98 protein-coding genes, 1 tRNA gene and 1 other annotated feature are annotated in these 107,998 nt (G+C 56.4%); of the genes, 42 read left to right on the forward strand and 57 right to left on the reverse strand.

What is annotated here, in order from left to right:
• Positions 1-42: 42 nt before the first annotated feature.
• Positions 43-747: a GntR family transcriptional regulator gene (locus ASF69_RS12245; RefSeq protein ID WP_062587856.1), complete on the reverse strand. Its 705-nt coding sequence runs from the start codon at positions 745-747 to the stop codon at positions 43-45.
• A 101-nt stretch (positions 748-848) separates the two neighbouring features.
• Here ASF69_RS12245 and ASF69_RS12250 point away from each other — a divergent pair, with 101 nt between their 5' ends.
• Genes ASF69_RS12250 through ASF69_RS12260 form a run of 3 tightly spaced genes read left to right on the forward strand, consistent with a single transcriptional unit; the run spans position 849 to position 3,423 of the window.
• Positions 849-2,006 (forward strand): LLM class flavin-dependent oxidoreductase, encoded by a 1,158-nt coding sequence (locus ASF69_RS12250; protein WP_062587857.1) that lies wholly within the window; start codon positions 849-851, stop codon positions 2,004-2,006.
• The gene (locus ASF69_RS12255) at positions 2,006-2,896 is read left to right on the forward strand and encodes an aldo/keto reductase (RefSeq protein WP_062587859.1); all 891 of its coding nucleotides are present in this window, start codon (positions 2,006-2,008) and stop codon (positions 2,894-2,896) included. Before ASF69_RS12250 ends, ASF69_RS12255 begins: the two co-directional genes overlap by 1 nt.
• Entirely contained in the window at positions 2,896-3,423 is a 528-nt protein-coding gene (locus ASF69_RS12260; RefSeq protein ID WP_062587861.1) for a flavin reductase family protein, read from the forward strand. Before ASF69_RS12255 ends, ASF69_RS12260 begins: the two co-directional genes overlap by 1 nt.
• 63 nt (positions 3,424-3,486) lie before the next feature.
• Here the strand turns inward: ASF69_RS12260 and ASF69_RS12265 are convergent, their stop codons facing one another.
• The gene (locus tag ASF69_RS12265) at positions 3,487-4,503 is read right to left on the reverse strand and encodes a putative sulfate exporter family transporter (protein ID WP_062587863.1); all 1,017 of its coding nucleotides are present in this window, start codon (positions 4,501-4,503) and stop codon (positions 3,487-3,489) included.
• 105 nt (positions 4,504-4,608) lie between these two features.
• Here ASF69_RS12265 and ASF69_RS12270 point away from each other — a divergent pair, with 105 nt between their 5' ends.
• Positions 4,609-5,496, forward strand: a complete 888-nt coding sequence (locus ASF69_RS12270; protein WP_062587865.1) for a LysR family transcriptional regulator — start codon at positions 4,609-4,611, stop codon at positions 5,494-5,496.
• 7 nt (positions 5,497-5,503) lie between these two features.
• Here the strand turns inward: ASF69_RS12270 and ASF69_RS12275 are convergent, their stop codons facing one another.
• Positions 5,504-5,863 (reverse strand): hypothetical protein, encoded by a 360-nt coding sequence (locus tag ASF69_RS12275; protein ID WP_062587867.1) that lies wholly within the window; start codon positions 5,861-5,863, stop codon positions 5,504-5,506.
• A 231-nt stretch (positions 5,864-6,094) separates the two neighbouring features.
• Between ASF69_RS12275 and ASF69_RS12280 the strand changes: the two genes are divergently transcribed.
• Positions 6,095-6,499, forward strand: coding sequence for a host attachment protein (locus ASF69_RS12280; RefSeq protein ID WP_062587869.1), 405 nt, complete (start codon positions 6,095-6,097; stop codon positions 6,497-6,499).
• A 58-nt stretch (positions 6,500-6,557) separates the two neighbouring features.
• Here ASF69_RS12280 and ASF69_RS12285 read toward each other — a convergent pair whose 3' ends face one another.
• The 5 genes from ASF69_RS12285 to ASF69_RS12305 form a co-directional block, all read right to left on the reverse strand.
• Complete coding sequence (locus ASF69_RS12285) at positions 6,558-8,294, reverse strand: M14 family metallopeptidase (protein ID WP_062587871.1); 1,737 nt, start codon at positions 8,292-8,294, stop codon at positions 6,558-6,560.
• Between the two features lie 6 nt (positions 8,295-8,300).
• Positions 8,301-9,149, reverse strand: coding sequence for an ABC transporter permease (locus tag ASF69_RS12290; RefSeq protein ID WP_062587872.1), 849 nt, complete (start codon positions 9,147-9,149; stop codon positions 8,301-8,303).
• Positions 9,150-9,154: 5 nt separating this feature from the next.
• Positions 9,155-10,078 carry an ABC transporter permease gene (locus tag ASF69_RS12295; RefSeq protein ID WP_062587874.1) on the reverse strand — a complete coding sequence of 308 codons (924 nt, stop codon included), beginning with the start codon at positions 10,076-10,078 and terminating at the stop codon, positions 9,155-9,157.
• Between the two features lie 62 nt (positions 10,079-10,140).
• Complete coding sequence (locus ASF69_RS12300; protein ID WP_062588390.1) at positions 10,141-11,673, reverse strand: ABC transporter substrate-binding protein; 1,533 nt, start codon at positions 11,671-11,673, stop codon at positions 10,141-10,143.
• Positions 11,674-11,707: 34 nt separating this feature from the next.
• Positions 11,708-13,534 (reverse strand): ABC transporter ATP-binding protein, encoded by a 1,827-nt coding sequence (locus ASF69_RS12305; protein ID WP_062587876.1) that lies wholly within the window; start codon positions 13,532-13,534, stop codon positions 11,708-11,710.
• A gap of 439 nt (positions 13,535-13,973) precedes the next feature.
• Here ASF69_RS12305 and ASF69_RS12310 point away from each other — a divergent pair, with 439 nt between their 5' ends.
• From ASF69_RS12310 to ASF69_RS12340, 7 genes are all read left to right on the forward strand, one after another.
• Positions 13,974-14,585, forward strand: coding sequence for a J domain-containing protein (locus tag ASF69_RS12310; protein ID WP_062587878.1), 612 nt, complete (start codon positions 13,974-13,976; stop codon positions 14,583-14,585).
• A 118-nt stretch (positions 14,586-14,703) separates the two neighbouring features.
• Entirely contained in the window at positions 14,704-14,934 is a 231-nt protein-coding gene (locus ASF69_RS12315; RefSeq protein ID WP_062588392.1) for a hypothetical protein, read from the forward strand.
• A gap of 495 nt (positions 14,935-15,429) precedes the next feature.
• Positions 15,430-16,692 (forward strand): ABC transporter substrate-binding protein, encoded by a 1,263-nt coding sequence (locus tag ASF69_RS12320; protein WP_062587880.1) that lies wholly within the window; start codon positions 15,430-15,432, stop codon positions 16,690-16,692.
• Positions 16,693-16,755: 63 nt separating this feature from the next.
• A complete protein-coding gene (locus tag ASF69_RS12325; protein ID WP_062587882.1) occupies positions 16,756-17,637 on the forward strand; it encodes a sugar ABC transporter permease in 882 nt (293 codons plus the stop codon).
• Positions 17,638-17,641: 4 nt separating this feature from the next.
• A complete protein-coding gene (locus ASF69_RS12330; protein ID WP_062587884.1) occupies positions 17,642-18,493 on the forward strand; it encodes a carbohydrate ABC transporter permease in 852 nt (283 codons plus the stop codon).
• Between the two features lie 56 nt (positions 18,494-18,549).
• On the forward strand, positions 18,550-19,692 hold the full coding sequence (locus ASF69_RS12335; RefSeq protein ID WP_062588395.1) for an ABC transporter ATP-binding protein: 1,143 nt from the start codon (positions 18,550-18,552) through the stop codon (positions 19,690-19,692).
• Positions 19,693-19,707: 15 nt separating this feature from the next.
• On the forward strand, positions 19,708-21,846 hold the full coding sequence (locus ASF69_RS12340; RefSeq protein WP_062587886.1) for a beta-galactosidase: 2,139 nt from the start codon (positions 19,708-19,710) through the stop codon (positions 21,844-21,846).
• 82 nt (positions 21,847-21,928) lie between these two features.
• Here ASF69_RS12340 and ASF69_RS12345 read toward each other — a convergent pair whose 3' ends face one another.
• Complete coding sequence (locus ASF69_RS12345; protein WP_200939076.1) at positions 21,929-23,074, reverse strand: ROK family transcriptional regulator; 1,146 nt, start codon at positions 23,072-23,074, stop codon at positions 21,929-21,931.
• A gap of 174 nt (positions 23,075-23,248) precedes the next feature.
• Positions 23,249-24,265 (reverse strand): LacI family DNA-binding transcriptional regulator, encoded by a 1,017-nt coding sequence (locus ASF69_RS12350; protein ID WP_062587889.1) that lies wholly within the window; start codon positions 24,263-24,265, stop codon positions 23,249-23,251.
• 133 nt (positions 24,266-24,398) lie between these two features.
• Between ASF69_RS12350 and ASF69_RS12355 the strand changes: the two genes are divergently transcribed.
• The 6 genes from ASF69_RS12355 to ugpC all read left to right on the forward strand — a co-directional run bounded on the left by ASF69_RS12355 (position 24,399) and on the right by ugpC (position 30,575).
• Complete coding sequence (locus ASF69_RS12355; RefSeq protein WP_062587891.1) at positions 24,399-25,433, forward strand: Gfo/Idh/MocA family oxidoreductase; 1,035 nt, start codon at positions 24,399-24,401, stop codon at positions 25,431-25,433.
• A gap of 50 nt (positions 25,434-25,483) precedes the next feature.
• Positions 25,484-26,350 carry a sugar phosphate isomerase/epimerase gene (locus ASF69_RS12360; protein ID WP_062587892.1) on the forward strand — a complete coding sequence of 289 codons (867 nt, stop codon included), beginning with the start codon at positions 25,484-25,486 and terminating at the stop codon, positions 26,348-26,350.
• A gap of 79 nt (positions 26,351-26,429) precedes the next feature.
• Entirely contained in the window at positions 26,430-27,665 is a 1,236-nt protein-coding gene (locus tag ASF69_RS12365) for a sugar ABC transporter substrate-binding protein (RefSeq protein WP_062587894.1), read from the forward strand.
• A gap of 116 nt (positions 27,666-27,781) precedes the next feature.
• Positions 27,782-28,684: a sugar ABC transporter permease gene (locus tag ASF69_RS12370; protein WP_062587896.1), complete on the forward strand. Its 903-nt coding sequence runs from the start codon at positions 27,782-27,784 to the stop codon at positions 28,682-28,684.
• The gene (locus ASF69_RS12375) at positions 28,681-29,508 is read left to right on the forward strand and encodes a carbohydrate ABC transporter permease (protein WP_062587898.1); all 828 of its coding nucleotides are present in this window, start codon (positions 28,681-28,683) and stop codon (positions 29,506-29,508) included. Before ASF69_RS12370 ends, ASF69_RS12375 begins: the two co-directional genes overlap by 4 nt.
• Positions 29,505-30,575 (forward strand): sn-glycerol-3-phosphate ABC transporter ATP-binding protein UgpC, encoded by a 1,071-nt coding sequence (gene ugpC / locus ASF69_RS12380; protein WP_062587900.1) that lies wholly within the window; start codon positions 29,505-29,507, stop codon positions 30,573-30,575. The genes ASF69_RS12375 and ugpC overlap by 4 nt, the downstream gene beginning before the upstream one ends.
• Positions 30,576-30,606: 31 nt before the next feature.
• Here the strand turns inward: ugpC and ASF69_RS12385 are convergent, their stop codons facing one another.
• On the reverse strand, positions 30,607-32,451 hold the full coding sequence (locus ASF69_RS12385; RefSeq protein WP_062587902.1) for an ABC transporter ATP-binding protein: 1,845 nt from the start codon (positions 32,449-32,451) through the stop codon (positions 30,607-30,609).
• 77 nt (positions 32,452-32,528) lie between these two features.
• The gene (locus ASF69_RS12390) at positions 32,529-33,725 is read right to left on the reverse strand and encodes an aminotransferase class V-fold PLP-dependent enzyme (protein ID WP_062587904.1); all 1,197 of its coding nucleotides are present in this window, start codon (positions 33,723-33,725) and stop codon (positions 32,529-32,531) included.
• An 89-nt stretch (positions 33,726-33,814) separates the two neighbouring features.
• On the opposite strand from ASF69_RS12390, the gene ASF69_RS12395 reads away from it, so the two are divergent.
• Positions 33,815-34,657: an IclR family transcriptional regulator gene (locus ASF69_RS12395; RefSeq protein WP_082469712.1), complete on the forward strand. Its 843-nt coding sequence runs from the start codon at positions 33,815-33,817 to the stop codon at positions 34,655-34,657.
• A 14-nt stretch (positions 34,658-34,671) separates the two neighbouring features.
• Here the strand turns inward: ASF69_RS12395 and ASF69_RS12400 are convergent, their stop codons facing one another.
• The 9 genes from ASF69_RS12400 to ASF69_RS12440 all read right to left on the reverse strand — a co-directional run bounded on the left by ASF69_RS12400 (position 34,672) and on the right by ASF69_RS12440 (position 45,607).
• Entirely contained in the window at positions 34,672-35,169 is a 498-nt protein-coding gene (locus ASF69_RS12400; RefSeq protein WP_244475462.1) for a RidA family protein, read from the reverse strand.
• 50 nt (positions 35,170-35,219) lie between these two features.
• Positions 35,220-36,425: an amidohydrolase/deacetylase family metallohydrolase gene (locus ASF69_RS12405; protein ID WP_062587909.1), complete on the reverse strand. Its 1,206-nt coding sequence runs from the start codon at positions 36,423-36,425 to the stop codon at positions 35,220-35,222.
• 1 nt (position 36,426) lies between these two features.
• Entirely contained in the window at positions 36,427-37,305 is an 879-nt protein-coding gene (locus tag ASF69_RS12410; RefSeq protein ID WP_062587911.1) for an ABC transporter permease, read from the reverse strand.
• A 14-nt stretch (positions 37,306-37,319) separates the two neighbouring features.
• Entirely contained in the window at positions 37,320-38,261 is a 942-nt protein-coding gene (locus ASF69_RS12415) for an ABC transporter permease (protein ID WP_062587913.1), read from the reverse strand.
• A gap of 84 nt (positions 38,262-38,345) precedes the next feature.
• The gene (locus ASF69_RS12420; RefSeq protein WP_062587915.1) at positions 38,346-39,875 is read right to left on the reverse strand and encodes an ABC transporter substrate-binding protein; all 1,530 of its coding nucleotides are present in this window, start codon (positions 39,873-39,875) and stop codon (positions 38,346-38,348) included.
• A 382-nt stretch (positions 39,876-40,257) separates the two neighbouring features.
• A complete protein-coding gene (locus ASF69_RS12425; protein ID WP_062587917.1) occupies positions 40,258-41,514 on the reverse strand; it encodes an MFS transporter in 1,257 nt (418 codons plus the stop codon).
• Positions 41,514-43,898 (reverse strand): TonB-dependent siderophore receptor, encoded by a 2,385-nt coding sequence (locus tag ASF69_RS12430; protein ID WP_062587919.1) that lies wholly within the window; start codon positions 43,896-43,898, stop codon positions 41,514-41,516. Before ASF69_RS12430 ends, ASF69_RS12425 begins: the two co-directional genes overlap by 1 nt.
• Before the next feature lie 110 nt (positions 43,899-44,008).
• Positions 44,009-44,956 carry a FecR family protein gene (locus ASF69_RS12435; protein ID WP_062587920.1) on the reverse strand — a complete coding sequence of 316 codons (948 nt, stop codon included), beginning with the start codon at positions 44,954-44,956 and terminating at the stop codon, positions 44,009-44,011.
• Positions 44,957-45,031: 75 nt separating this feature from the next.
• Positions 45,032-45,607: a sigma-70 family RNA polymerase sigma factor gene (locus ASF69_RS12440; RefSeq protein WP_244475463.1), complete on the reverse strand. Its 576-nt coding sequence runs from the start codon at positions 45,605-45,607 to the stop codon at positions 45,032-45,034.
• Positions 45,608-45,966: 359 nt separating this feature from the next.
• Between ASF69_RS12440 and ASF69_RS12445 the strand changes: the two genes are divergently transcribed.
• The 5 genes from ASF69_RS12445 to ASF69_RS12465 all read left to right on the forward strand — a co-directional run bounded on the left by ASF69_RS12445 (position 45,967) and on the right by ASF69_RS12465 (position 50,559).
• A complete protein-coding gene (locus tag ASF69_RS12445; RefSeq protein ID WP_062587924.1) occupies positions 45,967-47,139 on the forward strand; it encodes an ABC transporter substrate-binding protein in 1,173 nt (390 codons plus the stop codon).
• Positions 47,140-47,228: 89 nt separating this feature from the next.
• Positions 47,229-48,092: a branched-chain amino acid ABC transporter permease gene (locus tag ASF69_RS12450; protein ID WP_062587926.1), complete on the forward strand. Its 864-nt coding sequence runs from the start codon at positions 47,229-47,231 to the stop codon at positions 48,090-48,092.
• A 1-nt stretch (position 48,093) separates the two neighbouring features.
• A complete protein-coding gene (locus tag ASF69_RS12455; protein ID WP_062587928.1) occupies positions 48,094-49,101 on the forward strand; it encodes a branched-chain amino acid ABC transporter permease in 1,008 nt (335 codons plus the stop codon).
• A complete protein-coding gene (locus ASF69_RS12460) occupies positions 49,098-49,862 on the forward strand; it encodes an ABC transporter ATP-binding protein (protein ID WP_062587930.1) in 765 nt (254 codons plus the stop codon). Before ASF69_RS12455 ends, ASF69_RS12460 begins: the two co-directional genes overlap by 4 nt.
• Positions 49,843-50,559: an ABC transporter ATP-binding protein gene (locus tag ASF69_RS12465; RefSeq protein WP_062587932.1), complete on the forward strand. Its 717-nt coding sequence runs from the start codon at positions 49,843-49,845 to the stop codon at positions 50,557-50,559. Before ASF69_RS12460 ends, ASF69_RS12465 begins: the two co-directional genes overlap by 20 nt.
• 187 nt (positions 50,560-50,746) lie before the next feature.
• Here the strand turns inward: ASF69_RS12465 and ASF69_RS12470 are convergent, their stop codons facing one another.
• A complete protein-coding gene (locus ASF69_RS12470) occupies positions 50,747-51,742 on the reverse strand; it encodes a LacI family DNA-binding transcriptional regulator (protein ID WP_062587933.1) in 996 nt (331 codons plus the stop codon).
• A gap of 182 nt (positions 51,743-51,924) precedes the next feature.
• Between ASF69_RS12470 and ASF69_RS12475 the strand changes: the two genes are divergently transcribed.
• The 5 genes from ASF69_RS12475 to ASF69_RS12500 all read left to right on the forward strand — a co-directional run bounded on the left by ASF69_RS12475 (position 51,925) and on the right by ASF69_RS12500 (position 56,294).
• Positions 51,925-52,857, forward strand: a complete 933-nt coding sequence (locus ASF69_RS12475) for a sugar ABC transporter substrate-binding protein (protein ID WP_062588397.1) — start codon at positions 51,925-51,927, stop codon at positions 52,855-52,857.
• A gap of 124 nt (positions 52,858-52,981) precedes the next feature.
• The gene (locus ASF69_RS12480) at positions 52,982-54,493 is read left to right on the forward strand and encodes a sugar ABC transporter ATP-binding protein (RefSeq protein WP_062587935.1); all 1,512 of its coding nucleotides are present in this window, start codon (positions 52,982-52,984) and stop codon (positions 54,491-54,493) included.
• 50 nt (positions 54,494-54,543) lie between these two features.
• A complete protein-coding gene (locus ASF69_RS12485) occupies positions 54,544-55,506 on the forward strand; it encodes an ABC transporter permease (RefSeq protein ID WP_062588399.1) in 963 nt (320 codons plus the stop codon).
• Between the two features lie 186 nt (positions 55,507-55,692).
• Positions 55,693-56,034: a hypothetical protein gene (locus tag ASF69_RS12495; protein ID WP_062587938.1), complete on the forward strand. Its 342-nt coding sequence runs from the start codon at positions 55,693-55,695 to the stop codon at positions 56,032-56,034.
• Entirely contained in the window at positions 56,031-56,294 is a 264-nt protein-coding gene (locus ASF69_RS12500; RefSeq protein ID WP_062587940.1) for a hypothetical protein, read from the forward strand. The genes ASF69_RS12495 and ASF69_RS12500 overlap by 4 nt, the downstream gene beginning before the upstream one ends.
• Before the next feature lie 91 nt (positions 56,295-56,385).
• Here ASF69_RS12500 and ASF69_RS12505 read toward each other — a convergent pair whose 3' ends face one another.
• The 7 genes from ASF69_RS12505 to ASF69_RS12535 form a co-directional block, all read right to left on the reverse strand.
• The gene (locus ASF69_RS12505; protein ID WP_062587942.1) at positions 56,386-57,819 is read right to left on the reverse strand and encodes an NAD(P)(+) transhydrogenase (Re/Si-specific) subunit beta; all 1,434 of its coding nucleotides are present in this window, start codon (positions 57,817-57,819) and stop codon (positions 56,386-56,388) included.
• A 22-nt stretch (positions 57,820-57,841) separates the two neighbouring features.
• Positions 57,842-59,416: a Re/Si-specific NAD(P)(+) transhydrogenase subunit alpha gene (locus ASF69_RS12510; RefSeq protein ID WP_062587944.1), complete on the reverse strand. Its 1,575-nt coding sequence runs from the start codon at positions 59,414-59,416 to the stop codon at positions 57,842-57,844.
• A gap of 135 nt (positions 59,417-59,551) precedes the next feature.
• Complete coding sequence (locus ASF69_RS12515) at positions 59,552-60,283, reverse strand: amino acid ABC transporter ATP-binding protein (RefSeq protein ID WP_062587946.1); 732 nt, start codon at positions 60,281-60,283, stop codon at positions 59,552-59,554.
• A complete protein-coding gene (locus ASF69_RS12520; protein WP_062587948.1) occupies positions 60,264-60,917 on the reverse strand; it encodes an amino acid ABC transporter permease in 654 nt (217 codons plus the stop codon). Before ASF69_RS12520 ends, ASF69_RS12515 begins: the two co-directional genes overlap by 20 nt.
• Positions 60,917-61,621, reverse strand: coding sequence for an amino acid ABC transporter permease (locus tag ASF69_RS12525; protein WP_062587950.1), 705 nt, complete (start codon positions 61,619-61,621; stop codon positions 60,917-60,919). The genes ASF69_RS12520 and ASF69_RS12525 overlap by 1 nt, the downstream gene beginning before the upstream one ends.
• Positions 61,622-61,691: 70 nt before the next feature.
• The gene (locus ASF69_RS12530; protein WP_062587952.1) at positions 61,692-62,495 is read right to left on the reverse strand and encodes a transporter substrate-binding domain-containing protein; all 804 of its coding nucleotides are present in this window, start codon (positions 62,493-62,495) and stop codon (positions 61,692-61,694) included.
• 37 nt (positions 62,496-62,532) lie between these two features.
• Positions 62,533-63,525 carry a 2-hydroxyacid dehydrogenase gene (locus tag ASF69_RS12535; protein ID WP_062587954.1) on the reverse strand — a complete coding sequence of 331 codons (993 nt, stop codon included), beginning with the start codon at positions 63,523-63,525 and terminating at the stop codon, positions 62,533-62,535.
• A gap of 346 nt (positions 63,526-63,871) precedes the next feature.
• On the opposite strand from ASF69_RS12535, the gene ASF69_RS12540 reads away from it, so the two are divergent.
• Genes ASF69_RS12540 through ASF69_RS12555 form a run of 4 tightly spaced genes read left to right on the forward strand, consistent with a single transcriptional unit; the run spans position 63,872 to position 67,411 of the window.
• Complete coding sequence (locus tag ASF69_RS12540; protein ID WP_062587955.1) at positions 63,872-65,074, forward strand: mandelate racemase/muconate lactonizing enzyme family protein; 1,203 nt, start codon at positions 63,872-63,874, stop codon at positions 65,072-65,074.
• 10 nt (positions 65,075-65,084) lie between these two features.
• Positions 65,085-65,855: an SDR family oxidoreductase gene (locus ASF69_RS12545; protein ID WP_062588401.1), complete on the forward strand. Its 771-nt coding sequence runs from the start codon at positions 65,085-65,087 to the stop codon at positions 65,853-65,855.
• Between the two features lie 33 nt (positions 65,856-65,888).
• Positions 65,889-66,935: an L-idonate 5-dehydrogenase gene (locus tag ASF69_RS12550; RefSeq protein WP_062587957.1), complete on the forward strand. Its 1,047-nt coding sequence runs from the start codon at positions 65,889-65,891 to the stop codon at positions 66,933-66,935.
• A complete protein-coding gene (locus ASF69_RS12555) occupies positions 66,932-67,411 on the forward strand; it encodes an ureidoglycolate lyase (protein WP_062587959.1) in 480 nt (159 codons plus the stop codon). The genes ASF69_RS12550 and ASF69_RS12555 overlap by 4 nt, the downstream gene beginning before the upstream one ends.
• A gap of 184 nt (positions 67,412-67,595) precedes the next feature.
• Here the strand turns inward: ASF69_RS12555 and ASF69_RS12560 are convergent, their stop codons facing one another.
• Positions 67,596-69,854 carry a TonB-dependent receptor gene (locus tag ASF69_RS12560; protein ID WP_062588403.1) on the reverse strand — a complete coding sequence of 753 codons (2,259 nt, stop codon included), beginning with the start codon at positions 69,852-69,854 and terminating at the stop codon, positions 67,596-67,598.
• 245 nt (positions 69,855-70,099) lie between these two features.
• Here ASF69_RS12560 and ASF69_RS12565 point away from each other — a divergent pair, with 245 nt between their 5' ends.
• Positions 70,100-70,969, forward strand: coding sequence for an AraC family transcriptional regulator (locus tag ASF69_RS12565; RefSeq protein ID WP_062588405.1), 870 nt, complete (start codon positions 70,100-70,102; stop codon positions 70,967-70,969).
• A gap of 93 nt (positions 70,970-71,062) precedes the next feature.
• Here ASF69_RS12565 and ASF69_RS12570 read toward each other — a convergent pair whose 3' ends face one another.
• Positions 71,063-72,262, reverse strand: a complete 1,200-nt coding sequence (locus tag ASF69_RS12570; RefSeq protein ID WP_244475464.1) for a RhtX/FptX family siderophore transporter — start codon at positions 72,260-72,262, stop codon at positions 71,063-71,065.
• A gap of 401 nt (positions 72,263-72,663) precedes the next feature.
• Between ASF69_RS12570 and ASF69_RS12575 the strand changes: the two genes are divergently transcribed.
• Together ASF69_RS12575 and ASF69_RS12580 are read left to right on the forward strand one after the other, a co-directional pair.
• On the forward strand, positions 72,664-73,596 hold the full coding sequence (locus tag ASF69_RS12575; RefSeq protein WP_062587963.1) for a 3-hydroxyacyl-CoA dehydrogenase NAD-binding domain-containing protein: 933 nt from the start codon (positions 72,664-72,666) through the stop codon (positions 73,594-73,596).
• 60 nt (positions 73,597-73,656) lie between these two features.
• On the forward strand, positions 73,657-74,424 hold the full coding sequence (locus ASF69_RS12580; protein ID WP_082469713.1) for a GntR family transcriptional regulator: 768 nt from the start codon (positions 73,657-73,659) through the stop codon (positions 74,422-74,424).
• Here the strand turns inward: ASF69_RS12580 and ASF69_RS12585 are convergent.
• The 15 genes from ASF69_RS12585 to ASF69_RS12655 all read right to left on the reverse strand — a co-directional run bounded on the left by ASF69_RS12585 (position 74,410) and on the right by ASF69_RS12655 (position 89,101).
• Positions 74,410-75,834: an MmgE/PrpD family protein gene (locus ASF69_RS12585; protein ID WP_062587966.1), complete on the reverse strand. Its 1,425-nt coding sequence runs from the start codon at positions 75,832-75,834 to the stop codon at positions 74,410-74,412. The two genes, ASF69_RS12580 and ASF69_RS12585, sit on opposite strands and share 15 nt — an antisense overlap.
• A gap of 1 nt (position 75,835) precedes the next feature.
• Positions 75,836-76,612 (reverse strand): aspartate/glutamate racemase family protein, encoded by a 777-nt coding sequence (locus tag ASF69_RS12590; RefSeq protein ID WP_062587968.1) that lies wholly within the window; start codon positions 76,610-76,612, stop codon positions 75,836-75,838.
• Positions 76,609-77,382 (reverse strand): aspartate/glutamate racemase family protein, encoded by a 774-nt coding sequence (locus ASF69_RS12595; RefSeq protein WP_062587970.1) that lies wholly within the window; start codon positions 77,380-77,382, stop codon positions 76,609-76,611. Before ASF69_RS12595 ends, ASF69_RS12590 begins: the two co-directional genes overlap by 4 nt.
• Positions 77,383-77,413: 31 nt before the next feature.
• The gene (locus ASF69_RS12600) at positions 77,414-78,820 is read right to left on the reverse strand and encodes an FAD-dependent oxidoreductase (RefSeq protein ID WP_062587972.1); all 1,407 of its coding nucleotides are present in this window, start codon (positions 78,818-78,820) and stop codon (positions 77,414-77,416) included.
• Positions 78,821-78,882: 62 nt separating this feature from the next.
• Positions 78,883-79,776 (reverse strand): oxaloacetate decarboxylase, encoded by an 894-nt coding sequence (locus ASF69_RS12605; RefSeq protein WP_062587974.1) that lies wholly within the window; start codon positions 79,774-79,776, stop codon positions 78,883-78,885.
• Positions 79,777-79,837: 61 nt separating this feature from the next.
• A complete protein-coding gene (locus ASF69_RS12610; protein ID WP_062587975.1) occupies positions 79,838-80,539 on the reverse strand; it encodes an ABC transporter ATP-binding protein in 702 nt (233 codons plus the stop codon).
• Entirely contained in the window at positions 80,532-81,272 is a 741-nt protein-coding gene (locus ASF69_RS12615; RefSeq protein WP_062587977.1) for an ABC transporter ATP-binding protein, read from the reverse strand. Before ASF69_RS12615 ends, ASF69_RS12610 begins: the two co-directional genes overlap by 8 nt.
• On the reverse strand, positions 81,265-82,242 hold the full coding sequence (locus ASF69_RS12620) for a branched-chain amino acid ABC transporter permease (RefSeq protein WP_062587979.1): 978 nt from the start codon (positions 82,240-82,242) through the stop codon (positions 81,265-81,267). Before ASF69_RS12620 ends, ASF69_RS12615 begins: the two co-directional genes overlap by 8 nt.
• Positions 82,239-83,108 (reverse strand): branched-chain amino acid ABC transporter permease, encoded by an 870-nt coding sequence (locus tag ASF69_RS12625; RefSeq protein ID WP_062587980.1) that lies wholly within the window; start codon positions 83,106-83,108, stop codon positions 82,239-82,241. Before ASF69_RS12625 ends, ASF69_RS12620 begins: the two co-directional genes overlap by 4 nt.
• 69 nt (positions 83,109-83,177) lie before the next feature.
• The gene (locus tag ASF69_RS12630; RefSeq protein WP_062587982.1) at positions 83,178-84,395 is read right to left on the reverse strand and encodes an ABC transporter substrate-binding protein; all 1,218 of its coding nucleotides are present in this window, start codon (positions 84,393-84,395) and stop codon (positions 83,178-83,180) included.
• 55 nt (positions 84,396-84,450) lie between these two features.
• A complete protein-coding gene (gene leuD, locus ASF69_RS12635; protein ID WP_062588407.1) occupies positions 84,451-85,065 on the reverse strand; it encodes a 3-isopropylmalate dehydratase small subunit in 615 nt (204 codons plus the stop codon).
• Positions 85,066-85,075: 10 nt separating this feature from the next.
• Entirely contained in the window at positions 85,076-86,482 is a 1,407-nt protein-coding gene (leuC, locus tag ASF69_RS12640) for a 3-isopropylmalate dehydratase large subunit (RefSeq protein ID WP_062587984.1), read from the reverse strand.
• Between the two features lie 69 nt (positions 86,483-86,551).
• On the reverse strand, positions 86,552-87,475 hold the full coding sequence (locus ASF69_RS12645) for a polysaccharide deacetylase family protein (protein ID WP_062587987.1): 924 nt from the start codon (positions 87,473-87,475) through the stop codon (positions 86,552-86,554).
• A complete protein-coding gene (locus ASF69_RS12650) occupies positions 87,475-88,422 on the reverse strand; it encodes a polysaccharide deacetylase family protein (RefSeq protein ID WP_200939077.1) in 948 nt (315 codons plus the stop codon). Before ASF69_RS12650 ends, ASF69_RS12645 begins: the two co-directional genes overlap by 1 nt.
• A 1-nt stretch (position 88,423) precedes the next feature.
• Positions 88,424-89,101: an isochorismatase family protein gene (locus ASF69_RS12655; RefSeq protein WP_062587989.1), complete on the reverse strand. Its 678-nt coding sequence runs from the start codon at positions 89,099-89,101 to the stop codon at positions 88,424-88,426.
• Between the two features lie 234 nt (positions 89,102-89,335).
• Here ASF69_RS12655 and ASF69_RS12660 point away from each other — a divergent pair, with 234 nt between their 5' ends.
• Positions 89,336-89,872 (forward strand): carboxymuconolactone decarboxylase family protein, encoded by a 537-nt coding sequence (locus tag ASF69_RS12660; RefSeq protein WP_062587991.1) that lies wholly within the window; start codon positions 89,336-89,338, stop codon positions 89,870-89,872.
• A 54-nt stretch (positions 89,873-89,926) separates the two neighbouring features.
• Here the strand turns inward: ASF69_RS12660 and ASF69_RS12665 are convergent, their stop codons facing one another.
• A complete protein-coding gene (locus tag ASF69_RS12665; RefSeq protein WP_062587993.1) occupies positions 89,927-91,393 on the reverse strand; it encodes a SulP family inorganic anion transporter in 1,467 nt (488 codons plus the stop codon).
• Between the two features lie 68 nt (positions 91,394-91,461).
• Positions 91,462-91,517 (reverse strand) — a sequence feature (sul1 is cis-regulatory element that is thought to sense ions involved in sulfur or methionine metabolism; They are found in Alphaproteobacteria).
• A 140-nt stretch (positions 91,518-91,657) separates the two neighbouring features.
• Here ASF69_RS12665 and ASF69_RS12670 point away from each other — a divergent pair.
• Positions 91,658-91,900 (forward strand): hypothetical protein, encoded by a 243-nt coding sequence (locus ASF69_RS12670; protein ID WP_062587996.1) that lies wholly within the window; start codon positions 91,658-91,660, stop codon positions 91,898-91,900.
• A gap of 97 nt (positions 91,901-91,997) precedes the next feature.
• Positions 91,998-92,357 carry a PAS domain-containing protein gene (locus tag ASF69_RS12675; RefSeq protein WP_062587998.1) on the forward strand — a complete coding sequence of 120 codons (360 nt, stop codon included), beginning with the start codon at positions 91,998-92,000 and terminating at the stop codon, positions 92,355-92,357.
• A gap of 5 nt (positions 92,358-92,362) precedes the next feature.
• Here ASF69_RS12675 and ASF69_RS12680 read toward each other — a convergent pair whose 3' ends face one another.
• The 6 genes from ASF69_RS12680 to ASF69_RS12705 form a co-directional block, all read right to left on the reverse strand.
• Positions 92,363-93,340, reverse strand: a complete 978-nt coding sequence (locus ASF69_RS12680) for a GGDEF domain-containing protein (protein ID WP_062588000.1) — start codon at positions 93,338-93,340, stop codon at positions 92,363-92,365.
• Positions 93,341-93,402: 62 nt separating this feature from the next.
• Positions 93,403-95,169 carry a sensor domain-containing phosphodiesterase gene (locus tag ASF69_RS12685; protein WP_062588002.1) on the reverse strand — a complete coding sequence of 589 codons (1,767 nt, stop codon included), beginning with the start codon at positions 95,167-95,169 and terminating at the stop codon, positions 93,403-93,405.
• Between the two features lie 319 nt (positions 95,170-95,488).
• A complete protein-coding gene (paoC, locus tag ASF69_RS12690) occupies positions 95,489-97,687 on the reverse strand; it encodes an aldehyde oxidoreductase molybdenum-binding subunit PaoC (RefSeq protein WP_062588004.1) in 2,199 nt (732 codons plus the stop codon).
• 3 nt (positions 97,688-97,690) lie between these two features.
• The gene (locus ASF69_RS12695; RefSeq protein WP_062588006.1) at positions 97,691-98,641 is read right to left on the reverse strand and encodes a xanthine dehydrogenase family protein subunit M; all 951 of its coding nucleotides are present in this window, start codon (positions 98,639-98,641) and stop codon (positions 97,691-97,693) included.
• A complete protein-coding gene (gene paoA, locus ASF69_RS12700) occupies positions 98,638-99,273 on the reverse strand; it encodes an aldehyde dehydrogenase iron-sulfur subunit PaoA (RefSeq protein ID WP_062588008.1) in 636 nt (211 codons plus the stop codon). The genes ASF69_RS12695 and paoA overlap by 4 nt, the downstream gene beginning before the upstream one ends.
• Before the next feature lie 125 nt (positions 99,274-99,398).
• Positions 99,399-100,007 (reverse strand): nucleotidyltransferase family protein, encoded by a 609-nt coding sequence (locus tag ASF69_RS12705; protein WP_062588010.1) that lies wholly within the window; start codon positions 100,005-100,007, stop codon positions 99,399-99,401.
• 243 nt (positions 100,008-100,250) lie between these two features.
• On the opposite strand from ASF69_RS12705, the gene scpA reads away from it, so the two are divergent.
• Positions 100,251-102,392, forward strand: coding sequence for a methylmalonyl-CoA mutase (gene scpA, locus ASF69_RS12710; protein ID WP_062588011.1), 2,142 nt, complete (start codon positions 100,251-100,253; stop codon positions 102,390-102,392).
• Between the two features lie 21 nt (positions 102,393-102,413).
• Here scpA and ASF69_RS12715 read toward each other — a convergent pair whose 3' ends face one another.
• From ASF69_RS12715 to ASF69_RS12725, 3 genes are read right to left on the reverse strand one after another with little or no spacing between them, the layout of a single operon-like run.
• Positions 102,414-103,460, reverse strand: coding sequence for a glutathione synthase (locus ASF69_RS12715; protein WP_062588014.1), 1,047 nt, complete (start codon positions 103,458-103,460; stop codon positions 102,414-102,416).
• A 10-nt stretch (positions 103,461-103,470) separates the two neighbouring features.
• Positions 103,471-105,342, reverse strand: a complete 1,872-nt coding sequence (locus ASF69_RS12720) for a flavohemoglobin expression-modulating QEGLA motif protein (protein WP_062588015.1) — start codon at positions 105,340-105,342, stop codon at positions 103,471-103,473.
• Positions 105,339-106,157, reverse strand: a complete 819-nt coding sequence (locus tag ASF69_RS12725) for an N-formylglutamate amidohydrolase (protein ID WP_062588017.1) — start codon at positions 106,155-106,157, stop codon at positions 105,339-105,341. Before ASF69_RS12725 ends, ASF69_RS12720 begins: the two co-directional genes overlap by 4 nt.
• A gap of 226 nt (positions 106,158-106,383) precedes the next feature.
• Here ASF69_RS12725 and ASF69_RS12730 point away from each other — a divergent pair.
• Positions 106,384-106,473 (forward strand) — tRNA-Ser (locus ASF69_RS12730).
• A 443-nt stretch (positions 106,474-106,916) separates the two neighbouring features.
• On the opposite strand, the gene ASF69_RS23445 is transcribed toward ASF69_RS12730, so the two are convergent.
• Entirely contained in the window at positions 106,917-107,153 is a 237-nt protein-coding gene (locus ASF69_RS23445; protein WP_156462059.1) for a hypothetical protein, read from the reverse strand.
• A gap of 696 nt (positions 107,154-107,849) precedes the next feature.
• Between ASF69_RS23445 and ASF69_RS23605 the strand changes: the two genes are divergently transcribed.
• On the forward strand, positions 107,850-107,998 hold a 149-nt coding region (locus tag ASF69_RS23605), incomplete at its 3' end, for a transposase (protein WP_244475474.1).

Raw genomic sequence — 107,998 nt, forward strand, 5'->3', positions numbered from 1 at the left:
GTGGCAACTTGATTTCGGTCAAGATCAAAACCGCCCTGAGGCCTACCGCAGACGGTTGACGTAACGCGCTACGCTTTGATCATACCACGTGTGCGAAATCTCCGCCGTAGCCCCATCATGAGAGTAGCTGATGCGCAGCACGTGGGGCACGGCGTCTCCGCATCTCGGCCCAAATGCATCTGGCGACCAATCCGGCACGTGGCCCAGGTCGATGTGGTCTTCGGCCTTCGCGATCCATAATCCCAGCCGCGTACGATAATAGAGATACAGGGATTCCGAAAGTTCCTCCGCAGCGACCTGCTCAATATAGGAACTGTCTAGCCAGATTTCCTCGATTGCAGCAGCCTTGCCGCCGATGCGTCGAAGACGTCTGATGCGATGCCCCTCCTCAGATGAACCGAAGGACGGGATGTCATGCGGCTTGGTCTGACGGCTGACACTGAGGACATCCGCTGTTGGAAATCCGCCGCCAGTGATGAGTTCCAGCCGGAACATGGAATAGACGCTCTTGGGATCAGTAATCGCACAGATGTAGTTGCCAGAACCCTGAATGCGTTTCAGCAGGCCGCGATTGTGAAGTTCCGCCAATGTCTTTCGCAACGTTCCAACTGCTATTCCAAGCGTTGAGGCCATCTCGCGCTCAGGCGGGAGCTTCTCGCCATCGATTAGCCGACCGGCGGTGATGTCTCTGACAAGCGTCTCGGCGATCTGGAGATACACCGGCAGACTTCCCTTGGAGCTTCTCATTTTCAACGGTTTTTGACCTTCGTCAGAAAAAATTGATACATTATTGATTTACAAAATACCCGATGTTACTAAATTGGCAACCGTCCTGTGAGGAGGATTTCATGACGATTGTGCCAGTAACGTCCGCGGACCTTGACGCCAGCGAGGTCTCGTGGTTCTCAGCGCTTTGTTCCGACGACTACGCCTATCTCGGCGTTCCCGACGGCGCGTTGCGCTCCAGCTGGGAGCATTGCTCTTCCATCGTCCGAAAGTCTGAAGATCTCGGTTTCCGCAATATTTTGTGCCCCTCTTCCTACCAGGTGGGACAGGACACGCTGAGCTTTGTGGCCGGTTGCGCACCCATTACCGAGAAGATCAACTTCCTTGCGGCAATCCGCTGCGGCGAGATGCAGCCGATCATGCTGGCGCGGACGGTGGCGACGCTCGATCACATGTTGAAGGGTCGTCTTACGCTCAACGTCATCAGCTCTGACTTCCCCGGTGAAGTTGCCGACAGCGCCTATCGCTACAGACGCAGCCATGAAGTGGTGGAAATCCTGCGGCAGGCGTGGACACGCGACACGATCGACCATGATGGGGAGATCTATCAGTTCAAGGGTGTTTCGACAGAGCCGGCCCGCCCCTATCAGCAGAATGGGGGACCGCTTCTCTATTTCGGAGGATATTCGCCGGACGCTCTGGAACTCTGCGGCGCGCAGTGCGATGTCTATCTGATGTGGCCGGAAACCAAGGAACAGCTTGCAGAGCGTATGCGTGCGGTGCATGCACGCGCCGAAGCGCACGGACGAACACTCGATTACGGTCTGCGCGTGCATATGATCGTCCGCGATACGGAGGCGGAGGCGAAAGAATATGCAGAGCACCTTGTATCGAAGCTCGACGACGAATACGGCCAACTTATCCGCAACCGCGCCCACGACAGCATTTCCTTAGGCGTCGCCCATCAGGCAAAAGCCCGTGAACTCGCGGATAAATTTGGCTACATTGAACCGCATCTATGGACTGGCGTCGGACGAGCCCGTTCCGGATGTGGTGCAGCACTGGTCGGATCCACGGATCAGGTCCTGAGCGCATTGGAAGATTATCGTAAAATGGGAATTCGAGCCTTCATCTTCTCTGGCTATCCCCATCTCGAAGAGGCAGAGCATTTTGGTCGCAAAGTCTTGCCGCAAATGAAGACGTGTTCGCTACCCCACGCCCATGGGCGTGTACCGGCGCAGACGCCTTCAACACCCCTTGGAAACGGAGAGCGCCACTGATGGACCGCATCGAACTCACCCCTGACCTCTCATTCAGCCGCATCGTTTATGGCATGTGGCGCATCGGGGACGACAAGGACACCTCTCAGGGCCATGTACAAGCCAAGATCGAAGCTTGCCTGGAACAGGGCATAACAACGCTGGATCAGGCAGACATCTACGGCGGCTATACGGCTGAAGCGATCTTGGGACAAAGCTTCAAGGCGACGCCGTCGCTGCGAGACAAGGTCGAGATCGTGACCAAATGCGGCATCGTCGCGCCGGTCGGTCGCCACTCGTCTGCCCGCGTGAAGCATTATGATACATCGGCAGAACACATCAACGCGTCTGTCGAAGCGTCCTTGCGCGATATGGCTACAGACCGCATCGACCTTCTTCTCATTCACCGGCCCGACCCGATGATGGACCCGGATGAGACAGGTGCAGCACTTGATGAACTGGTGGCGTCCGGCAAGGTCCGAAGCGTCGGCGTATCCAATTTCCGCCCCTGGGACTTTTCCCTGTTGCAGACCCATATGGAAAACGAGCTGGTGACAAACCAGATCGAGCTCAGCCTCAGCGAGATTTCGCCGTTTACCAATGGTGATCTGGCTTATCTTCAGGAAAGAAATCTCCCCGTCATGGCCTGGTCTCCTCTGGGTGGCGGATCGCTGATGACGGCTGGCGGTCCGCTGGCTGATGCAATGGCGAAGATTGCGGGTGATCAAGGCGTGGACAATGCCGCAGTCGCGATCGCCTGGTTGCTGCGCCATCCGGCGCGGATACTGCCCGTGCTCGGCACGAACAACCTTGAGCGCATCAAGGCTATTTCTCAGGCCGAAAAAGTGGTCATGGACCGCCAGACGTGGTTTGAGCTCTACACACTCGCAGCAGGCCGTGAGGTGCCGTGATGACATCACCGATCAACGTGGAGGACCACGGCGAGCATAGGTTTGTTCCGGACGCCGCGAATACGCGCAGCTTCCGTACCGCGCTTGGAACATTTCCGACCGGCATAACGGTTGTGACCGCGCAAAGCCCGGCTGGACCGATCGGCATGACCGTAAACAGCTTTTCGTCCGTTTCGCTAGATCCGCCGTTGATCCTGTGGTCGCCGGCAAAGACGTCATCCCGGCATGATCTCTTTGCCAACGCAACTCATTTTGCCATTCACGTTCTTGCCGCAGAGCAGGGCGATCTCAGCAGCCGTTTTACCCGCGGCGGCCTCGGCTTCAACGAGTTCTCCTGGGATGACAACCCGGAAGGTGTTCCAATCATAGCGGGAACGCTCAGCCGTTTCGAATGCGAGCGTGCCTCGGTCTATGATGGCGGTGACCACTCGATTTTGCTGGGCCGTGTGCTGCGCGCGGCACACCGGGAAGGTGAACCCCTTTGCTTTGCACGGGGCGCGATGGGTCGGTTCGCTCTCGTTTCCTGACGATCGCCCCCTGAAGGCGCGGGGTTTCGTGGACCTTTATTAGCCGCTGTAACTTCGCCTGCCTTACGGCTGGAGCGCCGATATGACCACGAAGTAGCTGACGGTTACGAGCAGCAACAGCGAAATCGATGAAGCAACAATCACCCGGCCACCGGCACTGGCAACGGTGCGAATATCGACCGACAGTCCAAGACCAGCCATGGCAATGACGGTAAGCGCGCTTGAGATTGTCAGCAGGATGGTCACGATTTCAAGCGGGATCAGGCCCAACGATCGCAGCACCACCACCGCCATGAAGCCGATGATAAACCACGGGACAAGGTTGCGATGGGAGGTTGCGCGGCCTTCACGCCGGGCGGCCTTTCCCTGAAGGATGCCAAGCGTGAAGATGACGGGACCAAGCATAAGGACACGCAGCAATTTCATGACCGTTCCCGTCTGGACGGCGAGGAGACCAGCAGGCGTCGCCGCCGCCAGAACCTGCGGAACGGCGTAGACAGTCAACCCTGTTAGAGCCCCGTATTGGAGAGCGCCCATTCCCGCATAGACATAAAGGAGCGGCAGAAGCAGGACCGAGGCAACGCCGAGAACAGCGGTGAAAGCGAGAGCGGACGCCACCTCATCGGAATTGGCTTCAATAACCGGAGCGACTGCGACAATTGCAGAGTTGCCGCAAATGGAATTCCCGCAGGCGATCAGCATCGACAGGCGCGGAGACAGACCGAGCAGGCGGGCAACCGCGAAGCTTACATAGATGGACATGGTAACGATGGCAGCAACGGCAATGATGAGCGTCAGCCCGGCACTGCGGATTGTGGCAAAACTGATGGAGGCGCCGAGAAGGACAATGGCGATCTCGAGCAATGTCTTGGAACTGAAGCTTATGCCCGGTTGCCATGATTTCTGCTGTGAGAAGATGGTCCTGATCGCAATTCCGATGATGATCGCAAACACCAAGGCCTCAAGAAACCCAGCGCCCAACAACGCGTGCTGAATGCGGGCGAGAACATAGGCTGCACCGGCGACAAGGACGCACATGACCAAGCCGGGGACGATCTGACGGAGTTGCGAGGACTGCATGATGAACTGACTCGATTGATACCAGTCGCAGTTTTTTCATCTAATTTAATTTACTTCCATCGAATATAATTCTACGTTTCATTCGGAAAAACAGAACGATTTCCTATGACCTTCGAACAACTCTCAATCTTTGTTGCCGTAGCCGAGCGCGAGCACCTGACGAAGGCGGCGGCCGCTATTCATCTGACGCCATCGGCCGTCAGTTCAGCCATCCGCAATCTCGAACAGCATTATGGCGTCGAGCTTTTCCATCGCATCGGACGTCGCATCGAGCTGACGGCAGCGGGACGCATCTTTCTTGATGAAGCACGGATGCTGCTCGCACGGTCTCGTTCCGTGGAACTGATCCTGAGCGAGTTGGGCGGGATGCAACGCGGCTCGCTGAATGTTTTTGCCAGCCAGACGATCGCAAGCTATTGGCTGCCGCCACGTCTCATGGCCTTTCACAATGACTTTCCCGGCATAGAGCTGGAACTGACAATAGGAAACACGCGCACCGTTGCAGACGCTGTCATTAGTGGCGAGGCCGATATCGGCTTTGTCGAGGGTGAGCTGGATGAGCCGGCGCTTGCGGGCTCTATTGTCGCCAAGGACGAACTTGTGGTCGTTGTTGGTCCTTCTCACCCATGGGCAGGCAAAAAGGCGCTTTGCGCGGAGGACCTGAAAGATGGTCGCTGGGTGATGCGCGAAGTGGGATCGGGAACGCGGTCTGCCTTTGAAGAAACATTGATCGATCTCGGCATCAAGGCCGGTTCCCTCAATACCGTGCTGGTCCTCCCGTCCAACGAGTCTATTCTCTGCGCCTTGCTTTCGGGCACGGGAGCAGCCGCGGTGTCGCGGCTTGCAGCACAGCTCTATATTGAGAGCGGCAGATTATGCGAAGTCGATTTTCGCGCCCCTGCCCGCGAATTCCGGATTTTGCGACACAAGGAGCGTCACGCGAGCAAAGCCGCGCTGACGCTCTTCGATATCTGTCATCGCAAGGACGGCTAAAGGCCTACTATGCCTCCACGGTCTCGCGCACTTCATCCAGAAGGAAGTGGACGATCACGAATTTCGTTTCGTGTACTCGCCCACTGGGCAGCTTAACCTGCTCGATACCACCATCAGCCGGATGCCAGGCCTGGTAGTGAGGATTGCTGGTGATCAGTGTGACGGCAGAGCCCGCACGGTCACCTTGAAGCCTGTAACGCATTTCCGCGAGCGGCCAGATTTTCTCGTAATTCTCCTGGGAAATGCGAACCTTCAAGGCTTTGCGCGTGATCTTGGGATGATGGCTTTCCGCTCCCGACAGGGTGAGCGTCACCTCTTCTGCACCGTTTAGAAAGTCTCTGAACTCGTCAGGCCAATTCCGTCTCATGAAACGCTCCTCCCAAAGCTTGTTTCCAGCACCGGGGCAGTTTCGCAGCCGAGCGTCTCAAGTCAACAGAAATTCTGAAAAGCGTGAGCGTTCCGTACGAAACGGCGAGCTTCCCAACGTGCTGGGCCGCACGACAGCAGATTCGAAACGGAACGGAACTGCACGGGATTGGTTGTTCCATGGCGTGTAAACGCTCGACAAGAATTCTATCTCTTCACATGGGAGACTAAAATGGACATTCCACAGAACACGGTAATCGCAGTCGCGGACGGCGAAAAGCTCAGCCTCTTCAAGAATGAAGGTGACGCGCAAAATGTGAAGCTGACAGCCATGCCCGCAGCGACGGTGGATGACAGCAAGATACCATCCGGCTCCCGTCACTCTTCCAGTGCCGCCAACCCGGATGACAGCCAGCAGGACGAAGACGGCTTTTCCGCAGGTGTCGCGCAAATGCTGAACAACCAGGTTCTGAACGGCAAGATCAAAAGCCTTGTCGTCATCGCAGCACCCCGCACTCTGGGTGAGATGCGCAAGAGCTACCACAAATCCCTATCGGATGTGTTGGTAGGCGAACTCGACAAGGACCTGACCGGGCATAGCGTGCAGGACATCGAAAAAGCGCTCGCCGCTGCCTGATATTTCGGATGTGAGCGGGCCGGAGTGTTCCGGCCCCTCAAGGCTCTCGTTACAAGGTTCAGGAAATCTGGGCCGCCGACAGAATGTCCTGCCACGCGCGATAGGAAGCAATCACGGTTTCCATTTGTGCGGTGTGGCCATCGATGAAATCGTCGCCATAGATGGTTTCGTCAGGATATTCCGTAATCAACGTCATCGGAACGGTGTGTCTGTCGTCGATGGATGAGAGGCACGGAAATCCGTTGATGACGCGGAAGCCAGTTTCGCCGGCGTGAATTTCGTAAAGCGCAATCTGGCTGTCATTATATTCCAGAAGCCCCGGAATTGCTCCCAGATGTCGGGTGACGTTGTCCAGCAGGGTCTCGGCTTGCTCCGTCCATCCGGCATGGTGGCGCATGACGAGGAAGAAGCCTTTCGGGAGTGTCCACATGGCGAAGTTGCGCGGAACATAGCCGGAAAGTGGCCTCGTCCACTCATGCGAGGGGTAGCCATGCAAGTTAACGTGCAGCTTGGCGTCACTCAATTCCTGCGCCTTGAACCGTATTTCCTTCTCGTTGAGATATTTGCCCGAGTTCTCTTCCGTGCGGTATTCCAGATCGTCGCCCAGCGCCGTGTATCTTGCCGCGTGGTGCATATGCAGTGGGTTATCAACCCGCAGCCGCTGGTGAACGGAATAGCCATCGGGATTTTCGAGCGGAGATATCGTGAAATGTGCTCCAGGGGTTTCCCGCAGCGCGCGCGCAGCACGAAGAGCCCCCACGATGCCGGTCGTCTCATTCGGATGCTGACCGCCGCTGATCATGACAGCAGCATCGCTCCCTTTGAGGTAGCGGGCCTTGACCTGTCTTCCTGAGCGGGCGGGCGCGAAAAACGCTTCGCCACCGATATCGGCCAGCAGCGCGTCTATCTGTCCGGCGGAAAGCGGTTCCTTTGCGGTATCGAGCGATTGGTCTGCGCAATCCAGAAAACCCGTACCGAGCGGTCTGTTCTCGATGACAACCGAGATTTCCGCTTCGCTTTCAATGATTTCAGGGACGATCTGCCCGGGTTTCAAACCACGATCGCCAAGCGGACGACCTGATTTCTTCTGGAAGAACTCAAGCAGCGAGAAATACAGATCCTCGTGCAGCGCTTCGCGCAGGCTTATCACCTCATGACCAAAGCCAAGCGGCTCATCCCGTGTTGGCAGGAGAACACGAATGTTCAACTCATCGAAATAGGGCTCATTCTGTCCCCAATCATAGGCCGCGATGGCGTTGATCGCGCTTTCGAACAGACGCTTATAGTCTGTCTCCAGCCGAGCCCCGGTGTCATCGTCGCCACGCCGCATCCATCCGGTTGGTGACACATTGGTTTCTCCGACGGCATCCACATGGACGCGATTGGGTGCAAGAACCTTCAGCCTCTCGACAACCTCACCCCTTGTCAGAGCGACATCGTAAAAGAATTCGCCATCCGGGCGCGGATGAAACGCAATTTTGGCGTCACCCACCAAGGCCGCCAAGGGATACGCCTCAAGCCGGAAACGGTTTTCCGGTGCTGCCGGATGGACCGGATATCCGATCTGAATGCTCGTGACGCCAGTCAGATCGATATCTTCGAGAAAGGCGTGCAGCAGCGGCTTGTAGGCGCTTCGGATGCGCGCAGTCAGACCTTTTTCGGTCAGGCGCCGCTCGGCATCGCGGCGGCTTGGAGCGTCATCGAAGGTCCACGCTTCAATACACTGACCTGCCTCGGCCCCGTTGATAATCTGCTCAAGCGTCCGCTCGAAGCCTTGTCGAAATATCTCTGTCATCGCCTATTACCTCGCGGTTCTGCCGGTGGGGTCAAGGCTATCGCGCAACCAGTCACCCAGAAGATTGAGACCCAGCACGGTCAGAAGGATTGCAAGGCCGGGAAATACGCTCACCCACCAGGCAATCTGAAGATATGTCCTGCCATCAGCCAGCATACCGCCCCAGCTGGGAATGGTGGGGTCGACCCCCATGCCGAGGAAGGTCAGGCTGCTTTCCAGAAGAATGTTGTTGGCGACGTTCAGCGTCATCAGAACAATGACCGGACCCACCAGATTGGGCAGGAGATGCTGAAAGATGATGCGCCAGTCCTTCACGCCGATTGCGCGGGCCGACAGGATGAATTCGCGCTCGCGCAGCGTCAGCACAGAGCCGCGCACCAGACGCGCATATTGCACCCATTGGGAAACGATCAGCAGTATGATGGTGTTGGTGAGGCTGCCGCCGACGATGGCAATGAAGGTGATGGCTAGGAGAATGAATGGCATTGCCAGCTGAATATCGGCAAAGCGCATGACGACCATGTCCCAGAAGCCGCGGTAATAACCGGCAATAAGGCCCATGAGAACGCCAAAGACGACGGCGCCGATGACCGATGTAAAGCCAACCAGCAGCGAAATCTTGCCGCCTGCGACCACGCGCGCCAGCACATCGCGCCCCAGCGGATCCGTGCCGAAAGGATGGGCAGCACTTGCGAAGGGCTTCGCCAACCGTGCCATCAGATCGATCTTGTCCGCGCCACCTGGGAAAAGCACATCCGACAAAAGCACGGCCGCGCAAATCACAACTGTCAGGGTTGCGCCAAGAATGAACTCAAGGCTGTAAAAACGCGAAAGGCGGGAAGTGTTTGCAGCCATGTCAGTTACTCCGTGCGGATACGGGGATCGACCAGCCCGTAAGCAATATCGACAAGAAGATTGATGCCGACGATCATCAGCGACAGCACGGTAATGACCGCCTGCAGCACCGGATAATCGCGCGCGCCAACCGCATCGAATGCGAGTGAACCCATACCGGGCCAGTTGAAGACCCGCTCGATCACCACGATACCGCCCAGAAGCCCGCCGAACTGAAGGCCGAAATAGGTGATGAGCGGAATGGCGCAGTTGCGCAGCGCGTGCTTGTAAAGAACCTTGCTCTCACTCAAACCTTTCGCGCGGGCGACCATGATATATTGCGACTGCAGCGTATCGAGCATTGCCGTTCTAACGAGCCGGACATTGGTGGCTGTGAGAATAACGCCCATGGTCACGGCGGGCATGACATAGCTTGCCGCACCACCCATGCCGCTTGGCGGCAGCCATCCCAGCGTGATGGAAAAGAGCAGAACCAGCATAAGTGCCAGCCAGAAATTCGGAAAGGAAAGGCCGAGCAGCGAGAAAATGCGAATGGCCTGATCGAGGCCCTTGCCCTTCGAGGTCGCGGCCTTGATGCCGAGCGGGATGGAAAGCGCTATCGACACGACCATCGATATGAGGGCCAGCAAAAGAGTTGCAGGCAAGGCGTCGCCAATCAGGCGGGATACGGGCGTGCCACCGACGAAGCTTTTTCCGAAATCGAGCGTCACAAGCCCTTTCAGAAAATTCAGATACTGAACAAAGAAGGGCTGATCCGTTCCCAGCGCCACCCGAATACGCGCCAGATCCTCCTCCGTCATGCTGCCACCACCCTGAAACATCGTAACGGCGGGATCACCCGTCAGACGGATGGCAAATGAGACGAGCAGGGTGATTGCGATGACGACAAAAAATGCCTGCAGCAATCGCTTGATGAGGAAACCAACCACGTTCTTTTCCTTGCAAAGATGATTTTTGACGCCGCTTGCCGTGAAGCGGCGTCAAACAAAGACTACTCGACGGTAACGTCGGTCAGCTTGAGACGGTTGTCGGGTGCTGCGACAAAGCCCTTGACCTTCTTGCTAACACCATAGATCGCGTTGGTGTTGTAGAGCGGCAGTTCAAGCGCCTTCTCGGCCGTGTATTTGCCGATTTCCTTCAGGATGCGCTCACGCTCGGCCCGGTCTGTCAGAGGCCGCTGTGATTCCAGCAGCTTGTCCAGCGCCTCATCCTTTTCGTAAGGGTTCCACTTTTCGCCGGAGTGGTACATGGAATAGGCGGTGTTGTCGTAATCGAACGTCCAGCCGCCCCATTTCTGCTGGAACATCGCGCCGGTCTTGCCCTGAGGGATGATGTCGTTCAACAGAACATTGGTCTCATACGGCTTGATGGTTGCGGTGATGCCGACCATCTGCAGATAGCTGGCGATGACCTGCGTGACTTCGTTCATCGTCGCGTCATTGCCGCGAATATCGATCTGCACAGTCGAGCCCGGCTTTACGCCAGCTTCAGCAAGAAGCTTCTTTGCGCCTTCAGGATCATAAGGCAGCGACTTCAGTTCCGGGTCGAAGCCGAATGAAAGCTCGCCCTGGAAGCTTGCAATCTCCGAACCCTGACCTGCGAGGATGGACTTGACGATGGTGGCGCGATCCACCGCCATAATGATGGCCTTGCGAACCTTCGGGTCCTTGGTGATGCCGTCGCGCGTGTTGAAGCGCAGCGCATCCACCGTCGGGCCGGGAACGCTGACGATTTCCAGATTGGAATCGCCCTGAATGACCGGCAACATGCCAATCGGGATGGTTGGCGGTATCACGAGATCGACGCGGCCAGCCTGGAGCTCGGCAACGGCTGTTGCAGGCTCGGAGATGAAGCGATAGTCGAGCTCGGAAAGCTTTGGCGCACCGCCCCAGTAATCCGGGTTGGCCTCGAGCTTGATATTCACCTTCGGCGCATAGGACACGAATTTGAAGGCGCCGGTGCCGACGGGATTGGTGTTGAAGTTGTCCTCACCCTTTTCCGTGATGTATTTCGGCGGCACGATCATCGCGCCGTAACCGGCAAGCTTCGTCAGCAGAACAGGATCTGGAGCTTTCAGCTTCATATCCACTGTGTTTTCGTCGATGATCTCCACGCTCTCGATGGCCGTATAGTTGGAACGCTGCGGGCCTTTTGCACCCTGCTCGCCCAGAAGACGGTCGAACGTGAACTTGACGGCTTCAGCGTTGAAGGGCTCGCCATTGTGGAACTTGACGTTCTGGCGAAGCTTGAAGCGGATGCGCTTGCCTTCGTCCAGTTCTTCCCACGATTCAGCCAAACCGGGCACCAGCTTCAAATCCGGGCCGCGATAGGTCAGGCCATCAAACATATTGGTGGCGACAGCGGCCCATTGCACCAGAAATGTATCGATAGGGTCCCAGCTACCGGGATCCTGCGGGCTGGAAATCGTCAATTTTCCTGCAGCAGAGGCTGGCGCGACGGAGAGCGCCACGCCCGATAGCGCGAGCGCCACAATTGCTGTCATTCCCCTGTTTTTTATTGTCATCATGGATCTGTTCCTCTCAGAGTGATGCGGATTATCAGGCCGTTCTTGCGACGAAGTGGCCTGGTTCTATTTCCTCGTGGACGAGAATTGCTGGCTCGTCGCCGACGCGACGGACCGGGTTGGGGATTTCACCCTCTATCATTGCCGTTTGCCTGATAGCGCCGGGATCTGCGACTGGGACGGCCGACAAAAGGCGGCGGGTATAATCATGCATGGGCGTCTCGAAGACCTGTCTTCGGCTGCCCAGCTCCATGATCTGGCCAAGATAAAGAACCGCAACGCGGTGGCTTATCTTCTCGACGACAGCCATATCGTGGCTGATGAAAAGATAGGCGAGCCCGCGCTCCGCCTGCAGGTCCATGAACAGGTTGATGATCTGCGCCTGGATCGACACGTCGAGTGCCGACAGCGCTTCGTCTGCGATGATGAGTTTCGGATCGGATGCCAAGGCGCGCGCGATGCAGACGCGCTGCCGCTGGCCGCCCGAGAACTCATGCGGGTAACGGTTGGCGACCGACGCACTCAGCCCAACCCGCTCAAGCAACTCATCCACCCGACGCTGGACAGCCCTGGAGCCGGACAGCAGTCCATGGGTGTTGATAGGCTCGGCAATGGAAAAGCCGATCGTCTTGCGTGGATCGAGCGAGGCGAAGGGATCCTGAAAGATATACTGCACTTCCTGGCGCATCCGGAACCGCTCAGCTGCGGACATGGATGAGTAGGTGCGCCCGGCAAAGGAAATTTCGCCACCCATCGACGTTTGAAGCTGCTGGATTGTCCGTCCTATCGTGGACTTGCCTGAACCGGACTCACCCACCAGCGCCAGCGTTTCGCCCGGATGGATATCGAAGCTGACATTCTGGACGGCGCTGAGGCGATGCGTTGCCTTGCCGAACAGATTTTTACGCACGTCGAACCGGACAAGCAGATCCTTCACCGACAGGATCGGCTTTTCGTCATATTTCACCGTATCCTGGACCCGCTCCTCGCCGATGATCTTTGGCTTCCCGTCTTCAAGGACAGTGAGCGGTGTGCGCTTGGGATGATTTTCTCCCGTCATGCTGCCCAGGCGCGGTACTGCTGCAAGAAGCATACGGGTGTAGGGATGCTGCGGATTGGCAAAAATCTGGCCGACAGGGCCTTCCTCGACCTTCTTGCCTTCCCACATGACAACGACGTCGTCGGCCATTTCCGCGACGACACCCATGTCATGGGTAATGAAAACCATGCCCATACCGAGATCTTTCTGCAGATCGCGCATGATGTTGAGGATCTGTGCCTGGATCGTGACATCCAGAGCCGTCGTCGGCTCATCGGCAATCAGCAGCTTTGGACGGCAGGCCAGCGCCATGGCAATCATGACGCGCTGGCGCATCCCGCCGGATAATTGGTGAGGATAACGATCGAGAAGTGCCGCGGCATCCGGCAGGCGTACCATTTGCAGCAGTCTGCGCGCTTCTTCTCTTGCCGCAGCCTTGCTGAGCTTTTCGTGAAGAACCAGCACCTCGCAAATCTGATCGCCTATGGTGAAGACCGGATTGAGGGAGGTCATCGGCTCCTGAAAAATCATGGCGATGTCCTTGCCACGAATGGAGCGCATCTCCTTTTGCGAGACGGTGAGAAGATCCCTTCCGGCAAAGACGATACGTCCGGCGGGAAATTTCGCTCCCATCATGTCCGCCAGGCGCATGGTGGAAAGCGACGTGATGGATTTTCCAGAACCGGACTCGCCAACGATGGCCACGGTCTTTCCGGGTGAAACCGAAAAGGACAGATCATCGACAACACGACTGGAGCCGAACTCGACGCTCAGTCCCTCTATGGAAAGGAGCGGCTTAAGTTGATCCATTGCGTCTGTCATGTCTGTCTCTCCGGCATTGGCATGGTCCGCTCATGTCTCGCAGCGCATATCGGGAAGCAATCCGGGACAAATCCTGTCCACTGCATTGCCCATCGCGGCCATAAAACAGGAGCTGACGTTGCTAATGTAGACGCTAGCAAAGTAGGACAATCATGTCTATACTGTTGAACAATAATCCACCATTGCCTAACAAATATGCATTTGAGTTCTATTTGAGCCATTCGGTCTGACATCAAGTCGCGTGAGAAAATGGGGACAGGGCGGACCTCCGAAACCTTTCCGTGGTTTTGAAGACACGGTCACTTCTGTCTTTGGTCTTCACAGTTGCGATAGATGCCGACAAGACGCTTGCATAATCGCTCCAATCGACACAATTAACGCCCCTGTTCCGGCGCAGACATTCTTGCCGGGAATGTGCAAGAGGTTCATACAGACGGTCATGACTGCTGATTCGAAAATTTTTGTCGGCCTGAAGCCCACGCGCAAGAAAAACGCGGTTTCAAAGGCTGAACCCGTAGGCCCAAAATGCCATTGGGACGGCTGCGACAAAGCTGGCACGCACCGTGCGCCCGTGGGTCCGAAGGCGGAAGGCCTTTATCTGTTGTTCTGTCTCGAGCATGTGAGAGAGTACAACAAGGGCTATAGCTTCACGACGGCACCTTCCAGCCCAGAGGTTGCGCGCTACCAGAAGGAAGCCGCAATCGGCAGCCGCAAGACGATCGGCAAACGGATCGATCAGGAAACGAAGCCACCGCTGCCTTCGACAATGCGGTCCGGTTCGGCAAAAGCAATCAATGCCCGCAAGACCGCAGCACAACGCGAAGCGCAGAAGGCAGAGATGCAGAAGCGCAAGCTGAAGGTTCTCGAAGCCAAGGCCTTCGAAACGCTCGGCCTTTCACACGATGCTACGCCCGAGGAAATCAGGGCTCAATACAAGCTTCGGCTCAAGATGCACCATCCCGACGTCAATCAGGGCAATCGAAACTCTGAGGATGAGTTGCGCGCGGCGATTGAGGCATACAAAATCCTCAAGCTGAACGAATTCTGCTGATCTCCGGAGCTTTCCGGCGCGGGAAGACAGTTGAAGGCCTCACATCGAAGATGTGGGGTAGGACAGATGCGCGATTGGTGATATCGGGTCCTCAAAAGAGTGAGAAGGAATAGTGACCGTGAGCGAACTGACCGTTGCCGAAGCAACCGACAAAATCTATGAATCGCTTCAGGCAGACAATGCCGAAATCGACAAACACATAGCGACCCTGAAGGCTGCCATGGCGCGCGACGGCGTGAAAGAAGCGGTTTTCGATTCGACCAGGCTGCCACAGAACAACCGCTCGGGTCGCAAGATGATGCAGGCCTATTTTCGCCAGCGCGGCGTGACCGTCAAATTTGCCGAATAGCACCACCGCTTTGGGCGTGATCGCACCATGTTCGGTCACGCCACGCTTTGCGTTCCAGGTCTGACTGAAATTCAGACAGGAACAAGCGCCTGGTAGCGGTTTACTTGCATCTCCCCTTTCGAAAATAACCAGTCCCGATACGGAAATGCTCCGGCCTTCCCTCAAAAGGTCGGACTGTCGGCTTGTGGCTGCCTCAGGTAGCAAGGCATGAATCGTGGGGCCCTTTGGGACAATTGCGTGACCTGCGCCGAAGAACATGCGCCTGCTGTCTCCGCTGGAGCGCCTTGCGGTTTTGTCGCCCACCGCATCACCTCATGTTTCACCCAACCTATCGCAAACTGTCTACCGGCAAAGCGCACAATTAAGGTCCACCACACCGGCGAAATACGGCTTTCAGGTTTGTTTATTTATTAAATTAATTATTGACGAGACATTTCGTTTTTGATTTCTATGCCCACGTCAGGTCTTGGAGACCCTGACTGGAGGAGATCACCGATGAATTTCAATTCGCAATTTCTGCCGACGTCTCGCCGCCGCTTTCTTCAGGGTACGGGCGTTGCCATTGCATCCGCGGCTTTATCAACGCCTGCTCTTGCCCAGGCCAAGCAGCTTACAATCATTTCAAATCGCGGCAACGCCGAGCAACGCAAAGTGCTCGAGACTATCGCCAAGGCATTTGGCGATGCGTCCGGCGTCACGGTGACCGTCAACAATATGGATCATGAGGCGCACAAAACCGCCATTCGCAATTATCTCGTGGCTAGTCCGCCGGATATTTGCTTCTGGTTCTCCGGTAGCCGTATGCGCAGCTTTGTCGACAAGGGGCTGTTTGAAGACATTTCAGATCTGGTCCAGCGGGAAAAATATGCCGATGTTCTCGGTACGACACTCAGCTCCGTAACCGTCGATGGAAAGCAGTATGGCCTCCCCACGGGCGGAATTCTATGGGGTCTCTTCTACCGTCAGGATACCTTCGACCAGTTCGGACTGAGCGTTCCCAAGACATTCGATGACTTCTTCACGCTAGCCGAACAGTCCAAGAAGGCTGGCCTCATTCCGATGAGCATGGGTACCAAGGATCAATGGCCTTGCGGTGGATGGTTCGACCACATGAACCTGCGCATCAATGGTCTTCAGCACCACATGGATCTCATGGCAGGAAAGGTGAAGTACACCGATCCATCGCTCACCGAAGTGTTCGACAAGTGGGAACAGCTGATCAAGGCCGATTTCTTCACGCCGAACGGCACATCGTTTGCCTGGGATCCGGCTGCGGCCTCGCTGGTCCAGAAGAAGGCCGCGATGATGGATCTCGGCAATTTCATCAAATATGCCTTCCCGCCGGAAGACCTCAAACATGTGCGCTTTGCGCCCTTCCCGACCATCAAGGCGGGCGTCGAACAATTCGAGGATTTCTCGGTGGATTCGATCCACATGCCATCCGGCTCGAAGAACAAGGAACTGGCGCGAGAATTCCTCGCCTTCTTCTACAAGCCGGAAAATCTGAGCGCTTACCTGTCTCCGGAAGGCAATGTGCCCGCTCGCAGCGATTGCACCATCAACGACGATCCGATCCTGAAAATGGCCGTCGAGGAAATGAAGAAGGTCAAGGGTACGGCGCAATATTACGACCGTGACAGCGACCCTGACCTTGCACTGGCGGGCCTCAAGGGCTTCCAGGAATTCATGTTCAAGCCGGATCGCCGCGAGCAAATCCTCACGCAGATCGAGCGCACGCGTCAGCGCATCCACGGCTAAGCTCTGCCTGCACACCAAATGGGAGGCGTTGTTGCCTCCCCTCCTCATCGACAGGATGGTCTCATGTCTATCTGGTGGCGCCGCCATCGCAACTGGCTGACGCCTGCGCTTCTTCTCGCGCCGGGTCTTATCCTTTTTCTGGTCGTCATCATCGCATCATCGATCGAGACGTTCTGGATTTCCTTTCACGAATGGGATGGCATGGGCGCCAAAACATGGGTCGGCCTGGCGAACTATGCCGAGCTGATCGATGATCCGCAGTTTTATATCTCCCTGAAAAACAATGCGATCTGGCTCGTGATGTTCCTGCTGGCGCCACCCATGGGGCTGGCGATTGCGCTTCTGGTCAACCAGAAGATCGCCGGAATGCGGATCGTCAAATCGCTCTTCTTCATGCCACTGGTGCTGGCGGCGGTCACGGTGGGCGTCATCTTCGGCTGGTTCTACGACCCCACTTTCGGCTTGCTGGCCATCATCTATCAGGCTTTTGGTGCCACGGCACCGGCGCTGCTGTCGGACGAAAACCTCGTGACCTTCGCCGTCGTCATCGCAGCACTTTGGCCCCAGGTGGCCTTCTGCATGGTGCTGTTCCTGGCTGGTCTCAACAATCTCGACGAGGAGATGATCGGGGCTGGCCGTGTCGATGGCGCGCGGGGCTGGCCAATGTTGCGACACATCGTCCTGCCGCAGCTGACGCAGGTGGCTTTTATCGCCGTCGCCATTACCGTGGTCGGCGCACTACGCTCCTTCGATGCGATTTCGGTCATGACTGCCGGTGGTCCATTCGGCTCGTCCACCGTGCTTGCCTACCAGATGTACGAACAGTCGATCTTCTCCTACCGCTTCGGCTATGGCGCGGCGATTGCGACCGTTCTGTTCCTCATCATGTCCATCTTCATCGCCTGGTATCTGCGCGGCCTCGTCAAGGCCGAGAAGGGAGCGTGATCTGATGTATCCACGTCCTATCCCCGAAAACAAAACCGCGGCCCGCATTGCCTATATGACGATGGTAAGCGTCATTCTTGCGCTGTGGCTTCTACCACTCTTTGCCGTCATCATGACGTCCTTCCGGTCATTCGATGATGTGATGGCAGGCAATTACTGGGGCTGGCCGACCAAGTTCAGCCTGACAGACAATTATGTGGCCGTGTTCCAGCAGACCAAGATGCTGCGCTACTTCGCCAACAGCATGATTATCACCATTCCCTCGGTGATCATGGTCCTGATCTTCTCGACGCTGACCGGATACGTGCTGTCACGCTACCGTTTCCGCGGCTCGATGGTGCTCTTCACGCTGTTCGTCGGCGGCAACTTTCTACCGCAACAGGTGATGATGATCCCGATCCGGGATCTAATGGTGTGGGCCGGGCTTTACGACACCTATTGGGCCCTGATGATATTCCACATCGCCTTCCAGACCGGCTTTGCGACACTCTTCATGCGCAACTTCATCGCTGCCCTTCCCGATGAGCTGTTTCAGGCGGCCCGTGCAGAAGGTGCGTCGCCCTGGCAAACGCTGGTCCACATCGTCGTGCCCTTAGTGCGGCCTGCACTGGCGGCACTCGCCATCCTGACCTTCACCTTCATCTGGAATGATTATTTCTGGGCGCTGGTGCTGACGCAAAGCGACGCGATCAAGCCCGTGACCGCTGGCCTCTCCAACCTCAAGGGCGAATGGGTCTCTGCCTGGAACATCGTGTCGGCGGCAACCATCTTCGTCGCCGTGCCCCCTGTCGTGATGTTCTTCCTGATGCAGAAGCACTTCGTTTCCGGCCTGACCATGGGAGCCGTCAAAGGATGACCGCTTCCGCCAGCCGCACAACCCAACTCTCACCGATCAGCAAGGATACGACTGACATGAGCAGCGTCGAAATCCTCAACGTCCAGAAGCATTACACCAGCTTCCACGCCTTGAAGAACATCAATCTGACGATCGAAAAGGGCGAGTTCATCGTCATGGTCGGCCCGTCGGGCTGTGGCAAATCTACCCTGCTGAAGACCATTGCCGGTCTGGAGACGATCTCCTCCGGTAAACTGATGATCAATGGCCGGGATGTGACGAAGGAAGAGCCGGGCGACCGTGGCATCGCCATGGTGTTCCAGTCCTATGCCCTCTACCCGCACATGACCGTTGCCGAAAACATGGGCTTTGGGCTGCGCATGGCTAAGCGCCCGAAGGCCGAAATCGATGCTGCAGTCAAACGTGCCGCCGCCATCCTGCGCATTGACGAACAGCTGGACAAGCTGCCGAAACAACTGTCCGGCGGCCAGCGCCAGCGCGTGGCCATCGGTCGGGCGATAACCCGCTCACCCGACGTGTTCCTGTTTGATGAACCATTGTCCAATCTCGATGCAGCGCTTCGCACCCAGATGCGTGTCGAGCTTTCGACCCTGCACGCCGAACTTGGCTCAACGATGATCTACGTGACGCACGATCAGGTTGAAGCCATGACCATGGCGAGCCGCATCGTCGTTCTCAACAAGGGCGAGATCGAGCAGGTCGGCTCTCCGCTGGAGCTTTATGCCAACCCGAAGAACCACTTCGTCGCGGGCTTCCTCGGCGCGCCGCGCATGAACTTCTTTGAAGGCAAGGTCATCAGAACAGAACAAGGCACTGCTGTCGTCTCCTTTGCTGGACTTGAAGACCTCCGCGTTCCGCTGACTGCCGACGCCTCGGTGAAGACGGGCGACACGGTAACGCTGGGTGTCCGGCCAGAGCGTCTGCAAACACAGGATGTCGACCCCTCGCTGATGACGTTCGACGCGAAGGTCCGCCTCGTCGAGCATCTGGGTCGGGAAACCATTGTCCATGCGGATGCCTCGCCGCTGATGGCTGTCGGCTCCGACACGGGGACGCACAATGTCACGATCCAGCTTGGAAAGGTTGTGCCCTTCGATGTCGGCTCATCCATCCGTGTCGGCTTCGCCCTTGATGACTGCTACCTGTTTGGCCCCGATGGCAAAACGCTCACACCTCCCAAGCCTGTGACCCAAAAGTAAACTGGAGTTTCCACGATGAAACGGACGAAACCTGCGCCGCTATCGGCTTGGCGCACCCTTAACCTTGACGATTTTTTGCTTGGCGTGCCGCATTATCCTGAACATGTGGACGAAAGCTACTGGCAGCGCGATGCTGACCGGATGAAGGAAGCGGGCTTCAATGCCGTGCGCATGGGCGAATTTGCCTGGCACATCTGGGAGCCCTTTGAAGGCAAATTCGATTTCGATCTGTTCGACCGCGCCATCGAAGGCCTTGGCAAAACCGGCATCAACACCATTCTCTGCACGCCCACGGCAACGCCGCCGCGCTGGTTGAGTATGAATTATCCTGAAATCCTGCGCGTCGACCGCAAGGGCCGTCGCGCAAGCCACGGCTCGCGCCAGCATGGCGACACGACGAGCCCCGTGCTGCGCCATCACAGCCGCCGCATCACCAGGGCAATGGCGGAGCATTACAAGGACAATCCTTATGTCATCGGCTGGCAAACGGACAATGAGCTGAACACCACCGTATCGGAGTCCTTCTCAGATTCCGCAACGCTCGCCTTCCGCAACTTCCTGCGCCACAAATACGACAGCATTGACGCATTGAATTTTGCATGGGGCGGCCATTTCTGGGCGACCTCCTATGACAATTTCGATCAGGTCGTGCTGCCCTACCCGATGGCGCCGTCCTATCTGAGCCCCGGCCACGTGCAGGATTATCACCGTTTCCTGGCCACGGCGACTGCCGCGTTCCAGCGCGATCAGGTGGAAATCCTGCGGGCGACGAACCCCGACTGGTTCATCTTCCACAATCTCGGCAATCTGACCGATATCGATTTTCGCGGTGACTTCGGAAAAGACCTCGACTTCATCGGCTTCGACATCTACCCGATGCTCTATGACGAGTTCCGACGCAATGGCGGACATGGTGCCACACAGGCACTGAAGCTCGATCTCTGCCGCAGCTATACCGGCAACTTCATCGTGCCGGAACAGGCCTCAGGCCTGGGTAGCCAGCCGGCCTTTACCACCATGACACCGGAACCGGGCGAAATGCGGCGCATGGCACTGTCATCCGTTTCGCGTGGGGCCGATGGCCTGATGTTCTTCCGCTGGCGTCCTGCGCATTTCGGTGCGGAAATTTACTGGATGGGCCTGATCGATCATGATGATGTCGGGCGTCGCCGTTTCGACGAGGCGAAGCAGTTTGCCCGCGATATAGCGAAGATCAAGGACAAGCTGCTCGGAACCTCGGTCCATATGGATATTGGCATCGCCGGTGCGGATTTCGACAATCAGGAAGCCCACAAGACCTATCCGATCGGCCTGCCGTCTCCGCAGGACGATGCAACACTGCTACATCGCCATTGCTATGAACGTGGCATTTCTTGCGGCTTCATTCATCCTGAAGACGATCTTTCCCGTTTGAAGGCGCTCTACATTCCCCATTGGGTCATGTGGAATCAGGAATGGACGGCCAATGTAGAAGCCTTCGTTGAGGCCGGCGGTACGCTGATTGTTGGAGCGATGACTGGTACGCGCGACATCAACAACCATATCATCCGGGAACTGGCCCCAGGCGGGGCGCTTGCAAAACTCTGCGGTATTCGCGTCGAAGAATTTGGTCGTATCACGGCAAAGGATGGCGACGGCCTCTTCCAGAGGGGTGGCGTGGAGGATGGCCACTATGTGCCACCGCATATTCTTCCATCCTCCTCTGCCTTCCGCAAATACACGATCGACATCGGCGGACGCACGCTCGAGGCAGAGCATCTCTATGAGTTGCTGACGCTCGATGATGACGTGGAGACCATCGCCACTTGGTCTAACCGCTTTGCCAAGGGTCGGGCAGCAGCCACGCGGCGCAAGGTCGGCAAGGGACAAGTGATCTATCTCGCAACCTATCTCACCGATGATCTGGTGGATGTATTGGATGACGTCGTCCTCGCAAAGGCTGGTATCGAACCGCTGATTGCGGATTTGCCCACAGGTGTGGAAGTCGTGATGCGTACAGCACAGGATCGTAAGCTGTTGTTCGTTCTCAACACCCTTGAGACTGAGCAAAAGCTTGAGAACCTTCCGTTCGGGAAGGACCTGCTGACAGGACGCGATGTGTCAGGCGAAAACACGATCGAGGGCTATGGCTGCCTCGTCATAGAACTTGGCTGATCACGCCATTACGGTTCTCCCAGAGGGGCGCAAGTCCCCGAAGCAACCGGCGAAGGTCATAGATCGACCTTCGCCGGTCGTGTCAGATCGTCATGGCGGGCGTTGTCATTTCGAAATTAAACAGCCCCTGCGTTGCCAGGGCCGCAGCACCGCTACTCCAGAAGTTGTCACGTTCATCCGGAACCAGAGCGGGTGGCTGTGTAAAGCAATAGAGGTCTAGCGCCTCTTGCATCGGATCAAAGAGAAGGTCACCAAATGTCACGGCCTCGCCGCCAACGATGATAATCTCTGGATCGACAATATCGACCATACGCGCCAGGTGAATCCCTATCGCCGTACCCGCCTCTTGCAAGATGCTAATGGCGGCCTGGTCACCTTGCAGCGCCGCTTCCTTCATCGCATAGCGGTCGACACTCCCATTCTTTTCCGCTGCCCTTGTCTGTTGCCAGCGCGCAATGATGGCAGGCTCGGAATAAAATGCCTGCAAGCAGCCGGAGCGTCCGCATTCACATATCGGTCCACCCTGTTGATGCAGGGAATGTCCGATTTTGCCAGCATGACCATGTGCGCCGCGCTGCACCTTGCCGTCAACAACAGTCGCGCACCCTATACCCACACCAATCGCCACCGCAGTGAACACCCGATGTTGCCTGCCAAGGCCAAAGAGATGCTGCGCCAGTGCAAATGCCAAGGTATCGTCTTCCATCCAGACCGGCACGTTGACGCGCTCCTGCAACATGCTGGCGAAAGGCACATTTTCCCAGAGGAAACGGTGGCTCTTAACGCATACGCCCTTCTCCGCATCGATTGTGCCCGGCATTGAAAATCCGACGCCAGTCAATAGCCCAGCGCCCTCGGGAGCGAGCCTCTGCAAACGTGAGACGGCTGTTTCGGCTGCGTTCAGAACAGAGTTCGGAGACGTATCCTTGAACTCGACGGTCAAAGAAGAAAGCGTGGCGGTCGACAAATCTGTCAGCACGCATTCCAGACTACCGACGTTCATCTTGATGCCGATGGCGAGATGACCGGCATAATTGATTTCCAACGGTATAGGTCGGCGCCCTCCTCCCCCCGGTATCGTCTTGCCTTCGACAAGATAGCCTTCGGAAATCAAATCGCTGACAACGAAGGTCACCGCCGCCGGACTGAGACCGGTTGCAGCGGCAATATCGGCGCGGCTGAGCTGTTCTTCGCGCCTGATCAGGTTAAGAATCAGCCGGCGGTTCATAGCCCTTGTCGTTTGTTGATCGATCTTCACAAGCAAATATACCTATTACATCGCCCGGTGGGTACACGAAGCCGCACTTTGCAAGAAGAACATTCTCGCGGCTAGATCAAAGATTGATGGTGCCACGATAATGTTGCACCACGTCTCCGCCGGACCGGAAAGCATGCCGAAACATCAGCCGCTATGGCCTTCGATCAACTCCATCGGCCACACCCTTCGCCTAATCGCATCTGGGTAGTGAGCCTGATATTCCGGCATGACGGATAGCAGGCTTTCGGCCAGACTGATGCCGAGATCGCGAAGAGACAGACTGAAACAGGTCAGGCTTGGTTGGAGAAATTGCGCCTGCGAGCTTTGCCGCCCGATGATCGCAACGTCCTTGCCGGGCTTCAGCCCCACCTCTTCGAGGCCGCGATATAGCCCGGTTACGAGCGTTTCATTGACAAGCACGACGGCTGTGGGCCGGGTTTCGCAGGCCATGATCTGGCGCGCGACACCATAGCCGCCTGTCTCGCTGGGTGTTGCGCGGAAGATATGGTCTTCCGCCAGCGAGAGGCCATGCCCGGCAAGCACCTCGCGAGACCGCTGGATGAAGATGTGGCCGAGGTTCAGATCGCCATGGGGCCAGATCAGACCAATGTGTCGATGGCCGTTATGCACCAGTCTTTCGATTGCCACCTCTGCCATGCCTTCGAAATCGAGATCGATCCACGGCTGACCCACATCCGTCTGGCTTCGTCCGAGCGTGATGAAGGGAATGTTGTGGCGGGCGAGCAGTTCGAAGCGGGCATCGTGAAGACGGGTCGCCGAGAGGATGATCGCATCCGCAAACCCACGCGCCACGACGCGCTGCAAATAGGCATCCGGATCTTCATCCGACGAGCAAAGCAAAGCGACAAGGTCAAGCTTGTGGCGTGCAAAGACGGTCTGGACGCCATCGAACACACTCATGAAGAACGTGTCGCCCTGTCCCGTAATCTCCGGCCCCGTCTGCATCATGAAGCCGATGACACCGGTCGATCCCTTCCGCAACGAGCGCCCGGACTGATTTGCCACGTAGCCAAGGCGGCTTGCCGCTTCCAGCACCCGGCGGCGTGTATCCTCGTTGACATCGGCTTTTCCATTCAGCGCACGCGACACGGTGCCGATTGAAATATCCAGATGCTCTGCCAGTTGGCGTATGCCCTTCATCAAGGTCTCTTTCTGCGGCGTCGAAAACGTTTTCGGAAACAGTATTGACAAAAATAGTCGTCTGTCCATAGTATCGTAAACGTTTACGGAAAACCGCATGAGGAGTGACGGTGACCGTTGGAGGAGATTTTCAGTGACATACAATGCCGTTTTGTGTGGATGCGGAGCTATGGCCAAGGGCTGGCTACGCGCCTTGCAGGAAACACCTGATATGCGGGACGCGGTTACGATCGTTGGTCTGGTCGATCTCGATCCCGCCACAGCCCGTTCGCTTGCCACCGAATTTAACCTGAGCAACGTCGTTGTTGGCACCGATCTCAATGTGGTGCTGGCGGAAACAAAACCCGATATTCTCTTTGATGTGGTTATTCCTGCGGCCCGCCATTCCGTCGTCAAAACCGCGCTGTCCCACGGCTGCCACGTTCTGAGCGAAAAGCCTATGGCCACGTCCATGGACGAAGCGGAAGATTTGCGCCGTGCTGCCAGCAGTGCTGGCCGAATCCACGCCATCGTTCAAAACAGGCGTTTCATCTCCGGCATCCGCCGGATGCGTCGGCTGGTGGAGAGCGGTGCAATCGGCACGGTTACCGGCATTCACTGTGATTTTTTCCTCGGCCCCCATTTCGGTGGCTTCCGGGAAAAGATGGACAATGTCCTGCTTCTTGATATGGCGATCCATACTTTCGATGCAGCACGCTTCGTTTCGGCCAAGTCGCCGTTGTCCGTCTATTGCCTGGAAACAAACCCGGCAGGGTCGTGGTACGCCCATGGCGCGGCGGCCAATGCCATCTTCCGGCTTTCGGACGACGTCGTGTTCACATATCGCGGCTCCTGGTGCGCCGAGGGTGAGCGCACCAGTTGGGAAAGTGCGTGGCGCATTGTCGGCTCCAAGGGAATGCTGACATGGGATGGCGAGGACAGTTTCAAGGCGGCAACCGCCGGCACTGAACAAGGGCTCCTGCACGGCTTCACGCCCATCAATGTACCGATGCCTGAACATGAGGCCGAAACGCACGGCCACGCCAGCGTGATCGCTGGTTTTCTCAATGCCATCCGCACCGGTCGCGAGCCGGAAACCGTGAGTCACGACAACATCAAAAGCCTGGCCATGGTGCTTGCCGCGATTGAAAGCGCAAGGTCTGGCCAGCCCGTCGACATAGCAGCATAGGGACGAGAACAGTGAATAACCAGCAAGGACAATCCATTCGTATCGGCACCATGGTCAGCGCCACAAAGGGCCAGGCAGCAGAACGGATCGGACAGATCGCCGATATGGGCTTTGAAAGCTTCGAACCGTTTTTCTGGCAGACGACAAATGGCCAGGACATCGCAGAGCTCGGCAAACGCTGCCGCGAGGCGATAGGGGACCGAGATATCACGATCTCAACGATCGGCATGTTCGGCAATCCGTTGGAAGAAACGGACATGGACCTGCAGACGCTGCAGGGCTGGAAGGATTGCATCGACAATGCCCACCATTTCGGCGCAACTTGCGTTGCAGGCTTTACCGGTCGCATCCGTAACAAGCCGCTGCCCGAAAGCCTGCCGCGCTACAAGCAGGTCTGGAGCGAGCTTGCCAAGCGCGCCGCCGACAAGGGTGTGAAGATTGCCTTTGAAAACTGCGCTATGGACGGCAACTGGGCAACCGGCGACTGGAACATTGCCCACAATCCGGACGCCTGGGAACTGATCTTCAACGAGACACCAGACGATAATATCGGCCTTGAATGGGAGCCCTGCCACCAGATGGTCTATCTGATCGACCCGCTGCCGCAGATCCGCAAATGGGCCTCGAAAATCTTTCACGTTCACGGCAAGGATGCGACCATCCGCTGGGACGTCATTCGCGAACACGGCATTTTTGGAAAGCATCCATTCGTGTTCATGCGCACGCCCGGTTTCGGCGACAGCAACTGGTCGGACATCATTTCGGAACTGAGGCTGGCGGGATGGTCTGGCTCCATCGATATCGAAGGTTGGCATGACCCGGTCTATCGCGATGCATTGGAGATGACCGGACAGGTCCATGGCCTCAACCATCTCAAGCAGGCACGCGGCGGCAGCTTCGTCGTCGACCCGGTGTAATTGGTTCAATGCACGCGCGGCAAGGAGGAGGCCGCGCAGCCATTCACGGACATTCTGGATAACCACAAAGGAGGAAACTATGGGTATCCGCAAATATACGATTGCCATTGCAACGGCGCTTGCAACAAGCGCTTCGCTCTTTGCAATCAGTGCACAGGCAGAAGACGTGAAGCTGACGCTTTGGTCGCTTGACCGCGATATTCAGCCCGCCCCAAATCTGATCAAGGAATTCAACGCGCAGAAGAACGGCATCCAGATCGAGTATCGGCAGATACAATTCGATGACGTCGTGAGCGAAGCGATGCGCGCCTATTCCACCGGTAATGCGCCTGACATCATAACCATCGACAATCCAAATCATGCGATGTTTGCCTCTCGCAAAGCCTTTCTCGATCTGACCGACATGATCGCAAAATCCACGGTCATCAAACCGGAAAACTACTTCCCCGGCCCGCTGGCTTCCGCCACATGGGACGGCAAATATTACGGCGTGCCGAAAGCCACCAACACGATTGCGCTTTACTACAACAAGGACCTGTTCAAGGCCGCAGGGCTTGACCCGGAAAAGCCGCCGCAGACATGGGACGAATTGCTTGAGACCGCGAAGAAACTCACCGATCCTTCCAAGAACGTCTACGGCATCACCTTTTCAGCAAAAGCCAACGAGGAAGGCACGTTCCAGTTCTTGCCATGGGCACAGATGGGCGGCGCCACCTACAAGTCCATCAACAGCGAAGGTGCGGTGCGGGCACTGACCATCTGGAAGCAAATGCTGGACGGCAAGATGACGTCTCCCGATACCTTGACGCGCAGCCAGTGGGACTCAACAGCGACCTTTAACGCGGGCAACGCCGCCATGGCGATTTCCGGACCATGGGAAATCGACCGTATGCTGGCGGAAGCGAAGTTCGACTGGGGCACGGCCCTACTCCCCGTTCCCAAGGAAGGTGCGGAGCGCTCCTCCGCCATGGGTGACTACAACTGGGCGATCTTCTCCAACACCAAACATCCGGAAGAAGCATTCAAGGCGCTCGAGTTCTTCGCCTCGAAGGACAAGACCATGTACAAGGATTTCGGCCAGATCCCGGCCCGCTCCGATCTTCCGATTCCGTCAACCGGAAATGCGCTGAAGGATGCGGCGCTGAAGACCTTCGTGGAACAGCTGAAATATGCAAAGCCACGTGGTCCTTCGCCCGAATGGCCAAAGATTTCCAAGGCGATTCAGGACGCGATACAGGCAGCGCTGACGGGCCAGATGGAACCGAAAGCCGCACTCGATCAGGCCGCTGAAAAGATCAAGCTTATCGAAGGCTGAGGCTTGAGCCTCTTCACGAAACCGATGGCATCGCTGCCATCCACCTTTCCTCCCGGAAGAACTGCTCGGCGTCTCAGGCGTCGGGCGGTTCTCCACCGGCGTCAATGAGGGTTTCCATGAAAAGGATCGTTTCGAGCATCACGGACGGACGCGGGTTTGACATTGGCCTTGTTGGCGTACCCTTCGCGTTTCTGTTCGTTCTGGCCGGATTGCCGCTGCTCTACAATATTCTGATGAGTTTTCAGGAGGTTGATATGTTCAGCCTTGGCAGCATCATCAGACCGTTTGTCGGCTTCAAGAATTACATAGACCTTTTCCGGCAACCCGAAACCCTGCCCATTCTCTACAATACCGTCATCTTCGTTGTGGGCTCCATCGCTGGCCAGTTTGTGGTCGGGTTTGGCCTTGCCCTGTTCTTCTGGACAAGCTTTCCGGGCTCCTCCTGGCTGCGCGGCCTGTTCCTTGTGTCCTGGGTTATGCCGGGACTGGTCGTCGGCGCCATCTGGAACTGGATCCTGTCCGGCGATTTCGGCGTGCTGAACTTCTTTCTGCGGGAAAGCGGCATGATCGACAGCAACATTTTCTGGCGCTCGGACCCGAATTTCTCTCTCTGGGCGGTCATTCTTGCCAATATCTGGCTCGGCACCTCCTTCAATATGATCCTTTTGTCCGTGGGGCTGTCAGCCATTCCGGACGATCTCTACGAGGCGGCAGAACTGGACGGCGCGAATGCCTGGCAACGTTTCTGGACGATCACCCTGCCGATGATGCGCTCAACCATCGGCGCGATTATCTCGCTCGGCTTGATTTTCACGCTACAGCAGTTCGATCTCTTCGCCGCCATTACCGATGGCGGGCCGAACAATTCCTCCAATGTTGCGCAATACTGGGCGTGGGACCTCTCCTTCCGCCAATATGACTTCGGCAAGGGAGCGACGATCTCTGTCATCATGACTGTTTTCGTGATGTTCGCGGCCATCGTCTATGTGCGCTCGACACGTCATGAGGTGCGCGGATGAGTGACACAAGCCGCAATCGTTTCATGCTCGCCATCGCCATCATCATGGCGGCGATCTATCTCTTTCCGCTCTACTGGATGTACATCACCGCGCTGAAAACCGGCTCGGAAATGTTCGCGACGCCGCCCAGCTTCTGGCCTTCGACGGCACAGTGGAACACTTTCGCATATGTCTGGGAAAGCCGGAACATGGGGCGTTATCTCTGGAACTCCACCCTTATCGCCTTCGGCTCCGTCGCACTGATCGCGGTTCTCGGCACCGGATGCGCCTATGTTCTTGCCCGCTACCGCAACGGCTGGGTCGATATCGGACTGTTCCTTATCCTGATGCTGCAGGTCCTGCCGGCATCCCTCATGATCACGCCGATCTTTGTGGGCTTTTCGCAGGTCGGGCTGCTGGATTATCCACGCTTTGCCGTCATTCTGGCGATTGCGGCAAAGAGTATGCCCTTCTTTGTTGTGCTTGTTCGGGCAACCTTCATGGCCGTGCCCATGGAGCTTGAAGAGGCGGCGCTGGTGGACGGCAATTCCCGTATCGGCGCTTTCTTCAACATCGTGCTGCCGCTTGCCCGCAACGGTATTCTCGTCAGCGCCATCCTCATCTTCATGCAGGCATTCGGGGAGTTCGTCTATTCGAAGTCGATGATCCAGAACGTCGAATTGCAGCCCGCAAGCGTCGGCCTCAACTCGTTCATGGGTCCCAACACCAGCGAATGGAACAACATCATGGCCTATGCCACCATGTATGTAACCCCGATCCTTGCCATCTTCGTCCTATTGCAGCGCCGCATCGTTTCCGGCCTCACATCGGGAGCTCTCAAATGACCAACCAGATCGAATTGTCAGGCGTAAACAAATATTACGGTGCCTATCACGCGCTCAAAGACATAGACCTCACCATTGCAAAGGGTGCATTCGTTGCGCTTGTCGGGCCGTCGGGATGCGGGAAGTCCACACTGTTGCGCTCACTGGCTGGCCTTGAATCGATTTCAGGTGGCGATCTTGTGATCGCCGGCGAGAGAATGAACAATGTTCCACCGCGCAAGCGCGATCTGGCGATGGTGTTCCAGTCTTACGCACTTTACCCGCACATGACGGTCGAGGAAAATCTGACCTATAGCCTGCGTATTCGCGGCACCAAGAAGGCGGATGCAAGAAAGGCGGCGAAAGACGTAGCAGCCGTGACCGGCCTGTCCGACCTGCTGCATCGCTATCCGCGCGAACTTTCCGGCGGACAGCGCCAGCGCGTTGCGATGAGCAGGGCCATCATCCGCAATCCCAAGGCGTTCCTCTTCGATGAGCCCCTATCCAATCTCGATGCTGCACTGCGCGTTCATATGCGCAAGGAAATCCGCGCACTCCATGACCGGCTTGGTGCAACCTCGGTTTATGTGACCCATGACCAGATCGAAGCCATGACAATGGCAGACCATGTTGTCGTCATGCGCCAGGGCGTGATCGAGCAGCAGGGACGGCCGCTCGATCTTTACGACAGGCCGGTCAACCGCTTCGTTGCGGGCTTTATCGGCTCACCGGCCATGAATTTCATACCTGCCACGGCTGGACCGGACGGTAAAAGCCTCGTTCTCGCCCTCGGCCAACCGCAGACCATCAGGCTTGACCGGCCAATACCGCCGAACAGGCAGTTGGTCGTCGGGCTGAGGCCCGAGCATCTTGTCATAGCAGCCAATGGAACGGGCGCCCTCACCGCGCCGGTGGCGCTGGTGGAATCGACGGGATCAACGAGCTACCTTACCACCGCCACGACACCGGAAATGGTGGTCGTCATAAACGGGCGCATTCCCGTGAGGAATGGCGAGACGATCGGCCTCGATTTCGAGCAGGAACACCTTCACCTGTTCGACGCCGATACGGGAATGCGGATCGAGTGACGCCAGAGGAACACCTGACGTCCCAGCGACGTCAGGCTTGTGCCAGCAAATGCCCCGGCGATACTTCACGGTATCTCGCCGGGCTCGCGACGTAGTCGACCGGGCGTATCGGGCTTTTCAGTTCCTCTGCCACTGAACCGCTCTTGATCCGCCGTCTGTCGGGATCCGGCACCGGCACTGCTGACATCAGCCGCTTGGTGTAGGCATGTTGCGGGTTGCCGAAGACTGCTGCGCGCGGACCGATCTCGACGATTTCCCCCAGATACATGACTGCCACCCGGTGGCTGACGCGTTCGACCACCGCCATGTCATGCGAAATGAACAAAAACGCCAGATCGAGACTTTGCTGCAAATCCAGCATGAGATTGATGACCTGAGCCTTGATTGAGACATCGAGCGCCGAAACGCTTTCGTCGGCGACGATGACTTTTGGCTGAAGCGCCAGCGCGCGGGCGATGCAGACCCGCTGACGTTGCCCGCCTGAAAATTCGTGAGGATAGCGCTTGGCCATGTCAGGCGTCAGGCCGACCTTGACCAGCATATCGGCCACCACGTCCCTCGCCTGTTTCCTGTCGCCCATCTTGTGCTCGAGATAGGGCTCTGCGATGGCGGCGCCGACGGTCATGCGTGGATTGAGCGAGGCGAAGGGGTCCTGAAAGATCATCTGCACAGTCTTGCGCATCTCGCGCATTTCCTGTTTGTCGAGGGTAAGAATTTCGCGCCCATCGACCAGCACGGAACCGCTACCCGGGTCTATGAGCCGCATGATGGCACGGCCGGTGGTGGATTTTCCGCAGCCGGATTCCCCGACAAGCGCCAGTGTTTCTCCGGCGCTGAGATCAAACGACACGTTTTCCACCGCGTGAACCCGGCCTGAGAGTTTTCCAAACAGCCCGGAGTGGATATCGAAACGCTTGGTCAGGTCTCGGACCTGGAGGACGGGCTGACCTTTCGCCACCGTATCGCTGACCTCCACGGGAATATCGGACTCGCCGGTCGCGACATTGACGACGGGGAAGCGGCGCGGGCGATTGAAGTCCTGCATCGAACCGAGAACCGGCACGGCCGATAACAGGGCGCGCGTATACGGGTGCTTGCCGCGGTGGAAGATATCTGCGGTGTCGCCGGTTTCCACCTGCTCCCCCTGATACATGACAACCGTGCGATCAGCGATTTCCGCGACGACCCCCATGTCATGCGTAATGAAGAGCACGGACGTGCCTTCCTCATCCTGCAATGTCTTGATGAGATCGAGGATCTGTCCCTGGATGGTCACATCGAGCGCAGTCGTCGGCTCATCGGCAATCAACAACTTCGGCCTTGTCGCCAAGGCCATTGCGATCATCACGCGCTGGCGCATACCGCCGGAAAAATGGTGCGGATATTCATCGAAGCGCGAGGCGGCAGAGGGGATACGGACCTTTTCGAGAATCCGGATGGTTTCTGCGCGCGCTTCCTGCTTGCTCATTGGTGCATGGCACAGCAGCGCCTCGGAAATCTGGTCGCCGATGGTATAAAGCGGGTTGAGGCTGGTCATCGGCTCCTGAAAGATCATGGCAACATCATTGCCACGCACCTTGCGCATCTCATGTTCAGGCAGCGCCAGCAGGTTGCGACCGCCAAGCATGACCTTGCCCTCGATACGGCTCGTATCTGGCTGAAGAAGACGCATGATCGAGAGCGACGTAACAGACTTGCCTGAACCGCTTTCACCCACGATTGCCACCGTTTCACCCGGAGCAACGGTAAATGAAATGTCGCGAACGACGGGCTTCCAGATACCATCGACCAGAAACGATGTCCGCAGCTTTTCCACCGATAGAACGGGATTGGCCGATGTTTCAGGGTGGGTTATGGTCTCGGCAAGGTTGGTCATGATCTTTCCTCTTGTTCTTTCTGCCTCAGCACCATCGGGGCGGTCCGCTTTAAGGAGGACCGCCGGGACGGCGTGGCTCAGTCCGGCCAGCGCAACGCGCCGTCGAACCGATGACGGGATAGATCCTCGAACGGAGTGGCGATGATCTCGTTGGACGCCCGGGCCTTGTCCAATTCTTCCGCCAACCGCGATGCCACAACCTTTTCCTGGCCCGGGTGGAGGTTGCAGGGGTCGAGATAGAAATAGTGGTGTTCGACTTCGTGATCCCGCACGATGATTGGCTGCTCTCCTTTACGCAGGGCGGCGGCCAGATCCCAGGCGGTGATGTGGGCTTCCTCGGGTGAAATGATGACGCGCATCCGGTCAAGCGGGTTGTTCGTGGGATCAGGCTCGATCAAGGCCGTTACGCCGGGACGATCGGCAAGCGTCTGCTTCCAAAGTGCGAGATAACCAGTCTCACGTTCGCGGATACCGGCGTGATCACGCTTCTCCCAGGCTTCAAGCGCCGCCATGACGCCGTAGATGCTTTCCTTACCAACCTTCATGCCGCGACCAATTCCCATATTTTGCAGGAAGGCGTTGCGCACGAGTTCTTTCTTGCCCGCAACGATGCCGGAGGTGGGGCCACCGAGAAACTTGTGGCCGGAATAAAGGACGATATCAGCACCCTGTGCCAGAAACAGTTTCAGATCATATTCGGAAGCCGCGTCCACGATGACGGGAACACCCTTGGCATGAGCGATTTCCACGAATTCCTTGAGGTTCAAGAGACCGTAATCGACAACGTGATGCGAGACGACATACACCGCTGCAGCCGTTTTATCGGTGATCGCATTTTCCATATGGTAACGATGAGTAGACGTGGCCTGACCGATCATCACGACCTTGCCGCCAGCAAGCCGGATCGACTGGTCGACCGGCGCGCCGTAGCTCACCACATGCCCCATCTGCAAAAGAACTTCGTTCTTGTCCGTCGATGTCTCGGGAAGACGCTCGATCGCCAGCAGGTCCGGCCCGGTTATGGTTGCCGCCACCGCAAGGCTGATGCCCGACGAACAGGATGCGGTCACAAACCCGGCTTCCCCACCTGTGAGGCGCGCAATGATGGCACTTGCCTTGCGCTGCAGATCGTTGATCTCAACGAACTGCGGCAGGATTGCCGCCATGGCAGCCACGGCTTCCGGAACGACAATGGAGGCGCCAAGGCTCGTCATCGTGCCGGATACATTGATGACCGGGCGCAGACCGAGTTTCGTGCGTATATCGTCAGACATTCTCATTCTCCGTTCGTTGAGCCATGGGGGCTCGAATTTCTGTTGCCCGACCTTCAACTATGCCATAGTAATGCAATAGGTTCTTTTAGATGCGGGAGTGCGCTGTGGATTTGAAGAGGTCATCGGATGAACTTTCCGACGAGACATCTGCGGTTGAGTGCGAGGGCAAGGCCCGGCGTTCCCGCGTGAGCGGCATCGACAGGGCCTTGCAGGTTATTGATTATCTGTACGAAACCGGCGCGCCCGCCGGTGCCTATGCCATTGCGAAAGCCATCAAGGCGCCGCTGTCCACCGTCTATGTGATCATAGACGACCTCGTGGAGAAAAACCTTCTTGCACGTAACGCCGACGGCATGATCTGGCTTGGTGCGCGGCTCTATCACTACGGCCTGGCTTACGCCCGGTCTCTGGACTTCATGAGCGTCGCCATGCACGAAATGCATGACCTTTGCCGAGAGGCGGGAGAAACCGTTCAAGTCTGCGGCCGCGATGCCGAACATATGCTTGTTCTGGCGATGGCGGATGGTCCAAGCCATTTTCAGGTTGCCTCGCGAGTCGGCACGCGCGTTCCCCTGAACTGGACGGCTTCTGGACGGCTTCTGGTCGGGCATCTGCCGGAGGCGGAGCGTATCGAGCTGTTCAAACGCGGCGCCCGTATTTCTCCGACTGGACGCGCAAAGATCGATGCCGCAACGCTCTCCGATGCGGCGAAAAAAGCCTTCGAAGACAGGTTGTCCATCCAAGCAGGCGAATCCGACTATTCGGTCGCCTGTATTGCCTCGCCCATCGTGGACGGCAAAGGAGATTGCGTTGCGACGATCTCCATCGTGCTTCCCGAGCAGAAGGTGCTTGCCGACAAGACCGGCTACGCCGATCGGGTCAAGGCATCTGCGGCCCGGATTGAGAAGCTGATGGGTTGGCGCAATCACTGAAAGCTCCTCTTGCCTTAGCCGTGCAATGCTACGATTGCTTCGATCTCGACGGTGATGTTGCCCGGTAGCGAACCGAACCCGACGGCCGAGCGGGCGTGTTGTCCCGCCTCGCCGAACACAGCGTTGAACAGGTCAGAGCATCCATTGATGACTTGCGGATGGTCGAGAAAATCCGGGGCCGCATTGACCATGCCAAGCAGCTTCACCACGCGACGCACGCGGGAAAGGTCACCCAGCGCGTCTTGCATGACAGCCAGCAGATTGATGCCCGTCAGACGCGCATCGGCATATGCCTTCTCGACAGAAACATCCGTTCCGACTTTTCCGGTGTGCAGGAAACCATCGGCTTCGCGAGGCCCCTGACCGGAGAGGTAAAGCATATTGCCTTCAATGACATGCGTCACGAAATTGGCAATCGGCGGTGCGGCGGGCGGCAGCTTGATGCCGAGAGCCGCAAGCCGGTCGTAAGGCGTATCGGCCCTGGCTTCAGGCTTGGTCGGGGACTGGGTCACGCAAACTCCTGTGTCATCCATGCGGATATCTGTTTTCATCTCTGGCGCATTCAACGGTAGGAATAACCGTGGCTATGGCGAACAAGCTTGCGCGCCCGGGGAATGTAACGGCTGGCGGCGACAGCTTCCGCGCCGATCACTGCATAACGCGGTTCAAAGAGTTCCTTGAGTTGCGAAACGTCGCCGTTTGAATCGGTGGCTTCGAGGTCGGAATCGACAACATCGAAGATCGTAAAATCCGCCCGTGCACCCACCGATAACCGGTTGTTCATGTCGAGCTTGATGACTTCGGCAGGCGCGTGCGTAACCGCGTTGACGACCTTGTCGAACGGCATTCCCACAGACATCAGCTTCGACATCGTCGTCGCAAGGTCCCAGACGGGGAAGTTCATGGAATGGCCATGAAGGTCGGTCGATATGGAATGCGGCAGCAGACCACGCGCAATTGCCGCTTCCGCGACCTTGAACGAGAAAGACGCGCCGCCATGGCCGATATCCAGCCTCACCCCTTCAGACGCGCAGCGTTCTGCCAGATTGAAGAGGTCCTCGTCTTCCATGATCGATGAACCCGCTTTGCCGTTGAAGCAGTGGGTGACCACATCACCGGGACCGAGAATTTCCAGCACCTCATCATAGAGCGCCGGTGGCTCTCCGACATGCACCATCATAGGGATCTTCAGGATTTTGGCGATCTTCTTGCCAAGCTTGACGGGGGTAACCCCCCAGGAACCGGTAATCACATGGCTGGCGCGCACCTTCAGCCCGACGATGTGCTCGCTGTTTTCCGCGTAGCATTCCAGAATGCGATCAAGATCGATGTCCCTGATATCCCGCAGTTCCGCCACGCGGTTACAGGCCACAAGACCGATGGAACCCAGATTAAGGAACGCCTTGATGCGCTCTCTCGACGGCTCGATGATATATTCGCGGAAACCGTGGAAGTTGGCTTCGCCCGCAGAGCCTGCATCCACAAGTGTCGTGACGCCGCGTTCTGCGCCGCATTCGGATGGGCGGATGGAGATATCTGTACCGCCATGCCAGATATGAACATGCAGATCGACCCAGCCAGGTGAAACCCAGGCACCCTTGCCATCGATACGGGTGGCATCCGCCGGGGCGTCAATGGATTGCCCGATGGCGGCGATCTTGCCGTCGGCGCCGACCAGAATATCGGTCGCCCCACTTTGTCCGGTCTCGCCGAAAGCCATTGGCTTGACGTTGGTAAGGAGGAGCGGCTTTGCGTTTTCCCCTGTCATATTACAAATCCCTTCGCAGTCTTGGATCGAGCATGTCCCGCAAGCCATCGCCGACCATTTGCAGCGACAGCACGGAAAGAATGATGGCAAAGCCAGGGAAATAGGTCATCCAGTCGGCCTGTCCGATATATTGACGGCCGCTGGCGATCATGGTTCCCCAGGTTGGAATTTCAGGGCTGACACCGAGCCCGAGAAAGGAAAGGCCAGCTTCGGCCAGCATGGCGCTGGCGAACAGGAAGGTCGCCTGCACCAGGATCGGCGAGAGCAGATTTCGCAGCACATGCCGTGTCATGATGTGGAAGGTGGAGATGCCAAGTGCCTGCGCCGCCTCCACGTAAGGAAGCTCGCGGATAACCAAGGTGGAAGCGCGCACGATGCGGGCAAGGCGTGGCGAATAGACGATCGACAGCGCAATGATGACGGTCGTGAGCGAGGGTCCGAGTGCTGCCACCAGCGCAATGGCCAGAAGAATGTCCGGAAACGCCATCATCGCGTCGATCAGCCGGGCAATTGGCGTATCGAGCTTCTGGAAGAAGCCGGCCAGAAGCCCGAGTGTCACGCCGATGGCTGCCGACAGGACGACCACCGACGCGCCGATCAACAGGGAAAGTCTGGCGGAGTAGATGGTGCGGGAGAAGACATCCCGGCCGAACTCATCGGTGCCGAACCAGAACATTTCACCCGGCGGCTTCAATCGGTTGACGATGGACAACTTGGAAGGCGAATAAGGCGCAATCCACGGAGCAAGCGCGGCCAGCAGCACAAACACGACCAAGATGAGCAGCCCGACCGCGACAGTCTTGCGCTTGAGGAACCGCCGAAGAAACTTCGACCCTTCGCTTGCCTCAGGCTTTGCAGTGTTTGCGGAAATATCGACCATCTGTGGCGCTCCTTTTAGTAACGCACACGCGGATCGATCGCCAGGTAAAGCATATCGATTGCGAAGTTGATGAGGACGTAGAGCGCGGCGATGACCAGCAGCGCGCCCTGAATGACCGGATAATCCCGTCGCAGAACCGCCGAGACGACGAGGCTTCCGACGCCGGGCAAGCCGAAGACCGTTTCGGTAACAACAGCGCCTGAAATCAGCACGGCGGCGGTAAGGCCGATGACGGTGAGGATGGGTATCAGCGCATTCTTCAAGGCGTGCTTGAGAATGACGCGTCTTTCTACCAGACCCTTGGCGCGGGCAGTGCGGATATAGTCGTCACCCAAAACGTCCAGCATGGAGGCGCGCGTGAAGCGCAGGATGAGGGCGGAGGACACCATGCCAAGCGCGAAGGCTGGCAAGGTCAGATGATACATTCGCTCCAAGAAACTCGAATCCGGCCCACCATAGCCGGAGACGGGAAAGATGTTCAGCCGCACGGCAAAGGTCTGCATGAGAATGAGGCCGAGCCAAAAGCTGGGGATGCTAGCGGCGAGCATTGCCACTGTTGTCGCGGCTTGATCGATAAACGAGCCACGACGATAGGCGGCGTAGATGCCGATGGGCAAAGCAATGACACTGGCGATCAGAAGCGAGAACAGCGTGAGGAAGAATGTCGGCTCGGCGCGGGCCATCAAGGCCGAGGTCACCGGCATGTTCAGGAAGATTGACTGGCCGAGATCACCTTTCAGCATCTGCCCTATATAAATGAAGTATTGCACGAACAACGTCTGGTCGAGCCCGAGCCGACTGCGCAGATCCGCGATATCCTGAGCTGAGGCATCCGGCCCCAGCATCACCGCTGCCGGATCTCCAGGTGTAACGCGCACAATGACGAAGACGATGGTCACGACGAGAAACATCACGACGATCATGCCGAAAAGGCGCTGGAGAATATAGCGGATCATATAGTTCTCTCTTCATGCTCCGGATGAAAAACGTTCTCGAGCCCGACACCGCCCACTGGCGGCATCGGACCGATCGGAGAGGCGTTACTTCTTGATCGAAGCATTCCAGAAATAGGGCCATGGAGCGGGATCAACGCCCTCGACCTTTTTCGCCTTGGCCGTCAAGCCATTGAAATCACCGATTTTCATGTAGGGAATTTCGGCATACATGGCTTTCTGGACATCTGCCCATAGCGCCAGGCGTTTCTCTGGATCAGCTTCGGCGGAGAAGGCTTCAACCGTCTGTTTGCGCAACGGCGTATCCCACCAACCCGGAGAGGTCGGAGCGAGAGAGCCGATGAGTGCAGGCTCAGGAAGGAACGGGCTGTGGGTAATGTAGATGTCCCACAGCGCCTTGTCGGCCCGGCGCTGCGTCAACGTCGCCCAGTCCACGACCTGCATATCCACCTTGAAACCGGCAAGTTTCAGATATTCCGCGGCCACCTGCGCCATCTTGTAATGGAATTCATACTGGCGGCTGGTCAGGATACGGATCGGCTTTTCGCCGTTATAACCTGCAGCTTTCGCCGCTTCTGCAGCACCTTCAGGGTCCGCAAGGTTGTAGCTACCCTCAACGCCGGCATCGGTATTCCATACGAAATTCTTCGGATAGATATCGCCGTCAAGCGCATAGAAATCCGTGCTGCCGAAGGCTGCCGCCATCATGTCTTCCATGCTCAATGCCTGGCGGATCGCTTTACGCATGGCCACATCCTTGGCCAATCCTTCCGCCGTATTAAAAACGAAGACGGGGTAGCCGAACGGCTTGAGCACGACAGGCTCCGTCGCCGTCGACGACTTGATTTTGTCGAAGGATTCAACCGGCAGGCTGTCTATATAGTCATACTGCCCGGAAACGGCGGCCTCGACGCGCGTATTGGCATCGGGCACCGGAACGAAGCGAATCTCGTCGAGATACTGGTGACGCGCGCCGCCATAGCCATTGCTCTCGCCGGAGCGCGATGTGTAACCATCAAACCGAACGAGCTGGATGTACTGGTCGGCCTTGCGCTCCTTGAGCATATAAGGCCCGGTACCGATAAACTCCTTCATCGGCTCCTCCTGCTTTTCCGCAGGCAAAATGATTGCCGCCGAGTTGTTGAAGGCCAGCAGGGAAACGAGCGGCGCATATGGCTGTTTGAGGGAGATGGTGACAGTCGAAGGATCGGTAGCCTCGATCTTGTCGATAAAGGAAGCAGCCTGCTTTCCGCGTGAGGCGACCTTTATCCAACGATTCAACGATGCAACCACATCGTCCGAAGCCATGTCCGAACCATCGTGGAACTTGATACCTGACCGAAGCTTGATCGTGTAAACTTTACCATCCGCACTGATTTCCGGCAGGCTGTCGGCCAGCAAAGGCGTCGCCTTCCACTCCTTGTCGAACGTGTAAAGCGTCTCAAACATATGCTGGGTCACGATGCCGACGAGATCGGCCGTCGAAGCCATCGGATCAAGAGTTGGCGGCTCGCCAATCGTGGCGACGTTCATCATCCCGCCCTTTTCCTGGGCTGAGAGAAGAGAAGGTGCGGCAACAAGTGCTGTGGCAACAAGAAATGCTAGCTTGAGTCTCATGCGAAGCTCCCGGTTTTTAGATGTTCCATTATTATGTTATATAGGCTTTAATAAAAGAATATCCGAAAGTCCGGGACTGTCAATCACGTTCCCGCAGGCCGTCCACATTTTATGAGAGGACGCTTATTTTAGTAGCGGCGACACACCGGGCTGAGGCGGCACCGGTTTACGGGCAGACGAGCCCGCTGAAGCGCGGTCATAAACAGGCGGCGCTAGGCGGTTTTTATCGGTGCGGAAAACGATGTCTTGATCCGTCAGCTTCAGATCGATCAGGCGGGCCGGAAACAGAAGTTGCTCGTCTGAGCGCCGCCCTAACGAAATTTCTGAGCCGTAGACCTAGCTGACTTTGAGGATTGCCCCCGTGCAGACAAAAGCGTCAAAACTACTGTGTTTGATTGTATTTCACCGCTTTCGCTAAAGCATCACTTCGCTTCAGAAGTAGCGTTAAAATCGGAGCGACGAGGGCAGAGATGCCTGCGGCAATGAGGAACGATGTCTGGTAACCGAAGCGCTCGGCTATTGTGCCTGCGCCTATCCCGCCCGCCATGCTGACAATGCCGTCCATGCATTGGAATAGTGTAAAGTCCACTCCTGCCTGGCGAGGATCCGACCAGCCCATGAAGCATGCATAAAGGGCGACAAAGCCGATAGACATGACTCCGGAAGAACTGGTGATGGCGAGTGTCATGACAATCCAGTGTGCCGTCTCGCGGTGAAGGGCAAGGAGCGCAAAGGCGCACAGTAAAAGCGACTGCGCAATGATCGATAAGAGAAGCACGCGTCTCGACCCGTAGAGGCGGACCAACATTCCGCCTAAGAGCGCTCCGGCAAACCCGACGATCATACTTCCTGCACCGTTGAGAAGTCCCAGCGATGCAAGACTGAACCCATAATCGATAAGGAAAGGACCAAGCATTGCCAGCCCCCATTTTTGGGCTGCGACATAGAGGGCCGCGATGACAAGGCCATTTCTGATCTCTTGTCGGTTGAGTGCGCGCCGCATGGAGGGTGTCTGGTTACGCGTCTCTACCCTGGCTATGGCCGATGGCCCGCACATGAAAGGCAACATGAGCAGGACAACAACGCCCGCCATAACCAGGGTCGCGGTCGTCCAACCGTAAAGGTCGACAAGAACAAGGAACAATCCTGCCCCGATGGCGGAGCCTAGATAGGCACCCCCGACCTGTGCCGCATTTGCCCAACCATGTTGTTCTTTCGACAACGTCTCAACTGCGTAGCCATCGCACGCAATATCAACAGTTGCTGTCACGACAGCGATAAAGAACAGGATCGCAATGGCGACGCTGACTGGCGATGGTCCGGCGAATGCAAGAATGACAAGACCGAATGCACAGATTCCCACTCCCGCGCCGACGATAAGCCTTGACCTGTTTTTGCCAACGCGGGGAAGTCGGAAACGCTCGATGAACGGCGCCCAAAGAAATTTGAGCGCCCATGGCAGCACGATCAGGTAAAGCAGGCCGATCTGATCCAGCGGAAGTCCTGCCGTTCTTAAAACGGCAGGAAGCCCGAGGAAGGTGAAGCCGCCAATGACGCTTTGCCCGACATAAAGACCACCCACCGCAGCGAAAACGATTGCGGGCGACGGCTGTACGCCTCTTGCATCTGGCGTCGTCATCAGAAGTTGTATTTGACGCTGGCGACGAGTTTTCTACCTTCATCAAAAAGGCAGTAGCCAGTCGTGCAGACTTGATTGACTTCATCGAGCAAGTTGGTGGCATTGACCTGCAGCTTGACGCCTTCCATCGCGTCGTTCAGCTTGCCCAAATCATAGCGCAAGGCCGCGTCTACGAATGTACGCGCGCCATTGTTGATGACCCTTGTATGGGCATCATCACCAAAACTGGACCCGACATAGCGGACACCGGCGCCAACACCCAGCCCTTCAAGTGGTCCACTCTGGACCTCGTAATCTGCCCAGAGCGAGAACATGTGGTACGGTGAAGAGTTGAGCTGATTGCCGACCGTAGCCGGGGTCTGCTTGGTTATTTCAACGTCGTTGTAGGAGTAGCCGCCGGTAAAACTCAAACCATTGTCGAGTGACGCCGTGACTTCAAATTCAATCCCGCGGGAGTGAAGGTCGAGTTGACGCAGTGACATGGTGTTGGTGTCATAGAGAGATGCGTCCTTCTGCCTGATATCGAAATAGGCGGCGGAAAGAAGAATGTTCTGATCTGGTATCTCATACTTGACGCCGATCTCGTACTGTTTGCCACGAGTTGGGTTTGCCTGACTTTGCGTACCCGCCAGGATCACCCCCGTATTGGCGAAGTAGGAGGTACCATAACTGATGTAGGGCATGACATTCCAGGACGTCACATATCCAATCGAGGCCCGTCCGGTTGTTACGCTGTCATTTCTGGAACCGCCGGTGCCAGCGCTGGTATAGTCGCTGTCGTGCCAATCATGCCGCAGGCCAAGTCCGATCCGCCATGCATCAAGTTCAATCTGGTCCTGAACATAAAGACCAATCGAACTCTGCTTTTGCGTTTCGACATAATTGATAGCGGGAACGTAGGTGGAGGTGGGAGTAAAGCGGTTCGGTCCGTCTCCCTGGCGCGACGTATACTCCATGAAGCTGTAATCAATGCCGCCGATCAATTTGTGTTGGGCGGCCCCAGTTTGAAACTCAGCTTCGAGATAAGTGTCCGTCGCCAACCCCTTATTGTCTTCGTAGACAATGCCGGGATAACTGCTGTCCACCCACTCCTGCCTGGTCGAAAGATCGGAATAGCGCAGCTTGTGGTGTAGCGTCAGTGTGTCGTTTATCTCGTGTTCGAGCTCGTAGCCTATGCGCCACTGCTTCTGGTCGAAGTCATTGAAACGAGCATCTCCACTGTAAACAGGCGTTGCGCCAGTCGACACATAGTTGCTGTTATAAGTGTTGACGTAACCCCACGTTCCGCCCGTGGTTGAGTCCATGTACTCGCCGAGCACCGTGAACTTCGTACCTTCATCCGGTTTCCACGTCACAGCAGGAGCGATCATGACGCGATCGTCCTTGATGGCTTTCACCTCATTACGCGCATCGCGGGCAACGCCTGTCAGACGATAAAGGACAGATCCATCATCCGTCACTGGACCGGAGAGATCGAAGGCGCCTTGGACACGTCCGTAGGAACCGTACTGGAGTTCAACCTCCCGCACTCGCTCTTCCGTCGGCCGCTTCGAAACGATGTCGACAATCCCGCCGGAACTGCTTGCGCCATAGATCGAAGCTGCGGGGCCGCGCAAAACTGTTGCCGCTTCCATGCCGTAGGGCTCAAGCCTGAACAGACCGTTGGGGCTGCTGATCTGACGCAGACCATCTCGGAATACACCTGTATATGTCAGGTCTATTCCGCGTAGCTTGAATGTGTCAAAGCGTGGCTCAGTACCGTAGGCACCGCTTCGTGCGCCTGGGGTGTAATCGATTGCTTCCTTGAGGTTCTGTGGTTGCCTGTCATCCAGTTGTTTCCGGCTGACAACCGATACCGATTGTGCAGTTTCAGCTACTTTCATATTCGTTTTCGTAGCACTCCGACCGGATTTCGCAACGTAGCCTTTCGACTCGACGATACCCGCTACACCCTCATTGCCGGAGCCCTGGACAACGACTGTCTCAAGGACCGTAGAGCCACCATTTCCGTTGGCTTCCTGTTGCGTGGTAGCAGGATCGAAAATACGGACCGTATTGGACTCCGTGATGGTGAAACTCAGACCGGAGCCAGCGAGCAGCTGCGTTACTGCCGCTGAAACGCTGAGCGGTCCCCGAACGCCGGCGGTCGTCTTTCCTTTGGTAATTGCCGAAGGATAGAGCATGCGCAGATTGGCTTGGCGACCCAGCGTCAGAATAGCATTTTCGAGGGGACCGGCAGGAACGGATAACGTCGCGACAGCAGGGGCAGCCGCTGCGGTCTGAGCACGCGCAATCGTGGGTCCTGCGGCAGTTGCTATCGACAGCCCAATCACAGTGGTTGTCGCCAGCCCCATTCTCATGTGCACGTATTTTGACGAAATCATTCAGTACCCCTTCACGCCTGGTCATTGACGCACCGCGCAAACGCGCGTTGCTTCCTGCAGACCTAGAGTGAAAAGGACCCAGACATCCTGACGTGCTTTTTCAAAAAAAATTATCGTGAGCGGACGACCACAACCATGCTGGTCAGCTTCGTCACTGTGACCGGGAGATTGGTTTCCAGAATTCGAAGCGCCTGATCGGTGTCGCGAAGATCGAAAATGCCTGAAACACTCAAACGAGCGGCGGTCTCATCGAGAATGATAATCCGGCCGTGACGATATTGCGCCACTATATTGAGCGCTTGTCGAAGCGACTGACCAGAAAAAACGAGTTTTCCTTCGCGCCAGGCTGTATTGGTGGCCACATCCTGCCGGGAGACGATGGCCGCTCCATGAGCGTCCAGTGTAACCACGTCTCCGGCACCGAGTCTTGTAATGCCTGAACTCGTTTCGACCTGGACTTCGCCTTCTTCGACTTGAACCTCTTGTGGCAGCGTTCCATTGCGGGAGCGCACTGCATATTGAGTTCCAACAGCCTTGGCTGTCAGACCGTTATTATCAACAATGAAAGGGCGCTGCGGATTTTTCGCCACATCGAAAAACGCTTCACCGCGCAGCAGAACGACACGCCGTTCTTGCTCGGAATATCGTGTTTCCACAGCTGTATCGGAGTTCAGACTGACCTGAGTTCCGTCCTCCAGCGTCAACACACGTGTTTCTCCGACCGCTGTATAATAATCTGCATGAAGGCGGTCGATCAAACCCGTTCGCTGAGACAGGAAAACGGACAAGCCCCCCAGACACAGTATGCAGATTATCGTCAGTGCAGTGCGTTTGGACCCTGATCGCCGATGACGAGGCGCCAGCGGGACATTACGCAAGTCGCCCCAAAGCGCAGCCATTTCTTGATAGGCGTCGTTGTGCGCTGGATTTGCCGCCAGCCAGTCCTCGAATGCCTGACGGTCGGATGCCGATGCGTCAGCCGATTGCATGCGCGCCACCCACAGCGCCGCCTGTTCGGCCAGACCATCGTCTCTCGCCTCGCTTTGTTGGTCACGCATGGATGTTTGCCATTCTCAATTGATTCCAGTCAGCATATCTATATGTCGAGCGAAGAACATGCGAGGCGTGTAGCTCTATCGGCTGTTCAATTTCGCTCTGGCATCACGGCAATGAAGCAACGCTTTGATGATATGCTTCTCCACCATGTTTCGAGATATGCCGAGCCGCACTGCGATCTCGCCATTGGGAAAGCCATGAATACGACTGAGGATGAAGACTTCCTGGCACCGCTTCGGCAGAGCACTGATTTCCTGTGCCATCACGGCCAGATGCTGTCGCCCCGTGACGATTTGTTCCTGGTTAGGGCTGTCACAGGCAACCTCAAGCCCGGCTTCCAGCGAAACCAGTAGCGGCCGTTCGCGCACCTGTTTGATGATCGTCAGCCGCGCAACCGATTTTGCGATCTGAAACAGGTAGGCCTTCGGATTTTCAATCGATGTTGTCTGGGACACCTGTAAAGCGCGCAACGCAGTTTCCTGCATCGCGTCTGCGGCATCTTCACGATCTCTAAGGCGACTTCGGAAGAACCGTAACAGGCGGTCACTCTCCTGCGTTCTTAAAAGGTGCAATAATGCCGTACTCATAAACGAACAACGTCCAACAGCTTCTTCATAAACCGCCCCAGCTTTCCTGCGATGGTCGACAACCAATTTAATATGACTTCATAACTCATGTTAACGGAACGCAATGCGTGAACACCAGATCAAAACAACGCCAGTTTGGACTGAGGGTCGATATTCTGGGATGCTGTGGCGAAAATGCACGTGCGCAAATCGCACTCGATCTTCCAAATGGTTTGAACCTATTAAACCGCCTCGCTTCTGCCAGAGCCCCATCTCATGAGGGTAGCCAAAGGCGGTGAAGCGAGCACCCGTAAATATAACCAATAAGTTATATCTCCGCGCGTTTATTTCATTTTAAGAATGACACCCCCGGTGACAAACTCGCCATATTAGCATTACGTGCTACTGACCGGCGAGGGAGTCCGCCGACAAAGGGAGAGAAAAACATGAAGAAGCTGCTTTTGGCCGCTGCCGCCGCGCTCGTTTTTGGCACGGTTGCTCAGGCCGATACGATAAAGGTTGGTGTCGTCGGGCCATTCTCCGGTCCTTTTGCCCTGCAGGGCAAGAATTTCAAGGCGGGTATCGACGCCTACATGACGGCCAATGGCAACAAGGTTGGCAGCGACACGATCGAGATCATCTATCGCGACTTGCCGGCCGCCGACCCGGCGCAATCCAAGGCGCTGGCGCAAGAACTGGTCGTCAAGGAGAAGGTCCAGTATCTCGCAGGCTTCTATTTCACGCCCGACGCCATGGCCGTCACCCCTATCCTGAAACAGGCCAACACGCCGCTCATCGTCATGAATGCGGCGACATCCGCCATCGTTACGAAAAGCCCGCTGGTGGTTCGCACCTCGTTTACCACATGGCAGACGTCAACGCCCATCGCGAAGGTGGCCTATGACCGGGGGGTAAAGAAAGTCATTTCCGTCGTCAGCGACTATGGCCCGGGCGTCGATGCTGAAAATGCCTTTAAGGCGGGCTTCGAAAAAGCTGGCGGCGAAGTTGTCGAAGCGATCCGTATGCCGCTTTCGACGAATGATTTCAGCCCAATCATGCAACGGATCAAGGATTCCGGCGCTCAGGGCGTCTTCGCTTTTCTTCCATCGGGCCCAACCACACTTGGTTTTGTGAAAGCCTACAATGAAAACGGCCTGAAGAACGCAGGGATTCAGGTCTTTGCACCTGGCGACCTGACACAGGAATCCGACCTTCCAGCCCTTGGCGATGCCGCACTGGGAATGCTGACCAGCTTCCATTACGCGGTTTCGCACGAATCGGCTGAAAACAAGGCCTTTGTAGAGGCTGCGAGCAAAGCAATCGGCAACCCAGCTGAACTGACCTTTCCGGCAGTGGGCGCCTATGATGGGATGCATGTCATCTACAAGATGATCGAAGCCACGGGCGGCAAGCAGGATGCCGAGAAGGCAGTCGAAGCTGTGAAGGGTCTGTCCTGGACAAGCCCACGCGGACCCGTTTCCATCGATCCGGAAAGCCGTCACATCACGCAGAACATCTATCTGCGCGAGGTTGCCAAAGATCCAGCTGGCAAGTTCTACAACAAGGAAATTCAGACTTTCGAGAAGCAGGGCGATCCGGGTCTCGCAGCAGCAAAATAACGGAGCATTTGCTCGTCTCAACCGCCTGAAGCACGGCAGGATTCAGGCGGCTCCTCCATCTAAATATCTTTAAAGCATTGGTTCAACTCATGCAGACTGTCTTCAGCATCGCGGTCGATGCCCTCGCCTACGGCATGGTGCTGTTCGTCATTTCGATCGGGCTTTCGGTAACCATGGGCCTGATGCGCGTGGTCAACCTGGCACATGGCGCATTTGCGATGATCGGTGGCTACATCGCCTCTTACGCCACGCGTGACCTGGGGCTTGGCTACGGCGTTGGCGTGTTGGCCGCTGTCGTGGGCACCATCATCATCGCGTTGCCGATAGAGCGATTTCTCTATCGCCGTATCTACGGAGCGCCCGAGCTGACGCATGTGCTGATGACGATTGGCATCACCTTCTGTGTCATCGGCATTGCCAACTACGCCATGGGTCCCACTCTCAAGACCATCCCCCTGCCTGCCGAATTGCAAGGCTCTGCCGACCTCGGGTTTCGGACTATTCCCATGCATCGGCTATTTGCGATCGCCTCGGGCATCGTGGTGGCGGTATGCCTGTGGTTCACCATCGAGAAAACAGGCTTTGGCGTAAAACTGCGTGCCTCTGTCGATAACGCCGCCATGGCGGCCGCCTTGGGCGTGCGGACTGAAATCATCTATGCACTCAGCTTCGCAGTCGCCGTTGGTCTTGCCGCATTTGGCGGCGTCGTCGGCGCTGAATTGCTGCCCGTAGAGCCATATTACGCGCTTCGCTATATGGTCACTTTTCTCGTCGTCGTTTCAGTCGGCGGCGCAGGCTCCATTCCCGGCGCACTGATTGCCTGTCTGGTGCTGGGTGGCATCGATACGACGGGACGCTATCTCATGCCCGAGTTTGGAGAATTTTTCTTCTACCTCGCCGTCATCGCGCTCATCTGCGTATTCCCGCGCGGTTTTGCTGGAAGGAAGAATTAGCATGAGCACAAGTCAATCAGTACAGCACCACGCGCCGTTGGCCGCGCCTCACCGCTCCGTCAGCAAGGATTTCGCCGGGGTTGCTGTCATTATCGCGATTGCCATTCTCGGATACTTCGTCTTTCCAGACAATCTCGCCTTGCTCACCCGCATCATCGGCATTGCCCTGCTGGTCCTGTCACTCGATCTAGTGACCGGTTACTGCGGTGTGGCGACGCTGGGGCACGCAGCGCTGTTCGGCTCAGGCGCTTACGCTGCCGGTATCGTATCTGCTCATTACGGTGTAACCGACCCCTTACTGATGGCGCTAGTGGGAATAATTGGAGGTGCCGTTGCCGGACTGGTGTGCGGCATCGTCATCCTGCGGGCGCACGGCCTGCCGCAACTGGTGCTGTCCATTGCCCTCATCCATCTCTTTCATGAATTTGCCAACAAGGCTTCATCCTGGACAGGAGGCAGCGACGGCCTGAGCGGCATTTCGGCAGACCCCGTGTTCGGCTATTTCGAGTTCGATCTCTACGGCCAGACGGCCTATGTTTTCGGAGTCTGTCTCTTGGTGCTCATCTTTATTCTGTTGCGCTTTCTGGTGCGCTCTCCATTCGGGATGCTCTGCCGTGGGATCAAGGAAGACCCCATTCGCATCAAAGCCATGGGTGCCTCGCCGAAAGCGGCCTTGATAAAGATGTATGTCATTTCAGGCGCAGTGGCAGGAGTGGGCGGAGCACTCAACGCAATCTCCACGCAGGTCGTCGGCCTGGACAGCCTTTCATTTACACTGTCTGCCGAAAGCCTCGTCATGTTGGTACTTGGTGGCACCGGATCACTGTTCGGCGCCCTCGCAGGCACCGTCATCTTCATGCTGTTTGAAGATTATGTTTCTGCCGCCAACCCGTTTCACTGGCTGACGATGGTGGGCGTTCTGCTCATTGCGGTCGTTCTGTTTGCACCGAGAGGCCTTTACGGTACCGCGGCCAATTTCTCCAAACAGCGCAGGGAGATACCGCGATGAGCCCGGCCTTCGAAGTCGTCAATCTCAAGAAATCCTTTGGCGGCCTTGCCGTCACCAATGACGTCTCGATCAGCATGGACCCCGGTGATCGCGTTGCCCTGATTGGCCCAAACGGCGCGGGCAAGACGACCTTCGTCAACCTTGTGACTGGCAATCTTTCGCCTGATTCCGGCGATGTTCGCATCGGTGGCGAAACGGTTACGCGCATTGACGCAGCCGGACGGGTCAAGCGCGGTCTCGTACGGTCGTTTCAGGTCACCCGCCTGTTTCAGGAGATGACACCCGCTGAGCATGTCGGCCTCGCCATTCTGCAACGCCAAGGCAGGTCGGGAAGTATGTTCGGCAATTTCCTGACGATGCCAGACATAATGACCGAGGTCGAGCAGATGCTGACCACGCTTGGATTGGAAGAACTGATGCATCGCCGCGTCAGCGAGATTGCCTACGGGCAGCAAAGGCTTCTGGAAATTGCTGTTGCTATGGCGCTCAAACCAAAGGTGCTGCTTCTCGATGAGCCTGCGGCAGGCGTTCCGCAAAGTGACACCGGCCGGATTGAAAAGGCGCTCGCCGACCTCCCGTCTGATCTCGCAGTGCTGATGATCGAGCACGACATGGATCTCGTCTTCCGCTTTGCAAAGCGGGTTATCGTGCTGGCGGCAGGCACCATCATCTTCGATGGCCTGCCTGTCGATGTTACCAAGGATCCGCGCGTGCGCGAAGCCTATCTGGGGAGCTATGCCAATGCCAGCCATGCCGCTTGAGGTGCAGAACCTGTCTGCCGGTTATGGCCCAACGCAGGTTCTCGACAAGGTTTCATTTTCAGTCGCAACTGGCGGCCGTCTGGCCGTACTTGGACGTAACGGCGTGGGCAAGACGACTTTGCTTGCCACCCTGGCAGGGCAGACCCGGCATTACGATGGAAGCATCCGCATCGGCACCAACGATGTGACCGGCCTGGCGAGTGCGGCACGGGCACATTCCGGACTGGGCTATGTTCCCCAGGCGCGGTGTATCTTTCCGACACTGACTGTGGAGGAGAACCTGTTGGTTGGACTGAAAAACCGGCCCAGGACCGCCATTGAAGAAGCCTTTCAGATGTTTCCGAGACTGAAGGAACGCCGCCGCAACTTCGGCAATCAACTGTCTGGCGGCGAGCAGCAAATGCTCTCAACTGCGCGAAGCATTCTGGGCCGCCCGGCCGTTCTTCTGCTCGACGAACCGCTTGAAGGGCTCGCTCCCGTGATCTGCGAAGAGCTTATGATTGCCTTTACAGAATTGGCAAAGACAGGTGACATGACAATTCTTCTCGTTGAGCAGCGCATCCAAAGCGCACTCGACTTCGCCGATCAAGTCATCATCCTCGAGCGCGGCCGCGTTGCCTGGAGCGGCACGCCGAAAGCCCTATCGAGCGACCATGACGTTGTCGACCGTCTGCTTGGCGTTGGCGGACTGCACTAGCTGAGTGGGTCATAACAGCGCTGCCAAACATGGGTTGAGGCTCAGGAATTTTCGTCACCATAAGGCGCTTTGAGGTTTCCGATCTTATGGCGGCAATCACCGTCGAGGCAAAGTCCGGCGCCAGAGTGTCTTGATGCAAACGGTTCAGTGTCCACGCAACGCAGCCGTTTTGGAAAGCTGGCCGCGCTCAGGATAAAAACGCAGTTGATTCTCTTGTTATGATGCTGGGAGGAAGCAGAATGGGCCCGTCGATTGATCGCTGCTCCAGCACTGCGCGCACGGCGATTTCCGCGATTTGCTGAACAGGCTGGCGGATTGTTGTCAAGCGAGGCAAAACAAGGGACGCGAGTGGTATATCATCAAAACCAACAATGGAGAGGTCTTCCGGCACGCGGATACCCATGTCCCGTGAACATCTGAGCAACCCGATTGCCTGTTGGTCGTTGGCGGTCGCGATTGCTGTCGGTCTCATCTCTTCCGGAACGGAGAGCAGACGCCTACCCATCTCTTCGCCGGATTTATAATCGAAATGGCCTTCTACCGACGTAAACTGAATCTCTCCGCCAAGCCGGGTTTGCGCCGAAACAATTTCATCGCGGAAACCTTGAAGTCGCTGAAGCGAAACCTCTGTGGTGCTTGGGCCAGCGATGTAGCCGATGCGTCGGTGGCCGAGTTCCAGCAGGTGTTCGGCAGCCAGACGTCCTCCCTCAACATTGTCCACCGATACGAGGGAATAGCCTGCAAGCGGGCGGTCGACGGTGACACAGGCCACACCTTTCGATAGGCGCTCACCTGCAAAACTGTTGCTGACGGGAGCAATTACAATTCCCGCTGGGACGCGCCCAAGCAGGCTCTGAACCTGGGTCTTTTCAGCTTCCGGGTCATCATGGGTATTGGCAAGCAACACAGAATAGCCTGCCGCTGATGCTAGGACTTCGAGATGTTTTGCGAGATCAGCAAAGAATGGATTGGTGATATCGGGAATCACCAGTGCGATGATATCGGATTTGTTCAGCCGCAGGCTGCGCCCAAGACTGCTAGGACTGTAGCCAAGTCGCGCGATCGACTCTTCAACGCGCTGCCTGATGCCTGCGTTGACGGTGGCGTTCTTTGATAGGACACGCGACACCGTGCCAATCGATACACCCGCATCACGTGCCACGTCTTTAACAGTCGGCTTCAAGCTTCACTCCTATGTACCGACATACCGCTGCAGCGGGTGAAGACTTTATCAATTAATTCCTTATGAAACGTTTCATATTGACGTGTCAAAAATTTGGCATTACCAAAATCCTACGTTGTCATAGAGCCTATGAAACGTTTCACCGATGGCTGGAGGGCTATCGGATCAACGGAGGAATGTTCATGAAAATTTTCACTATTGCATCAATTCTCGCACTTTCACTGACGACAGCCCTGCCCACAATCGCAGCGGCTGCAGACAAACCTGTGGTTGGTCTTGTCATGAAGTCACTGGCCAATGACTTTTTTAAGAACATGCTTGAGGGCGCTGAAGCACATGCCAAGAAGCGCGGCGATTATGAACTCAAAGCGATCGGAATGCAGAACGAGACAGATTTCGAAAGTCAGGTAAACGGCGTCGAAAACTTTATCACCCAAGGTGTCGATGCCATCGTTATTGCTCCTGCCGACTCTCGCGCAATGGTCGCTCCTCTGAAGCGCGCTATGGATGCCGGTATCACCGTCGTAAACTTTGACGTCGCTCTGGACGAACAGGCTAAGAAGGATGCCGGTGTGAACCTCGCATTTGTCGGTCCTGACAACCGCGCCGGCGCCAAGATGGTCGGCGATGCGCTTGCTAAGGATCTTGGCGAGGGCGCAAAGGTCGTCATCATCGAAGGAAACCCTGGTGCGGACAACGCAGCCCAGCGCAAGCTAGGTTTCGACGATGCCATTGCAGCTGGCAAGCTGAAGCTTCTGGATTCGCGCACAGCCCACTGGGAAACCGAAGAAGCCAATTCGATCTTCTCGAACATGCTGACTGCACACCCTGATATTCAGGGCGTTCTCGCTGCCAATGACTCCATGGCAATCGGCGTCATCAAGGCTCTGGATGCTGCTGGCCGCAAGGACATCAAGGTCGTCGGTTTCGACAACGTTCCGGCTGTTGCTCCTCTCTTGAAGGATGGCAAGCTGCTCGGCACAGTCGATCAGTTCGGCTCGCAGATGGCGGCGAACGCCATTGACAAGGCACTTTCCGTCGTCGCCGGTGGACCGAAGCTTGAAGGCTGGATCAAGACCGACATCGAATTGGTTACAAAAGCCAACGTGAAGTAACACACCCCCATACACCGCCGCGCCGGACACACCCGGTGCGGCAATTTCCGGAGGGTCTTCTGTGACAATCTCACAATCCGGCGTGACTTTGCTCGCCTCACAAGAGGGTGCAGAGCAAAAGCCAATGCTTGAACTGCACGATATAAAAAAAAGCTTCGGCGGCACCATTGCGCTTAATGGCGTGAACCTTTCGGTCAACGCCGCAGAAGTCCATGGCCTCATTGGCGAAAATGGCGCGGGTAAGTCCACGCTCATCAAGACTCTTTGCGGGATCGTGAAGCCCGACTCGGGCGCAATCAGGCTAGCGGGAGAGATCTATGCGCCGCAGACGCCAAGAGACGCGAAAGCCAACGGCTTGCAGGTCGTCCATCAGGAATTCAATCTGCTTCCTTTTCTTTCCGTGTCAGAGAATATTTTCATAGAACATTTGCCGCGCAACGCTTTCGGTGTGGTGAAGCGACGGGAAATGAATGAACGGGCGCGTGCCGCGCTAGATGCAATCGGGCTTAGCGATATCGACGTGCGCTGGCCTGTCGAACGGCTTGGCATCGCGCACCGCCAGTTGGTGGAGGTTGCCCGTGCTTTGATGACGGACAGCAGGGTTCTCATCCTGGATGAGCCGACCGCGACCCTGACGTCGCGAGAAACCGAGCGACTTTTCTCAATCATCGAAGGGCTACGCGTCCGTGGCGTTTCCATCATCTTCGTATCTCACCATCTCGATGAAATTTCCCGTATCTGTGACCGGGTGACTGTGCTCAGAAACGGAATGACGGTGTTTTCAAGTGCGATTGCCGATACCGACCAGAACGAGCTGGTCCGCAGTATGGTTGGAAAGCAATTGCAAAGAGAGATGGCGAGCGATGTCACATCCAGCGCCAAAAGCAATGTGGTCCTCTCCCTTGATAAATTCCGCCACGCCCAGTCTCCGCACGAGGATGGCATATCCTTCGACTTGCATCAGGGAGAGATTCTAGGGATTGCAGGCCTTGTAGGCTCCGGCCGAACGGAACTTCTGCGGGGTATCGCAGCCGCGGAATTGCCTATATCCGGGCAGCTCACCCGTGATGAGAGAGTTGTGGCGTTTCGCTCGCCGAAGGATGCGATCGAGGCAGGCATCGGCTTCGTTACGGAAGACAGAAAAGATCAGGGCCTGATTCTCTCCATGGCAATCAGCGCCAACGTAACGCTGGCTACGCTTGGTGAGGTGTCGAAATTCGGTCTGCTCGACAAAAATGCTGAGGTCGACGTAACACGTGAGCTGGGGTCAGATCTGCGCCTCAAATATGGTGGCCCCGCAGATAATGTTCTGACCTTGTCAGGCGGTAACCAGCAGAAGGTCGTTCTGGCTAAGTGGCTGGCACGCAGTCCTCGCGTGCTGCTTTTGGATGAACCGACCCGTGGCGTCGACGTTGGCGCCAAGGCGGAAATCTACGCCCTTATCCGCCGTCTCGCAGAAGATGGCCTGGCTCTTCTGGTCGTATCTTCCGAACTTCCCGAATTAATGACGCTATGCGACCGCATCCTCGTGATGTCTCAGCACCGCGTCGTCGGCGAAGTGGCGCGACCGGAATTTTCCGAAGAAAAAATATTGACTTACGCCTATCAGGGCGAACGGCGAAAGGCGGAGCATTGAAAATGGACGCAGCTGGAAACACGCCCTCTGCAGGGAACAAAGAGAAGCCCATGGGGAAATTTTCAATGAAGCTTGTGCTGCGAGACGCCGGGATCGGCATAGCCCTGCTTGTCCTGATCGCTATCTTTTCGTTCAGCACGCAGCATTTTCTCAGTCCCAATAACATTTCGAATATTCTCACCCAGATAACCATCAATCTGATCCTCGCCATCGGCATGACCTTTGTTATCCTGATCGGCGGCATAGATCTGTCTGTTGGCTCCATGCTCGCTTTGTGCGCGGTGGTTGGCGGAACTGTTCTGACAATTCCAGAGCTCGACGTCTGGCAAGCCGTGGGCCTCGCCACGCTTGCAGCCATGGGCACCGGTGTCGTCTGCGGCTTCATGAATGGCTGGATCAGTGCCTTCTGGGGGCTTCCGTCCTTCATCGTGACCTTGGGCATGCTCAACATTGCCCGTGGCGCAGCACTGGAAGTGACGGACGCACGCACGATCTATTCGTTCCCGCAGGCATTTAACGCCTTTGGGTCGAAGATGTTTTACGGCGTTCCTGTTGTTTTTCTGATCGCGCTCGCTTTGGTCGTCGTTGCTTGGTTCGTCCTATCAAAAACCGTTTTCGGCAGACTTCTCTACGGGATCGGCAACAATGAAGAGGCTGTGCGCCTCGCCGGCCATTCGCTCATGGTCTACAAGGTTGCAGCCTTTACGATTGCCGGTGCGCTGGTCGGTATCGCTTCGATGGTCTATATGGCGCGCCTGAATATCGCCAGCCCGATCATCGGCATCGGCTTTGAGTTGAATGCCATTGCCGCAGTCATTATAGGCGGAACGAGCCTGAGCGGAGGCAGAGGAACGGTCATCGGCACCTTGCTCGGGGCAGCGATTATTGGCGTCCTTGCAAACGGTCTCATCCTGTTTGGCCTAAGCGATTTCATGCGGCAGATGATTACCGGCGTCGTTATCATCCTCGCTGTCATTATCGATAAATACCGCGAACGTATCACTGCCATGTAACTCAAACTTCAAACGGTGAGCCGGATATAGAGGGCATACCGTTTCAGTCTGCGCAGCCGCAAGATGTCGCGGTCGCGCAGAGCCCCCCCCCCGAAACTTGCAGTTTCATTCGGCATTCGTTGATCAATCTTGCCTTGGGTGATAACTGATTGGGTCACGCAACGAAACAGCAGCCAGAGTTTCCCCATGATGAGCGAAGACCAGCAGGTTTCAGGCAGACAGATTGCGGCGGCACGGGTGCTTCTTGGCATGGAGCAGGCAACGCTTGCCGCGTCGTCACAGGTTCCTGTCGAAGCCGTCATGGACATTGAAGATTTACGCCAGGGTGGGCATGAACATCTGCGGGCTGTAATCAGTTTTTTGCAGTCTTCTGGCATTTCCTTCATTGACGACAACAAGACGTCTGCGGCTGGTGGGCCAGGCGTAAGGCTGTTGAAGTCACCAGACGAATTCGATACCGATCAGTCTCAGACTGTTCAATATCCCGAACATTTGGCGCCGGATGCGCCGACAGGTGCAGGTGGCTGACGCCGAAGAAACAAAAGATCGAGCACTCGGAATTTTCAGGCGAGTTCGAAGATGACGGCGTTACCGTGCTTGTCGATATCTTCCGGCCTGCCGGGACCCAGCAGGATTGGCAGATGGAGGTCGTCAGCGAGGAAGACGACGTGACCTCATGGGACGAACCTTTTGCGACCGACAAGAACGCATGGGAAGAATTTCTCGCCACTGTCGAAAAGGACGGGATCCGCACCTTCCTCGAGGGCGAGGAACCGGCGGTTCACTGAAGCGCTACGCGATTGCTTTTAACAAAATGAGGCCAGACGGGACATCCTGTCTGGCCTCATTGTTATTTGTCGATTTTCCGCCTTCGCGACCTCAGTCGATCTTGGCCAGAAGCTCCGAGACCGACTTTTTGGCATCGCCGTAGAACATGCGCGTATTGTCCTTGTAGAACAGCGGATTCTCGATGCCGGAATAGCCTGTACCCTGCCCTCTCTTGGACACGAAGACCTGACGCGCCTTCCACACCTCAAGCACGGGCATTCCGGCGATGGGTGAGTTGGGGTCTTCCTGAGCCGCCGGATTTACGATGTCGTTCGATCCAATAACGATCACAACGTCGGTTTCCGGGAAGTCCTCGTTGATTTCATCCATTTCGAGAACGATGTCGTAGGGCACACGGGCTTCTGCCAAGAGAACATTCATGTGACCGGGAAGACGCCCTGCGACCGGATGGATGGCAAAGCGGACGTTCTTGTTGGCTGCGCGCAGCTTGCGTGTCAGCTCCGAAACAGCCTGCTGGGCCTGCGCAACGGCCATGCCATAACCCGGCACGATGATGATGCTGTCAGCATCATTGAGCGCAGCCGCAACGCCATCGGCATCAATAGACAGCTGTTCACCGGAAATCTCCATGGCAGGGCCTGTCGTGCCACCGAAACCGCCAAGAATGACAGAGATGAAGGAGCGGTTCATGGCCTTGCACATGATGTAAGACAGGATCGCACCAGACGAACCAACCAGCGCGCCGGTGACGATCAGCAGGTCATTACCGAGCGTAAAGCCGATCGCGGCAGCTGCCCATCCCGAATAGGAATTGAGCATGGATACGACCACAGGCATGTCCGCGCCGCCAATACCCATGATGAGATGGTAGCCAATGAAGAAGGCGAGCAGCGTCATCAGGATGAGCGTCCACGCGCCCGCGCCGTTCAGATACATGAGCATCAGGATCAGCGACAGGATCAAGGCGCCTGCATTGAGAAAGTGCCCGCCAGGCAGCTTCTTCGCCTTGCCGTCCAGCCGCCCGGCAAGTTTGCCGAATGCGACCACGGAGCCGGTGAAAGTGACGGCACCGATGAAGACACCGAGGAAGACCTCGACCTTCATGATGGCGAGTTCGACAGGTGTCTTGTGGGCAAGAATGCCTGCGAAGCCAACAAGGCCCGAGCGCTCGATGGCATCCATTCCGGCAAAGCGCCATGCTTCGATATGCGCGTTAAAGCCGATAAACACGGCTGCGAGGCCGACGAAGGAATGGAGCGCAGCGACAAGCTGCGGCATTTCCGTCATCTGCACGCGACGCGCCAGATAGGTCCCGAGAGCCGCGCCAGCTGCAATCATCAGGATGATGATAAACAGGTTTTCGACGCCGGGGCCAAAGATGGTGGCGATGACCACGAGCGCCATGCCGACAATGCCATACCAGATGGCGCGGCGCGCGCTTTCCTGACCGGAAAGACCGCCAAGTGAAAGAATGAAAAGGACAGCCGCAGAGATATAGGCCGCCGAAACGATACCAGTTGTCATGATGATGCTCCCCCTAAAATGCTCAAGACTTCTGGAACATGGCGAGCATACGCCGTGTCACGAGGAAGCCACCGACGATGTTGATCGTCGCGACAAGCACCGAGAGTGCTGCAAGGATCACCACAAGCCAATTTCCCGATCCGACCTGAAGGAGCGCACCAAGGATGACGATTCCAGAGATGGCATTCGTTACCGCCATCAAGGGCGTGTGCAGCGAATGCGAAACATTCCAGATGACCTGGAAACCGATGAAGCAGGACAGGACGAACACGACGAAGTGGCTCATAAAGCTTGCAGGTGCAACAGCACCGACCAGCAGCAGCAAGCCCGTGCCCACGGCAAGCAATATGCCCTGATTGCGCGATTGCGTCTTGAAAGCAGCAAGTTCCTGAGCGCGTTTTTCCTCGGGCGTTGGCTCCTTGGCCTTTGCCTTCGGTTTTGCGGCGGCGATGGCCTGCACCTTCGGAGGCGGTGGCGGGAAGGTTATGTCTCCAGCATAGGCAATCGTCGCGCCCCGGATAACATCATCCTCCATATTGTGGACGATCTGCCCATCCTTCGCTGGCGTCAGATCGGCAATCATATGGCGGATATTGGTGGAGTAGAGCGTCGATGCCTGCGATGCCATACGGCTTGGAAAGTCGGTGTAACCAATGACGATAACACCATTGTCCGAAACAATCCGCTGATCGGCAACCGTCAGGTCGCAATTGCCACCGCGTTCTGCGGCCAGATCGATAATGACCGAACCGGGCTTCATCATAGTGACCATATCGGCAAGCCAGAGCTTCGGCGCATCGCGACCGGGTATCAGGGCCGTAGTGATGACAATGTCGATCTGCGGGGCAAGCTCACGAAACCGCGCCAATTGCTTCTCGCGAAACTCCGGTGAAGATGGGGCGGCATAACCTCCCGTCGCAGCGCCGTCCTGGTGCTGGTCGCTGAAATCGAGATAGACGAATTCGGCGCCCATGCTCTCGATCTGCTCGGCGACTTCCGGGCGCACGTCGAACGCGTAGGTGATCGCTCCAAGGGACGTGGCAGTACCGATTGCGGCAAGACCAGCAACGCCCGCGCCGATGACCAGCACTTTTGCCGGAGGCACCTTTCCCGCTGCCGTAACCTGACCCGTAAAGAAGCGGCCAAAATTGTTGCCAGCCTCTATGACCGCGCGGTAACCGGCAATGTTGGCCATGGAAGACAGAGCGTCCATTTTCTGCGCACGCGAAATGCGCGGCACCATATCCATGGCGATGACATTGGCGCCGGTGCTCTTCGCCGCTTCAAGGAGTTCCTTGTTCTGGGCTGGATAAAAGAACGATATCAGCGTCTTGGAAGCATCCAGCCGGTCGAGCTCCTCGGCCTCCGGCGGGCGGACCTTTGCAATGATGTCAGCTTCTGCGAATAATTTCTCGGCAGTTTCAACGATGGTTACCCCAGCGTTTCTGAAGGCGTCGTCGGAAAAGCCCGCACTGATACCCGCGCCGGATTCGACCAGACACTGGTGACCCAGTTTCTGCAACTGCAGGGCACTGTCAGGCGTCAATGCGCACCGGGCTTCTCCCGGATATTGTTCTTTCGGTGATCCAATTTTCATTTCTAAACCTTGGTAAAATGCCACTCAAAAAGACGCACGAAGAAGAGCGGCCCAGACAATACTGATGCCGCAATCAATCTTGTCTTTCCGAAATCGTCAACCACACCTTGCCGTCACATTGGCAGTGTCGCTACGTTATTTGACACCATTTGAGAGGAATGCCTGCAACTCCGCTGTCTGTGGATTTTCGAACAGCTCTTTGGAAGGTCCCATTTCCCAGATCTTGCCGTGATGCATGAAGACGGTGACATTCGCCACGCTGCGGGCAAAGCTCATTTCATGGGTAACGAGCAACATCGTCATCCCTTCTCTCGCGAGCTGTTCCATGACCAGAAGAACTTCTCCCGTCAATTCCGGATCGAGAGCGGAGGTCACTTCATCGAACAACATGACTTTCGGCCGCATGGCCAGCGAGCGCGCTATGGCGACACGCTGCTGTTGCCCGCCAGACAGCATATCGGGAAAAGCGTCGAACTTTTCGGCCAGACCGACCTGGGCCAGCACCTTGCGCGCCAGCGCCTCGGCCTCAGCATGAGACACGCCCTGCGTTATCCGCGGCGAAAGCATGATGTTCTGCCCAACATTGAGGTGCGGGAACAGATTATAGCTCTGGAAAACGATACCGACATCCTTGCGCAATTCCTGCAGCTTCGCCGGATTTTGCTCGACCCGATGGCCAGCGACCGTAATCGCTCCCGACTGGAATTGCTCCAGACCGTTGATACAGCGAAGCATGGTGCTCTTACCTGAACCGCTTCGCCCGATGATGGCGACCACCTGCCCTGCTTCGACGGTAAGAGAAACACCTTTCAGGACTTCGAGCGCGCCATAGCGCTTATGGACTTGGTCAATGGCTACGACCGACATGGAGAACCCTTTCAAGATGGCGACTTAGACGCGACAGCGGAAAGCAGATTGCGAAATAGAGGATGGCAACGACGAGAAAGACCTGGAACGGCTTGAAGGTCGCGTTGTTGACGAGCTGTCCGGCGCGAGAGAGTTCAACGAAACCGACGACGGAGACGATCGAAGTATTCTTCACGAGCTGAACGAGGAAACCGACCGTCGGCGGCAGCGAAATGCGCAGGGCCTGCGGCAGGATGATGTATCGGTACTGCTGGAATCTCGACAGTGCCAGTGAGGCGGAGGCCTCCCATTGCTGCGAAGGAACCGCCTGGATCGATCCACGCCAGATTTCAGCCAGATAGGCAGATACGTATATAGACAGCGAAATCGACGCTGCGAACAAAGGTGGGATTTCGACACCAAACAGTGTCAGCCCGTAATAGGACATGAACAGGATCATGAGCACCGGAATGGACTGAATGACGGTGATGTAACCCGCCGCTATGGTCCGCAAGACGGAGCTGCGGGCAAGGCGCATGATGGCAAATATTCCGCCTGCGATGGTACCGAAACCGAACGCGATGGCCGTAAGCACAATGGACCAACCGGCGGAGCGCACCAGGAACATAAATTCTGGCCAACCAAATGTAGACATCAGGCAACCCCTCCTTCAACGGCCAAGGGCGCGGTGACGACTGTCCTTCGGTTGAAGAGACGATAGCCGATCCAGAACAGGACAAGCTTCAAGACGAGTGCCATGCACAGATACAAGATCGTGACCACGATGTAGGTTTCGAAGCTTCTGAACGTCCGCTGCTCGATGATCGAGGCGGCGCCGGAAAGTTCGGGAACTGAGATGAATGAGCAGATACTGGAGGCCAGAAGCATGAGAACGAACTGGCTGGACAGTGCAGGCCAGACCTTGGAAATCGATGGCTTCAGCACGACATAACGGAAGACCTGCAAGCGGCTGAGTGCCAGCGAAAGACCCGCCTCGATCTGCGAACGGTGGATGGATTCGACGCCCGCTCGAATGATCTCCGTCGCATAGGCCGACAGATTGAGCGTCATGGCCAGCAGCGCGGCCTGCGTGCCGGACATGCGCAGCCCAAGCAGCGGCAAGCCGAAGAAGATCATGAAAAGCTGGACAAGAAACGGCGTGTTGCGAAGCAACTCCACATAGGAGTCCACCCCGAAGCGCACCGCACCATTGCCCAGATGCCGCAGTCCGACAAGCAGGATTGCAACACAGGTACCAAGCGCAATAGCCGTGGCGGAAAGACCAATGGTCAAGGCAATGCCACGCATGATGAGATCGGATTCCGCAAAGACGGATTCGAAATGCAGTGAGAAATTCATGAAATTACTTCCTCCCGGTAATCCCGTCCTCGCGGCCGATCAGGCGCGCGAGGACGTTCGTCAGGCCGACTTAGAAAGTCGGGAGTACCGGCAATGGCGATCCGACCCATTTGCGGGCGATGGCATCCAGTTCGCCGTTCTGCTTGATGTAGTAGATCGTGTTGTTCAGCCACTGATGCAGGTCGTAGGCGTCCTTGCGGACCGTCATGGAGTTGGGCTGGACCTGGAAGATGAACTTGACTTCACTGGTCGTATCGCCGCGCAGACGCATGGCAGCATTTGCCTGCGCGTCAGGTCCCGCGATTGCCTGGACCTGGCCGGAGAAAAGCGCCTGCATGGTGGTGGCGTCATCGTCAAACCGAAGGATCGTCAGACCAAGCTCCTTCTCGCGATTGACGAACTCCCTCTCGACGCTTGATCCGCGATTGACGCCGACAGTCATGCCCTTGAGGTCTTCCCACTTGGAAATGGCCGTATCCTTATGGGCGTAAATACCGACCTGGAATGCACTGTAAGGGTTGGTAAACATCACCACCTTGGCGCGTTCGGGCGTAGGCGCCAACGTCGCAACCAGAAAATCGACCTTGCCGGATTCCAGCGCTGGAATACGCGAAGGCGGCGTCAATTGAACCATTGTCACAGGAACGCCCATGTACTTGCCAACCAGCGCAGCCACATCAGCATCATAGCCAACGGCATTGCCCTGGGCATCTACGGAGCCGAATGGAGGCGCGCCAACAAGCACACCAATCTTCACCGAGCCGCGCTTGACGATCTCGTCGACGGTCTGCGCACTCGCAAATCCGCTGGTCAAAACACCCGCACACACGGCCACCAAGGCTGCTGCTGTTCTCAAATTTCTAAAGAAGCTCATCACTCTCTCCCTTTTGATTGAGCTATTGATCAAGTCATCAACGTTCCAATTGCGCCCTCTGAATGATGTTGACGCATTCACGGCCCTCCAGCCGCCGGTTGATATTGTCCGCAATTGTCTGCTGGCGACGGCGAACCGTGCCGCTTGTCCAGCCGGACATGTGCGGTGTCATCACGACATTGTTCAGTTCGTGAAACGGTAGTGCCGAGGGCAGTCGGTTCGGTTCGCCCGGGCCTGGATAGGCGTACCAGGTGTCGATGACTGCACCTGCAATGCGACGCTCGCTCAACGCATCGAACAGAGCCTTTTCATCAATGGTCGGACCACGACCCACATTCATCACAACGGCGCTCGGCTTCATCGCGGCAAAGGCGCTCTGGCCGACAATTCCCTGCGTAGAAGCGGTGAATGGCACTGAAACAATGATAAAATCTGCTGACGGCCAGAAGTTTCCGAGTTGGTCCAGCGAATAGGATTCATCCACCAGCTCTGAAACATCAACACGGGTACGGTTTGCCACGCTGACACGCATATCAAAGGCTTTTGCCCGACGGGCAATGGCCTTGCCGATATGCCCAAAACCCAAAAGACCAATTGTCTTTCCAGACATTTCGTCATGCAGCCTGTCTGGAGAGCCAGACCAGTAGGCCCAGTCGCCCTGACGCAATCTGCGGTCCGCATCGACAAGCGGCACGTGCCTGTTCAAAATGGCCGCAAAAACATATTCCGCAATGGCCGGATCGTGGCCGAAGCAATTGCAGACCGTGGCGGTTTTAGGCATCATTTCCAGATTAACGGGATCGTAGCCCGCACCCGGCACATGAAACAGCTGAAGCTTTTCCGGTGTGGGCAGAGATGCGTCGAACTTGACGCCAACAATCACATCTGCCTGCCGGTAAGCCTGACGCTGATCCTCGGTTTGAAGGACGTCTGGAAGCAGAACAATCTCCGCTCCACGTTGAACGAGACTGGCGAAATCGCTGCTGAAACTGGCAGCATTCTCTCCATGGAATATGATCCGTGGCGACATAAGCACCCCCCAATTGGAATTCTAGAACCTTAAATTTGATGCAGCACAGGCCGCGAACGACCGGAGGCCCGGCCTATCCGTCTCGCTCATCATGTGGCGAAGGTAGGTGCCGGCAAAGTTTGCCTCACCTGCAAACCGCAGCGCGGTGAGGTTGAAGACGTGCCTAAACATGATTTGTCTCTGTGCCATGAACGACCTCCCCGTACGCTCATTCCTCCATCTTGAGAAAACTCATAAAATATGTTGTGAAATATTACAAGCGATATTATTGTCGCGGCGAAGGCGGCCTGAAGCGCGGCCCACGGGTGGGATCGGTCTGGCTTCAGCCGGATGGGAGGAATTTCAAATGAAGATAACCGCAATAGAAACCTTGCGGACGGAAGAGTTCGCCAATGTTTTATGGGTGCGCGTCCACACGGATGCGGGACACATTGGTCTTGGCGAGACATTTTATGGTGCGGGCTCGGTGGAAGCGCATATCCATGACGTTCTCGCCGGTCGACTGCTTGGCAAGGACCCGTTACGCATCGAGGCCCATGCGAGAGAACTTGTCAATCTACCAATGGCACAAGCGTCCACGGGTGCCGAATACCGGGCAGCATCGGCTATCGATCTGGCACTCTGGGATATTTTCGGAAAGGTCTGCGACCAGCCCGTCCATCAGATGCTGGGTGGCCTGTGTCATGATCGCATTCCCGTTTACAACACCTGTGCGGGCTATGGTTATGTTCGCTCCAACAAGATCAAGCCGGTCGATACATGGAACTTCCGTGACAATTCCGAAGGCCCGTATGAGGACCTTAAGGGCTTCATGACGGACGCCGGGGCTTTGGCGGAAAACCTGCTGGAACAGGGTATTTCGGCCATGAAAATCTGGCCTTTCGACCCCGCTGCCATCGAGAATGACGGTCGCTATATCACAAGTGAACAGCTGCGCACGGCCATCAAGCCATTCGAGCAGATTCGCAAGCGCGTCGGAGACCAGATGCGGATCATGGTCGAATTTCACAGCCTGTGGAACCTGCCGACCATCAAGAGAATTGCACGGGAACTGGAGGCGTTCGATCCAACCTGGTACGAAGACCCGATCAGAATGAACTCCGTATCGGCACTCTCGGAGCTTGCAGCATCAACAAGCGTGCCAATTTGCGCATCCGAAACACTGGGCTCCCGCTTTCCCTACAAGGACATGCTGGAATCTGGCGCTATCGGAATCGTCATGACCGATCTCGTCTGGACGGGCGGCCTGACCGAAGGTCGGAAGATCGCTTCCCTCGCCGACACGTATCACCGCCCTTACGCACCGCATGACTGCACCGGCCCCGTTGCCTATGCTGCAGCCGTTCACTCCTCGTTTTCACAGACAAATACAATGATCCAGGAGTCGGTGCGCGCCTTTTACACCGGCTGGTACAGCGAACTGGTGACCAATGTTCCGGTGATTGAGAACGGTTACGTTCTGCCGATGGAAGGACCGGGACTTGGCACCGAGCTGTTGCCACAGGTTTTCGAACGGACGGACCTGACTGTTCGGCGCAGCGCCCTTTGAGGAGATGAACATGACAAAATCTGGAATTTTCGATCTGTCCGGGCGCACCGCTCTCGTAACGGGATCGTCGCGCGGACTTGGGCGGGCCATGGCAGAGGGTCTGGCGAATGCGGGAGCGCGCCTTCTCATCAATGGAACCGATGCTTCGCGCGTTGCACAAACGGTAAAGGAATTTTCTGATAACGGCCACTCCGCCGAAGCCGCGGCTTTCGACGTAACATCAGAAAGCTCGATACTGGAGGCTTTCAGCCGTTTCGATGCGTCGGGCATTGAGATAGACATCGTCATCAACAACGCCGGTATCCAGTTCCGCAAGCCGATGGTCGAACTTGAGACCGCTGATTGGCAACGGGTGATCGACACCAACCTGACCAGCGCCTTCATGATTGGCCGAGAAGCAGCCAAGCGGATGATCCCACGCGGCTACGGAAAAATCATCAACATCGGGTCCCTGACAAGCGAACTGGCCCGCGCCACGGTTGCACCCTACACGGTGGCCAAGGGCGGCGTGAAGATGCTGACCCGGGCCATGGCGGCGGAATGGGCGCAGCATGGCATTCAATCCAATGCCATCGGCCCCGGCTACATGCTGACCGACATGAATCAGGCACTGATCGACAACCCGGAATTTGATGCCTGGGTAAAGGGACGCACACCATCCCGGCGGTGGGGGCGACCCGAGGAGTTGATTGGAACAGCCGTGTTCCTCGCCTCATCTGCGTCTGACTACGTCAATGGCCAGATCATCTATGTCGACGGCGGAATGTTAGCGGTTCTCTGAGCCCCATTGCCAACTTATCGGGAGGATAAGACCATGCGAGGTGTCATCATCCACGCACCAAAAGACCTGCGCATTGAAGACGTACAGGAACAGCCGATCCTGGCGGACGAAGTGAGAGTGGCAGTCGTGACCGGGGGAATCTGCGGTTCAGACCTCCACTACTACCATCACGGCGGCTTCGGCACGGTCCGTGTGCGCGAGCCAATGGCCTTGGGCCACGAATTTGCCGGCGTCGTCGTGGAAACGGGTGGTGACGTTTCTCACCTTGTTCCGGGAATGCGGGTTGCCGTCAATCCATCGCGCCCATGCAACACGTGCCGCTATTGCCTTTCGGGAATGCAAAACCAGTGCATCGACATGCGCTTCATGGGGAGTGCAATGCGCACGCCCCATATTCAGGGCGGATTTCGAGAGACCGTCGCCGTTAATGCGTCGCAGGCAGTGCCGATCTCAGATCGCCTGACCATGGGCGAAGCCGCGATGGCGGAACCCCTGGCTGTTTGTCTGCACGCCGCACGTCAGGCTGGTTCTCTGCTTGGAAAAAAGATCCTTGTTACCGGTGCGGGGCCAATTGGAATGCTGGGCGTCCTCGTAGCAAGGCTCGCGGGCGCATCGCACATCGTAGTTACTGATGTCGCCGATGCACCCTTAAAACTCGCCGCCCATATCGGAGCGGATGAAGCGGTCAACGTCCTGCGCGATCCAGCAGGACTTGAGCCATACAAAGCGGAAAAGGGCGTCTTCGACGTCGTGTTCGAAGCATCCGGCAATCAGTCCGCACTTGTGTCCGCCCTCGATGTCCTGCGGCCCGGCGGCACCATCGTTCAATTGGGCCTGGGTGGAGAGATGACGCTCCCCATCAATCTGCTTGTTGCAAAGGAACTGCAGCTGAAGGGCACATTCCGCTTCCACGAGGAGTTCGCCCAAGCAGTTGACTTGATGGGGCGCGGCCTGATCGACGTCAAACCGCTGATCAGCGCAACAGTGCCGTTTGAAAACGCTCGCGACGCCTTCGAGCTCGCGAGCGACCGTTCACAAAGCATGAAGGTTCAACTTAAGTTTCAGGATACCCACGCATGACCGACATCGTCGCCCAACAACTCACAGCAGAGGCTTTTGCCCCTTTCGGATATGTTTCAGAAACGGGAGATATCAGCTCCCAGCTGTCTGTGACCCAAGCCTACGAAGGTGCGCAGGAAGCCACACTTCCTGTCTTGAACATCGTCCGCATGAAGGGTATCGCAGAACGTGCAGAAGTCTCGCAGCTGGAGATCCACCCCTACTCAAACCAGACATTTTTGCCGTTGGACTCAACGCCATCGATGATCGTGGTTTGCGAAAAAGCATCTGATGGAACGCCAGATGTTTCATCCATCAAGGCGTTCATCGCCCAGCCGAACCAGATCGTCACCTATCGCCAAGGCGTGCTGCACCATCTCCTGACGCCCATTGGCGCAAAGGGCCTGTTTGCCATGACCATGCGCCAGACAGGACGGGGCGATGACACGGTTATTTACGAGTTGGTGAAACCGGTTTCAATCAGCATTCCCGGGTAATTTGAGAGATGTGCCGTGCGGTCAAATGATCGCCGCGGTATCATGAACCTGAGTGCCAAAAGCGGTCGACATCTTTGCTGGCCGTTCATCAAGTGATGCATAATAAAGAAAAGGCCGGGCGCCCAACCCGAAGACGAGCGCCCGGAGGCATTGCCTCTAAGTACAATGCCATCCTGATCGTTGATCAGAAAACTTTTGTCAGCGAAACGGCGAAGGTGCGGCCGCGTCCCTTGTAGTCGAAAATTTCGTTGCCGACCGCTTGGCCAACGGAGGCACCGTATAGAGCCTTGGCGCGAGAACCCCAAACCGTTGTGTAGTCGGTATCGAACAGGTTCTGGATACCGAAATTCAGGGTGGTGCTAGCCGTTTCGAATTTGTAGCCACCCGTGAGATCGAAGAGCGTATAGCCATCAATCTTGAAATTCTGGGCGTCGGTCAGGTCAAAAATATGCTGTCCCGTCAGCTTCAAGCTCAATGCATCATTCGTCCAGCCAACATAGCCGCCAAGTTTTGAAACACTTGCGTTCTGGATTGTTGCCGTCCTCCAGTCACCATTGCTCTTGACGTCGGTGCGGACCCACTGTCCGAGAACGCCGACATCGAAGCCATGGTCGAGTTTGGCGCCGAGTTTTCCTTCAAGGCCATAGACGCGTTTGTCTTCATTCAGGACATTAACTGCAAGCGTTGTACGATCCAACGTGATCGATTTGTCTGACAGCGAATAGAATGCAGCTGTTTCAACCGTGTACGTGCCGTCGTCAAAACGATATCCGGCCTCTACCGAATTCGTCTTGATTGCCTGCAAGGCAGAGTCGGCAACATTCACACTGTCGCCGAGAACGTACCTGCCGCCAACAAGGCTATAGGTGCCGACGCCATAATATTTCGCGGGATCGGGCAGTTCGAAGCCTTGGCTGAAGTTCGCGTAGACCTGCTGCGTGTTGGAAATCTTGTATGTCGCACCGGCATTGAACAGAAAGTCGTCATATTCGACGCTGCCGCCCGGGATCGTGTCGGCCGATGTGCCCCTGCCCTGTATGATTCCAACCTGCGCTCCAGCCCCAACGAAATCCGAGACTTTGGTATGAACAAATTGATAGCGGGCACCGCCATTAAGGGTGAGTCTGTCCGTCGCCTCATATGAGGCTTCGGCAAATCCGGCGATGGTGGACACTTTGATCTCAGGATACAGGCCGGCGATGCCAATTGTATCGAAGTTCAAACCGCCACTGGACGAAGCCGTTGCGTAATCGAATACGTTCTGATGCGACGACAGTGCGTCGTGATCGGCATCGATACCATAGGTTATTTTCAGCTTGTCGGTGGGTTCAGCGACAAGAGCGGCTTTACCGGAATAATAATCGGTGTCTTGCGCACTTCCGCCAAAGTAAAAACCGTATGGCGGTGAAAAGCTGTTGGATGCCGGGAAGGGGCTGAACGAAATACGCTCCTTGCGGAATGCTCCCTGCAGCAAAAGCTTCTGACCGAGAAAATCGTCATCCGTATAGGTCGCGTTCAACATTGTGCGCTGCGTACGGGGATTGAAGTCGGAGCTATATCCGTCGCGCGTTTCGAAAAGAGAAGGGTTCCTGGTCAGGAAGCCGCCGAGACCGGCACCGTAATAGAGGCCGTAGTCTGAATCCTGCTTGCTGTCATAATATTGTCCGGACACTTCCAGGCGTCTTGCGTCATCAATCTGAAAGCCAACAGACCCCATGAAGTCAACGCGCTTGTTGAAGGCCGTGGACGTTTGAACGATGTCTGGCGTCACCATCGTGCCGCTGCCATCATAATAGGCGCCACTGCGATCACCTGAAATGGACATACGGGCATCCCAGTTTTCTGCGTTGTACGTTACGGCGCCCTTCGCGAAACGGTCGAAATCCTGGCTCCCTGCAAATCCGCTCTCAGCCCCGACTGTAACCTCGCTATGAAGGCCCGGCTCAGCGTCTTTGCCCTTTTTGGTAATGATGTTGATAATGCCGCCCGTCGCATTGCCGCCATATATGGAGGTTGCACCAGACAGAACTTCGATGCGGGCAATATTAAAGGGATCGATCGAGTCGAACTGCCGGCTTAACCCACGTGCGGAATTCATCGACACGCCATCGATGAGCACCAGAGCGGTACGACCACGCAGGTTTTGGCCATAGGACGTTCTTGCTCCATCGCTCGCGGCGTCGAAGCTTGGTATGCTGTCCGCAAGAATCTGCTGCACAGACTTTCCGGCATTCGCCTGCGTTGAAATCTCGTCGCTCTCAACGACGTAGATCGTTTTGGCGGTTTCCGAAATCTGTTGCGGCGTCCGACCACCCGTTACTACGATTGTTTCGAGAACCGAGGAACCACCGCCCGCGTCATTCGCATCCGTGGCGTCCTGTGCCTGCGCGGTCGCAGCGGCCAGAGCGAAAAGGCTCACACCGAAGTTCCAATATCTGTTCATTTTGCCCCCAAATGCATAAAAACCATTTGCAGCAGACAGCTGCAAAATACGCGACTATTTTTATCATGTTTTATGGGTTAAGAATTGTAAGTGCTTGGATGTGAACGAACAGGTTTTGGACAATTGCGAACATCAACAGAAAAGACGGGTCCATCCAGATGGAGATAATTCGTCCTCTCAAGATCGGGACTGTTTCGCTTGCCGACGCCGAAAGCAGGCTTATTTGCCGCACGATTTTGCTGGACATGCTGGGTGAAGCAACGATCACGGTTGACGGTGGCGATCTCGCCGGGGTCACCGGCCTTTTCTGGAAACACGTCGATCTCTCGCTCGCGACGCTCTACCTGCCGAAGACCCCATTGACGCTCACCTCAAATGGCACAGGAACAGCGGGAATAGTCATCGTACGTGCGACGGATGGGCCGCTTATCGTGCACCACCGGAAGCAGACTTTTAAATTGGCACAACGCGACGTCATCCTGCTTCCTGCGGACGTTTCTTCGGAAATGGTGCTTCCAGAAGGCGGGAGATTTGATTGTGCCCATCTACCCCAAGCAGCTGTTGCGCCACTAAAGAACGTTCTTGATCGTTTGCTTTTCCGACAGTTCGACTCCCAATGCCTGCCATTGCAATTATTGACCAATTACGCAGGATACCTTCTGCAGCAGGAGCATCAGGACAAGAACGATGCCACCATGATGGTGGCGCACTTTTATTCTTTATTGCCGGTACTCGCCCAACAGGTGGATGTCTCTAGCTCGCTATTGGACGTCCCGCAAAATCGCGTCGATTCCATCAAGGCTCTTATCGAAAGGAATTTGTCCGACGGTTCCTTCTCCATCACTGACGTCGCAAAGGCCGAAGGCATATCCACACGCGCAGTGCAGAAAATTTTGAGCAGAGCGGGCACAACCTTCTCCCGCTATGTTCTGGAGAGACGTCTGGTTCTGGCTAAAACCATGATCCTTGGCGATACATCATCCAAACCGATCAGTCAGATGGTTTACAGCGCTGGCTTTAACGATCTTTCCTACTTCAATCGAACCTTTCGCAATCGCTATGGCCTGCGTCCAACCGATCTGAGGCGCATGAACGAGAAAAATACGGAAACATAATCCTGGTTGCTGCAGGTGCGTCATTATTGTTGACACGCGTAGGACGAAATTCGGCAGCGATGCAAAGGTGCGCATGACAGACGTCGCGCATCATCATGCGCTAGCGGGGCCGCCTGCTTGTGAAACTCGATTAATCTTGCGCAGAAACCAGACGGACAATGCCATTCCAGCCAACGAAATGCTCGTTGATATCGAAAATAGCGCCTGATAACCCAGCTTGTCTGCAATCAAACCTGCAACGGAAGCGCCTGCCATGTAAATGATCAGTTCGGCACAGGCGAGGATCGTGAAATCCGTACCCGGCTGGTCATTCGATGACGACTTCATGAAGAAAGAGTAGATCGCAACAAGCTCCATATAGCGGATAAGCGTCTGGAAGGCCGATGCCGATAAGGCAACCCAGATGCCAGGCATGATACCAGCGGCGTTAAGCGCAAAGGCGAGAAAGCACAGGCTCCGCAGCCCACCAAGCAGCACAAGCGTAGTGGTCAGCCCGGACTTCTTGATCAAAAGCGCAGCGATGGCAACGCCCACCAGACCCGCGGTGGCCGCAGCGCCGCCTGAAAGATAACCGATCCAGTCCGTCGGCACCTTGATATCAACCATATACGTCCCCTCCATTCCTCTGACCAAGCCTTCGCTGGCGCGATAGGTCAGCGCAAAGCCGAGGATCAGCCATGCATTGGGGCGGCGGAAAAAGGCGAAAAGACTGGCGGGTGTTCGGGGACGATCGTCCACAACCGGTTCCGGCTGCATCACCACAGCTGCCAGCAATGGCAGCAGGGAGAGGAGAGCCACAAGCAGTATCATCGTTTGCCAGCCCGCAACATGGAAGATAACGAGTGCCGTGGTACCACCGATAATCACCCCAAGCGCCACGGCACCCGCCTGAACAGCGTTGCCCATGGAGCGTGTCTTATCGGTCAATTGACGCACGGCATAACCATCCGTCGCTATATCCTGAATGGACGACACGACCGTTACGGAAATGCAGATCGCAAACAGGATGCCAACGTTATCAGGCTCCACCAGCGCCATAGAGGCGATGCCCGCGCTGACCAAGAACTGGGTAGGTACGATCCATCCCCGGCGATGCCCGAGTTTCGGCCAGGGCGACCATCGATCCACCAGCGGCGCCACAAGGAATTTCAGAATTAACGGCAGCATCAAAAGCGAAAAGAGACCGATTGCGGTGCGCGATGCGCCACTCTCACGCATGATGGGAGGCAAGGCGACGAGCATGAGATAGGTTGGAATTCCCTGCGCGAGATATAATCCACCAAGCACTCCCATTAATCGCCGTTCCCAAGGCGATGCCAAAACCGGAACGTCTGGGAGGGTGTCGATATTGACCATTAAGCAACCGAGTTGTTAGTCCGCCGATGCGTTAGCCTTTTTAAGAGCTTGGGCGTGTTGAACCCCCGCATCCCGGTATTCAAACAGGAGAATGAGGTTCATATTTATTTCGAGATGGCAAAACAAGCTTGGATTGGAGCGAACCCGGCTTGGACAATAACGAACAATCTTTCGAAGATGGCATCCACGCACGACTGCAACAAAAGGCCGCGAATGCGATCCGCCCAACAAGCGCCGCAAATGGTATAAATGGCATAACCTTATAATCTTTTGATTTGCACCTTGTCCGGTGCTGTGCGACTGTCGCCGTTGAGACGAAAGATGGCAGGGCAAGGCGAATGGACGACGTGACACGAAACGACAAAACCGTTGCTGTAGTCGGTGGAGGGCTGATTGGCGTGAGCTGGTCGGCTCTCTTTCTTGCCCATGGATATGACGTAGCGCTGTTTGAACCTTCGGTCGCGGGACGTGCGCAAATTGCAGATCGCATCAGTTTGGCCATGGGCCAAGTTGCCGAGATCGCGACCAGCCTGCCACTTTCTGGCAAGCTGACCGTGACCGAAACGTTGGCAGAGACGGTCGCTGGCGCAATCTGGGTTCAGGAGAATGCTCCTGAGGACGTTCCCCTTAAGCGCGAGCTCTATTCCGCCATTGAAAAGGACGCACCGCCCGGCGTCACGATTGCTTCAAGCACCTCATCGCTTGTCTGGTCAGAACTGAGCGCAGGCATGGATGATCCGTCACGATTGATCACCGCGCACCCGTTCAATCCGCCGCATCTGATGCCGCTTGTCGAGCTCTTCGGCAGCGATAAAAACCGCGTCGAACGCGCGGCGGCTTTTTATCGAACGGTTGAACGCTACCCGGTGAAACTGAAGCGCGAAGCCATCGGCCACATTGCCAACCGCCTCTCCTCTGCCCTTTGGCGGGAAGCCGTCAACATGGTGGCCGAAGATATTGCTGATGTAGACGATATCGATGCGGCGCTTGTGTATGGGCCCGGCCTGCGATGGTCAGTTGTGGGCGCTCACATGGCTTACCATCTTGGTGGCGGAGAGGGAGGAATTGCCCATTACCTTTCTCATCTAGGTCCGAGCCAGGAGAAGCGGTGGAAAGACTTGGGTACGCCGACCCTTGATGAAGCCACACGAGGCAAACTTGTCGAAGGCATTGAACAGGAAGCCAGAGGCAGGGACGTTGCGCGGCTTGAAGCCCTACGGGACGACGCTTTGATTGCTGCGCAACGCGCATTGCACGGAAGGCGTGTTTGAACTAACCGAAGTTTCTCACCCTATATCGTTGCCGAATGCTCACTTCTGTGGACTTGCCTGATGCCTGACCGACATTCTCCCACACCACTTTATCATCGGGTTTACGCAGTGATGCGTGAACGAATCGTCAAGGGTTACTATCCCGCTGACGTCCCGGTGCCGAGTGAGGCGGAACTCTCCGAGAGCTTTTCAGTCAGCCGCATTACCATCCGCAAAGCCATGGAAATGTTGACGGCAGAAGGACTCGTAACACGCACGCGTGGACGCGGCACTTATGTCACGGACCGCACGAAGGACAACAAGCTTAACCGCGTCGTCGTTTCCAATATCAACAGCCTGTTCAGCTATCTGAACGCCGTTGGAAAAAGCACACGGTTGAAGGTTGTAAGCCTCGACATGGGAGAGGCGCCTCCCCGCATTTGCGAGCAAATGGGCGTTGCTCCTACGACCGAGCTGGTCCGTGCTGTGCGCGTGCGCTCGCTCGACCGCCGCCCGTACTCCCTCTCAACAGCCTACCTGCTGCCGGAAATTGGGAAAACGCTGGAGCGTAACGATCTCGCAACGACGAATATGATCGATCTCGTTCAAAAGACCGGGACCGTGGTGGAACAGGTCGAGCAGACTTTGACCGCGACCCTCGCAGACGACTACGCCGCAAAACATCTGGAAATACCCATCGGTGCGCCACTGATGCTGGTGAACCGGCTGTTCTTCAACGCGGAACTCAAACCCTTCTATGCAGCCGAGATATTCTATCGCGCGGATCGCTACGAATACCGCGTCTCTCTCAAGCGGGAAGACGGCAAGGATTTCTCACTCGGCAATTGACGCATCCAATCGCAATGGATGCCTGAGCAAGCCGCCCAACTGCGTCACCAGATCGTCGCGAACATTTCCTTCGACGCTGTCAACAAGGGCAAACAACTGGGCGCGCTCGCTCTTGTCCCAGACAGAATCAATGAGACGCTGAGCCTTCAGATCAACGTCCGAACGTGAGAGCGACTGGTTTCCATCCCCCTTCGGCACAAGAACCTCGGCACTTTCGGTCTTTCCATCAACGCGGATGAGGCGCACACGCGCTGGGCGATTGGTGGGATAGAGTGCGTCAAATTGCTCGTCGACCTGAAGTTTGATTTTTCCGACGAGTGCTAAAACCTCTGGATGCTCCAGTCTCTCTTGTCCGAAACCATCATGCTTTAGCGGGCCAAAACAAATGGCCAATGCCGCAGCGTGGCGAAAGCTGAATCTTGCGGCGAGATCACTCGAAGGGTTGGGAGAGTCATATTGGAGTGCGGTTGCATAGGTTTCGACGCGTATCTCAGCCACCTCGCTCGGATCGAAGACACCCAACTGCTCCCTCAAAAGCTCGATACAATCCAGCATGGGACCAAGATGGGCGCAGACCGGGTGCCATTTGAGATAGGCATTGGTAATTTCGTAGTGAGACCAACTCCCGTCTTCGCCAATTCCTTCGAGCATTACCGCAGGGACGAATGCCTCGCCCGCGCGTGGACCGAAGAAGCGTTCAAGTGTTGCATTGGACGGCAATAATCCTGCCTTTGCGGCCTTGGCCGCCACAATACCGTTCTGCACGCCGAGACCTACGAACAGGTGATGTGCACTGGCGCCTTCCATACAGGTATCGCGAAACGGAAAGAGAGCGACCGCAGCGGCATTGCCGATGGCATTCTCGATAAGCGACGCGCGAGAAGAGCTATCACGTCCCTCCCCCAGCAGATAGGCAGCGGACACGGCCGCACCGATGCAGCCGAATGTCCCGGTGTCGTGCAGCAGGGGCTGCATACCACCCAAAGCCGAGCCGATCCGCGCTGAAACTTCGTAGCCGGCGATAATCGCATTGAGAAAAGATGATGCCGAGGCGCCGGTCTCCTCGCTTATAGCCAGAGCAGATGGCAGGACATGGCTCATGGGATGACCCCGGGCACGGCGATGCCCGTCCTGCAACTGCAGCACGGTCAGCGCCATACCATTGACGAGCGCCGCCGCTCCGGCAGGCCCGGACGATGAAAATCCAACAGCAGATGATTTGCCGCTACCGCCAGTCTCAAACAGGGCAGCCCGGGCTGCGGAGATGGAAGGATGCGCCGCTCCAGCCACCATTACGGCTAATGTGTCGAGTATGAAGTTGCGATAGGCAGCCCGCACCGAGCTGTCGGTAGTACCGAAATTGCTCGATGCGGCGGCTCGCGCAAGTGCTGTGGCGGCACTCTGCACCATGTCAGCCTTTCGCAGCGCGCTCGGCTTGCGCGCCCGCTTTCATCATCTCGCTGAGCATATCGAGCCTGGGTTCGACCGGTGGCGGATAGACTTGCCTGCCATGGCTAAGGCCCAAGGCAAGAAAGGTGTCGACCAGCTTGTAGGTCAAAGGACCGGGATTAACGACCGGCACGGGCAGGTTGGCTGCAAGGTATTCTCCCGCCTGATGCATCGTCGTTGAACCAAGGCAGATGACTTCCGCTCCATCCTCTTCGATGCACCGCATCGCGACATCACGCATCCGGGGGAAAACGCTGTCTTCCTTCCCGCCCAGCAGGTTGGAGAAGTCCGGTGGCTGATCGAAACTGCGCACCGAGGCGCATTGCCGGTCGAAGCCATATTCACGGATTGCCTTTCGGTATCGCGGCAGTGCTGGCGCCCACTGGGCAAGCACTGAAAATTTCCCGCCAAGCGTCAAGGCATAGAGCATCGATGCCTTGCCTGCGCCGATGACCGGAATTGAAAGCACCGAGCGGAGCATGACCATTCCGCTGTCGGACATCGTGTCGATGCAGACCGCATCGAAGCCTTCATCTTGCGCCCGGCATCCGGCCTCAAATATAGCAAGGTCCATCAGTCCCCAATCATGCGGAGACATGAAGGAGGTCGGCCCGCAGGTGACGGGCCTGTAGGTCAGCTGCCAATCCGCGGGCAACGGCACATAGCCTGACTGAGCCTCGCGGTTGCGAATACCTTCAGCGTCCAGAGCGAATGGAACGATGACGAGAATGCGGGTCATTGCTTGCCCTCCAGATAGGCTGCGCCTGCCGCGCCGATGGCGCGTATCATGTCATGCTTGGGCGAAAGCGGTGTCGGCCAAGTCGCCTTGCTGTGGGTGAGGTTCAGGTCGAGCGCAATCGATGCCAGCTTGTAAGTCAGCGGACCGGGATTGATGACGGGAACGCCGATCCTCTCAGAGAGCCAGGAATGCGCCTCATGCATGGTCGTGGAGCCGAGGATCAGCACCTGCGCGCCATCCTCTTCCACACATTTCTCTGCAGCTTGCAGCAGAAGCGGAAAAACCTCATCTTCCTTGCCAGCAAGCAGACTTTTGTTATCAGGCGTCACGCCAATCGAGCGCATGGAGGCGCATTTGTGCTCCATGCCCAGTTCGCCGAGCGTCTTGGTGTAGAGCATTTTCCAGCGATCCCACATCATCAGGATCGAGAACTTCTCGCCCAGCATCTGCGCCAGAAGCATGGAGTGACGACCCGGCGCAATAACAGGTATCGTCAGAACGGAACGCAGCATCGACATGCCGCTATCGGACATCGTATCGATGCAAACGGCGTCAACCCCCTCTTTCTCCGCATCGAGCCCCGCATCGAGGATCGAGAAATCGGCGAGCGCCATATCGTGCTGGCTCGAATAATTCTTCGGCCCGACCCGCACGGATCGATAATGGAATTCGATGCCAGGGCCGAGGTTGACAGCCTTCATTTGCGCCTGTCTGCGGGCCAGATCCTCCTGCCCCATGGGAAACGGTACGATGACCATAACTTTTTTCATCACGTCCTCCTCGTAAATTGTTTATGCAGCCTCAGCCATGGGTTTCAGCCGCGATGCGGGCAGCCGTAGCGCCTGCCAGACGACCAAAGCTCGTTGCAGTCAAAAGACCGTTGCCCGACAAATATCCATAATTGGCATCCCCGGACACGCCTCGGGCCGCGCCGCCGCCTGCAAGAAGATTGGGCAGAGCGGTGCCATCTTCGCGCAGCACCCGGGCTTCCGCATCGATGACTAGCCCGCCCTGTGTATGAAACAGCGCGCCGTTGACCTTCACCGCATAATAGGGAGCAGCAAGCACCTGATCCTGCGTGAAAACCCGGCCAAACCTGTCCGGCACGCCAGTGCGCGCGGAGGCTTCAATAGCCTCGAATTCTTCACGAATGGCGTCAAGTGAGAGGCCCGTTACGACACTGAGCTCTTCCAGGCTGCCAGCCGCCTTGACTGCTCCAAGCTTGCGGATTTCACGGTAATCGTAAAAGCCCATCCCGGCCTCGTCACCCTTGGCATCATAGATATCCCAGGCGGTGTGACCGGGCTGCGCAGCCACTTCGGCAGCGTGTTCTGAATAGCCACGCATCTCGTTTGAGAAACGGCGACCTTTCTCATTAAGGAGGATACCGCCTTTTGTGATGACCGCCCACGTCAATGGCAGCGCGTGCGGATGGGCAACGGACCCATGACCCTGATAGGATCCCATATCGGCAACTGCCGCACCGATCTCGAGCCCCCATTTTACCGCGTCGCCGGTATTGGAAAGATGGCCGCAACATTCGGCCTCGGCGATTTCGGGAATGTATTTCTGCACAAGCGCGACATCGCCAGCAAATCCGCAGGAAGCAAGAACCAGAGCCTTGCAGCCGAGCATTTCAAGCGCACCATCGGGTCTGCGGAAGCGCACACCCTTCACGCGGCCACTTTGGTCCACATAGAGGTCCTCGACCGATGCTTCGGTGACAAGGTCAATCCCCGCCTCGGAAACGGCGGCCAGAAGCGACTGTTCAAGATCGGCACCTGTTCTGCTTTTTGGACCATGCATACGAAGACGCGAGTGCCCGGGATAAATGAAGCCCGTTACCAGTTCGAATTCGACATGATGCTTATCCATAAGCCAATCGATCATTGGACCGGCCGTCTGCGCGGCAACCAACGCCATATCAAAGGGCGTGTGATCGTGCGTCTTGGCGACGAGGTCACTAGCAAATATTTCCGGGCTATCCTCGATGCCAGCTTCCTTTTGCAGACGCGTGCAAGGCGCTGGGATAAGCCCTGCGGACAGGGAGGTGGATCCGGTCGGAGTTTCGTCACGTTCGAGGATCATCACCTCTTGCCCGGCATCATGCGCTGAAAGCGCCGCAACCAGACCACAGGCCCCGGCCCCCACAACCACGACCGGCATTTCGAAATCGAATGTCACGCCCTCGGCATTCAGCACTGCCATCGTTCAATCTCCCTTGATGACGGGAGGGCGAGACTGCCTGCCCTCCGTCAAATGCTTGCTGCTCAATACGTCGTACGATTTGCTTCGGGCGTGCCGTAACGTGCTTCCAGTTCCTGAATCTCCGGCATCCGCGCCATGTCGAAGAATTCCTTGAAATTCATGACGTTGGGAGCAACCGATGCGATAGTTTCCTCGGTTTTTAAAACCTGAAGCGTTTTACGTGCCGCCTCGCAGGCCGAAAGCAGAAGCCAGTTGGGATAGATGATGAGTTTGAAGCCCAGCGCCTCAATTTCCGAGCGTGTCAGAAACGGTGTCTTGCCTGATGTGGCCATGTTGTAGAGAAGCGGAATACCCTCAAAGCGCGGCGCGATGTGCGGCAAATCATCCGGTCCGGGACTTTCGATGAAGATGACATCCGCGCCAGCCTCGCGGTACAGTTCAGCACGGTCGAATGCGGCGTTGCGTCCATGCAGCGCCAAAGCATCCGTGCGGGCGATAACGACGAAGTTCTCATCGATACGTGCATCAACGGCCGCCTTGACCTTCGCGACCATGTCCTCTGCCGAAATGAGTTGCTTGCCCGCAAGGTGGCCGCAACGCTTCGGCAGGACCTGATCCTCAAGATGGACCGCAGCCACTCCGCCGCGCTCGTAAAGCTGGATGGCACGGCGCACATTAAGCGGACCTCCAAAACCATTATCCGCATCGGCAATCAGCGGAATGTCAGAGGCATCGGCAATGCGCGTGGCGTTGTCGACCATTTCCGTCATGGTCAACAGGCCAACATCCGGATAGCCCAGCCGGGTTGCCGAAGTGCCAGCACCGGTCATGTACATGGCGTCAAAACCGGCTTCGGTGACGAGGCGAGCATACATGGCATCGACGACGCCTGGAGCCATGAGGGCTCGTTCGCCTGCAAGCAGCTGCCGCAGACGTTGGGTACGTGTAAGGGACATTGTATTCTCCGTTTCTCCGTAAATTATATGCGCCCCGGCAAAGTCCATCCGGGGCGACTTGTCACATTCCGAGGTAGGCCTGGCGCAGCTGAGGATCGGCAAGCAGCGTGGCGGCGTCTCCCTGCATCACGAAACGTCCCTGCTCGATGACATAGGCGCGCTTTGCGACACTGAGGGACTGCATCACATTTTGCTCGACCAGCAACACGGCGACACCATCGGTGTTGATCTTGGTAATCAGGCCGAACATTTCCTCGACCATGATGGGTGAAAGGCCGAGCGACGGCTCATCCAGAATGAGAAGTTCCGGCTCAGACATCATACCGCGCCCGATTGCCAGCATCTGCTGTTCACCGCCGGATAGCGTCCCGGCCAGCTGATTTAGACGCTCCCGCAATCGCGGGAAAATCTCGCAGATCCGCTCAAAATTCTGTTTCGTGTTGTTTCGTGCGCGGCGAAAGGCGCCCAGCTTGAGATTTTCGCCGACCGACAGGTTCGGGAACACTTTCCGACCTTCCGGAACATGGGCGATGCCCAATGCCACGATGTCCTTCGGCTTCTTGCCCGTAATCGTTTCACCCTTGAAGGTGATCGATCCTGCACTTGCCTTGATGAAGCCGGATATGACGTTGTTCAGGGTGGTCTTGCCGACACCGTTGGAGCCGAGCAGAGCAACGATCTCTCCTGCCTCGACGCGCATATCTATTCCCTGCAAAACACTCATCGAGCCGTAGCCTGCGCGGATACCTGAGATATCAAGCATGATTTTCCTCCTGCAGGCGGGCGGCGGCGCCGTGGCCGAGATAGGCTTCCACCACGGACGGGTCCTTGACGAGTTCGCGAGGTGTTCCATGGGCGATCATCTTGCCCTGGTTCAGCACATATGCCGTTTCGGCAAGTTGCATCACCGCCTGCATGACGTGTTCGATCATCAGGAACGTATGCCCCTCGTCGCGGATCTTCCTGATAATGCCAACGATTTCGGTGATTTCGGAGGGGATCAACCCTGCCATCACTTCATCAAGCAGCAGAAGCTTCGCGCCGGTCGCAAGTGCACGCGCAAGTTCTAGGCGCTTTCGTCCCGCGATTGTCAGGGAGGAAGCAGGACGGTCGAGCGTGGCGCCCATACCCAGCCGCTTGCCAACCTCACGCGCTACAGACATCGCCTCCCGACGATCATGGTGATGGAGATAGGCACCGACCGCAATGTTTTCCTGTACCGTCAGGCCCGCGAAGGGCTGGACGATCTGGAAAGTGCGGATCATGCCAAGGGCGCAAATGCTATGCGGCGCAAGACCGGTGATGTCCTTGCCCTGAAATCGCACCGAGCCTTCGTCGGCTTTGGTAAAGCCGGCAATCATCGTGAAACATGTTGTCTTACCGGCACCGTTCGGCCCTAACAGCCCGACGATGGAGCCCTCGGGAACATCGAGCGATGCGTCAGTCACCGCCTTCAATCCGCCGAAGCGTTTGGAAAGATTGCGAACCTCAAGCATTGTCGTCCTCCTTCTTCTTGAAGGTACCGAGCTTGCCAGCGAGGCCGACAAGGCCATTTGGCAGGAAGCGCAGGGCGCAGATCAGCACGATCGCATAAAGCACGAAGTTCAATCCCGGTGCATTGGGCAAGAGATGCTTGGCACCTTCGCCAAGGAGATGCAGACCGAGCGTTCCAAGGAGCGGCCCCCAGATCGTGCCGGCACCGCCGATGATCGGCCCTATCAGCGCTTCGATGGAAACGGCGCTGCCATAGACCACGTTGCTATCGATGAAAAGCCAGAGCTGGAGATAGAGCACACCGGCCAGCCCCCCGAAGGCACCTGATATCGCCATCGCCTGCACCTTGATCTTGTAGGTATCGATGCCAAGTGCGCGGGCTGCATCTTCGTTTTCTCTCACCGCGATGAGATAGGCTCCGAAGCGGGAGTACTTGATGAATGCGGTCAGCCCCATAACGACAGCAACGACAACCAGCAGAGCCGTATAGGCGATGGTCCGATCGTTGAACTGGAGATTTGCCACGCCGGGTGCAAGCGTCAGCTGAAGGCCGCTGCCGCCACCGGTAAAGTCAAATGACGAGGCGCAGATACGCAGCACTTCGGCAAAGGCCAGCGTCACCAGCGCGAAGTAGGATCCGCGCAAACCATAGCGAAAGGCAAGCGCGCCAATGAACACTCCCATGAGCGCACCGGCAAGAATGCCAGCGCCGAAGCCCACCCAGGCATTGACACCATATTTGACTTGCAGGATCGCCGAAGCATAGGCGCCGGTGCCGTAAAGCGCGGCGTGGCCAAAGGATGACAGTCCCCCGAAACCGCCGGTGATGTTCCACGAGAGCGCGACGACCGCGACGATCAACGCGTTGATGGTAAAGCCCATCCACACGGGTGAGGATGCGAAATAGACCCCGAAGAGATAGGCAAGGGCTGCCGCAATGAGGGCGATCTGCCCGATTGATTGAGGTCTCATGTTCTTGCCCTCCCAAGAAGCCCTGACGGTTTGAAGAGCAGGATAAGGATGAAAGCGAGGAAGATGCCGATCTGGCCAAGGCTTTCGCCAAGGAAAAGACCGCAGAGCGACTCGATGACACCGAGAAGAAGACCGGCCACCAGTGCGCCCAGCAAGCTGCCCATGCCCCCTAGAACGACTGTGGTGAAGGCAACGAGGACGAAGGTGTAGCCAACCTGAGGCGTGATGTAGAATGTCGGCAGCAGAAGACACGCAGCCAAAGCGACACAGGCGGTGCCGATACCAAAACAGACGGCATAGGTATGGTTGACGTCAATGCCGACCAGTTCCGCGCCACGCTTTTCGATAGCGACAGCCCGGATGGCCGAGCCGGTGCGGGTATAGGCCATGAAACACCACAACAGCGGTGCGACGGCGAGGGCGGCGCCAAACGCAATCACGCGACCAAGCGGCAGATAAGCGCCCAGAATTTCGACCGTGTCGTATGCATAGGCGATGTCGGCGGTGCGGGTATTCGACGTCCAGAAGTAAAGCGCGAGATTGTCGATAATCATCGATGCCGCGAGCGTTATGAGCAGCACGTTCTGCTCCGAACCACTGCTCATCGGCGCTATCAGGCCGCGTTGCAGCACATAACCGAGCGCGAAGAAGGCTGGCAGCACGATTGGAATGGCAAGATAAGGATCGACGCCGAAATAGGTGTACAGGAAATACACGGAATATAGCGCCAGCATCAACAGGCTGCCATGGGCAAAATTAATGATGTGGAGCACGCCGTAGATGAGCGTCAGCCCCAGCGCCACCAGCGCATAGACCGCTCCCATCATAAGGCCGCTCAACACGGCGGGAAATATCAGACTTGACATCAGGGCTCGCCTCTCTGTCGTTTGAAGAGCGCCCCCAGGGACGAAGCCGTCCTTGGGGGCGAGACCGTGTCAGTTCTTGGCGGGAATGGGGAATACCGCTTCGGTCGTCGCATATTCCTTCGGGAAGACCAGTTCGATCTTTTCGCCACGGATCTGCGTGTTGACCGGCCGCGAATTGACGTTGTCGCCGTTGACGAACTTGGTCGGGCCATAGGGCATGATCGACTTGTCGAAGGTCGATGCCGCCAGCGCTTCCATGACTTTCTGGCGATCAGTCGAGGCGCTGCGCTCCAGAGCATCGGCAATGACCTGGATTGTCGCGTAGGACACCATGACATCATAGGTCAGATCGAGCTTTGCAGCGGCAACGCTTGCCGCAAGCGCCTTCGACTCGTCCTTCGATGGGTCGTACCAGTGATTGCAGTCCATCACATATTGAGCGACTTCCTTGTTTTCGCGTACGAACTTGATGTTCGACGCAGCCCCACCAAGGATCGAATAGATCGCCTTCAACTCAACGCGCTGCTGGTTCAGCGCCCTCGCCATCAAGGTGTATTCGTTGATGTAATTGGACGGAATAAGGATGTCCGCCTTGGATGCCTTGACGCGCAGGGCAATATTGGAGAAATCGCGCTGGGGTGTCGGATGCGAGATCGTTTCAACGACTTCGATGCCCTGCTTGGGAAGCTGCTCAGCAAGGATCTTCGCCATGTTGGAGCCAAAAGGGCCATCTTCGTGAACAATCGCAGCCGTCTTGACGGTGTTGCCCGCGCTGGCATTAAGCAGCTTGAGGTTTTCCAGAGCGACGCTGGTGCACTTGTTGACGCCCGGCGTGAAGCGGAAAACATTCGGCAGGCCGCGCTGGACGACCGTTTCTGCGGTACCGATGGAGAAGACCTGCGCAAGATTGTACTTCGCAGCCGCCTGAGAGGATGCAAGGCCGAGTGCAGAGGCTGTTGCACCGGTAAAGGCACAGGCTTCGGCCTGCACGAGGGTGTCGACAGCAGAAGCAGCGGCTTCTGGACGGCTTTGGGCGTCTACCACCACGAGCTCGATCTTTGCGCCGCCCATGCTCTTGATGCCGCCTGCGGCATTGATGGCATCAGCCGCAAATTTGGCGCCCGCCGCGCTCTGCGTACCATTATAGGCAAGATTGCCGGTCAGCGGTTCGATGACGCCCACCTTTACGGTTGCCGCCTGCGCGCGCAGGATGGATGGCGCTGCCAGACCGACCGCAAGTGCGCCGGAGACTTTTAAAAGATTACGTCGTTCAATTTTGAATGTCATTTTTGTGCTCCCAGTTTTTTTGTGAGACGGCGAAAGAAACTCGCTGGTCCGCCCGTCAACGGCCCAGCCAGGAATGCGACGCCATTCGATCGGTTTCGAATGCCGAAATCTGCTCCATAAACGTCAGGGTCATCTCGATCTCGTCGAGACCGCGCAAAATGCAGTCGCGTGCAAAGGGATCAATGATGACGGGGTGAGTGCCGAGATTGCCCGGCAGAACCACCTCTCCCGCCTCCAGATCGACTGTGACCTGCGCATCGGGAAAGCGAGAGATGTGCTCGGCAAGCGCGTCGCAGGTCTCCGCCGACAAGCGGACGGGTACCAGCCCGTTCTTCAGCGCGTTGTTGAAGAAGATATCACCGAAGCTTGGCCCGATGACGGATCTTATCCCGTGATCCACGAGAGCATAGACCGCACCTTCGCGCGAAGAGCCACAGCCAAAGTTATCCTCGACGACCAGTATTGTGGCAGCATCCGCACCCGGTCTGTTTAATGGAAATGCGGGATCGAGCTCTTTCTCTTCAGTACGACGGATGTCATGAAACAGGAACTGGCCGTAGCCCTCCGCACGGTCCGCCTTCAGGAAGCGTCCCGGAATGATCTGGTCCGTATCGCAATTGACGCCGGGGATAGCGATTGCTTTGGACGTTTCGCGTGTGAATGCCTTCATCATCCTGCCCTCACATCCTTCTAACGTCGGTCAGACAGCCGGTGATAGCGGCAGCGGCCGCCATGGCAGGGCTGACCAGATGGGTGCGAGCCCCCGGCCCCTGACGCCCGACGAAATTGCGGTTCGAGGTTGAGGCGCACCGCTCGCCGGGACCGACCACGTCACCATTCATGGCCGCGCACATGGAACAGCCGGACTCACGCCACTCGAAACCGGCGTCACGAAAGATACCGGCAATGCCTTCGGCTTCGGCTTGAGCCTTCACCTGGGTTGAGCCTGGCACGACGATGGAGGGAATAACCGCTTTGCGTCCCTTCAGAATGGCTGCAGCCGCGCGAAGGTCCTCGATCCGGCTGTTGGTGCAGGAGCCGATAAAGACCTTGTCCAGCTTCAGGCCGTCGAGCGGCGTGCCCGGCGAAAGCTCCATATATTCGAGCGACTTTGTTGCTGCCTTGCGCTTGTCAGCGTTATCGAAGCATGTTGGATCGGGTACCCGCCCCATGATGGAAACGGCATCTTCGGGACTGGTTCCCCATGTCACCATTGGGGCGATATCTGCGCCATTAAGCCTGACTTCTGCATCGAAAAACGCTTCGTCATCGCTTGAAAGCGTTCGCCAATGCGCGATTGCACGATCCCATTCCTGTTCAGACGGCGCAAAGCGACGCCCTTTCACATAGGCAAAGGTTGTTTCGTCCGCGGCCACCATGCCAAAGCGTGCGGCAGCTTCAATCGACATGTTGCAGAGCGTCAATCGACCCTCTATCGAGAGATCCCGAACGACCTGCCCGGCAAATTCAATGGCATGTCCACCGGCGCCTGCCGCACCGATTTTTGCAATCAGCGCCAACATGACGTCCTTTGCCGTCACGCCCTGGCCCAGCACACCGTCAATCGTCACGCGCATGGTTTTCGGGCGAGACTGCCACAGCGTTTGAGTAGCCAGCACATGAGCATTTTCGGACTGGCCGATGCCGAAAGCGATTGCGCCGAGCGCACCCTGCGTTGACGTATGGCTATCCGAACAGACGATTGTCAGACCCGGTAGGGTAATCCCCTGTTCAGGTGCAACGACGTGCACAATGCCCTGCTCCCGGCTGGAAAGCCCGAAGTGCCGCATTCCGCCCCATTCCATATTCTCATCGAATGTGTCGATCATATGCGCGATTGCAGGACTTGCGGCATCGCCAGACGTTCTCCCCAGCGTCGGCACGTAGTGGTCGGCAACACCGAAGATCTGCTGCGGACGGCGAGGCTTCAACCCGCGTCTTCTCAGATCGGCAAAGGCATGAAAGCTGCCCTCGTGAATCATGTCGCGGTCGATATATAGAAGCGACGGGCCAGCCGGATGTCGCAATATCTCATGCTCATCCCATATCTTGCCCAACATTGTGCGCGGTGCGGATGCTTGCGCCATAAGCTGATCTTTCTTTATTCGAAGGCTTTCCAGAACGCGGCTTTCGCCGGCTCCGGATGTGTCAACGCATCACTTGCCCGCGCGGAAAGCCGCACAGATGTCTCCCACAGGGGCATTCCAGACGCCCTCGTGCGACAGGATGTAGTCCAGCGCTTCACGCAGATATTCGACGCGGTAAGGCATTCCGGACACCCAGCTATGCAGCGGCAGGCTCATGACGCGACCGCCATATTGGCCGCTTTCGCGGTAGAGCACGTCGAAGCGGTCCTTGACCTGCTGCACCCATTCGGCTTCCGACTGAAAATATTCGTCTGCAACCACGCGGTCATCGGTCTCATAAGCCATCGGCATGGCAAGCAGAGTGCCATTGCTTGTCTGCATCTCGTAAGGAAGATCGTCGTTGGCCCAGTCCAGGCTGTAGGCAACGCCATTACGGGCCAAGAGATCGGGCGTCTTGAAACCCTGCGCGCGGCCAGGCGACAGCCAGCCTTCCACCTTCTGCCCACTCGCCTCGCGCAAAAGGGAGAGCGCCTCGGCGATGATTGCGTTTTCCTCCTCCTCGCCAAGCCCCGAGTGGTGGACCTTACCCATATCAAGACCGTGCGCGATGATTTCATGCCCGCCTCTGACCACGGCATCGATCAGCGCCGGGTATCGCTGTGCGATCACGCCGTTTATGGCAAAGCTGGTTTCAAGGTCTTTTTCGGAAAGCAGCTTGAGAATGCGGAAAATCCCGATCCTGTTTCCGTAATCCCGGTTGGTGTAATAGCGGAAATCCGGATAGGGCATGGACAATGCCCCTGGCGCCTTGAATGGCTTGGACGGCATATCGAGCGGAAAATGCTGGACATGCGTTACAATCGAAAGCGCGATGCGAGCGCCATCTGGCCAGACAACCGGCTTGCGGGCGAATAAATCGCTCCACTCGTAACGATCATGATCCATGCCATAGCGGCGGGCGGGATAGTTGAGATAGTCTTCAGGCATAGACATCAGCGCGCACCTTTCCCTGAATTGTGGGCAGCCATGGCGGCATTCATCGCGTCATAGGCACCGCTGGAATGATAGGCTGCGGCGATTTCGCGACCTGTCGTCTGCCACACGCCCTCATGCCCCGCGATGTAGTCGATGGCTTCGGCGAAGGCATCGATGCGGTGTGGCTGTCCGACCAGATAGGGATGCAAGGGAATGCACATGACCGTGCCGCTCTCGCTACCTTCCTTGTAAAGCTGATCGAACTGACGCTTGATGATTTCGCCGTAATGGCGCGGCGTAACCTTCTGGCTGTTGTAAACGATCACATCGTTCATCTCGAGCGAATAAGGCATCGAAATCAGCTTGCCGGATTTGACCTTGACCGGCATGGGCTGGTCGTCGTGGAACATGTCGCAGGTATACTGAATGCCCGCTTCAGACAGGATATCCATCGTCCAGAAGTTGTTGGACAGAGCCGGAGACAGCCATCCAGCCAGTTCCTGACCGGTGTGTTTGCGCACCGTATCGAAGGCGTCGCGAATGATCGCCCGCTCCTGCTCGATGTCGAGATTGTAGACATAGCGCGTGTTGTAGATGCCGTGGGAGAAGAACTCCCAGCCACGGTCGGCGCAAGCCTTGATAATTTCCGGATGGTGGTCGCAAAGGGCGACATTGAGGGACACAGACCCGCGAAATCCGGCATTATCCATCGCAGCCATCATGCGCTGCCAACCGGCCCGGTTCCCGTAATCCCGGTGGGAGTATTGAAGAACATCCGGATTGGGACGAGCCCACGGCGTGCGGGTAGGATTGTTTGGAGGATCATACTCATAGAATTCGATATTCGGAGCGATCCAGACGGCGATCTTCTTGTTATCGGGCCAGACGATTTTCGGGCGGTTGGGCCAGGGCAGATAATCGTAAAGACCCAGATCCGACTTCATGTCGGTTTTTTCGGCGGCCATCTTAGCGGACCTCCGGCTGATAGTTTTCATACCACGCAATGGCGTCCGATACCGGGATCACATCGCCGTATTTGACCGAAATGTCATAGAGATTGGCGAAATGCGGGCTCTCGTGCTTATCCGCCACGCATTCCTCGGGAACGATGACGCGATATCCGCGCGAGATCGCATCCACCACACAGGCACGCACACAGCCGGATGTGGAGCCACCCGTGAGAATGACCGTATCACACTGATGCCAGACCATCAGCGACTGGAGATTGGTCTCATGGAAGGGCGAAGCCATGCGCTTGTTGATAATGATGTCCTTGACGTGATCGATCTGCAGGCGCGGATCGAACTCGGCACGGCGCGAACCAACCTTGATGTTCTGCAGGGAGTCCGGCGTATCGGTACGCGTTCCCCAGACGCCGCAGTCCTCGCCAGATTCCATATAGGCCACATAGGTCCAGGTGATGGGGAGACCCTTGGCGCGAGCAAGGTTCGAAAGTGTATTGACGTATTCGAGCTGCTGCGGATCGGTCTCATAGGCAGAGATAAACTCACCGACAGAGGTGTAGGCACATTGCAGATCGATATTGATCAGCATTGGCTTGCGCCCGAACCCAAATCGTCTGCGGGTTGGGTTTGCCTTGGCCTTCTCGTACAATTGACGGGCGGTTAGCGATGAGATTTCCATGACGACCTCCTATGCACTGCAGCCTCCCCGCGCGGTCCATTACACAGACCACTTCCTCAGCAGGAAGGATGCTCTATTATTTCTATTGTTATCACTTTATATCATTTGTAAAGCTCATTTCCGACCTCTTGCCATCTTCTTTTAGGAGTCGCTTTCTGTCTGTGCAAATGCCTGCAACCCTTGGCTAAAATGCTGATGAATTGAGCAACGAAGCCACCATCGACGGAGGAAAACATGCCAATATCGCCCTGCCCGCCCATTGGAGATTCCGATTGGCCAAGCTCTGTCGCCGACATGCGAGAAGGATTCGCGGGCAAGCTGAACGTCTATCGCACCATGGCCCACCACCCCTCCCTCTTGAGAAGTTGGGCACCGCTTCGCCAGCATATCGTCGTGGACAATGCACTGGGGCCGATCAGATCCGAAATTGTGATTTTGAGAACTGGCCACCGGCTTGGATCAAGCTACGAGTGGGCTCATCATGTGAGCAGGGCGCGGTCCCTTGGCATTAGCGATGAGCGCATTCGCGCTGTTGCTGCGATGCCTGAAGGAGAGGACGGCTTGATCGTGCGGGCGGTCGACGCTCTTTTTGACTGGCGTCATATTCCTGCTGCGCTGGAGAGCGAACTCGCAGACAGGATTGGCCGTGAAGCCATTTTTGATCTGATCGCCACGGTTGGCTTCTACATCACACTAGGCGGCATCCTGATGACGTATGAAACGCCGATTGATGACGCGATCGCGTCCGAACTGGAAGCAAATCCGATTTAGGCGGTTCGAAGGACGCGAGCCTTCGCGTCCTCCAGAAAGCATTGCAGGGTGCTGTCAGACTTCTTTGAGTTTGACCGGACCGTTCAGTTGCTCGATCAGTGTTGAACTTGCAGCGTTCAAGCCGATCACCTTGACCGCAACGCCGTGCTTTTCAAAACGCTCGGTGACCCTTTCGAGTGCGGCGACCGCGGTGATATCCCAGAAATGTGCCTTTGAGACATCGATGAGGACAGACATACCCTCGGCCGCTTCCGTGTCGAAAGCATCCACAAACACATCTGCGGAGGCGAAGAACACCTGGCCGGAAACCGTGTAAGTCACACGGCGCGCTTCTTCATCGGTTTGGGTTTCCACACGCAAAAGGCGCGCGACCTTGAATGTGAAGAAGACGCCGCTCAGCAACACGCCAACGGCAACACCAAGAGCGAGGTTCTCGCTGAGAACAGTCACGATAACAGTTACGCCCATGACGGCGCTCGACATTTTCGGATGCACGACAAGAGTCTTCACCGAGGACCAGTCAAACGTGTCTATGGAAACCATGATCATGATCGCGACGAGCGCTGCGACAGGAATCTGCGAAACCCACGGCTTCAGCAGCACCATGAGGACAAGCAGGAAAACGCCCGCGAAAAGCGTGGAAAACCGGCCCCGGGCGCCGTATTTGAGGTTGCTGACCGTCTGCCCGATCATGCCGCACCCTGCAATTCCGCCAAAAAGGCTTGCTGCGGTGTTGGCTATGCCGAGGCCGGTGCATTCTCGATTTTTCGAACTCGGCGTTCCCGTCAGATCGTCCACGACACTTGCTGTCATCATGGATTCGAGCAAGCCGACCATTGCGATGGCCAGCGCAGGCCCTGCAATAATGCCAAGTGTCTCAAGGGTCAGCGGAACGGCAGGCCAACTGAAAATGGGAAGAGAATCCGGTAATTTGCCCAGTTCTGCAACCGTCATGACAGGAAGATCAAACAGGATTGCAGCACCGGTCAGAACCAGAATGCAAATCAAAGGTGACGGTATCGCGTCTGTCAATCTTGGGACGATGTAAATTACCGCCAGTCCTGCAGCCAACATTCCATAAGCCAGCAAATCGCCGCCAAGAATGTGCGGAAGCTGGGCAGCGAAGATGAGAATCGCAAGCGCGTTGACGAAGCCAGTGCGTACCGACTTGGACACAAAGCGCATCAGCACGCCAAGGCGCAGGATGCCGAACAGAATTTGTATCATGCCGGCCAGAAGGCCTGCAGCAAAAAGGTATGGCAAGCCATGCGTATGCACCAGAGGGGCTGCAACCAAGGCGACCGAGCCCGCGGCAGCAGAAATCATGGCCGGACGACCACCGGTGAAGGCGATCACAATCCCGATAACAAAAGAAGCGAAGAGACCCACTTGAGGGTCAACGCCGGCCACGAACGAAAAGGCGATAACTTCGGGGATCAGCGCGAATGTCGCGACGGCTCCCGCGAGCATTTCGCGAATAGGATTGGCAGACCAATCCCGACGGAGAGATGTGAGTAGCATGTGATGAAATCTCGCAAAGCATGAAACGGACGCATTGGGCGCCGGTGATATCTGTCATGCAGGTTTTGCGTTGTCTGGCGGATCGGCGGCCAGAAGAGCCACCCGGAGTTTCACCGGGTCCGTGGTGAGTAAGCTCCTAATAAAGGATATCGTGTGCGATGCAACATGAAAATGCGATCGCTCAACAGCCACGCAACCTTGTTTTTACAGGGGAACCAATCGCGACTGACAGGGTTAGGTGTTGTTAAAGGCAAGGAGAACCCCATGAAGATCTTGAGCTTGGCGATCTGCGTTGTATCCGCTGGCGTGCTCAGCGGCTGCGTCGATGACAGAGGCGACCGAGGCGGCGGCTATTACTCGTCGTCCGTCCATAGCCGTGGTTACGATGACAACCGCTACTTCCGAGACAGAGACTTCCGACGAGACCGCGACCGTGACTGGCGCGACAATCGCGGCGGATACCGAGGCGGCGATAGAAAGATCGTGTACGGCGTCATCCGTCGTTAACGGACCACTGGAGAAACGAAACGCCGTGCGGTAGCACATCTCGTCGGTCGCTAGGATTACCGTTGCGTTTCGTGGGTTGGGGAGTGAATTGGTGTATATGGAGAGGCTGGAAAGCTCCGAAATTGAAGCCGGGATTTACACGTGGTCGATGGAAGACGATCGGCTGTATGGGGACACCGCGGTTGCCGCTCTGTTTGGGCTGGACCCCGTGCAGACCGTCAGAGGTCTGCCCTTGGCGTCATACATGGAACGTGTCCATATGGACGACAGGCCCGGTCTGGCTGCGCTAATAGCGAAAGCGGTCAGGGATGGTCGACCACATAATGCTGAATACAGGGTTCGAAACGCACATGGTGAATTCGAATTCGTGATGTCGTCCGGCCGGTGTTTCCATGGCCCAGACGGCACCCCGGCTATTTATTCCGGCATCATATATCCCTTGCAGAAGCTCAATTGACCAGATCAGGCAACGGCTGTCTGCGTGGACTGGAGTGGCTCAAAAGAGCGATTGAACCATTCCCAGTCATGGGTGTGGTTTCGCTTCAACCGATAGAGCGCCTGATCCGCTGCGTGGAGTAGCGTTTCGAGATTTCCAGCATGATGGGGATAGAGGCTTGCCCCGACAGTCGCCCCAACGTCAATCTCTTCGCCCTGGATGATAAAAGGTTTGGCAAACGCATCTGAGATGCGCTGACAGATCTTCTCTGCGTCATCCTGATCTTCGAGATTGGTAAGAAGGATCGCGAACTCGTCACCGCCCATCCGCACCACCGTATCATCCTGGCGGACCGATTGCCGCAGGCGAGTGGCCACCATCCGCAAGATATCATCTCCGGCAGCGTGACCGAAATAATCGTTGATCGGTTTGAAGTTGTCGAGGTCGATCATCAGGATGGCAATCATCCGCTGCGACGCCGTCGCAAGACTTCTCGCCATCTCGCTGTCCCAATGCTCCTGCAACGCCCTTCGATTGCCCAGACCGGTCAATGGGTCCTCATAGGCAATCCGCTTCAGGGCGCTTTCAGCAAGCTTCTGAGTGGACAGGTCCTCGTAGGTCGCCATCCAAAGATTGAAGTCGTGGAGGACGATACCTCTGTGGAGCACGACGATGGTCTTGTCGTTGATATCATTGATGTGCAATTCGAGCGGCTGCACCTCTGTGATGCCGCGACGTCCACAATTCCAGAATTCGTCCCATCTTTGCCGGGCCTGGGCCTTTTCGGCCTCATCAGCATAGGTCTGGCTGACCCATTGATCGATTGTGGCGAAATGACCGTTCTGGTATCCGAATGTCTTCGTGAAAGCCCTGTTGACGAAGCGCATGTTGCCATCCGGCAGTGACGCCCAAGTCAAAGGCACCGGAAGCGCATCAAGGATGAATATCAAGTCGTCATCAAACCTGATCGTACCGCTGGCCATTCGCGCAAATATGTCTTTCATATCGGGATGCCTCTCTGGTGACGGATGCAACGCTCTTGAAACGGATGCTGCCTTCTGGTGGCTTACGCCGAGAGCAAAGCAGCCGGCTGGTCTCGTTCCACCAGCCAGTTGAACAGATCATCGCCCCGGATAGGTCGGGACAGCCAATATCCCTGTAATTCGTCACAACCCATTGCCCGAAGCAGATTGACGGCCTCGACCGTTTCCACCCCCTCAGCAACCACCCGATATGCAAGACTGTGGGCAAGATCGATCATAGAACGCACAAGTGTGCGCTCGCGATTGCCATTTTCCATTTCCGATACGAATGAACGGTCAATCTTGACAACATCCGCCGGTAGTTTCTGAAGGTAGGCTATGCTGCTGTAGCCGGTGCCGAAATCGTCGATCGCCAACTGGAATCCAGCAGATTTCAGCTTGTCCAGCAAACCGAAGGCGCCCTCAGTTTCCTTCATCATCACGGTTTCAGTCAATTCCAGTTCAATCTGGTCTGGGCGAACCATGTAGTTGGAAAGCTTCGACATGATTCTTTCGAAGAAATCCTGCTCATCCAGATTGGCCGCAGAAAGGTTGATCGACAGCTTGAAATGCAGACCATGAGCACCCCAGGAAGCCAAATTCGACAATGCCTCGTCAACCACCCAGTCCGTCAGTTGGCGGGCAAAGGAGGACGCCTCAATTACCGGTATGAATTCCACTGGCGATATCGGCCCAAGCACGGGATGGTCCCATCTCAGCAACGCCTCAGCACTACCAATCTTACCAGTCCGCAGGTCCATACGTGGCTGAAATACCAGGGAAAGCTGGTCTGTTGCAGTCAGCGCGCCTTTGAAGTCCTGTAGTATCCTGAAATTGCGCCGGTGCCGAAGATCCATGGCCGGGGAGAAAAGGCCAATCTTGTTGCAGCTCTCACTGACGTCCTGCACCGCACTTTGCAAGGAGCGCAGTACATCTTCAGGCGATAAAGACGCAGGCTGGAACGCGACGATGCCGATCGACGGCGTCATCGACATCTGCAAGTCGCCGTCCAGTTCGATCTCGCGAAGTTTACCGGCCAGAAGATCGACATAGGAATCCACTGCGATACCGGCGGGGGCAAAGAATGCGAACTGTGTCGGACCAATATGATATGGGACTCTATCGTCTCCCACATGGTCGCGAAGAAGCTTCGCGACTTTTTGTATCACCGTATCGAAATAGGATGGCCCCAGAACGCGTGACAGGCGCTCGAACTGTTCCGTCTGCGCAAGGTTCAACAGGCTGATGATCCACTCCTCGCGCGGACGGTTCAAGGCCATGTCGGAGAGGTCATTCAGAAGTTGGAACCTGTTTGGTAGTCCGCTGATGGGCTCGATTCTGCCCAGAGCATGGGTCAACTCCACCTGGTCCATGACCATGGCCGCCAGGTCACAGAGCGTCGCCATTTCTTCGTCGGTAACATCTCTCGGCTCCGTGCCCAGAACGCAAAGTGCACCTAAACCAAAGCCATCTACAGTTACCAGCGGAGCCCCGGCGTAAAACCGTATGCCTGCAGCGCCAAGGGTACTATCCGCAAAACACGAATCGGCCTGAAAATCACGGATGACAAAGGGGCGGCAGGTTTCTGCCACCTCGGCACAAGGCGCTTTTTCACGCGGAATTTCATTATGCTCCACCCCGACCTTAGACTTGAACCATTGGCGGTTCATATCCGTTAGCGAGACGGCGGCGATTGGAAGGCCAAATATGTTGGCCGCAAGCCGTGTGATTCGATCAAAATTCTCACTTGGCAAAGTGTCGAGAAGACGCAAGTTTTTCAGACTGGCCAGTCGCGCGATTTCGTCCTGCATGCTCAAATCCGTGGCAACGCCCTCGTAGGTTCATACGAGCGAGGCCTCAAGTTGTGGTTCGGTACATTTTTGATGAGGCGATGTCGGGGGCGGCATTCGGAGGCAAATGTGGAGGCCGGACAGTGTCGGGGCATCATGCCCAAGCTTATTTCAAGTTCTTGATGGAGCGTTTTACGACACAATAAGCCCATCAGATGTTAATCGTTCCATCGGACCTTTTATGATGGTTACGAAAAGCTATACGAAATTTGCGGCATTCTAGTACGCGAATAACCCGCTGCCGTACGATGGCAGCGGGTTTGATTTGACGGTATCCTGCTTAAGCGACCTCTGGCAAACCGCTGATGATCTTATCCAGCGTCATAGGATAATCCCGTACCCGAACGCCGGTCGCATTGTAGATCGCATTTGCGATTGCGGCCGAGACGCCGCAAAGACCAAGCTCTCCAACGCCCTTCGCCTTCATCGGCGATGACATCGGATCCGTTTCGTCGAGGAAAATGACATCCTGATGCGGGATGTCGGCATGAACGGGCACTTCATATCCAGCAAGGTCATGATTGACGAAGAAGCCTCGGCTTGTATCGACAGCCAGCTCTTCCGATAGTGCGCCACCTGCCCCCATCGTCATGGCGCCAATGACCTGGCTGCGCGCCGTAATCGGGTTCAGGATTCGTCCTGCTGCGCACACAGCCAGCATGCGGCGAATCCGGGTCTCGCCCGTTGCGGCGTCAACGCCGACCTCTACGAAGTGAGCGCCGAAAGTAGACTGCTGGTGGGTCTTGGTCAGATCGCCCCACTCCATTGTGTCTTCACCGACAAGCCCTTCTGCGCCAGCGGCTTCGGCAAGCGGGACCGTCCGGTTGCCGGATTTTACCGCACCGTCTTCGAACACGGCATCTTCGGAATTGAAGCCAAGCTTCTGCGCAATTGCCTCGCGCAGCTTGATGCAGGCAGCATACACACCTGACGTCGACGAGTTGGCCCCGAACTGACCGCCGGATCCGGCAGAAATTGGGAACCGGGAATCACCAAGCTGCACCGCAACCTTATCGACAGTAACGCCCATCATCTCAGCAGCTGTCTGGGCAATGATCGTATAGCTGCCCGTCCCGATATCCGTCATGTCGGTTTCAACCGTGATGATACCGTCTCTTCCCAGTTTGACGCGGGCCGCCGAAGGGAGCACCAGATTGTCACGGAAGGCGGCAGCGACGCCCATTCCAATCAACCAGTTCCTTTCCTTCTTCGACGCCACCTTTGGACGGTTGCTCCAGCCGAATTTTTCCGCACCCAGCTTGAGACAACCGATGAGATCCCGGTGGGAGAATGGACGTTCCGGGTTTTCAGGATCAACCTGCGTGTCGTTGACGATGCGGAACTCGATAGGGTCCATACCGACCTTCTCAGCCATTTCATCAATAGCTATTTCAAGCGCCATCAGGCCCGGTGCTTCGCCCGGCGCGCGCATGGCATTCCCCTCAGGAAGGTTGAGAGTGGCAAGGCGCATTGACGTCTGGCGGTTGGCACCAGCATAAAGGAGCCGCGTTTGATTGACGGCCGTTTCCGGAACGCCGCCGGGCAGATCTCCTGACCAGCTTTCATGCCCAATGGCGGTAATCTTGCCATCCGGTCCAGCTCCAATGCGAATACGCTGGATTGTCGCGGGCCTATGCGTCGTGTTGTTCATGATCATGGGTCGCGGCAGTGCCAGCTTTACTGGCCGGCCAGCTTCCTTGGCCCCAAGTGCCGCCAGCAACGCGTCTGCTCGCAGGAACAATTTGCCGCCAAAGCCGCCGCCGATGAACGGCGACATCAGGTGAATCTTTTCCTTGTCGACGCCCAAGGTCGTCGCGAGGTCAGACCTCCACCAATCGATCATCTGGCTCGAAGTCCATATGGTCAACTCACCATCGTGCCATGCTGCGATGGATGCGTGGGGTTCCATCATCGCATGGGACTGGTCCGGTGTTTTGTAGGTCTGGTCGAGCGTGATCTGCGCAGCAGAAAATGCCTTGTCGAAATCGCCTACTGCCGTATCTGGTTTCTGTGAATCGTCCGGCTTCTTCGCTGCGCCCTTTTCAGCACTCAGATCGAACGCGCCTTTCTCTTCGGTATAGTCGACCTTGATCAGGGATGCGGCTGATCGCGCCTGCTCGAAAGTCTCGGCTACAACAACAGCAATCGCCTGATGATAATGCTGGACCTCGTCGCCACCGAAGAGATTGGCGGTGTTGTATTCGCCCTTCTCAAGCTTGCCAACGTCAAGGGTCGTTACGACGGAGATGACACCGGGCGCTTTTTTCGCCTCTGTCACATCCATCGAATTTATCCGCCCCTTGGCAATGGCAGCGCCCACCGGATAGCCGTACGCATATTTCATGGACGGGTCATGCCACTCATAGGCATACATCGCACGGCCTGTCGTCTTCAGTTCGCCATCGATACGGTGAATAGGCTTGCCGACGACTTTGAGGCGATCGATCGGATTTGTCGTTGCTGGTGTGTCGAATTTCATGGCTTAACCCCTTGCTTCAGACAGGACAGCACCGAGCGTTCGCTCGACCAACTCGACCTTGAAACGATTTTCTTCAGTGGGCTTGGCATTCTCAAGAATGCGGCTCGCAGTGGCTTTCGCGCCGTTCGGCAGCTCCGCCTCTGCTGCTTCAACACGCCAAGGCTTGTGAGCGACACCGCCGACAGCGACACGCCCGGTCCCATCCTGCTGAATAACTGCGCCGACCGAAATCAACGCGAAAGCATAGGACGCGCGATCTCTGACCTTGCGGTATATGTGCTTGCCTCCAACCGGTGGCGGAAGTGTAACGGCAGTGATGAACTCGCCTTTTTCAAGCGAAGTTTCGATGTGAGGCGTATCGCCAGGCAGACGGTAAAAATCGTCAATGGGAATGGTGCGTTTCGCGCCGTCAGCCTTCACGGTTTCAACCGAAGCGTCTAGCGCACGCATTGCGATAGCCATATCACTTGGATGGGTAGCAATGCAGGCGTCGCTGACACCGACAACCGCGTGTTGGCGGCTGAAACCGCCAATGGCGGAACAGCCGCTGCCCGGCTGCCGCTTGTTGCAGGGCTGGTTTGTGTCGTAAAAATAAGGACAACGTGTGCGCTGCAGAAGATTGCCCGCAGTGGTAGCCTTGTTGCGAAGCTGCCCGGATGCGCCTGCAACGAGTGCACGCGAGAGCAGTCCATAATCACGCCGAACCGTGGCATCTGAGGCGAGATCAGTGTTCCTGACCATCGCCCCTACCCGCAGCCCGCCGTTCTCGGTGGTCTCGATCTTATCGAGGCCAAGACCATTTACGTCGATCAGATGCGTAGGGGTCTCGATTTCCAGTTTCATAAGGTCGAGGAGGTTGGTGCCGCCAGCGATGAATTTAGCACCGGGATTTGATGCCGCCGATTTGGCTGCTGCTTCCACGGACGAAGCACGCTCGAATGTAAAGGCCTTCATGCTGTGATCCCTCCGACTTCCGATATCGCATCAAGAATGTTGGAGTACGCCCCGCATCGACAGATGTTCCCGCTCATACGTTCGCGAACTTCATCGGCTGTCAGTGGAGCGGGACTGTTGAGATCTTCGGTGACGTGGCTTGGAATATTTGCCTTGATTTCTTCCAGCACCGCCACGGAGGAACAGATCTGGCCAGGTGTGCAGTACCCGCACTGGAAGCCGTCATGCTTTGCGAACGCTTCCTGCATCGGGTGCAGATTGCCGGGCTGACCCAGCCCCTCGATTGTGGTGACTTCGTCACCATCATGCATGACTGCCAGCGTCAGACAGGAATTAATGCGTTTGCCGTCTACCATGACTGTGCAGGCACCGCACTGGCCATGGTCACAGCCTTTTTTCGTGCCCGTCAGGTGAAGGTTTTCACGTAAGGCGTCGAGCAATGTCGTCCTGTTGTCGACATCGAGATCATGGCTTTTGCCGTTGACCGTAAAGTGGATTTTTGTGCTGTAATTCATCTGGCTCCCCGGAGACTGAGCCACCGCTTGACCGGCGACACCCGTGGCCGCGATCGTCGCGGCAGAGGTGATAAGTAAATTTCTTCGGGAAAGTTCCAGTTGGATGCTATCCTGCATGTCCAGATCCGCTTCACTTGTTTTGAGGTAAAGCTAAACGAAGCTGACGATCAAAAGTGCCCTCCAAGAACGAAAAGTTGAACGGCTCAGCGCTAAGGATGATCTCTCGGACTCAATCAACTCGGCTAGAATTTGGCGGGCATGCCTCCAGCTGCGGCAATAGCTTCGGGGGTGTCCACATCATTCCGCGCAGCCAGGCCCAATTCGACACCGATGATCGGCAATCCCGAGGTTTCAATCAACCGGCGTGCGCCGCTGTCACCTGTCAGATGCAAGACGCTTCCATATAGCGATCTTGGCATAATGACCGGATTGCCTGGCTTTTCACCGCAGACGGCACGAACGACAGAATTGCCTCCAGCTTCATGAAACACATCGATCATGCGGTCCAAGTGGGCGGTGGAAATTTGCGGCATATCTGCCAACATGACCATAACGCCATCCGCGTTTTTTGCCTGATCCGTGGCAAAGCCCTGCGCTATGGAACTTGCCATGCCGCTCGCGTAATTCTCATTGATCGTCACGGTGACATCGAGATCATCGAGCGCAGCAGCCAGCACCTCATGCTGATGGCCCAGCACGACAACAACGGCCGAAGCCTTGCTCGACTTTGCAATCCGCGCCATCTTTCGAAGCAATGGCAGGCCTTCAAATTCCGCCAAGAGCTTATGAAAACCCTGGCTCGCGGTTCGGCTGGATGTTCCTGCCGCCAGAAGAATGATCGTAACGGACATTCCGTTGCTCCTCGTCGTCACCTACACACATTAAGACGATATCATCGCGGCAGGCCATTGCTGCATTCAACGCCGCGCATTCCAGCAAGATCCAGGCGGCAAAAAACTTGTTTGCCCGAAAGGTTGTGTGGAGCACACATGCTCCGTATCTTTCAAATTCCGGTCGCAGCCAGATGCGTCCAAATCAGGAGGTAAAGCGTTACCGTGGGAAAACATGGCAATGCTGATCAAAAGGAGACTTGGATGTCAGGCAAGAAAACGGCGAATGACTGGCGCGAGCTCGCTGAGAAAGAGTTGAAACGATCCCCTGATAGCCTGGTCTGGCAAACGCCGGAAGGGATCGCGGTCAAACCGCTTTATACCGCCGAAGATCTCCACGGCATTTCGCATCTCGACAGCTTGCCCGGCTTCCAGCCCTTCGTGCGCGGCCCCCGCGCCACCATGTATGCCGGTCGTCCGTGGACTATCCGCCAATATGCAGGCTTTTCGACAGCAGAAGAATCCAATGCTTTTTACAAACGCAATCTCGCTGCGGGTCAAAAGGGCCTGTCCGTGGCGTTCGACCTTGCCACCCATCGCGGATACGACAGCGATCATGAACGCGTCGTTGGCGATGTCGGAAAGGCCGGAGTGGCCATCGACAGTGTCGAGGACATGAAGGTTCTGTTCGATGGCATACCGCTCAAAGACATGTCCGTTTCGATGACAATGAACGGCGCGGTCATTCCCATTCTCGCTAGCTTCATCGTTGCGGGCGAAGAGCAGGGCTGCACAAAGGCAGAACTCTCAGGCACCATTCAGAACGACATCCTGAAAGAGTTCATGGTGCGGAACACCTATATCTATCCGCCAGAACCGTCGATGCGGATCATTGCCGATATCATCGAATATACTGCAAAGGAAATGCCTCGCTTCAATTCGATTTCCATTTCCGGTTACCACATGCAGGAAGCCGGTGCGACGCTCGTCCAGGAACTCGCTTTCACATTGGCGGATGGTCGTGAATACGTTCGTGCAGCCCTGAAAAAAGGCTTGAATGTCGATGATTTTGCCGGGCGGCTGTCTTTCTTCTTCGCGATCGGCATGAACTTCTTCATGGAAGCGGCCAAGCTGCGGGCGGCACGGCTGCTGTGGTCTCGCATCATGGAAGAATTCGAGCCTAAAAAAGCCTCGTCCCTCATGTTGCGAACGCATTGCCAGACATCCGGCGTTTCTCTGCAGGAACAAGATCCCTACAACAATGTCATTCGCACCGCCTATGAGGCATTGTCCGCGGCGCTCGGTGGAACGCAGTCCCTGCACACCAATGCGCTCGACGAAGCCATGGCGCTACCCACCGATTTTTCCGCCCGTATCGCGCGGAACACGCAGCTCATCCTTCAGCATGAGACAGGTGTGACCAAGGTTGTCGACCCGCTGGCGGGTTCCTACTATGTCGAGAGCCTAACCAACGAGCTGGCGGAGAAAGCCTGGGAGTTGATCGAAGAAGTCGATAAACTGGGTGGCATGACAAAAGCTGTTGCCGATGGGCTACCCAAAAGGCTCATCGAGGAAGCTGCAACCCGCCGCCAGGCTGCTGTTGACCGTGGCGAGGAAATCATCGTGGGCGTGAACAAATTCCGCCTGGAAAACGAAGACCCCATCGATATCCTCGATATCGACAACAGTGCCGTCAGAGCTGGTCAGATCAGGCGGCTCGAAACGGTCCGGCGCCAACGGGACCCGGCCAAGGTCGAGGAACGACTTGCCGAACTGGCTCAGGTCGCGCAATCCGGCAATGGCAACCTTCTGGCAACAGCGGTGGAAGCAGCAAGGGCGCGAGCGACAGTCGGAGAGATATCGGATGCGTTGCGGAAAGTCTTCGGCGACCATGAGGCCATGCCTGAGGTCGTACACGATGTCTACGGCGCAGCCTATGAGGACGATCCGGAATACGCGACATTGTGCACACGGCTGGGAGAGCTTTCTTCGGCCCTGGGTGGCCAGCCCAAAATGCTGATCGCCAAGCTGGGTCAGGATGGGCATGACCGTGGAGCCAAGATAATTGCTTCGGCATTTGGCGATATTGGTTTCGATGTCATTGCAGGACCTCTGTTCCAGACGCCCGAGGAGGCGGCGGAACTGGCCGTCAAAAACAAGGTCCATGTGGTCGGCATGTCATCGCTGGCCGCGGGCCACAAGACGCTCGCACCTCAACTCGTTTCTGCGCTGAAACAGAAGGGAGCGGACGACATCATCGTCATCGTCGGCGGTGTCGTGCCCCGCCAGGACTACCAGTTCCTGCTGGATAGCGGTGTTGCCGCCGTCTTCGGCCCAGGGACCAATGTGCTTGAAGCCGCCCGCGCAGTGACCGATTTGATGCAGGGGCGGCTCAGAAACACATGAACGTTTGATGGTTGGCGACCTTTATAGGGTCGCCAACAAACGGTTGTTCAACATGCCGGAAGAAGCCGCCTGCATGGTGACTTTTTTCTCGATTGCCTCAATGACCGTATCGGTAAAGTCGACTTTCGTCAGGTCGCGGATATGCGCAAGGCCACCCGGCGAGAATACATTGACTTCAAGTATCTTGTCGCCAACGATGTCCAGACCGACGAGGAACATGCCGTCCTCGACAAGTTTTGGCCGCATCATCTCTGCCAGCGCGATGACGTCGTCGGTTACGTCAACGGCTTCCGCCGTGCCACTGGCGTGAATATTCGACCTCAAGTCACCTTTCGCTGGCACACGACGAAGCGCGGCGTATTTGCCATCGCGCATCAATGGCTCGCCGTTCATCATGAAGAACCGAATATCGCCATCCTTGGCCGCAGGCAGGTATGCCTGCGCGATCAGATAACCCTCGACGCTCACAGCCTCGAAAATCTGGTTGAGATTGGTTTCCTTGCTTGAGCCGATCTTGAAGACGTTCTTGCCTCCCGAACCCTGCAGCGGCTTGACAATGACGCCCTTGGGATGCGCATCAGCAAAAGCGCGGATTTCATCGACATTGCGAGAGATGAGCGTTGTCGGCCGAACGATTTCTGGAAAACTCTGGAAATAGAGCTTGTTCTGTGCAAGGGCCAGGCCTTCCGGATCGTTCAGCACCACGACACCGCGCTGTTCTGCAAGCCGCCCGAACAGTATGCCGGAATTCACCGCCCATGGCCGTGCCGTCTGGTCGAGCGACGGGTCGTTTCGCAACATCAGAGCATCGATGTCTTCGATATTGATTGTCTCTCTATCAAGCTTCTTTTCCTGTAAGACAGCGTGAAAATTCTCGATCTTTTTGTATTTTTGACGTGGCAGGACAAGGCCATGCACCACAAGGCTATCGTCGGGCCTCAAGGTAAAATCGCTCGGTGTCAAATAGACCACCTCATGTCCGCGGTTAAGCGCAGCCATCGCCAACAGTCCCGTCGCAAAGGTCGGCTGCTCGCCCTCAATTGAATTGACGAAAAATGCGAGACGCATGTGTCCTCCCTTACAATGTTGCCATTTCGGCTATGGGTAATCCTGATCGTATTTTTTCAAGCCGCTCTTGGGCGCTTGCTGGCGCCAAAAAACCTGGGCTGATGCTCGGGGGGCGAAGTAGTCCCCTTAAGGTAAGCTCCTGCATTACCTGAAAATGCGCGGCTGAAATCTTTCCCATCCAGAAAGGCTCAAGCGCGCCACCGTTGCGCAGATGTTGGATGATTTCGTTCAGGCCTCTCAGATAGATCGCATCTTTCGATAGACCGCCACCGCGGAAAATCCGCAGTACCGAGTTAAAGGCACCGGCCTTATCGAAACCTAACCTGTCAGTCATCATGCGGAAGGTATCTACGAAACTTGCGCCATCCAACATGGCTGCGCAACCAACGACGCGCCCCGCAATCAGCCTCAACCGTTCACGCGTCATGCCGCCGGCGAGATGCTCGGCCAGTACGGCAAGCCCTTCCTGCACGCCTTCGTAACCAGAAAGGCCCGAGCGGAAGAGGCGCAGCCCCTGCGCCGAACCATTGAAGTAAGTTAGCAGATGAACGCCTATCTCATGGTGGAGGAGCGCGTCTACACGACGCTCTTCCATGACCGTGTGACGTGAGATGAAAAGCTTGCTCCCGCTAACCATCAGCCCCGGCGGCAAATCATCTCTGATTTCCACTCGAGCATCGAACTCCGCACTCTGCTCATGGTAGGCGGCGACCATATCGCGCGCTCTGTTGGCAACATGGTAACAGTCGGCGGTAGCAACCGCTTCTTGAAGGGGCGGCGGACACCTCGCCAGCACGTCCTCGGCAAGTGAGAGCAACTCCGGTTCCACAGCGCCATAAAGTGCGCGGCTGAAATCCTGAAATTTTGGATTATGCATATTGGCAAGCATCGTCAGTTGAAGATCGATCTCCTGCTGCTTTTCTCGGTAGAGGTGATAAAGCACGGGGTCTTCGAAATGCTCGAATGCGACAGAGTAAAGCTTGCGTTTCTGCTCCTCAACGTCCACCCCAAGAGGACTATAAAGGAAATTCGGTGCGCGCTGGAAATGACTCTCCTGAAATTCCTTGAATGCGTGGCGCGCATTGATTGGCGTAACGGACAGGAGGAAATCAAAGGATGCTGCGATGTCGTCTATAGACCGATCAGCCCGCCTCACCGCATCGACAAAGGCTTTACGGCCCAGCGCCCGGTGAGATGAAACCTTGATTGATGTCGCGTCATTGGCAAATGCAGAGAAAGCCCTGAGCCCGGCATCAAACAGATCTGCAATCATCGTTTCACGCAAGCCCGGATAATCTGCACCAGATTCCGGCTGCCGATAGATCGGAGCGAAACGGACACTCAACCATGGAAAACACATCGCATTTTTTGGCTCTCCCCAGAAGACCTCCTCTCCGCTGGAGGGAGAAGTGATCCTAGGGGTCCGAAACCGTATCTCGGCACCGCAGACAGCTTTAATAAACACGCTCTTCGCATTAAGCGCGGGCCCGTGCGAACTGGAAGAAACCTTCACTTCGTAATGCGGCAAGAAAGGTGAATCGTCCGCGAGAAGGATGTCATGCTCGAGTTCACCCACATCAAGAACGATAAAATCACCGAAGCGTTTTACCATCTCCTGCCCGACTGCATCGATAATCGGCAGCGCTTCTTCGATATCAGCTGCAATCAGGTATGATGCGTGGGCTGCGGCGATGTCACGAGCCGCTAGATTCTTTTCGCCCTTTGTCAGATGAACGCACAAAAAGGGCAATGGCCTGTCTATGTGCAGCCAGCCATCGGCACCTACATCCTGCCGGACAGCCTTTCCGGATTCGAGACAGGTCTTGACCATATCCAGAAGGTCTTGTTCAGCGTCTTGTATGCTGACTGGCGACAGCTTCATTGCCGCCTCCTCAGGACATCTGTCAGAACCTGTTCCAGTGAGGTGATGGCGTCACGTATTTGATCTATGACCAGCTGGTCAGGTTCACCTGTCCACTCATCCATAAAAATTTTCTTGAACTCGATGGCCACCGCGCATCCATTCTCGGGGAAACGCTCGTGTATGAAGCGCGTTTGTTGTCCCTTACCCTGGAAGGCTACGTTTTCCCGCACATCCAACGGGCGCCCGTTTATCTCAACTTCTCGAAAATGTTCGATAACCACATTGATGATACCGCCCCACCTCTCTCGGTCCATTGAGGACGTGCCGATATTAACGTCCGGAGCCTTATCCTGTGGCGTTGCCGGGCCGTCTGGCCCTGCTCTTCGATGATTATAACTATGGACGTCGAGCACAACGAAGGCGCCATGCCGCTTTTCCATGTTCCGCAGAGTCTGCTCGAGCATCGCATAGTAGTCTTGGTGAAAATTCAGCGATTTGCCCAGAGCTGTATCCGAAGGCTGCTCCCGCCACACGTTAAGGCCCCATGCCTGGTCGGGATCCAGGTAGATTGCCTTGTCGCTCTGGCGGTTAAGATCGATTTCAAATCTCGACCTGTGGACTATGATCTGATTGCAAAGTCCGGAAACCATCTCAGCGGTAAATGGATCCTCTTCCCTCAAACGCTCACCATCTGACAGCGCCATAAGACCGGCTACATCACCCCTGACGTCATGCCCGTCGTGAATGGCCGTTCCTATAACCGGCGAATCTCCATATCTGGTGGACCAGAACCGAAGTCCTGAATTGCCAATAGTCTCCGCGTCCGCGCGCATCCTGCCCTCGCATTTTCATCCAGAGGCAAACAACACGACGAGAAAATTGGTTCCGCATTCATTTTTGAGGACACATCGGGCAAGCACCAACAACCCGCCACTTCGCGCCGTCACAAAACGCTTAAAAACTTTCGGTGCAGAAGCAGCAAACAGCATTTAGCCCCTTGCGCACCCGCACATTGCTGGTTAAGAGAACGCCCGCACGGACCTCACAGTTCGTGCCCGCGGAGAGGTGGCAGAGTGGTCGAATGCACCGCACTCGAAATGCGGCATACCTGCAAGGGTATCGTGGGTTCGAATCCCACCCTCTCCGCCAGCCTAGACCTTCTGTAAGCAAGGATTTTCGCTAGTTCCACCAAGATCCTGCCGATCGTAGAAATCAATCATCGAATTGACCAGGGCCCTGTTTGAGGCACTGCCTGCGTCAAAATGCAGGCAAGATGGCCGAGTGATGAGCTTCTGGCTCGTGTTTCGCCAAATTTCTTCGCCATTGAATCATTACATTCTTTGGCTGCTACCTCAACGCGTTACCCGTCTTGGAAGACTAGATTGGACTAAGCGCCTACTTACTGCCAAATGGTTGGTAACCTTTGATTCAACGACATGTGGATCTCAGGAATTCCTGTTAGATCAGCAGTGGCGTTGCTGCATAGTCACGGCGCGCCTGAGTACCTCCTAAGTGCGATCCTTACGCAATCCGTCGATGGCCTCCTTCGAGGTGGCCCGGTCAACCCTACTCATGAGTGCAAGCAACGCTTCCTAGCTGGCGCTGCACTTATCAACAATACGATTGATCATCTCCTTGATCGGAGCACAAGCCGTCGACTTGTCGACATACGTCTGGACCTCAGCGTCGGCCCAGCACTTGCTCAGATCCGCATCAGCCTTGTCCGTTGCGCGGTGCCATTCAGCCTTCGCACTCTCGTCGTATAGATTTCCGGCGAAAGCAGGAAAAGCGGCTAGGGACAGAAGGGTAATCAAGGCAGGCAGTCGCATCATGGCCTCCAAGGATAAGCTCCGCGGCACAGGTCTCACCAATATCGCGAAATTATCGCGCCGAAGGTATATTCTCTTCGCTGCCCTTCGGGGGCATCCTTCTTGTGACCTTGGAGATAAGCTGGCATTTGCACCCGTCACGTAAAATCGACTGGAGGATAAATGCTATATTAACGTCTATCCTAAATGTTCTTTAGCGCTTCAAGCTCCGGGAACGGGTGGTATTTCAACTAGGTTCCAGACATCGAGGATGTCCAACCGTTGCGCCTAAGAGGATCCCGTTGCGGACGGAGATGCCCGTTGCCTGACGACCCGTATAACCACCGACTTGATTTTTTTTGCGTTTGCCTTGACGCAGCCAGCTTCTATGCCCGCATGCGGATTCAGCAGCATCACGTTCGATATCTCGGCATCGCGGATTGAGTAAGGGTCGAACACCACGTCTCGCGCAGCATGGAACAATCGCTGTCTTGAGCGCCTTTGTCGGGGCTCGCTGCGTATCAGCGACAGCCTGCGGCACCGAAGTTTGACTTGATGCCAGTGGCGCGCATGCCTTTGTAATTAATATGAATCTCATGCCACCCCCACTAATTGTACCGTGACAGGCGAAGTGATACCCGCGGGCAAGTATATCACCTTGCCCCGTTGAACTAATCCATTTTGAAGTAAGCTCTGGCCCATTGATAGGACCAGTGAATTAAGCGCAACCGTTTCACAGACGAGCAGATCATCGGGATATTGAAGGAGCTTGAGGCAGATATGCCGGTCTCGGAGCTTTGCCACAAGCATGGCGTCAGTGATGCGAGCATCTACAAGTGGAAGGCAAGGTTGGCGGCATGGACGTA

Source organism: Rhizobium sp. Leaf311 (assembly GCF_001423445.1).
GTDB lineage: Bacteria > Pseudomonadota > Alphaproteobacteria > Rhizobiales > Rhizobiaceae > Agrobacterium.

What these genes read in the sequence shown, in the direction of transcription:
- ASF69_RS12245 (WP_062587856.1), bottom strand. Translation starts at nt 747, where the DNA reads ATGAGAAGCTCCAAGGGAAGTCTGCCGGTGTATCTCCAGATCGCCGAG.
- ASF69_RS12250 (WP_062587857.1), top strand. Translation starts at nt 849, where the DNA reads ATGACGATTGTGCCAGTAACGTCCGCGGACCTTGACGCCAGCGAGGTC.
- ASF69_RS12255 (WP_062587859.1), top strand. Translation starts at nt 2,006, where the DNA reads ATGGACCGCATCGAACTCACCCCTGACCTCTCATTCAGCCGCATCGTT.
- ASF69_RS12260 (WP_062587861.1), top strand. Translation starts at nt 2,896, where the DNA reads ATGACATCACCGATCAACGTGGAGGACCACGGCGAGCATAGGTTTGTT.
- ASF69_RS12265 (WP_062587863.1), bottom strand. Translation starts at nt 4,503, where the DNA reads ATGCAGTCCTCGCAACTCCGTCAGATCGTCCCCGGCTTGGTCATGTGC.
- ASF69_RS12270 (WP_062587865.1), top strand. Translation starts at nt 4,609, where the DNA reads ATGACCTTCGAACAACTCTCAATCTTTGTTGCCGTAGCCGAGCGCGAG.
- ASF69_RS12275 (WP_062587867.1), bottom strand. Translation starts at nt 5,863, where the DNA reads ATGAGACGGAATTGGCCTGACGAGTTCAGAGACTTTCTAAACGGTGCA.
- ASF69_RS12280 (WP_062587869.1), top strand. Translation starts at nt 6,095, where the DNA reads ATGGACATTCCACAGAACACGGTAATCGCAGTCGCGGACGGCGAAAAG.
- ASF69_RS12285 (WP_062587871.1), bottom strand. Translation starts at nt 8,294, where the DNA reads ATGACAGAGATATTTCGACAAGGCTTCGAGCGGACGCTTGAGCAGATT.
- ASF69_RS12290 (WP_062587872.1), bottom strand. Translation starts at nt 9,149, where the DNA reads ATGGCTGCAAACACTTCCCGCCTTTCGCGTTTTTACAGCCTTGAGTTC.
- ASF69_RS12300 (WP_062588390.1), bottom strand. Translation starts at nt 11,673, where the DNA reads ATGACAATAAAAAACAGGGGAATGACAGCAATTGTGGCGCTCGCGCTA.
- ASF69_RS12305 (WP_062587876.1), bottom strand. Translation starts at nt 13,534, where the DNA reads ATGACAGACGCAATGGATCAACTTAAGCCGCTCCTTTCCATAGAGGGA.
- ASF69_RS12310 (WP_062587878.1), top strand. Translation starts at nt 13,974, where the DNA reads ATGACTGCTGATTCGAAAATTTTTGTCGGCCTGAAGCCCACGCGCAAG.
- ASF69_RS12320 (WP_062587880.1), top strand. Translation starts at nt 15,430, where the DNA reads ATGAATTTCAATTCGCAATTTCTGCCGACGTCTCGCCGCCGCTTTCTT.
- ASF69_RS12325 (WP_062587882.1), top strand. Translation starts at nt 16,756, where the DNA reads ATGTCTATCTGGTGGCGCCGCCATCGCAACTGGCTGACGCCTGCGCTT.
- ASF69_RS12330 (WP_062587884.1), top strand. Translation starts at nt 17,642, where the DNA reads ATGTATCCACGTCCTATCCCCGAAAACAAAACCGCGGCCCGCATTGCC.
- ASF69_RS12335 (WP_062588395.1), top strand. Translation starts at nt 18,550, where the DNA reads ATGAGCAGCGTCGAAATCCTCAACGTCCAGAAGCATTACACCAGCTTC.
- ASF69_RS12340 (WP_062587886.1), top strand. Translation starts at nt 19,708, where the DNA reads ATGAAACGGACGAAACCTGCGCCGCTATCGGCTTGGCGCACCCTTAAC.
- ASF69_RS12345 (WP_200939076.1), bottom strand. Translation starts at nt 23,074, where the DNA reads ATGAACCGCCGGCTGATTCTTAACCTGATCAGGCGCGAAGAACAGCTC.
- ASF69_RS12350 (WP_062587889.1), bottom strand. Translation starts at nt 24,265, where the DNA reads ATGAAGGGCATACGCCAACTGGCAGAGCATCTGGATATTTCAATCGGC.
- ASF69_RS12360 (WP_062587892.1), top strand. Translation starts at nt 25,484, where the DNA reads ATGGTCAGCGCCACAAAGGGCCAGGCAGCAGAACGGATCGGACAGATC.
- ASF69_RS12365 (WP_062587894.1), top strand. Translation starts at nt 26,430, where the DNA reads ATGGGTATCCGCAAATATACGATTGCCATTGCAACGGCGCTTGCAACA.
- ASF69_RS12370 (WP_062587896.1), top strand. Translation starts at nt 27,782, where the DNA reads ATGAAAAGGATCGTTTCGAGCATCACGGACGGACGCGGGTTTGACATT.
- ASF69_RS12375 (WP_062587898.1), top strand. Translation starts at nt 28,681, where the DNA reads ATGAGTGACACAAGCCGCAATCGTTTCATGCTCGCCATCGCCATCATC.
- ugpC (WP_062587900.1), top strand. Translation starts at nt 29,505, where the DNA reads ATGACCAACCAGATCGAATTGTCAGGCGTAAACAAATATTACGGTGCC.
- ASF69_RS12385 (WP_062587902.1), bottom strand. Translation starts at nt 32,451, where the DNA reads ATGACCAACCTTGCCGAGACCATAACCCACCCTGAAACATCGGCCAAT.
- ASF69_RS12390 (WP_062587904.1), bottom strand. Translation starts at nt 33,725, where the DNA reads ATGTCTGACGATATACGCACGAAACTCGGTCTGCGCCCGGTCATCAAT.
- ASF69_RS12395 (WP_082469712.1), top strand. Translation starts at nt 33,815, where the DNA reads ATGCGGGAGTGCGCTGTGGATTTGAAGAGGTCATCGGATGAACTTTCC.
- ASF69_RS12405 (WP_062587909.1), bottom strand. Translation starts at nt 36,425, where the DNA reads ATGACAGGGGAAAACGCAAAGCCGCTCCTCCTTACCAACGTCAAGCCA.
- ASF69_RS12410 (WP_062587911.1), bottom strand. Translation starts at nt 37,305, where the DNA reads ATGGTCGATATTTCCGCAAACACTGCAAAGCCTGAGGCAAGCGAAGGG.
- ASF69_RS12415 (WP_062587913.1), bottom strand. Translation starts at nt 38,261, where the DNA reads ATGATCCGCTATATTCTCCAGCGCCTTTTCGGCATGATCGTCGTGATG.
- ASF69_RS12420 (WP_062587915.1), bottom strand. Translation starts at nt 39,875, where the DNA reads ATGAGACTCAAGCTAGCATTTCTTGTTGCCACAGCACTTGTTGCCGCA.
- ASF69_RS12425 (WP_062587917.1), bottom strand. Translation starts at nt 41,514, where the DNA reads ATGACGACGCCAGATGCAAGAGGCGTACAGCCGTCGCCCGCAATCGTT.
- ASF69_RS12430 (WP_062587919.1), bottom strand. Translation starts at nt 43,898, where the DNA reads ATGATTTCGTCAAAATACGTGCACATGAGAATGGGGCTGGCGACAACC.
- ASF69_RS12435 (WP_062587920.1), bottom strand. Translation starts at nt 44,956, where the DNA reads ATGCGTGACCAACAAAGCGAGGCGAGAGACGATGGTCTGGCCGAACAG.
- ASF69_RS12445 (WP_062587924.1), top strand. Translation starts at nt 45,967, where the DNA reads ATGAAGAAGCTGCTTTTGGCCGCTGCCGCCGCGCTCGTTTTTGGCACG.
- ASF69_RS12450 (WP_062587926.1), top strand. Translation starts at nt 47,229, where the DNA reads ATGCAGACTGTCTTCAGCATCGCGGTCGATGCCCTCGCCTACGGCATG.
- ASF69_RS12455 (WP_062587928.1), top strand. Translation starts at nt 48,094, where the DNA reads ATGAGCACAAGTCAATCAGTACAGCACCACGCGCCGTTGGCCGCGCCT.
- ASF69_RS12460 (WP_062587930.1), top strand. Translation starts at nt 49,098, where the DNA reads ATGAGCCCGGCCTTCGAAGTCGTCAATCTCAAGAAATCCTTTGGCGGC.
- ASF69_RS12465 (WP_062587932.1), top strand. Translation starts at nt 49,843, where the DNA reads ATGCCAGCCATGCCGCTTGAGGTGCAGAACCTGTCTGCCGGTTATGGC.
- ASF69_RS12475 (WP_062588397.1), top strand. Translation starts at nt 51,925, where the DNA reads ATGAAAATTTTCACTATTGCATCAATTCTCGCACTTTCACTGACGACA.
- ASF69_RS12480 (WP_062587935.1), top strand. Translation starts at nt 52,982, where the DNA reads ATGCTTGAACTGCACGATATAAAAAAAAGCTTCGGCGGCACCATTGCG.
- ASF69_RS12485 (WP_062588399.1), top strand. Translation starts at nt 54,544, where the DNA reads ATGGGGAAATTTTCAATGAAGCTTGTGCTGCGAGACGCCGGGATCGGC.
- ASF69_RS12495 (WP_062587938.1), top strand. Translation starts at nt 55,693, where the DNA reads ATGATGAGCGAAGACCAGCAGGTTTCAGGCAGACAGATTGCGGCGGCA.
- ASF69_RS12505 (WP_062587942.1), bottom strand. Translation starts at nt 57,819, where the DNA reads ATGACAACTGGTATCGTTTCGGCGGCCTATATCTCTGCGGCTGTCCTT.
- ASF69_RS12510 (WP_062587944.1), bottom strand. Translation starts at nt 59,416, where the DNA reads ATGAAAATTGGATCACCGAAAGAACAATATCCGGGAGAAGCCCGGTGC.
- ASF69_RS12515 (WP_062587946.1), bottom strand. Translation starts at nt 60,283, where the DNA reads ATGTCGGTCGTAGCCATTGACCAAGTCCATAAGCGCTATGGCGCGCTC.
- ASF69_RS12520 (WP_062587948.1), bottom strand. Translation starts at nt 60,917, where the DNA reads ATGTCTACATTTGGTTGGCCAGAATTTATGTTCCTGGTGCGCTCCGCC.
- ASF69_RS12525 (WP_062587950.1), bottom strand. Translation starts at nt 61,621, where the DNA reads ATGAATTTCTCACTGCATTTCGAATCCGTCTTTGCGGAATCCGATCTC.
- ASF69_RS12530 (WP_062587952.1), bottom strand. Translation starts at nt 62,495, where the DNA reads ATGAGCTTCTTTAGAAATTTGAGAACAGCAGCAGCCTTGGTGGCCGTG.
- ASF69_RS12535 (WP_062587954.1), bottom strand. Translation starts at nt 63,525, where the DNA reads ATGTCGCCACGGATCATATTCCATGGAGAGAATGCTGCCAGTTTCAGC.
- ASF69_RS12540 (WP_062587955.1), top strand. Translation starts at nt 63,872, where the DNA reads ATGAAGATAACCGCAATAGAAACCTTGCGGACGGAAGAGTTCGCCAAT.
- ASF69_RS12545 (WP_062588401.1), top strand. Translation starts at nt 65,085, where the DNA reads ATGACAAAATCTGGAATTTTCGATCTGTCCGGGCGCACCGCTCTCGTA.
- ASF69_RS12550 (WP_062587957.1), top strand. Translation starts at nt 65,889, where the DNA reads ATGCGAGGTGTCATCATCCACGCACCAAAAGACCTGCGCATTGAAGAC.
- ASF69_RS12555 (WP_062587959.1), top strand. Translation starts at nt 66,932, where the DNA reads ATGACCGACATCGTCGCCCAACAACTCACAGCAGAGGCTTTTGCCCCT.
- ASF69_RS12560 (WP_062588403.1), bottom strand. Translation starts at nt 69,854, where the DNA reads ATGAACAGATATTGGAACTTCGGTGTGAGCCTTTTCGCTCTGGCCGCT.
- ASF69_RS12565 (WP_062588405.1), top strand. Translation starts at nt 70,100, where the DNA reads ATGCTGGGTGAAGCAACGATCACGGTTGACGGTGGCGATCTCGCCGGG.
- ASF69_RS12570 (WP_244475464.1), bottom strand. Translation starts at nt 72,262, where the DNA reads ATGGGAGTGCTTGGTGGATTATATCTCGCGCAGGGAATTCCAACCTAT.
- ASF69_RS12575 (WP_062587963.1), top strand. Translation starts at nt 72,664, where the DNA reads ATGGACGACGTGACACGAAACGACAAAACCGTTGCTGTAGTCGGTGGA.
- ASF69_RS12580 (WP_082469713.1), top strand. Translation starts at nt 73,657, where the DNA reads ATGCCTGACCGACATTCTCCCACACCACTTTATCATCGGGTTTACGCA.
- ASF69_RS12585 (WP_062587966.1), bottom strand. Translation starts at nt 75,834, where the DNA reads ATGGTGCAGAGTGCCGCCACAGCACTTGCGCGAGCCGCCGCATCGAGC.
- ASF69_RS12590 (WP_062587968.1), bottom strand. Translation starts at nt 76,612, where the DNA reads ATGACCCGCATTCTCGTCATCGTTCCATTCGCTCTGGACGCTGAAGGT.
- ASF69_RS12595 (WP_062587970.1), bottom strand. Translation starts at nt 77,382, where the DNA reads ATGAAAAAAGTTATGGTCATCGTACCGTTTCCCATGGGGCAGGAGGAT.
- ASF69_RS12600 (WP_062587972.1), bottom strand. Translation starts at nt 78,820, where the DNA reads ATGGCAGTGCTGAATGCCGAGGGCGTGACATTCGATTTCGAAATGCCG.
- ASF69_RS12605 (WP_062587974.1), bottom strand. Translation starts at nt 79,776, where the DNA reads ATGTCCCTTACACGTACCCAACGTCTGCGGCAGCTGCTTGCAGGCGAA.
- ASF69_RS12610 (WP_062587975.1), bottom strand. Translation starts at nt 80,539, where the DNA reads ATGCTTGATATCTCAGGTATCCGCGCAGGCTACGGCTCGATGAGTGTT.
- ASF69_RS12615 (WP_062587977.1), bottom strand. Translation starts at nt 81,272, where the DNA reads ATGCTTGAGGTTCGCAATCTTTCCAAACGCTTCGGCGGATTGAAGGCG.
- ASF69_RS12620 (WP_062587979.1), bottom strand. Translation starts at nt 82,242, where the DNA reads ATGAGACCTCAATCAATCGGGCAGATCGCCCTCATTGCGGCAGCCCTT.
- ASF69_RS12625 (WP_062587980.1), bottom strand. Translation starts at nt 83,108, where the DNA reads ATGTCAAGTCTGATATTTCCCGCCGTGTTGAGCGGCCTTATGATGGGA.
- ASF69_RS12630 (WP_062587982.1), bottom strand. Translation starts at nt 84,395, where the DNA reads ATGACATTCAAAATTGAACGACGTAATCTTTTAAAAGTCTCCGGCGCA.
- leuD (WP_062588407.1), bottom strand. Translation starts at nt 85,065, where the DNA reads ATGAAGGCATTCACACGCGAAACGTCCAAAGCAATCGCTATCCCCGGC.
- leuC (WP_062587984.1), bottom strand. Translation starts at nt 86,482, where the DNA reads ATGGCGCAAGCATCCGCACCGCGCACAATGTTGGGCAAGATATGGGAT.
- ASF69_RS12645 (WP_062587987.1), bottom strand. Translation starts at nt 87,475, where the DNA reads ATGTCTATGCCTGAAGACTATCTCAACTATCCCGCCCGCCGCTATGGC.
- ASF69_RS12650 (WP_200939077.1), bottom strand. Translation starts at nt 88,422, where the DNA reads ATGGCCGCCGAAAAAACCGACATGAAGTCGGATCTGGGTCTTTACGAT.
- ASF69_RS12655 (WP_062587989.1), bottom strand. Translation starts at nt 89,101, where the DNA reads ATGGAAATCTCATCGCTAACCGCCCGTCAATTGTACGAGAAGGCCAAG.
- ASF69_RS12660 (WP_062587991.1), top strand. Translation starts at nt 89,336, where the DNA reads ATGCCAATATCGCCCTGCCCGCCCATTGGAGATTCCGATTGGCCAAGC.
- ASF69_RS12665 (WP_062587993.1), bottom strand. Translation starts at nt 91,393, where the DNA reads ATGCTACTCACATCTCTCCGTCGGGATTGGTCTGCCAATCCTATTCGC.
- ASF69_RS12670 (WP_062587996.1), top strand. Translation starts at nt 91,658, where the DNA reads ATGAAGATCTTGAGCTTGGCGATCTGCGTTGTATCCGCTGGCGTGCTC.
- ASF69_RS12675 (WP_062587998.1), top strand. Translation starts at nt 91,998, where the DNA reads ATGGAGAGGCTGGAAAGCTCCGAAATTGAAGCCGGGATTTACACGTGG.
- ASF69_RS12680 (WP_062588000.1), bottom strand. Translation starts at nt 93,340, where the DNA reads ATGAAAGACATATTTGCGCGAATGGCCAGCGGTACGATCAGGTTTGAT.
- ASF69_RS12685 (WP_062588002.1), bottom strand. Translation starts at nt 95,169, where the DNA reads ATGCAGGACGAAATCGCGCGACTGGCCAGTCTGAAAAACTTGCGTCTT.
- paoC (WP_062588004.1), bottom strand. Translation starts at nt 97,687, where the DNA reads ATGAAATTCGACACACCAGCAACGACAAATCCGATCGATCGCCTCAAA.
- ASF69_RS12695 (WP_062588006.1), bottom strand. Translation starts at nt 98,641, where the DNA reads ATGAAGGCCTTTACATTCGAGCGTGCTTCGTCCGTGGAAGCAGCAGCC.
- paoA (WP_062588008.1), bottom strand. Translation starts at nt 99,273, where the DNA reads ATGCAGGATAGCATCCAACTGGAACTTTCCCGAAGAAATTTACTTATC.
- ASF69_RS12705 (WP_062588010.1), bottom strand. Translation starts at nt 100,007, where the DNA reads ATGTCCGTTACGATCATTCTTCTGGCGGCAGGAACATCCAGCCGAACC.
- scpA (WP_062588011.1), top strand. Translation starts at nt 100,251, where the DNA reads ATGTCAGGCAAGAAAACGGCGAATGACTGGCGCGAGCTCGCTGAGAAA.
- ASF69_RS12715 (WP_062588014.1), bottom strand. Translation starts at nt 103,460, where the DNA reads ATGCGTCTCGCATTTTTCGTCAATTCAATTGAGGGCGAGCAGCCGACC.
- ASF69_RS12720 (WP_062588015.1), bottom strand. Translation starts at nt 105,342, where the DNA reads ATGAAGCTGTCGCCAGTCAGCATACAAGACGCTGAACAAGACCTTCTG.
- ASF69_RS12725 (WP_062588017.1), bottom strand. Translation starts at nt 106,157, where the DNA reads ATGCGCGCGGACGCGGAGACTATTGGCAATTCAGGACTTCGGTTCTGG.
- ASF69_RS23445 (WP_156462059.1), bottom strand. Translation starts at nt 107,153, where the DNA reads ATGCGACTGCCTGCCTTGATTACCCTTCTGTCCCTAGCCGCTTTTCCT.